Genomic DNA, 115343 nt, shown 5'->3' on the forward strand with positions numbered 1-115343 from the left:
TCCGCGGCTTTCGACCCCGACAAGCTCAACGTGGCCATCAACGGCGTCTGGGTCTGCCGCAACGGCTCCGTCGGCGACGACCGCGACCTCGTCGACATGCGCTACCGGGAGGTCCGTATCACCGCCGACCTCGCCGAGGGCTCCGAGACCGCCGTCATCTGGGCCAACGACCTCACCGCCGACTACGTCCACGAGAACAGCGCGTACTCCTCATGACGACCACAGACAGCACGGACACCCCCGACACCGCGGGCACGACCCGCAAGCACACCGCCCTCCCTAAGGCGCGCATCCTCATCGAGGCGCTGCCCTGGCTGACGCGGCACCACGGCAAGACCGTCGTCATCAAGTTCGGCGGCAACGCCATGGTCGACGACGAGCTCAAGGCCGCCTTCGCCCAGGACGTCGTCTTCCTCCACCACGCCGGGCTGCGCCCCGTGGTCGTGCACGGCGGCGGCCCGCAGATCAGCGCCCAGCTCGACCGGATGGGCCTCACTTCGGAGTTCAAGGCCGGCCTGCGCGTCACCACGCCCGAGGCCATGGACGTCGTCCGCATGGTCCTCGCCGGGCAGGTGCAGCGCGAACTCGTCGGGCTGCTCAACGAGCACGGCCCGCTCGCCGTCGGGCTGACGGGCGAGGACGCCCACACCATGACCGCCACCAAGCACTACGCCGAGATAGGCGGCGAGCGCGTCGACATCGGCCGCGTCGGCGAGATCACCGCCATCGACACCGGCGCCGTCCAGGCCCTGCTCGACGACGGGCGCATCCCCGTCATCTCCTCCGTCGCCCGCAGCGCCGACGACGCCGACGCCCACGGGGTCTTCAACGTCAACGCCGACACCGCGGCCGCCGCGCTTGCCGCGGCCCTCGGCGCCGAGACGCTCATGGTCCTCACCGACGTCGAGGGCCTCTACGAGGACTGGCCGCACAGCGACGAGGTCATCAGCCGGCTCACGGCGAGCGAACTGGAGGCGCTGCTCCCGGACCTGGCGAGCGGCATGGTCCCCAAGATGCAGGGCTGCCTGCACGCCGTGCGCAACGGCGTCACCACGGCCCGCGTGATAGACGGCCGGGTCCAGCACTCGATCCTGCTGGAGATCTTCACGGACGAGGGGATCGGCACGATGGTCGTGCCCGACCCTGCGGCGACCGACCAGAAGGGACTGCAGCCGTGAGCAACGCGGAACTCACCGGGCGCTGGCAGGGCGCCCTGATGGACAACTACGGGACCCCGCGCGTCCCCCTGCTCCGCGGCGAGGGCAGCACGGTCTGGGACGCCGACGGCAAGCCGTACCTCGACCTCGTCGGCGGCATCGCCGTCAACGCCCTCGGCCACGCCCACCCGGCGGTCGTCCGGGCCGTGTCGGACCAGATCGCCACCCTCGGCCACGTCTCCAACCTCTTCACCGCCGAGCCGACGGTCGCCCTCGCCGAGCGGCTGCTCGGCCTCGCCGGCCGGCCGGGGCGCGTGTACTTCGCCAACTCGGGCGCGGAGGCAGTCGAAGCGGCCTTCAAGATCGGACGGCGGACGGGGCGGCCCCACATGGTCGCCGCCATCGGCGGCTTCCACGGCCGCACGATGGGCGCGCTGGCCCTCACCGGCCAGCCCGCCAAGCAGGACCCCTTCCTGCCGCTCCCCGCCGGCGTCACCCACGTCCCCTACGGGGACGAGGACGCGCTCCGGGCGGCCGTCACCACCGACACCGCGCTCGTCGTGCTGGAGCCCGTCCAGGGCGAGGGCGGCGTCATCGTCCCGCCCCCCGGCTACCTGGCCGCCGCCCGCGAGATCACCCGCGCCACCGGCACCCTCCTCGTCCTGGACGAGATCCAGACAGGTATCGGCCGCACGGGCCACTGGTTCGAGCATCAAGCACAGGGCGTCGAGCCCGACGTCGTCACCCTCGCCAAGGGCCTCGGCGGCGGCCTGCCCATCGGCGCGACCCTCGCCTTCGGCGCGGCGGCCGACCTGCTGACACCCGGTCAGCACGGCTCCACCTTCGGCGGGAACCCCGTCGCGTGCGCCGCCGCCCTGGCCGTCATCGACACCCTGGAGACCGACGGGATCCTCGCCCGCGTGACGGCGGCGGGGGAGCGGCTGCGTGACGGGATCGCTGCGCTCGGCCACCCCCTGGTCGACCGTGTCCGTGGCGCGGGCCTGCTGCTGGGTATTGTCCTTTCCGAGCCCCTTGCACCGAAGGTGCAGCAGGCAGCACAGGACGCCGGCCTTCTGGTGAACGCGGTCGCACCCGACGTGGTGCGTTTGGCCCCGCCGCTGGTCATCACCGAAGATGAGGTGGAAACGTTCCTCCGGGCACTGCCGGGTGTCCTGGACGCCGCTGCTCCCGGGGAACGACGAAGCGGAGACTGACGAGACGATGACCCAGGCGCAGGAGCCGGAGCCGTTCCACGGCGGACAGGCCGTACCGCAGACCCGTACTGCCCGTCACCGCCGGATCGTGGACATCCTCGGCCGGCAGGCGGTCCGGTCGCAGAGCCAGCTCGCCAAGCTGCTCGCCGACGACGGCCTGTCCGTCACCCAGGCGACGCTCTCCCGCGACCTGGACGAACTGGGCGCGGTCAAGATCCGCAACACCGGGGGCGAGCTGATCTACGCCGTCCCCTCCGAGGGCGGCGACCGCACCCCCCGGGCCCCGCTCGGCGAGTCCGCGACCGAGGCGCGCATGGCCCGCCTCGCGGGCGAGCTGCTGATCTCGGCGGAGGCGTCCGCCAACCTCGTCGTCCTGCGCACCCCGCCGGGCGCCGCCCAGTTCTTCGCCTCGGCGATCGACCAGGCGGGTGTCCACGAGATCATCGGCACCATCGCGGGCGACGACACGGTGATGCTCATCAGCCGCGACCCCAAGGGCGGCCAGGCCCTCGCGGACCACCTCCTGAGGCTGGCTCAGAAGGAGCGCTGACGAGCCGTCCGGACGCGTCCGCGGGCCGCCGCGGGCGTGAACTCGCCACCGGCGTGGGCAGGATGACGAGGGGCGCGGGGCGTCGGCCTCATGAAATCCGGCCCAACAGCAGGCATGGGGCGAGGGAGGACACATGCTGGCGATCCGCGCGGCGAAGCTCTTCGACGGGATAGGCCCGGGGACCGTCGAACGGCCCACGGTGCTGGTGGAGGGCGGGCGGATCACCGGCGTGGTGCCCGGCGGGAGCGTGCCCGCGGAGGCCGGGCTCGTGGACCTGGGGGAGGCGACGCTGCTGCCCGGGTTCGTGGACACCCACGTGCACCTCGCCTTCGACGCGAGCCAGGACGCCGTCGGCCGGCTGCGGCGCGCCGGTGACGAGGAACTGCTCGACCGCATGCGGGCCGCGGCCCGCGCGACCCTCGCCGCGGGCGTGACGACCGTGCGCGACCTGGGGGACCGGGGATATCTGGCGCTGCGGATCCGGGAGGAGACCGCCAAGGACCCCGCGGCCGGGCCCACCGTGCTCGCCTCCGGCCCGCCCCTGACGACCGCCCGCGGCCACTGCTGGTTCCTCGGCGGGCGGGCCGAGGGCGTCGACGGGATCCGGGCGGCCGTCCGCGAACGGGCCGGGCGCGGTGTGGACGTCGTGAAGGTGATGGTGACCGGCGGCGACCTCACCCCCGGCTCCGACCCCTGCCACGTGCAGTACGGGCACGCCGAGCTGCTCGCCGCCGTGCGCGAGGCGCACCGGCACGGCCTTCCGATCACGGCCCACGCGCACTCCGCCGCCGGCATCGCCGACGCCGTGGCCGCCGGGTTCGACATGGTCGAGCACTGCTTCTTCGTCACCGAGATCACCGACGAGAGCGACGAGACCGACCCCGGCGTGAACTACGACCGGCGGGTGCTCGACGACATGGTCCGCCTCGGCGTGGTCGCTTCCCTCACCCTCGGATCCCTGCCCGGCGGCCCGCCGCCCCCGCCGCGGATCGCCCGCCGCATCCCCGGCCTGGTCGCCGGGCTGGCCGCGATGCGCGAGGCGGGGGTGGGGGTGGTGTGCGGCAGCGACTCGGGGATCTTCCCGGTCAAGGCCCATGGCAGCCATCCGTACAGCGTCGCCGCCATGGTGGAGACGGGATTCACCCCGCTGGAGGCGCTCCGCGCGGCCACCTCGGCCGCGGCCCGCGCCTGCGGCGTCGCCTGCCGCAAGGGCTGCATCGCCCCCGGCTTCGACGCGGACCTCGTGGCCGTGGCCGGTGACCCGCTCGCCGACATCACGGCCGTCCACGCGGTGACCGCGGTCTTCCGCGAGGGGACGCGGATCCCCCTGGCGTAGCCGGCCGGCCGCGCGTGTTCCCCGGAAGGGCCCGGAAACGACGGAAGGGACCGGAAACGACGGAAGCCGCTCCCTCGCTGTGCGAGGAAACGGCTTCCGACCTGCGATGTTCGCTGGTCGGGACGGCGGGATTTGAACCCACGACCCCTTGACCCCCAGTCAAGTGCGCTACCAAGCTGCGCCACGTCCCGGTGCTCGTCCCTCCCGGGTTTCTTCCCGGTGGGGCGTGCAGAAAGAAAATATCCTGTTTGGCGGCGTGATCCAAATTCGGGGTCCGCGGTCCCGTCCGCGTGACGAGGCCGTCACGCAAAGCAAACCACGAAGAGCATTGACGAACCATACGGTCGAGTGCATAGTTATACCCATCAGCGAATGCATCGTAAGGAGAAACCCGTGACCGAGCGCGTCGTACTCGCCTACTCCGGCGGCCTGGACACCTCCGTCGCCATCGGCTGGATCGCCGAGGAGACGGGCGCCGAGGTCATCGCCGTTGCCGTGGACGTCGGCCAGGGCGGCGAGGACCTGGACGTCATCCGCAAGCGCGCGCTCGCCTGCGGTGCGGTGGAGGCGGAGGTCGCCGACGCCAAGGACGAGTTCGCCGAGGAGTACTGCCTCCCGGCGATCAAGGCCAACGCCCTCTACATGGACCGATACCCGCTGGTCTCCGCCCTCTCCCGGCCCACGATCGTCAAGCACCTCGTGGCCGCCGCGAAGAAGCACGGCGCGACCACCGTCGCCCACGGCTGCACCGGCAAGGGCAACGACCAGGTGCGGTTCGAGGCCGGCATCTCCTCCCTCGCGCCCGAGCTCAAGTGCATCGCCCCCGTCCGGGACTACGCGATGACGCGGGACAAGGCCATCGCTTTCTGCGAGGCCAAGGGCCTGCCGATCGCCACCACCAAGAAGTCGCCGTACTCCATCGACCAGAACGTCTTCGGCCGGGCCGTCGAGACCGGCTTCCTGGAGGACATCTGGAACGCCCCGATCGAGGACGTCTACGACTACACGGCGAACCCGGCCACCCCCCGGGAGGCCGACGAGGTGATCATCACCTTCGAGCAGGGCGTCCCGGTCGCGATCGACGGCAAGCCCGTCTCCGTGCTGCAGGCCATCCAGCAGCTCAACGAGCGGGCCGGCGCGCAGGGCATCGGCCGGCTCGACATGGTCGAGGACCGGCTCGTGGGCATCAAGTCCCGGGAGATCTACGAGGCGCCCGGCGCGATCGCGCTGATCACCGCCCACCAGGAGCTGGAGGCCGTCACGGTCGAGCGCGAGCTCGCCCGCTACAAGCGGCAGGTCGAGCAGCGGTGGACCGAGCTCGTCTACGACGGCCTGTGGTTCTCCCCGCTCAAGCGGGCCCTGGACGGCTTCATCGCCGAGGCCAACGAGCACGTCTCCGGCGACATCCGGATGACGCTGCACGGCGGCCGGGCCGTCGTCACGGGCCGGAAGTCCGAGAAGTCGCTCTACGACTTCAACCTCGCCACGTACGACACGGGCGACACGTTCGACCAGTCGATGTCGAAGGGCTTCATCGAGATCTTCGGCCTGTCCTCGAAGATCGCCGCGAAGCGGGACCTGGCCTTCTAAGCCGCGGCTCGCACCGACGTCCGTCCCTCCCTCCGCCTCCCCGGCCCGCCGCGGCCGGGGAGGCTCCAGCACCGCGCCACGCAGAGGAGCAGCACGATGACCACGGGTCCGCAGAGCCAGGCCGCAGGCGGCGACGTACGTCTCTGGGGCGGCCGGTTCGCCGACGGGCCCGCCGAGGCCCTCGCCCAGCTCTCCGCCTCCGTCCACTTCGACTGGCGGCTCGCCCCGTACGACATCGCCGGCTCCCGCGCGCACGCCCGCGTGCTGCACAAGGCCGGGCTGCTCACGGACGACGAGCTCACCCGCATGATCGAGGGCCTCGGGCTGCTGGAGGCCGACGTCGCCGCCGGCACCTTCACCGGCACCGTCGCCGACGAGGACGTGCACACCGCCCTCGAACGGGGCCTGCTGGAGCGGCTCGGCCCCGACCTCGGGGGCAAGCTGCGCGCCGGGCGGTCCCGCAACGACCAGGTCGCCACGCTCTTCCGGATGTACCTGCGCGACCACGCCCGGATCATCGGCGGGCTGATCGCCGATCTCCAGGAGGCGCTCGTCGGCCTCGCCGAGGCGCACCCGGACGTCGCCATGCCGGGCCGGACGCACCTGCAGCACGCGCAGCCGGTGCTCTTCGCCCACCACGTGCTCGCGCACGTCCAGGCGCTGTCGCGGGACGCGGAGCGGCTGCGGCAGTGGGACGAGCGCACGGCGGTCTCGCCGTACGGCTCGGGCGCGCTCGCCGGGTCCTCCCTCGGGCTGGACCCGGAGGCGGTCGCCGCCGACCTCGGCTTCGAGCGCGGCTCCGCGGGCAACTCCATCGACGGGACGGCCTCGCGGGACTTCGTCGCCGAGTTCGCCTTCATCACGGCGATGATCGGCATCGACCTGTCGCGCGTCGCCGAGGAGGTCATCATCTGGAACACGAAGGAGTTCTCCTTCGTGACCCTCCACGACGCCTTCTCGACCGGCTCGTCGATCATGCCGCAGAAGAAGAACCCGGACATCGCCGAGCTGGCGCGCGGCAAGTCCGGGCGGCTCATCGGCAACCTCACCGGGCTGCTCGCCACGCTCAAGGCCCTGCCGCTCGCCTACAACCGCGACCTGCAGGAGGACAAGGAGCCGGTCTTCGACTCCTGCGACCAGCTGGAGGTCCTGCTCCCGGCCTTCACCGGGATGATGGCGACCCTCACGGTCAACCGCGCCCGGATGGAGGAGCTGGCCCCCGCCGGTTTCTCACTGGCCACCGACATCGCCGAGTGGCTGGTCAAGCAGGGCGTGCCGTTCCGCGTGGCGCACGAGGTGGCGGGGGAGTGCGTCAAGGAGTGCGAGGCCGGGGGCATCGAGCTCGACGGGCTCACCGACGAGCAGTTCGCCGCGATCTCCCCGCACCTGACGCCCGAGGTCCGCTCGGTCCTGAGCGTCCCCGGCGCGCTGGCCTCGCGCAACGGCCGGGGCGGCACGGCGCCGTCCGCGGTCGCGGTCCAGCTCGGCGAGGTCAAGGCGGACCTGGTGGTCCAGCGGGAGTGGGCCGAGGCCAAGCGCGGCTGAGGCCCCTGACGCCCGGCTCGATCGACGCCCGGGCTCGGGCTGAGACGTCGGCAACCCGAATGAGACATCCACGTCTCATTCGGGTTATCGTCGTCTCATGAGTGTTGACCGGGACCATGTGCTGAGGGAGGCCGCCGCCCTGCTCACCCGCAAGGCGACCGCCTCCATGGACGAGATCGCCAAGGCCGCGGGGATCGGCCGCGCCACCCTCCACCGCCACTTCTCCGGGCGCGACGCGCTCGTGCGCGCCTTGGAGGAGCTGGGCATCCAGCAGTTCGAGCAGGCCCTGGACGCGGCCCGGATCGAGGAGGGCGACGCGGCCGGCGCCGTCCGCCGCCTGATCGACGAGGCCGAGCCCGTCGCCGGCATGCTCGCCTTCCTCTTCACCGAGAACCAGCTCTACGAGAACGGCACCAACGAGGGCTGGAACCGGCTCGACACCCGCGTCCAGCAGCTCTTCAGCCGCGGCCAGGAGGACGGCTCCTTCCGGCTCGACCTCACGCCCGCCTGGCTCACCGAGGCCCTCTACGGCCTGATCGGCACCGGCGCCTGGGCCGTCCAGGACCGGCGCGTGGCCGCCAAGGACATGCCCCGCATGGTCGCCGAACTGCTCCTGGGCGGCGCCGAACGAAGGGCCGATACCGAGCGGAGGATAAAACGGTGACCGGAACCAACGGCCGCGCGCTGATCGCGGAGGCCCCCGCCGAGACGCCCCGTCCCGGACGCTGGCTCGCGCTCGCCGTCCTCGCCCTGGCCGTCCTCCTCGTCGCCGTCGACGCGACCGTCCTCGGTCTCGCGACGCCCTTCCTCAGCGAGGACCTGCGCCCGTCCGGCACCCAGCTGCTGTGGATCGGCGACGTCTACTCGTTCGTCATCGCCGGACTCCTGGTCTCCATGGGCAGCCTCGGCGACCGCATCGGCCGCAAGAAGCTCCTGCTGACCGGCGCGGTGGCCTTCGGCGCGGTCTCCGTGCTGAACGCCTACGCCACCAGCCCCGAGATGATGATCGCGGCCCGGGCCCTGCTGGGCGTCGCGGGCGCGACGCTGATGCCCTCCACGCTCGCCCTGATCCGCAACATCTTCCACGACCCCAAGGAACGCAGCCTGGCCATCGGCATCTGGGGCGCCATGGCCTCGGCGGGCGCCGCGGTGGGCCCGGTCGTGGGCGGCTTCCTGCTGGGCCACTTCTGGTGGGGCTCGGTCTTCCTGATCAACCTGCCGGTGATGGCCGTGCTGGTGCTCGTCGGCATCAAGCTGCTGCCCGAGTCCCGCGACCCGTCGCCCGGCCCGTGGGACCTGCTCAGCGTGGTGCTCTCCATGACCGGCGTCATCGCCGTCGTCTACGCGATCAAGGAGGGGGCGACCCATGGACTGCGCTGGGACGTCGCCGCGGCGGGCGCCGTCGGAGTCCTCGCGCTGCTGTGGTTCGTCCGCCGGCAGCTCACACTGCCCTCGCCGCTGCTGGACATGCGCCTCTTCCACCACCGGGGCTTCTCCGGCGCGGTGCTGGCCGACCTGCTGACCGTCCTCGGCCTGTCCGGCATGGTCTTCTTCCTGTCGCAGTTCCTCCAGCTCGTCCAGGGGCGCAGCCCGCTGGAGGCGGGCCTCGCCGAGCTGCCGGCGGCGGTCGGTGCGGTCACGGCGGGGCTGCTCGCGGGGCGGGCCGCCCGGCGGTTCTCGGTGCGCTCGGTCGTGGCCGGCGGGCTCGCGGCGATCGGCGTGGCCCTCGCGGTCCTCGTCTGGCTGCAGTCCGACACCGCCTACCCGGTGCTCGGCGCTACCCTGCTGGTCGTGGGGGTCGGCGCGGGCTTCTCCTTCACCGTCACGGCCGACGTGATCCTCTCCAGCGTGCCCAAGGAACAGGCGGGCGCCGCCTCGGCCGTCTCGGAGACGGCGTACGAGCTCGGTGCCGCGCTCGGCATCGCACTGCTCGGCTCGATCGTCACCGGCGTCTACCGGGACTTCACCGTCCCCGCGGGCGTGCCCGCGGCGGCCGCCGGCGAGGCACGCGAGTCCCTCGGCGGCGCCGTGGAGGCATCCTCCGCACTGCCGGCCGACCAGGCCACGAGCCTGCTCACCTCCGCGCAGGACGCCTTCGTCGACGGGCTGCAGATCGCCTCCGGCGTCGGCGCGGTGGTGCTGCTGGCGACGGCCGTCGCCGCGTGGTTCCTGCTCCGCGGGCAGAAGCTGGAGGAGGGCTACGGCGGCTGATCCGCCGCGCGGGTGCGGCTAAACCTCCATGTGGGTACGGCGAACCCCCGCGCGGGTACGGCGAATCCGCCGCGCGAGTACGGCAGAACGGAACCGCGCTCGCCGGATTGAGCCGGGCACGGCTCACATGAGCAAAGCGCACGACGGGCCGGGGCGGCAAGCCCCGGCCCGTGTGACATATGCCGGAAACAATTTCCCTTGACGAGGTCCTTACGTCCGGGCAACGATCACGACCACTGGTCGACATTGTCGAACGTGGTTCGGTTTACGACAGCGGTTTTCCGCCGTCCCGTTGCCAAAGGACACCCCCCCCATGCGCCTCCGCAGAACGGTCAGACTCCTGCTCGCCGCCGCGGCCACCGCGGCCCTGGGCCTCACGGGCCTCGCCGCCTCCCCGGCCTCCGCCTCCGTCCTCGACATCCCGCCGAAGGGCGCCAACGACTGGTCCTGCAAGCCGGATTCGGCCCACCCCGAGCCCGTCGTGCTGGTCAACGGCACCTTCAAGCTCATGGCCGAGAACTGGTCCGCGCTCTCCCCGAAGCTGAAGGAGGCGGGCTACTGCGTCTTCGCCTTCAACTACGGCAACATGGAGACCGCCCCGATCCCGCAAGCGGCCGCGGAGCTGCGCGACTTCGTGGAGGCCGTGCGGGGCGCCACGGGCGCGAAGAAGGTCGACCTCGTCGGTCACAGCCAGGGCGGCATGATGCCGCGCTACTACGTGAAGTTCCTGGGCGGCGCGGACAAGGTCGACGACCTCGTCGGCATCGTCCCGTCCAATCACGGCACGAAGAACCCGCTGGCCGTCGCGGCCGGCTGGACGATCTGCCCGTCCTGCGTCGACCAGCAGTGGGGCTCGGACTTCATGAAGAAGCTCAACGAGGGCGAGGAGGCGCCGGCCGGACCCGACTACACCGTCGTCTCCACGCGCTACGACGAAGTCGTCGTCCCGTACACCAGCGCCCTGCTGAGCGGCCCGGCCGGGCGCGTCACCAACGTCGTGCTGCAGGACAAGTGCAAGCTCGACCTCTTCATGCACGACCAGGCCACCAAGGACCCGGTCGTCGCCCAGTGGGTTCTCAACGCGCTGGGACGCAAGGGCCCGGCCGATCCGGCCTTCCAGCCCACCTGCATCAGCCTGGGCTAGCCGCGCCGCGGCCGGGAGAGGTAGATGTGACGAGGCGTCAGGCGGCCTTCGAGGCCCGGGCCTTGGTCGCGTAGACGTCCACGTACTCCTGGCCCGACAGGCTCATGACCTCGCTCATCACCTCGTCGGTGACGGCGCGCAGGATGTAGCGGTCGCGGTCCATGCCCTCGTAGCGGGAGAAGTCCAGCGGATCGCCGAAGCGGACCGTCACCGGGGCGAGGCGCAGCATGCCCTTGCCGCCCGGCTGGACCTTGTCCATGCCGACCATCGCGAACGGCACCACCGGCGCGCCCGTCATCAGCGCGAGGCGGGCGATGCCGGTGCGGCCGCGGTAGAGCCGGCCGTCGGGAGAGCGGGTGCCCTCGGGGTAGATGCCGAAGACCTTGCCCTCGTCGAGGATCCGGCGGCCGGTCATCAGCGCCGCGACACCGCCGTGGCCGCCGTCACGGTCCACCGGGATCATGCCGGAGCTGCGGAAGAACCAGGCCATGAGCCGGCCCTTGACCCCCTTGCCCGTGACGTACTCGTCCTTGCCGATGAAGAACACCTGCCGCTTGACCACCAGTGCCAGGAACAGCGAGTCGACGAAGGTCACGTGGCTGCCCGCGAGGATGACCGGTCCGTTGCCGGGGATGTTCTCCGTGCCCTCCACCTTGGGGCGGTACAGGACGCGCATGAGCAATCCGAGGAACGCCTTGAGCAAGATGCGGGACAACGGGGCCCTCCGGTCGTGGTGGTCGGTGCGGCGCATGCCTGCGCAGGGGCTGACCATACTCGTCGGTATGGCCCACGCGCACCCCGGGTAGGGGGAGGCGATACGGAGTGTTGACGTGAGTTTGCACGCCGTTTGTCTTCCGTCTTCACAGACGGAAGTCGTACGTGTTTACGATCTGCGCGTCCGACAGGTGCCCGACCGGCGCCGGGACCGCAAGCAAGGAGCGTTCATGGATCAGGAGCAGCGGCCGGGCAGGCGCACCCTTCTGGGGGCCGCCGCGGCCCTCGGCGCGGGAGCGGTCGTCCTCGGCGGCGGAGCGGGCACGGCGGCGGCCGCGACCTCCGCCCCGGCGGCGCAGGGTCGCGGCGGCGGCACGGGCGGCGGTTCGTACAAGGACCTGCCGGTGCCCACCGTCATCGGCCACCGGGGCGCCTGCGGCTACCGCCCCGAGCACACCCTCGGCTCCTACCAGTTCGCCCTCGACAACGGCGCGGACGTCATCGAGCAGGACGTCGTCCCCACCAAGGACGGGCACCTCGTCTGCCGGCACGAGAACGACATCACCGCCACGACGGACGTCGCCTCCCGCCCGGAGTTCGCCTCCCGTAAGACGACGAAGACCGTCGACGGCGAGGCCCACACCGGCTGGTTCACCGAGGACTTCACGCTCGCCGAGCTCAAGACGCTGCGCGCCAAGGAGCGCATCCCCGGCAACCGGCAGCACAACACCCTCTACGACGGCGTGTGGCAGGTGCCCACCTTCGAAGAGGTCCTGCAGTGGGCCGACGAGCAGGGCCGCAAGCGCGGCCGGCGCATATGGCTGCACGTCGAGACCAAGCACCCCACCTACTTCCGCAAGGCCGGCCTCGGCCTGGAGGAGCGGGTCGCCAAGCTGCTGCGCCGCTACAACCGCTCGGGCCGCAACGGCTACACCTTCCTGCAGTCCTTCGAGCCGAGCAGCCTCCAGCGGCTGGGCCGGCTGGGCGTCGACTGCCCGAAGGTGCTCCTGCTGGACGACCTCACGACGCAGCCGTGGGACTTCGTCGAGGCCAAGGACCCCCGTAAGGTCGCCGACCTCATCACGCCCAAGGGCCTGAAGTGGGTCTCCGGCTTCGCCCAGGGCATCGGCCCGTGGCTGAACCTCATCATCCCGCGGGACAAGAACGACAAGCTGACCAAGCCGACGACGCTGGTGCGGGACGCGCACGCCGCGGGGCTGATCCTGCACCCGTACACCATGCGCAACGAGAACAGCTTCCTGCCGGCGGACTTCCGGCGCGGCACCGACCCCAACGGGTACGGCGACGCGCTCGCGGCGTTCAAGACGTACTTCGCGACCGGGATCGACGGCATCTTCTCGGACAACTGCGACACGGCGGTGCTCGCGCGCAGCGCGTTCCGCAAGGCCTGACGTACGGTCCGGGGCGGGCTCGGCACCGCCGGGCACGTCCCTGGGACATCTCGCCGTTGCGGCGGAAACAACGGTTCTGCCGCGCAGAAACGTGTTGCCGCCGCAACGGCGCTCAGCATCCCCAGCGGTAGCCGGGGGAGGAACCGGCCCATCACCCGGACGGGTGATAACCCGCAACACCGGCAACCGGCGCGGCAAGCGCACACGTCCCGCACCGCATGACGCAGAGCGATCTCCTGACCCGGCTGAGCCCGCTGCTCAAAGCGGAGTGCGCCGCCGAGGCGGCCGCGGTCGCCGGGACCGATGCCGCCGACCTCGAGCAGGGCGTCTGGGTGCGGCTGCTCAGTGAGCGCCGCACCATCGTCTCCGAGGCCCGGCTGCGGGCGACCGTCAGAGCGGAGGCCCGCGCCGCGCGCCGCCGGGCCCGGCGCGAGGTGCTCTACGACCCCACCCACGGCGAGCCGCCGTGCGCTGCCGACGCGGGCGTCGAACAGCAGGTGCTCGCCGCCGAAGAGGGCCGCGCGCTGCGCGCCGCCGTGCGCCGCCTGCCCGGCCGGTGCCCCCGCCTGCTGGCGGCCCTGTTGTCCCGTAAGGACCCGACCTACCGAGAAATCGCAGGCGAGTTGGGAATGTCACAAGGATCTTTGGGGCCGGTTCGTTCCCGTTGCCTGGGATGCCTGCGCAGAATGCTGACGGCGGAGGTTGCGGCTCCTGAACCCTGGGGAAAGGAGCGGTAGACAGCCGGCGCCACGGAGACGGCGTGCACCCGCGACGGCTCCTGTAGTTACGGATCAGGGCGGACCGAACCCAAAAGGGGAGGCGTGGGCACATGGGCATGAGCGTGACCATCTCTGCGGCGACCGATCACGACGCCGAGCAGATCCTCAAACTCCAGTACCTCTGTTATCAGGGCGAGGCCGAGCTCTACGGCGACTACTCCATCGCACCGCTCACCCAGACGCTCGCCGAGCTCCGCGCCGAACTGGCGGCGGGCTGCGTGCTGGTGGCCCGGCTGGGCGACGAGGTCGTGGGCTCGGTGCGCGGCACGGCAGCCGGCCCGGAGGGCACGGCGGTGATCTCGGGGATGATCGTGCACCCCCGCATGCAGCGGCACGGGCTGGGCGGGCGGCTGCTCGCCGCGGTCGAGGCCCGGCTTGCGGCCGAGGGCGCCGCCCGCTTCCGGCTCGCGACCGGCCACCGCAACGAGGGGAACCTGCGCCTGTACCGCAAGTGGGGGTACGCGCAGGTCGCCACCGAGCAGGTCACGCGCAAGCTGACGGTGGTGACGATGGAGAAAAGCCAGAAGGAGCAGCAGGAGCAGCAGGAGCAGCAGGAGAAGGCGCCCGGTGCTCGTGACGGCGCCGCCGAGGCGGCGCTCGCGACGAGCTTCTAGGCGGCCTGTGGCTGTGCCGCGCGGCGCAGCCACATCATCGCGGTCACCGGCAGGATGACCGGGATGAAGAGGTAGCCCATGCCGTAGTCCGACCAGACCGTGGCGTCGGGGAAGGCGGACGGCGCGACGAGCGTCCACGTGCCGACGACGAGGACGCCGGCCAGTTCGGCGGCGCAGCACACGAGGGCCGCCCTGCGGGCCGCGGGGCCGCCGCGGACGAGGGAGTACGTGATGAAGGCGTACACCACGGCGGCGACGGCGGACAGCACGTAGGCCAGCGGGGCCCGGCCGAAGTCCAGGATCATCTGGACGATCGAGCGGGAGGCCGCGGCGACGGTGAAGACGCCGTAGAGCCACACCAGCAGCCGGCCCGGGCCCTCGCCGAGGTTGAAGCCGGGCTTGGCGGGGGTGGTCGGTTCGGTCACGGTCAGCCTCCCCAGATGTCGTAGAGCCGTACTTCGAGCACGGCGAGGATGACGGCGCCGGCCGCCACGGTGGCCGAGCCCCAGCGGGTGCGCTCGGCCAGCGACATGAAGCCCGCGGCGGGGACGGCCGCGGCCGAGCCGATCAGGTAGGCCAGGAAGATGGCGGTGCCCTGGCCGGGCTTGTCGCCGCCGGCCAGCCGCACCACGCCGACGACGAGCTGCGCGACCGCCAGTACGGACACCACGGCCATGCCGATGAAGTGCCAGTCCTTGGTGGACTGGTCGCGGGAGAAGGCGAAGCCGCACCAGGCGGCGAGCGCGAGGGCGGTCACGCCGACGACGAGCGTCAGTGCGTCGATCACCGCGGCCACCGCGCTGCCGGGGCGTGCGGATGGGGCTGGACAAGCATGGGACGACTTTAATGGCCCGTCCCCGGGACACCGCGCTCGGCCCCGCGCCGGGCGCCGCCGGCCCGTGGCCTTGACCACACCGGAGATCGCGCCGTGCGGGTGAGGGGGCTCGTCACAGATGACCTCCGGGCGCGTCCGCGCAGGTCACCGGCGGTTACCGAATGGCTTGAAGATCACTTACGGAAGTGTGGCGTGTCCACGTATTGGCCTTTCCTGTCCGCTATTCGGACAGCCTTGGCCGACTCGCACGCCTGTCTGTTTTACTTCCTGCATGACCACGACGAGCAGCCGCACCTGTGCGACCGAGGCGATGACGACGCCCGGCGCTGCTCGTTGCATGTGTCGAATGTGTGACTGCTGAGGGCCCCCGTTCCGTGCCTCGCGCCCCGAAGCGAGACCCGTAGAGCCCGCGTCCCGCGTCCCACCGGACCGGACCGGAAGGCTCGCCCCGCGTCACCAGGACATCCCCGAAGCCGCGACCCCGTTCGCGCCCGCCGGGGCACCCTATGCCGCGCTCCGCAATGAATGCCCGTGCCCGGCCGCCCCACAGCCGCGCACTCGACAGTGACGGAAACCCCTGTGATCACCACTACGGGCCTGACAAAGGTCTACCGCTCACGCGGCCGCGAGGTCACCGCCCTCGACGGCGTCGACCTCCACGTGCGCGAGGGCGAGGTGTACGGCGTCGTCGGTCAGAGCGGCGCCGGAAAGTCGACCCTCATCCGCTGCGTCAACCTCCTGGAGCGGCCCAGCTCCGGCACGGTCACCGTGGCGGGCCAGGACCTCACCGCCCTCGCCGGGCGCGGCAACCGCGCCGGAGCCGAACTGCGCAAGGCGCGCAGCCGCATCGGCATGGTCTTCCAGCACTTCAACCTGCTGTCCTCGCGGACCGTGCAGTCCAACATCGAGCTGCCCCTGGAGATCCTCGGCGTCTCCGGCAAGGAGCGCGAGCGCAAGGCCCTCGAACTCCTCGACCTCGTCGGCCTCGCCGACAAGGCCAAGGCCTACCCCGGACAGCTCTCCGGCGGCCAGAAGCAGCGCGTGGGCATCGCCCGCGCCCTCGCCGGCGACCCCAAGGTGCTGCTCTCCGACGAGTCGACGTCCGCGCTCGACCCGGAGACCACCCGCTCCATCCTGCAGCTGCTGCGCGACCTCAACCAGCAGCTCGGCCTGACCGTCCTCCTCATCACCCACGAGATGGAGGTCGTCAAGACGATCTGCGACTCCGCGGCCCTGATGAAGGGCGGCCGCGTCGTGGAGTCCGGCACCGTCTCCGAACTGCTGGCCACCCCCGGCTCGGAGCTCGCGGCCGAGCTCTTCCCGGTCGGCGGCGAGCCCTCCGGCCCGGACCGCACCGTCGTGGACGTCACCTTCCACGGCGACGCCGCGACCCAGCCGGTCATCTCCCAGCTCTCCCGTACGTACAACATCGACATCTCGATCCTGGGCGCCGCGATGGACACCGTCTGCGGCAAGCAGGTCGGCCGGATGCGCATCGAGCTGCCCGGCCGCTTCGAGGAGAACGTCGTCCCGATCGGCTTCCTGCGCGAGCAGGGCCTCCAGGTCGACGTCGCCGACGTCAAGACCCCGGCGCCCGCCGACGAGCTCCTGAAGGATGGTGCCAAGTGACCTGGGCCGAGATGCAGCCCCTGCTGCAGAACGCGTGTCTGGACACCCTCTTCATGGTGTGGTGGTCCACCGTCTACACCATCCTCGGCGGCCTGCCGCTGGGCATCCTGCTGGTCCTCACCGACCGCGGCGGCCTCCTGCAGAACGTTGTGGTCAACAAGATCGTCGGGGTGGTCGTCAACCTCGGCCGCTCGCTGCCCTTCATCGTCCTCATGGTGTGGCTGATCCCCTTCAGCCGCTTCGTGGTCGGCACCTCCATCGGGCCCAGCGCGGCCGTCGTGGCCCTGGCCATCGGCGCGATCCCGTTCTTCGCCCGGCTGGTGGAGACCGCGCTCCGCGAGGTCGACCACGGTCTCGTCGAAGCCGTCCAGTCCATGGGCGGCGGCACCTGGACCGTGATCTTCAAGGTGCTGCTCCCGCAGGCCCTGCCCTCCGTCATCGCGGGCCTGACCACCACGATCATCGCCCTCATCGGCTACTCCGCGATGGCCGGCGCGGTCGGCGGCGGCGGCCTGGGCAACCTGGCCATCGTCTACGGCTACCAGCGCTCCGAGACCGGCCTGATGAACATCACCATCGTGCTGCTCATCGTCATCGTCACCCTCGTCCAGCTCGCCGGCGACCTCGCCGTGCGGACCCTCGCCCGGCGCGGCGGACGGCAGGCGGCCCCCGTGGGGCTGCGCCGCCTGTTCGCCCCCGCGCGCACCACGGCGAAGCCCGTGGCGACCGTCCCGGCCCAGGCCGAGGCGCCGGAGGCCGCCAAGCTCTCCTGACCCGCAAGACTTCCTGATCGGAGCTGATCAGGCCTGGCACCGAGGGGCTTTTCGCCCCTCACCGCAGCACCACGAGCCCGGACCCTTTGCCGGGCGCAACACCTCGTGAACCCAGGAAAACCAGAAAGAGGGGCACTCTTCGTGCGTACCACCGTCAAGCTCACCGCCGCCGTCGCGGCCGCCGCCGCACTCACCCTCGGCCTGAGCGCGTGCAGCGCTCCGTCCGACACCTCCTCGTCCGGCAGCTCGTCGAAGAAGGGCAAGGACGCCGACCCGGCCGCCAAGCTCGTCGTCGCCGCCAGCCCGACCCCGCACGGCGACATCCTCAACTACGTCCGCGACAACCTCGCGGAGAAGGCCGGCCTGAAGCTGGAGGTGAAGGAGTTCAACGACTACGTGCTCCCCAACACCGCCACGCAGAACGGCGAGGTCGACGCCAACTTCTTCCAGCACAAGCCGTACCTCGACGACTTCAACAAGAAGAACAAGACGGACATCGTCCCCGTCGTCAACGTCGAGATCGAGCCGCTCGGCCTGTACTCCGAAAAGGTAAAGAAGGCCGGCGACCTCGGCAGCGGCGCGACCATCGCCGTGCCCAACGACGCCACCAACGAGGGCCGCGCCCTGAAGCTGCTGGCCGACAACGGCGTCATCGTCCTCAAGGACGGCGTCGGCGCCGCCGCCAAGCTGTCGGACATCAAGGACGACAAGGGCGTGAAGTTCACCGAGCTCGAGGCCGCCCAGATCCCCTCGCGCCTCGCCGACGTCGACGCCGCCGTCATCAACGGCAACTTCGCCATCGGCCACAAGCTCAACCCGGCCAAGGACGCCATCGCCCTGGAGAAGGCCGACGGCAACCCCTACGCCAACTTCCTCGCCGTGAAGAAGGGCAACGAGGATGACCCGCGCGTCCAGAAGCTCGCCAAGCTCCTGAACTCCGACGAGGTGAAGAAGTTCATCGAGCAGAAGTTCAGCAACGGTGCGGTCCTGCCCGCCTTCGGCGCGGTGAAGAGCTGACCCCGGTCGCCCCTCCCGTCACCACAACCGCCCCTGTGGCCCCAGGCCCCGCGCACGCGACGACGTGCGCGGGGCCGACGCGCTTGGCGCACGCACGCATCGATGCTGCATGCTGGTGCACCCGAGCCCGGACCGCCCCGTCCCGAGCCCACCTCCCCGGCGTTGGAGCAGCACATGACATCCACCTTCCCGGACATCTCCATCAGTACGGACCGGCTGGTGCTGCGCCCGTTCGAGGCCCAGGACGTGCCCGCGCTCGCGGAGATGATGAGCGACGAGCTCGTCACCGCATGGACCTCCGTGCCGCACCCCTACACCACCGCCCACGCCCGTGACTGGGCCCTGCGCGAGGCCCCCGCCGAGCGCACCTCCGGGCGCGGAATCGTCTTTGCGGTCACCGAGTTCCTCACCCACCGCCTCGTCGGCTGCGTCCACCTCCACCACACCGACTGGCGCGCCCTCTCCGCCGAGGTCGGCTACGTCGTCGCCCCCTGGGCCCGCGGCGAGGGCTACGCCTGCGAGTCCGTCCTCGCGGTGGCCGAGTGGCTCTTCAACGACCAGAAGTTCGAGCGCCTGGAACTGCGCACCGCCGCCGACAACACGGCCTCCCAGCAGGTCGCGCAGAAGACCGGCTGCATCAGCGAGGGAGTGCTGCGCAACGCCTGGATAGGACGCGGCCGCACCGAGGACGGGGGCTGGACCGAGCTCCGCTCCGACCTCATCATCTGGAGCCTCCTTCCCGAGGACCTCGACGAGATGCGCGAACAGCCCGCCGGCGACCCCGGGTACGCCGCGGCCTTCCGCGACTGGTCCTGACGCCCCGGCCGGCCGGGGCCCACCCCCGGCACGGAAAGCGGAGCCGGAAGGTCCGGACCAACACGGGGTACGCTCACCCTGCCCGCAGACGGGCACCCACCGCAGACCCGCTCACAAGCCCAGGAGAATGACGACGATGGCCGACCGGGTCACGGTGATCGGGTGGGACGGCTCACCACTCACGGACGCGGCCCGCTCCGCCCTGGCCGCCGCCACCCTCGTGGCCGGCGCCGCCCACCACCTGGCGCTCCCCGAAGTGCCGCCCGCCGCCGAACGCGTCCGCCTCGGCAGCGTCGACCTCGCCGCCCGCCGCATCGCCGGCCACCGCGGCTCCGCCGTCGTCCTCGCCGACGGCGACCCCGGCTTCTTCGGCGTCGTCCGCACCCTGCGCGCCCCCCAGCACGGGCTGGAGGTCGAGGTCGTGCCCGCCGTCTCCGCCGTCGCCGCCGCCTTCGCCCGCGCCGGCATGCCCTGGGACGACGCCCAGATCGTCGTCGCCCACAGCCGCGACCTGCGCCGCGCCGTCAACGTCTGCCGCGCCCACCCCAAGGTCGCCGTCCTCACCTCGCCCGGCGCCGGCCCCGCCGAACTCGCCCTCCTCCTCGGCGACGTCCACCGCACCTTCGTCATCTGCGAGGAGCTCGGCACCGAGCGCGAACAGGTCACCGTCCTCACCTCCGACAAGGCCCCCGACCACCACTGGCGCGACCCCAACGTCGTCATCGTCATCGGCGGCAGCGGCGCCGCCGGCCCCGTCGCCGTTCCCGGCTGGGGCGCCACCCGGCCCCGCGCCGGCGGCGGCTGGATCGCCGGCCGCGACCCCGGCTACCCCCCGGCCGTCCGCGGCTGGGCCCTGCCCGCCGACGCCTACGGCAGCGACCTCGGCGAGGGCGAGGCCACCGAACTGCGCGCCGCCCAACTCGCCCGCCTCGGCCCCCGCGTCGGCGACCTCGTCTGGGACATCGGCTCCGGCTGCGGCGCCGCCGCCGTCGAGGCCGCCCGCTTCGGCGCCGCCGTCATCGCCGTCGACCGCGACCCCGACGCCTGCGCCCGCACCATGGCCGTCGCCCGCCGCTACGGCGTCCAGCTCCAGGTCGTCCACGGCGCCGCCCCCCAGGTCCTGGAGGACCTCCCCGAACCCGACGTCGTCCGCGTCGGCGGCGGCGGCCCCGCCGTCGTCGCCGCCTGCGCCGCCCGCCGCCCCGAGCGCATCGTCGCCCACGCCGCCACCCGCGACGAGGCCGAGGCCGTCGGCCGCGCCCTCGCCGAAGGCGGCTACGGCGTCGAGTGCACCCTGCTCCAGGCCGTGGAGCTCGACACCGCCGCCTGGTCCGAGCGCGAACGCTCCGTCGCCTTCCTGCTGAGCGGACGCCGCACCCACCTGTGACCCCGGCGGGCCGGGCGGAGGGTAGGCTGGCGGATCGTTGTACCGCCCCTCGGTGTCCGACACCACAGTCGCCAATGTCCCGAACGCACCCTCCTCTTGGCGGGAGCACGGCAAGGTAGGGGCGGGCGATGCACACGTGCCGCGAGGCGCGGACGCTCGTTCTTGACTATGGGCGTGAGCGGTTGGAAGGAGCACTACCGATGGGCGAGGGGTACGCATGACCGACACCGGCCAGTTCCCGGGCGAGGGACAGCCGGAGAACGCAGGCGCGCTGCCCGGCCACCCGTTCCCCACGGAGGCCGCAGCCCCTGCCGACCCCGGCGCCCCGGCCCCTCCCGCCCCTCCTGTTACGTTCACCTTCCTCGACCACGGGGACGGCACGGAGGCGGACGGCGCCGACGAGGACGACCTCCTGCTGATGCCGGGCGCCCAGGGCGCCTGGATGGAACAGCCGCCCGTCCAGGGCGGTACGCATGAGAGCGGTGGGCGCGACACCGGCTCCGTCGACTACGGCGACGTCCGCACGCCCCCGGCCGCACCCGTGGCGCCGCGCCGCCCCCTCCACATGGGCCCGCCCGTCCCGGACCCCACCAGCGGAGTCGTCCGCTCCCTCGCCGACCGCGGCCCCGCCGCGCCGGCCCCCGCCCCGGGCTTCCCGCCCGTACCCCCTGCGGCGCCCGCACCGGGCCCCGAATACCTCGACACCACCACCGACGAGACGGGCATTCAGCAGGCGCCGCGCCTCGGCGAGGTGCCGCAGCAGCAGCCGGGCACGTGGGACGCCCAGCCGCAGCCGCCCGCCGCGACGGCGTTCGTGCCGCCCCAGGCAGCGGGCACGGCCGCCCCGGCGGCGCCGGTCGCCCCCGCCGGTGACGCGCCGTCAGCCGCCCCCGAGCAGCCCGCCGGGCATCCGGCGGCCCCCGAGACCCCCGCCGCGACGTCGACCGGGCTCTCCGCCATCGACGCGGTGGTCGCCGCGGCGACCGGGCAGGTCCACGTGCCGCCGAGCGTGTCCGGGCTTCCCGCGGACACGGCGGGGCAGGTCGCTGCTGCGGCCGCGCCGGTGGAGGTGCCTTCCGCCGAGGCCGTGCCGGGTGCCGAAGCCGGTGAGGTTCCGCAGTCTGCCGCGCCCGCTGATGCTCCGTCGGCTGATGCCGTGGCCGGCGCTCCGGTTGCAGTCCTGCAGGACGGTCAGCAGCCTGCCGCTCCGCAGACCGCGGCCCCCGTCGTTCCCGCCGAACCCGAACCCGAACCCGTAGGCGACGCTTCCGCGGGGGCCGAGCCGGTTCCGGGTGCCGTCCCGCAGGCGGACCAGCCTGTCGTGGCTGAGGCCGCAGCCGTTGCTGCCCCTGCCGAGGCCGCTCCGCAGGCTGAGCAGGCCGTAGACGTCGTGGCTGTTGCTGCCGATGCCCCGGCTGAGCAGACCGCGGACGCCACTGCTGCTCCGCAGCCGGACCAGCCCGTCGTGGCCGAGGCCGTCGCCCCGGCTGAGCAGGTTGCAGACGTGGCTGCGGGCGCCGACGAGGTGCAGGCCGCTGCTGTCGCCTCCGCCGCCGCACCGCCGGCCGAGCAGGCTGTAGACGTCGCCGCCACTGCTGATGCTGCGTCGCAGGCTGGACAGCCCGCGGTCGCCACTGCCGGTTCCCCTGACGCAACTCCGCAGGCTGAGCAGGTCGCTGACGCCGTTGCCGACGCTGCTCCGGAGGCCGGGCAGCCCGTCGACCCTGCCGTTGTCGTTCCGCAGGCCGTGGAGGCCGTTGCCGAGGCCGCTTGGCAGCCCGTCGCCGCTGCCGTTGCCGCGGAGGCTGTAGTTGCCGGTGCTGAGGCCCAGGCCGCGCAGCCCGGCGCGGCCGTCGCCGCTTCGCAGGCCGGGCAGCCCGCGGATCCTGCTGTTGCGGTTCCGCAGGTCGTAGAGGCCGTTGCTGAGGCTGCTTCGCTGTCCGCCGCCCCCGTTGCCGCTGGCCCGGAGGCCGTAGTCGCGGGTGCCGAGGCTCAGGCCGTGCAGCCCGGCGAAGCCGAGGGCGCTTCGCAGGCCGTGCAGCCCGTCGACCCTGCTGCCGCTGCTCCGGAGGTCGCCGTCGCGGGTGCTGAGGCCCATGCCGTGCAGCCCGGTGCAGCCGATGCTGTTGCCGACGCTGCTCCGGAGGCCGTGCAGCCCGCGGACCCCGCTGCTGTCGTTCCGCAGGCCGTAGAGGCCACTGCCGAGGCCGCTTCGCTGTCCGCCGCCCCGGTTGCCGCCGGCCCGGAGGCCGTAGTCGCGGGTGCCGAGGCCCAGGCCGTGCAGCCCGGCGGAGCCGACGCTGCTCCGCAGGCCGTGCAGCCCGTCGACCCCGCTGCCGCCGCGCCGGAAGTCGCCGTCGCGGGTGCTGATGCCCACGCCGTGCAGCCCGGTGCAGCCGATGCTGTTGCCGACGCTGCTCCGGAGGCCGGGCAGCCCGCGGACCCCGCTGCTGCTGCCCCGCAGGCCGTAGAGGCCGCTGCCGAGGCTGCTCCGCAGCCCGTCGAACCCACTGCTGCTGCCCCGGAGGCCGCCGTCTCCGGTGCCGAGGCCCAGGCGGCACAGCCCGGCGAAGCCGAGGCCGCTCCGCAGGCCGCCGCCGGTGCTCAGGCTCAGGCCGTGCAGCCCGGCGCAGCCGACGCCGCTCCGCAGGCCGGACAGTCCGCGGACCTCGCTGCTGCTGCCCCGCAGCTCGCCGAGGCCGTTGCCGAGTCTGCTTCGCAGCCTGTCGACCCCACTGCCGCCGCTCCGGAGGCCGCCGTCTCCGGTGCCGAGGCCCAGGCCGCGCACCCCGGCGCAGCCGAGGCCGCTTCGCAGGCCGGGCAGCCCGTCGCCCCCACTGCCGCCGTCGCCCAGGCCGCACAGCCTGGCGCAGCCGGCCCCGCCGCCGCTGACGTCCCGGCCGCCGCCCCGCAGCCCGGCGCAGCCGACCCCGCCCCGCAGGGTCCCGCCGACGCACCGGCAGCCTCCCCGGAGATCCCCTCCGAGCAGGCCGTCGCCGCCGACGCACCCGCCGACACCCCGTCCGCCCCGCACGCCCCCGTCGGCGTACCACAGCCCGAGCAGGCCACCATCTCCGAACCGCAGGCACCCGAGACCGAGGCCGCCGCGCACGCTCCGGCGGCCGGCAGCGAGCCCCAGGCGGCGCAGCCCGAGCAGGCCGCGGCCGGCCTGCCCGAGGCGGCGGCCGGCACCGGCGCCGACGCACAGCCCGTCGCCGAAGTCAGCATCCCCGCCCCCCAGCAGGCCCCGGACGAACCGGCCGCCGAGGCCGCGCCCGCCGTGGCACCCGACCCCGTCGTCGTCCCCGCGCCCCGCGCGGCGGAGCCCGCGGCGGAATCCGCGGGCGAGCCCGCGGTGGAGACCGTGCGGCCCGATGTCCCCGCGGCCACCGGCTACGGCGACGCCGAGCGCGAGGCCGTGCACCGCGTGATGCGGGAGCGGCGCGACATCCGCAACGGATTCCGTACGGACCCCATCCCGCACGAGGTCCTGCTGCGCGTCCTGGAGGCCGCCCACACCGCCCCCAGCGTCGGGCACTCCCAGCCCTGGGACTTCGTCGTCATCCGCTCCGCGGAGACCCGGCAGGCCATGCACGAGCTGGCACAGCGCCAGCGCGACGCGTACGCGAAGTCGCTGCCCAAGGGCCGGGCCAAGCAGTTCAAGGAAATGAAGATCGAGGCGATCCTCGAGACGCCCGTCAACATCGTCGTCACCGCCGACCCCACCCGCGGCGGCCGCCACACCCTCGGCCGGCACACCCAGCCGCAGATGGCGCCGTATTCCTCCGCGCTCGCCGTCGAGAACCTGTGGCTCGCCGCCCGCGCCGAGGGCCTCGGCGTCGGCTGGGTCAGCTTCTTCGACGAGCGCGAGATGGTCCGCAACCTGGGCCTGCCCGAGCACCTGGAGGTCGTCGCCTACCTGTGCGTCGGGTACGTCGACGAGTTCCCGGACGAGCCCGAGCTGATGCAGGCCGGCTGGTCCAAGCGCCGCCCGCTGTCGTGGGTCGTGCACGAGGAGGAGTACGGCCGCCGCGCCCTCCCCGGCGAGGACCCGCACGACCTGCTCGCCGAGACCCTCCGCGGCATCCGCCCGCTGGACGCGAAGGCGCTCGGCGAGGCCTGGGAGCGGCAGAAGCGGATGACCAAGCCGTCCGGCGCGCTCGGCATGCTGGAGATCATCTCCGCGCAGCTGTGCGGCCTGTCGCGCAAGTGCCCGCCGCCGATCCCCGAGCCCGCCGCCGTCGCGATCTTCGCGGGGGACCACGGGGTGCACGCGCAGGGCGTCACCGCGTGGCCGCAGGAGGTCACCTCCCAGATGGTCGCCAACTTCCTGGGCGGCGGGGCCGTGTGCAACGCCTTCGCCAACCAGGTCGGCGCCGAGGTCTGCGTCGTGGACGTCGGCGTCGCGGGCGAGCTGCCCAGCACCCCCGGCCTCCTGCCGCGCAAGGTCCGGCCCGGCACCGCCGACATCACCGCGGGTCCCGCCATGACCCGCGAGGAGGCGATGCGCGCCCTGGAGGTGGGCATCGAGACCGCCCGCGACCTGGTCGCGGCCGGCAACAAGGCCCTCCTGACCGGCGAGATGGGCATCGCCAACACCACGGTGTCGGCCGCCCTCGTCTCCGTCTACACCGGCGCCGACCCGGCCGAGATCACCGGCCGCGGCACCGGCATCAACGACGAGATGCACGCCCGGAAGATCGACGTCGTCCGCCGCGCGCTCGAACTCCACCAGCCGGACCCCAAGGACCCCATCGGCGTCCTGACCGCGATCGGCGGCCTGGAGCACGCGGCCCTCGTCGGCCTGATCCTCGGCGGCGCCTCGCTGCGCACCCCGGTGATCCTGGACGGCGTGAGCGCCGGCGCGGCCGCCCTCGTGGCCCGGGCGATCGCCCCCGAGGCCCTCGCGGCCTGCATCGCCGGCCACCGCAGCGCGGAGCCCGGCCACGTCGCGGCCCTCACCAAGCTCGGCCTGCGGCCCCTCGTCGACCTCGACCTGCGCCTCGGCGAGGGCACCGGCGCGCTGCTGGCCCTGCCGGTCGTGCAGAGCGCCGCCCGGGCGATGCACGAGGTCGCCACGTTCGACACGGCCGGCGTCACCGAGAAGCGCTGACGCCCCGGCGGCACGGCAAGGAGCCGGGGCGGAACGCCCGCCCCGGCCCTGACCGGCCCCCTCGGCCCCGTAAGGTGTCCTCACCAGCGCTTTCGCCCACGAGGAGACCCGCACCCCCATGGCCGAGCACAACGAATCCGCCGCCTACCCCGTCGGACTGCGCCTCGCGGGCCGCCGCGTCGTCGTCCTCGGCGGCGGCCAGGTCGCCCAGCGCCGCCTCCCCGCGCTGATCGCCGCCGGCGCGGACGTCCTGCTGATCTCCCCGTCCGCCACCCCGTCCGTCGAGGCCATGGCCGACGCCGGAGAGGTGCGCTGGGAGCGCCGCCGCTACGCGGACGGCGACCTCGACGGTGCCTGGTACGCCCTCATCTCCACGAACGACCCCGACGCCAACCGGGCCGCCTCCGCCGAGGCCGAGGCCCGCCGCGTGTGGGCCGTGCGCAGCGACGACGCCGAAGCCGCCACGGCGTGGACGCCCGCCACCGGCCGCAGCGAAGGCATCACCGTCGCCGTCCTCACCGGCCGCGATCCCCGCCGCTCCGCCGCCGTCCGCGACGCCATCGTCGAGGGCCTGCGCGACGGCTCCCTGACGGCCCCGCACTTCCGCACTCACCCCGCCGCGGGCCACGTCGCCCTCGTCGGCGGCGGCCCCGGCGACCCCGACCTCATCACCGTGCGCGGCCGCCGGCTCCTCGCCCGGGCCGACGTCGTCATCGCCGACCGCCTCGGCCCGCGCGACCTCTTGGACGAGCTCCCCCCGCACGTCGAGGTCATCGACGCCGCGAAGATCCCGTACGGCCGCGCCATGGCCCAGGAAGCCATCAACAACGCCCTGATCGAGCACGCCCGGGCCGGCAAGGCCGTCGTCCGCCTCAAGGGCGGCGACCCCTACGTCTTCGGCCGTGGCATGGAAGAGGCCCAGGCACTGGCCGAGCACGGCATCCCGTGCACCGTCGTCCCCGGCATCTCCAGCACCATCAGCGTCCCCGGCGCCGCCGGCATCCCCGTCACCCACCGCGGCGTCGCCCACGAGTTCACCGTCGTCAGCGGCCACGTCGCCCCCGACGACCCGCGCTCCCTCGTCGACTGGGAGGCCGTCGCCCGGCTCCGCGGCACGCTCGTCCTGCTGATGTCCGTCGAGAACATCGGCGCCATCGCCGGGACCCTCGTCCGGCACGGCCGGCCGGCCGCCACCCCCGTCGCCGTCGTGCAGGAGGGCACCACCGCCGCCCAGCGGCGCGTCGACGCGACCCTCGCGACCGTCGGCGAGCGCGTCAAGACGGAAGGCATACGGCCCCCCGCGGTCATCGTCATCGGCGACGTCGTAACGGTCGGCACCGGAACCGGCCGCTGAGGCCGCCGGAGCCCACCACCGCACCGCACCGCGACCGAGCACCCCGTACCGAGGACCGAGGACCATGGCCGACATCATCACCATCGACGACCCCGCCGACCCGCGCCTGCACGACTACACCGGCCTGACCGACGTCGAGCTGCGCCGCCGCCGCGAACCCGCCGAAGGGCTCTTCATCGCCGAGGGCGAGAAGGTCATCCGGCGCGCCCGCCACGCCGGGTACGAGATGCGCTCGATGCTGCTGTCCGCCAAGTGGGTCGACGTGATGCGCGACGTCATCGAGGAGGCGCCCGCCCCCGTCTACGCCGTGAGCCCCGAGCTCGCCGAACGGGTGACGGGCTATCACGTCCACCGCGGGGCCCTCGCCTCCATGCAGCGCAAGCCCCTCCCGACCGCGGCCGAGCTCCTGCGGACCACGCGCCGCGTCGCCGTCATGGAGGCCGTGAACGACCACACGAACATCGGGGCCATCTTCCGCAGCGCGGCGGCCCTCGGCATGGACGCCGTCCTGCTCTCCCCGGACTGTGCCGACCCCCTCTACCGGCGCTCGGTCAAGGTCTCCATGGGCGCCGTGTTCTCCGTGCCCTACGCGCGCCTGGAGACCTGGCCCCGCGACCTGGAGATCGTGCGCGAGGCGGGCTTCCGGATCCTGGCCCTCACCCCCGACGAGAAGGCCACGTCCATCGACGCGGCCGCACCGCACCGCCTGGACCGCGTCGCCCTGATGCTCGGCGCGGAGGGCTCCGGCCTGTCCACGCGCGCCCTGATGGCGGCGGACGAATGGGTGCGCATCCCCATGGCCCACGGCATCGACTCGCTCAACGTGGGCGCGGCGGCGGCCGTGTCGTTCTACGCGGTGACGGCGGGTCGGCCGCCGGCTTAGCGGGTACGGGTGACTGCCCTTCTCCACGGATTCCGCCGGACCCTCGCCGAGGAGGTTGCTCGCCGCGGCGGCGGGCATTCTCCTGAATGCGCACCGGTCAGCCTTGACGACCCGGCCCGATCCGATGTTTTCCGCCGCAACGGCGAAGCACCACAACGCGCCGGATCGGCGGTGCCGTAACCGGCCATGACGCCGTAACCCGGCCGGAGCCGAGGCGCTGGGCCGGGCCGCGCCATGAGGTCCGGGCCGGCTAGTGCCATGAGGCCGGCCGGTCAGCGCCGGAACGCCCGGCTCCGCTCAGCCCCCGCCGCCCGGCGCCCGGTCACCCCGCTGCGAAGAAACCGAAGGCACCGCCGGTAGCCCATCCGCGCGCCGGTCCGGCCCCTGGCAGCCCTGGGCCACGGCGATGCCCAGCGCCACCAGCAGCGTCACCACGACGAAGACGGTCACCCGCTGCCGCAGCAGCCGGGGATCCCGCGGGGGCGCGGACCGCCGGGCCCCCGCACCCGTCCGCGCCGCGGGCTGCCCGCGCCGGCCGGCCGCGGCCCCCGCGGCACCCCGGGCGGCGGCCTGCCCACGCTGGCCGCCCACCCGCCCCGGCCGCGCGGCCGGCCGCCGGCCGCCGGGCTCGGGCCGGGCCTGCGGCGGATGATGCGGCGCCGGCGCCTTGACCGTAGGCCGCTCCGTACGCTGCTCCGCATACTCCGCGGCGCGCCGGTCAGCCGACCGGTCGGGCTCACGGCGCGTCAGGGGAACCCGGCCCTCGGAGATGCCCTGTGCCTCCCGGGCCGCGATCTCCTTGAGGCGCAGGGACAGCTGCAGCGTGCTCGGCCGCTCCTCGGGGTCCTTGGCCAGACACGCGTGGATCAGCGGCGCCAGAGCGTCCGGCACGGCCATGAGCTGCGGTTCCTCGTGGACGACGCGGTAGAGCATGACCTCCGAACTGCCCTGGCCGAAGGGTGAGTCCGCGGTCGAGGCGTACGCGAGGGTCGCGCCGAGGGCGAAGACGTCCGTGGCGGGGGTCACCGCGGCGCCCCGGACCTGCTCGGGGGCGAGGAAGCCGGGGGAGCCGACCGCGGTGCCCACGTGGGTGAGCGTGCTCGCGCCCGTCGCCCACGCGATGCCGAAGTCGATGATGCGGGGGCCCTTGGGGGACAGCAGGATGTTCGACGGCTTGAGGTCCCGGTGCACCACGCCCGCGTCGTGCACGGCCAGCAGGCCCTCGGCCAACGCCGCCCCGATGGAGGCGGTCTGAGCGGCCGACAGCGGCCCGTCCTCGTTCACCTTGTCGTGCAGGGAGGGCCCCGGCACGTACTGCGTCGCGAACCAGGGGCGGTCCGCGTCCAGGTCGGCGGCCACGAGCCGCGCCGTACAGCCGCCGCGGATCCGCCGGGCCGCCTGCACCTCGCGCGCGAACCGCGAGCGGAACTCCTGGTCCTCGGCCAGGTCCGGCCGGATCACCTTCAGTGCCACGCGCTGCCCGCGCCGGTCGGAGCCGAGGTACACCACGCCCATGCCGCCCGCGCCGAGCCGGCGGTGAAGCCGGAACGAGCCGACGACACGCGGGTCCTCGCGCCGGAGCCGCATCATCGCCATCTTCATCCCCGCTGCCCGGTCCGTCTGACGTGGCACAGCTTACGGATTGACGGGCGGGCGCGCTGATAGGCCGCGCATGCGTCGGCAAGTGGATTGCCCGCGCCCGGTGCGGCCGGCCGGCCGCGGGCCCGGTGCGGCCGCGGTGCGCCTCGGCTGCAAGGGGGTGAGGTCAAGGGCCCGCCGCGGCAGGGGGATTGGGGCCGTGCCCGGCCCTGGACCACCCGTTCCGTACGAGGCGAGAGGGGGTAGTGGGGCGGGTGCGGCAAGCGGGGGAGCGGCCGCCCGGGCAGTGAAGATCATTACGCCCGGGGGCGGGCCGGACGTGATCGAAACCACACCGGCCGGGGCGGGCGGCGGACACCTCCGGGGCTCCCCCTCCGGGAAGTCCCCAAGGGACGGACCGCTCGTCTCCAACCAGGGGAGTAGCCGCCCGGGCCCCGCTCATCCTCCCGGATGCCCGCCAATCGGTACGAGGGCATGACGTCCGCCCGGGGCCGCGCGCCTAGATTGGAGACCGAGCGGCGGGTGGAGCACTCGTCCCCCGAGGTCAGACGCCCGCCGCTCGTGCGACTTCACAAGGCAAGGGGACGGCGAGGACGAAAGGACGGGGAGCGGAACCATGGCGGAGACGATGGGACGTACGGTCAGCCGGGCGCGCGGTCACCGCGCCGCCGGCCTGGTCGCGGGCCTCTTCGCACCGCGGCCCTCCGGCACCCGGCACCCGCTGGTGGCGGTGGCCATGGTGGTGCCCCTCGCGGCCTTCCTCGCCTTCCTCTTCGGCGGCTGGGACGCCGTCGTCACACAAGCGTCGTCCGTCGCCGGAATGCTGGGGCGCTGAGCGCCCCGGGCCCGGGAGAGCGGCCCGGGCCGGGGACAAGCCGGTGGATCAACCCCGTGGGGACGGGGGTACGGCGGACGGCACGAAGGGCCGGGCACCTGGGGAGGCGCCCGGCCCTTCGTACTGCTCTCATCCCGGCCGCGCCGGTCACTCGCACGCGTGCTGCCTGCGGAAACGGCCGGAGGCCGGAGCCCTTGAGCCCCGGCCTCCGGCCGATCGGTGTGCGCGATACTGGGATTGAACCAGTGACCTCTTCCGTGTCAGGGAAGCGCTCTCCCGCTGAGCTAATCGCGCGGGAAGGTCCGTGAAGACCTGGTGGACGATACTGGGATTGAACCAGTGACCTCTTCCGTGTCAGGGAAGCGCTCTCCCGCTGAGCTAATCGTCCGGGATGCCCTGCGAAGACGCAGGTAGCGTGCGCGATACTGGGATTGAACCAGTGACCTCTTCCGTGTCAGGGAAGCGCTCTCCCGCTGAGCTAATCGCGCGGGAAGGTCCGACGACGAGACTCGAACTCGCGACATCCACCTTGGCAAGGTGGTGCTCTACCAACTGAGCTACGTCCGCAGTGTCTGTCCGGTCCGCTTCCGCGTCCCGGCGACGTGTTGAACTCTAGCGGATTCCGGCGCCAGCTCAAATTCCGTTTCCGCAGCGTGCTGCCCTGATTGTTCACCCGGGCCACTCCGGACGGCCCCGCCATAGACTCAATGACGTGCACAGCTTCCCCCCGAGCCTTCCTCCGATGGCCCGCTTCGGCGGCCTCCTCGCCACCGATCTGCGCGATGTCACCCGCGACCCGGCAGCCCTGGAGTCCACGGGCTGGTGGGCGGTGGTCGCGGACTTCGAGGGGCGGCTGACCTGCGCGCGCTTCGGCGACGTACGGCCGGAGCCGCCCCGCGCCGCGGACTCCGCCCGGTGGCGCGGCCCCGCCCCCGGGGACTGGACGAGCTCCCTGGACCGCGCCGCCTACACCGCGGGCGTCCGCCGCATCCGCGAGCACATCGCGGCGGGCGAGGTCTACCAGGCCAATCTCTGCCGCGTCCTCAGCGCGCCGCTGCCCGACCCGGCCACGGCCGACGTCGACGCCCTCACCGCCCTCCTCGCGCGCGACAACCCCGCCCCCTACGCGGGCTGCATCCGCCTCCCCGCCCACGGCGTCGAGGTCGCCACCGCCTCGCCCGAGCTCTATCTGCGCCGCACCGGCCGCACCGTCGAGTCCGGCCCCATCAAGGGCACCGGCCGCACCGCCGCCGACCTGCTGGAGAAGGACCACGCCGAGAACGTGATGATCGTGGACCTCGTCCGCAACGACCTCGGACGCGTCTGCGCCACCGGCTCCGTGACCGTCCCCGCACTCTGCGCGGTCGAGCCCCACCCCGGGCTGGTCCACCTCGTCTCCACCGTGCGCGGCCGGATCGCCGACGGCGCCGGGTGGGCGGAGCTGTTCTCGGCCACCTTCCCGCCCGGCTCGGTCACCGGCGCCCCCAAGGAGAGCGCCCTGCAGATCATCCGCGACCTGGAGACCGCCCCCCGCGGCCCCTACTGCGGCGGCATCGGCTGGGTCGACGCCGACCGCGGCACCGGTCAGCTCGCCGTCGGCATCCGCACCTTCTGGATCGACCGCACCGCCACGCCCGCCCCCGTCCTCCGCTTCGGCACCGGCGCCGGCATCACCTGGGGCTCCGACCCCGAGCGCGAGTGGGCCGAGACGGAACTCAAGGCTTCCCGGCTGCTCGCGATAGCGTCGGGCACCCATCAGCCGCTCGGAGGGACGATCCGGTGACGATCTGGCTCAACGGTTCGCTGCACGACACCGACAGCGCGCGCGTCTCGGTCCTCGACCACGGCCTGACCGTCGGCGACGGAGTCTTCGAGACCCTCAAGGCCGTCCGGGGCCGCCCGTTCGCCCTGACCCGCCACCTCGCCAGGCTGACCGCCTCGGCCCGCGCCCTCGGCCTGCCCGAACCCGACCTCGACGAGATCCGCCGCGCCTGCACGGCCGTCCTCGGCGCCAACCCCATGCCGCGCGGCCGGCTCCGCATCACCTACACCGGCGGCCTCGCCCCGCTCGGCTCCGAACGCGGCGCCGCGCGCCCCACCCTCGTCGTCGCCGTCGCCGAGACGCCCCCGCCCGCCGCCACGGCCGCCGTCGTCACCGTGCCCTGGACCCGCAACGAACACGGCGCCCTGGCCGGCATCAAATCCACCTCGTACGGCGAGAACGTCGTCGCCCTCGCCCGCGCCAAGGCGCACGGCGCCACCGAGGCCCTGCTCGCCAACACCGCCGGGGCGCTGTGCGAGGGCACGGCCTCCAACGTCTTCGTCGTCCTCGACGGGGAGCTGCACACCCCGCCCCTCGCCTCCGGCTGCCTCGCCGGAATCACCCGCGCCCTCGTCCTGGAATGGGCCGGCGCCAAGGAGACCGAGCTGCCCTACGACGTCCTGGAGCGCGCCGAGGAGGTCTTCCTGACCTCCACCCTCCGCGACGTCCAGGCCGTCCGCGCCGTCGACGGGCGGGAACTGCCCGGCGCCCCGGGCCCGGTCACCGCCAAGGCCGCCCGGATCTTCGACGAGCAGTCGACGGCGGACCTCGACCCGTAAGCGCCGCGGACCGCACCCGCAAACCGCGTGACGCGGGGCCGCCGCGCCCGGTACAACACCAAGGTGACCACCACCCTGCGGCCCACCGCACCCGAGCAGCGCGGCCCCGGCGGCGCCCGGTCCCGCTCGTACGAGGTCTGCGTCAACAGCAGGCCCGTGGGCGCGGTCGACCTGAGCACCGACCACCGCTTCGGACCGGCCGCCGGGCGCATCGTCCGGCTCGCCATCGACGAGCGCGACCGCCACCGCGGGCGCGGCACCGTTGCCGCGCTCGCCGCCGAGGAAGTGCTGCGGAGCTGGGGCTGCACCCGCATCGAGGTGTCCATCGACGCCGGCTCCGAGGTGGGCCTCGGCCTCGCCGGCGCCCTCGGCTACGCCGAGCGCAACCGGAACATGGCCAAAACGCTGACCGCCGCCCCCCGGCTGCCCGAGGGCACCGAAGGACGGCGGATGACGGACGCCGAGTACACCAGCTGGCGGGAGGAGTCCCGCGCCGCCTACATGCAGGATTGGATCGACCGGGGCGTCCCGGCCGACCAGGCCCGCGCCAAGGCCGAGGCTGACGACCGCCTGCTGCTGCCCGACGGCGCCGCCACCGCCGGCACCGTGCTGCGCGTCCTCACCCACGAGGGCACCCCCGTCGGCACCCTCTGGGTGGCGCTGCGCGACGGTGGCCCGGACACGCCGGACGCGTACGTCTACGACGTCGAGGTCGCGCCCGCCCAGCGGGGCCGCGGCCACGGCAGGTCACTGATGCTCCTGGCGGAGGCCGAGGTGCTCGCGCTCGGCGCGCGGACCCTCGGCCTCAACGTCTTCGCCGGCAACGTGCCCGCTTTGCGGCTGTACGAGTCGCTGGGCTACGCACCGACGGCGCACCACTTGTACAAGCCACTGCTCTAGCCGCAGCCGGTGGCGCGCGGCGGACCGCGCTACGCGAGGAGCCGGTCCGCGATCTCCTCGATGCGTTCGCGCAGCCCGTCCTGGTTCCTGCTGCCGTCCAGCAGCTCGCCGCCGATGACGTACGTGGGCGTGCCCGTCACGCCGATCGCCTTGCCCTCGGCCTGGTCCGCGTCCACGATCAGCATGTGGCGGCCGTCGACGAGGGCGGTGTCCAGCTCCTCGGCGTCCAGCCCGAGCTCGCCCGCCACCTCGGTCAGCAGCTGCTCGCCGCGCGCGCCCAGCTCCTCGGCCCGGGCCAGCACGGCCTCCGCGTACGGCCAGCCCCGCCCCTGCTCGGCCGCCTCCTCCGCGGCCTGCGCCGCGGCGTAGGAATGCTTGTGCTTCTCCAGGGGGAAGTGCCGCAGCCGCAGCTCCAGCCGGTCGCCGTAGCGTGCGCGCAGCGCCCGCAGGTCGTCCAGCGCGGTGCGGCAGTCGGGGCACTGGAGCTCGCACCACACGTCGAGGACGGCGGGGGAGGTGTTGGTCTCGCTCATGCGGCCAGTCTTCCAGGCGGCGGGGGCGGCGGCCCTCCGGGTCTCCCCGGCCCGGTGCGGCCCGCTCCCGGCCCCGGCCCCCGCGGCCTGCCTGGTCCTCAGGGATGACTGCCGTCAGGGACGACCCGGAGATCTCCCTGAGCCCGGCGTCCGGCCATGGCCGCTCCGGCGGCGGACGGTGCACGATGGAAGGGCGAGCCCGGCAGCGAAGAGCAGGAGGAGCCCGATGCTGACCTCGACCATCTGCGCCGCGGTGTCCGCGGCAGGCCTCGGCATCGCCGCGCTGACCGCCTACCGCAAGCGGTTCCTCGCGGCGACCCGGATCGCCGCCTTCTCCCTTGTTCCCATCGGGCTGGTCCTGACCGGGATCGTCGACTGGCTCACCGATGTCGTCTTCAAGCCGAGCGTCTGGGCCGGCTTCGGGATCCTCGCGCTCTCCGCCCTGCTGTTCATGGTGAGCAGAGTGGCCGAGCGGCGCCGCGTCGGCGGCGGCCGCAAGGAGCGCACGGCGGCGGAGGCGGGTGCGCAGCGCGATGCCATGGCCCCCGGTGCTTCCGCTCCGTCACTGGGCCCGGGCCGCGGTGCGAGCCGTCCGCAGGGCAAGGCGAAGAAATCGGCCGACGGGGAGGACTTCTCCGATATCGAGGCCATTCTGAAGAAGCACGGAATATGACGGGCCGTCGGGCTCGTCCGCCGGGACGCCGCCCCGGCGGGATTGTCGGCTGCCCGGATCCGGGTCCGTAGCGCGCACTGCCCGCGGTCCGGTGCGCGTATGCCCGCAGTCGTTTTCCGGGTAATGCACCCGGCGTGCATTGGCCCGCCCGTGTTTTCCCGTACGCCGACGGAGAACCGCACGGGAAATGCGGCCGGTCCTGCCCGGATTCAGACCTTTGCGCCCGGCTCCTCGGCCTCGGCCTCCGCTCCCCGCCGCCGCGCCCGGTACGCGGCCACGTGCAGCCGGTTCCCGCACGTGCGCCCGTCGCAGTAGCGCCGCGAGCGGTTGCGGGACAGGTCCACGAAGGCGTGCCCGCAGTCCGGCGCGTGGCAGCGCCGCAGCCGGTCCCGCTCGCCCGCGACCAGCAGGAACGCCAGCGCCATGGCCCCGTCGGCCGCGAGGTTCTCGGCGACCGAGGCCCCGGGGGCGAAGTAGTGCACGTGCCAGTCGTAGCCGTCGTGCGCGCTCAGCTGCGGCGTCGTCCCGGCCTCGGCCACCAGCTCGTTGATCAGCCGGGCCGCCTCGCCCGTGCTCTCCGCGTCGAAGACCTGCCCGAACCGCTCGCGTATCGACCGCACCGCGGCGACGTCCCGCTCCCGCAGCACGACGCCGGTGATCCCGTGCCGCGCCACGAAGGAGCGCAGCTCCTCCAGGTCCTGCGGGCCCGTGTTGACGAGGTCGACGACGGAGTCGAGCGCAGCCTTGGTGTCGTGGTTGATCTGCACGTTCGTAGGCTCCCTGGCCGGACGGAGGCGGCAAGTGTTCGACCGCGGCCCACGACCTTACTGGCTGGGCGGCACCCGCGGGGCCCGTAGCGCGACGGCGCCGTCGCCCCGCGGACCGTTCCGCGGACGACGGCGCCGTGCCGTGCCCTGTGTGCGAGATGTGGCGCGCAGCCTCCCCGAGTGGGCTGGCGCGCTCCGGGGTCAGCCCCGGCCCGGCCTCAGCTCTCCGCCAGGATGTGGGAGAGCTCCGTGTCCAGGTCGAAGTGACGGTGCTCGGTGCCCGGCGGCACCGCGGCGTCCGTCCGCTTGAGGAACGACTCCAGGGCCCGCGCGGGGGCCTCCAGCAGCGCCTCGCCCTCAGGGGAGCTCAGCGCGATGCACACGACGCCCTGACCGTGGCTGCGGGACGGCCAGACACGGACGTCGCCGGTGCCGGTGGGCCGGTGCAGCCCTTCGGCGAGCAGATCGCGGGCAAACACCCATTCGACCGTTTCTTCGGCTCCGGTGTGGAACGTGGCGTGCACGGCATACGGATCGGCCGTGTCGTACCGCAGGCCTGCGGGGACAGGCAGTGAGGATTCGCTCGACACGACGAGGCGCAAGTGCAGCTCGCAGCTGACCGTGGTGTTCATAAGCGCCAGGGCCTTTCGCTCAGTGTGCGCTCGGGGATTCGCACGTCGGCGAAATCGACATGCCACCTACGGTGCCGTTGTAAACCCCTCTGACCGTTTTGAGACTGTTCGGATACCTCGGACGGCGCAGCCGCTCGCGACGGAATACCGCCATTCCGGTGAGTTCCGGAACGGTCCGGTAGGTTGGGGCGTATGAATGCGGAGAGTGACCGGCGGCAGGACGCCGCCGCGACGGGGGACGGGACGCGGGACGGGGACGGCGGGGGCGCCGCGCAGCCCGGCCTCGGGTCCCGGGCGCCCCGCTTCATCAAGCGCTCGCGGGCCCTGCACGTGAGCTGGCAGGTCGGTGTCTTCGTCGTCGGCCTGGCCGTCGTCGTCGCCGGCATCATCATGCTGCCCCTGCCCGGCCCCGGCTGGCTCGTGATCTTCGCGGGCATGGCCATCTGGGCCACGGAGTTCGTCTGGGCCCAGCTCGTGCTGCGCTGGACCAAGCGCAAGGTCACCGAGGCGGCCCAGCGCGCCCTCGACCCCCGGGTCCGGCGGCGGAACATCATCATCACCGTGACCGGCCTGGTGATCGCCGGCGCCCTCGCCGGGATCTACCTCTGGAAGTTCGGCCTGGTCCTGCCGTGGAAGGTGCACGCCTAGCCACCCCCGCCGACCGGCCCGCCGGCGGTTCAAAGCACCGTCTGACATGCGGTAATGTTTGCGGTGCGCCCGGGCGATTAGCTCAGCGGGAGAGCGCTTCGTTCACACCGAAGAGGTCACTGGTTCGATCCCAGTATCGCCCACACAGGACAGAGGGTCCGCAAGGTTCACCCCTTGCGGACCCTCTGTCCTTCGGTGTCCGCTGGTCCCATGCCCTCACCGGCCCTCTCCCGGATCCACCGCTACCGCTTCCATGGCTCGTGGGCCCTCGCCGCCCCGCCCGACACCGTCTACGCCCGCCTCGAAGCCGTCGAGGGCTACCCCCGCTGGTGGCCGCAGGTCCGCGAGGTCCACCAGGCCGACGCCACCTCCGGCACCGCCCGCATCCGCTCCTTCCTCCCCTTCGACCTGACCGTGGCCGTCCGCTCCACCCGGCACGACCCCGCCGCCCGCGTCCTGGAGATCGCCATGACGGGCGACATCGAGGGCTGGGCCCGCTGGACCGTCCTCCCGCAGGGCCCCGCGGCCTCCACCGCCCGCTACGAGCAGGACGTCGAGGCCCGCAAGCCCCTCCTCAGGCGCCTCGCCCTGCCCGCCAGACCCTTCTTCGCCGCCAACCACGCCTGGATGATGCGCACCGGCCGGCGCGGCCTGCAGGCCCTGCTGGCCGACCGGCCGGCCGGCGGTGCGGGAGGGATTTGATGGAGGGCCGCCACGACCTGTATTGTTCAGTGCGTTGCCGGGGGAAACCCCGCACGAATCCCGGGCGATTAGCTCAGCGGGAGAGCGCTTCGTTCACACCGAAGAGGTCACTGGTTCGATCCCAGTATCGCCCACATGCAGGCAAGGCCGGTCCGTCAATCGACGGACCGGCCTTGTGCGTTGCCCGCCCGTAAGCCCGTAAGCCGTGCCCCAAGGCACCCGGGCACCGCTCACGCCGCGGCCGGCAGCGACGGCCGCAGCGGCCACGCCGGATCGCACGCCTCCTCCGTCCCGTTCCGTGCGAACCACGCCTGCAGGCCCCGCGCCTGTGCCGCGTGCCACACCGCCTGCCGGGCGTGCAGCTCCGCCGGGCTCAGCCGCTCCAGCCGCGCCGCGAACCGGCGCCCCACCGCCCGCACCACCTGCAACGACGCCAGAGCGTCCGACGCCGCGTCATGCGCGCCCGTCAGCTCCACCCCGTACTGCGCGCACAGGTCCGTCAGCGTCCGGCGCCCCTTGCGATAGCGGTCCAGGTGCTTGTCCAGCACCCACGGATCCAGCACGCACAGCGGCGCCGCCCCCAGGTAGTCGGCCAGCGACGACGCCCGGTGCCGCCGCAACTCGCGGTCCAGCAGCGTCAGGTCGAACGGCGCGTTCATCACCACCAGCGGTGTCGCGCGCGCCGCCTGCCCGGCCAGCGCCCGCGCCACCTCCTCCATGACCGGAGCCGGCCACCGGCCGTTCCGCTGCAGATAGGCGTCGGTCAGCCCGTGTATCGCAACGGCCCCCTCCGGCACCGGAACCCCCGGGTCGACCAGCCAGCGCGTCACTACCGGAGCGGCCTCGGCCGCCGACTGCACCACGAGGGCCGCCGACACGATCCGGTCGTGCTCGACATCCACCCCGGTGGTCTCGGTGTCGAACGCGGCGAGTGTCCCCTCGAACCAGCACATCTTCACAACTCCTCGCACTTGCCCGGCGAATGGCGTGTTTCACCCTCCCCGGCAGGTGATACCCGGCTGTGGAGTCATGCGAACCGCCGTTGTTTGCACGGGAGTTGCAAAGGAAACAACACAGATGTACGGATCGAACGCCCGAACACGCCCGGAAGGATTCGGACATGGCGTTCCCGCGGCCCGACCCGGGCGGGCTGCTGTCTGAGCTTCCCGAGCCCCCCGCCCCGGCCCCCGTGCGCGGCTCGCTCGCCACCACCGCCTGCATGGAGACGCTCCAGATCGGCTATCTGCACGCCGTCGCCGCGGCCGCGGGCTGCTCGCTCGCCCAGCCCTTCCCCGACCACGGCATCGACTGGCACATCAGCCACACCGCCCCCGGCCACGCCGTCGACGACGAAGTCACCATCAAGGTGCAGCTCAAATGCACCTACCAGCTCGGCCCCCGCCCGGCCGTGCAGCCGCCGCCCCGCGCCCCGGCACCCCCGGCCGGCCGGGCCGTCCCGCTGCCGGCGCCCACCTTCGCCTTCACCCTCGACAACGGCCACCTGGCCAAGCTGGCCCGCACCCCCGTCGCCGTCCACCGGATCCTCGTCGTGATGATCGTGCCGAGATCGCGCGACGACTGGCTGCGCGCCGGCCACGACAGCCTCCACCTGAGGCACTGCTGTTATTGGACGAACCTCGCCGGCCACCCCGTGACCGGCAGGCAGCGGACCACCGTGCGGATCCCGGCCACACGCGTCTTCGACGACCGCGCACTCTGCGAGATCATGACGCGGGTCGGGGCGGGAGGGAGACCCTGATGCACCGGCCGACCGAGCAGCCCGGACGCCCGCCCCGGCACACCCCGCCCGGCGGCCCCCCGCCCGAGACCGTCGACCCCGCCGTCCTCACCGCCCTCCTCGCCCGCCACGGCTGGCGCCGCAGCGGCGCGGCAGCAGGCACGTACAGCCGCTGGACGCCCCCCGACACCGGCACGGGAGCCCGCGGCCGCGCCCCCCGCACCAGCCTCCTCGTTCCCGAAAGCCGCACCTACCCCGACAGCACCGACCTCATCGCCGAAGCGCTCGCCGCACTCCAGCACAGCGCCACCCCCTCCGCCCCCGACATCCTCATCGCCCTGCGCACCCCCCTCGACGAGATCCACTGGCAGCGCGACACCCCCGAGCCCGACGCGCCCGCGGCCGCCTGGGCCGCCCAGGAACAGCTGCGCTCCGGCGCCCGCGCCCTCCTCCTCGCCGCGGCCCTGGCCACGCGCGGCCGCGCCGGCTACCACGGCGCCCGCCACCGCCGGCACGCCGAAGCCGCCCTCGACCGCCTCCTCGCCGGCCCCACCGCCGGCGGCCGCGAGCTGACGACCTTCCTCCCCGTGGGCACGAGCGCGGCGCCCGGCCCCGACGACGGCCGGCTGATCACCACCACGCTGCTCCGCGCCCTCTGCGCCGCCCGCGACGCCACCGACCACCAGCGGGCCACCGGCGGCGCCGACGCCTTCGAACCGGCCGTCGAGGCGGGCGTCTGCCAGGAGCTCACCGAGGCGATCGGCAAGCTCGTCCGCGGCTCCGGAGGCATCCGCATCACCCTCCACTGGGCCCCCGCGGCAGGCCCGCCCGACGGCTTCGCGGCCCGCCCCGGCCCCGTCGAGTTCACCCCCGGCGACCTGCCCGTCCTCCGCGAGGCCGGCGCCCGCTACATCCGCGACGAGCCGCCCGTCACCGTCCACCTCACCGGAGTGGTCCTCCGCATGCGCCGCGAGGCCCAGAGCGGCCCCGGAGCGGTCCGGCTCAGGATCCTCTCCGGCGCGGACGTGCCCCAGCTCCGCGCCGTCCTGGACGAGGACGACTACCGCATCGCGGGCCACGCCCACCTCGTCGGCCTGCCCGTCCGCATGAGCGGCCGCCTGGAGAGCAAGGGCGGCTTCCGGCGCCTGACCGACGCCCGCGACGTCATGCCCGTACGGGTCGAGGACGGGGAGCGGGACCGCCTGCTGAAGTCGCTCCACGAGAACCTCGACTTCTTCGGGGAGGCGTGCGGCGGCGACTGAAGGAGCACCCTCTCCGGGCCGCCCGGTAAACCGTTTCGCGACCAGGCTGCCGCTCTCGGTACGATTCAGGCGCGCAGTGACCGCTGCGGCGACCCATACGTCAGGAGAGACCGGTGTCAGACGTCCGTGTGATCATCCAACGCGATTCCGAGCGGGAAGAGCGCGTGGTGACGACGGGCACTACGGCTGCCGAGCTCTTCGCCGGTGAGCGCACCATCGTCGCCGCGCGCGTCGCGGGCGAGCTCAAGGACCTCGCGTACGCCGTCGCCGACGGCGAGGAGATCGAGCCCGTCGAGATCTCCTCCAAGGACGGCCTCGACATCCTGCGCCACTCGACCGCGCACGTCATGGCCCAGGCCGTGCAGGAGCTCTTCCCCGAGGCCAAGCTGGGCATCGGCCCGCCGGTCAAGGACGGCTTCTACTACGACTTCGACGTCGAGAAGCCGTTCACCCCCGATGACCTCAAGGCCATCGAGAAGAAGATGCAGGAGATCCAGAAGCGCGGGCAGAAGTTCTCCCGCCGCGTGGTCACCGACGAGGAGGCCCGCGACGAGCTCTCGGCCGAGCCGTACAAGCTGGAGCTGATCGGCCTCAAGGGCTCCGCCTCGCACGACGACGGCGCGGACGTCGAGGTCGGCGCGGGCGAGCTGACGATCTACGACAACCTGGACCCGAAGACCGGCGACCTGTGCTGGAAGGACCTCTGCCGAGGCCCGCACCTGCCGACCACCCGTGTCATCCCGGCGTTCAAGCTGATGCGCAACGCCGCCGCGTACTGGCGCGGCAGCGAGAAGAACCCGATGCTCCAGCGCATCTACGGCACCGCGTGGCCGTCGAAGGACGAGCTGAAGGCGCACCTCGACTTCCTGGCCGAGGCCGAGAAGCGCGACCACCGCCGCCTCGGCAGCGAGCTGGACCTCTTCTCCATCCCGGAGCAGATCGGCTCGGGCCTCGCCGTCTTCCACCCCAAGGGCGGCATCATCCGCCGGGTCATGGAGGACTACTCCCGCAGGCGGCACGAGGAGGAGGGGTACGAGTTCGTCTACACCCCCCACGCCACCAAGGGGAAGCTCTTCGAGACCTCGGGTCACCTGGACTGGTACGCCGACGGCATGTACCCGCCCATGCAGCTCGACGAGGGCGTGGACTACTACCTCAAGCCCATGAACTGCCCGATGCACAACCTGATCTTCGACGCCCGGGGACGCTCGTACCGCGAGCTGCCGCTGCGCCTGTTCGAGTTCGGGACCGTGTACCGGTACGAGAAGTCGGGCGTCGTGCACGGCCTCACCCGTGCCCGCGGCTTCACGCAGGACGACGCGCACATCTACTGCACCCGCGAGCAGATGGCTGAGGAGCTGGACCGGACCCTCACCTTCGTCCTGGACCTGCTGCGCGACTACGGCCTGAACGACTTCTACCTGGAGCTCTCCACCAAGGACCCGGAGAAGTTCGTCGGCTCGGACGAGGCCTGGGAGGAGGCCACCGAGACGCTGCGCAAGGTGGCCGAGAAGCAGGGCCTGGAGCTCGTCGCCGACCCGGGCGGCGCGGCCTTCTACGGCCCGAAGATCTCGGTCCAGGCCAAGGACGCGATCGGCCGCACCTGGCAGATGTCGACCATCCAGCTCGACTTCAACCTGCCGGAGCGCTTCGACCTGCAGTACACCTCGGCGGACGGCTCGCGCCAGCAGCCGGTCATGATCCACCGTGCGCTGTTCGGTTCGATCGAGCGGTTCTTCGCGGTGCTCCTGGAGCACTACGCGGGTGCGTTCCCGGCGTGGCTGGCCCCGGTGCAGGCGGTCGGCATCCCGATCGGCGACGCCCACGTCGAGTACCTGCAGGAGTTCGCCGCCGAGGCGAAGAAGAAGGGCCTGCGGGTCGACGTGGACGCCTCCTCGGACCGCATGCAGAAGAAGATCAGGAACCACCAGAAGCTGAAGGTTCCGTTCATGATCATCGTTGGTGACGAGGACATGGCCGCGGGCACGGTGTCCTTCCGCTACCGCGACGGCTCGCAGGAGAACGGCGTTCCGCGCGACCAGGCGCTGGCGAAGCTCGCCGACGTGGTGGAGCGCCGCGTCCAGGTGTGACGCGTCCCCGCGCAGGCGGGTTGGAGGGGCGGCCCATCAGGGCCGCCCCTCTCTGCGTCCACGCCCTCCCGGGCGCATATGCTTCCCACCATGACGAGTGAGCCGGAGCAGCAGATCGGAGTCGGGGCGCCGGACGCGTTCCAGCGCCTGTGGACGCCCCACCGGATGGCGTACATCCAAGGGGAGAACAAGCCGACCGGTCCGGGAGCCGACGACGGCTGCCCGTTCTGCTCGATTCCGGAGAAGAGCGACGAGGACGGGCTGATCATCGCCCGGGGCGAGCGCGTCTACGCCGTGCTGAACCTCTACCCGTACAACGGCGGGCACCTCATGGTCGTCCCCTTCCGGCACGTCGCCGACTACACCGAGCTCGACGAGGCCGAGACCGCCGAGCTCGCCGACTTCACCAAGCGGGCCATGACCGCGCTGCGCACCGCCTCCGGAGCGCACGGCTTCAACATCGGCATGAACCAGGGCACGACCGCGGGCGCCGGCATCGCCGCCCACCTGCACCAGCACGTCGTCCCCCGCTGGGGCGGCGACACCAATTTCATGCCCGTCGTCGGCCACACCAAGGTCCTGCCCCAACTGCTCGCGGACACCCGCAAGATGCTCGCGGACGCCTGGCCCGCGGCCTGAGGACACGCGCCCTTGCAAAGCGGGCAAATCTCCCCGATTCCTCATTAAGAGCAGTTCTAATGGTGCGGTGACGTTCCTCCACCGCCGCACCGTGCTGCGCGCGGCCGCCGGCGGCGCCCTCGCCGGTGCCGCCGCGGTGGGCTGCGGCCCGTCCGGCGGCGATACGGGCGCCCGGGCCGCCGCGGATCCGTCCGTACGGGCCACGGGGCCTCCGCCCGGTCCTTCCGCAGCGTCCAAGGGGCCGAAGGGCGGCAGGGCGTCCCGGTTGCCGGCGCCGTCGTCGCCGTCCGGGCCGCCGCTCCCTTCCCTGTCCCTCGCCCCGCTCCCGCCGGGGCTTCCCGCCCAGATCGAGCACGGCCCCCGCACCGGCAAGGACGTGGCGCTGACCTTCCACGGCCAGGGGGAGCCGAAGCAGGTCACCGAGCTGCTGGGGGAGGCCGAGCGGGCCGGGGCGCGGGTGACGGTGCTCGCCGTGGGCACCTGGCTGGACGCCCAGCCGCAGCTCGCCCGGCGCGTCCTGGACGGCGGGCACGAGCTGGGCAACCACACGATGCGCCACCTCGACATCTGCTCGATGCCCGCGCCCGCGGCGTCCGCGGAGATCACCGAGTGCGCGGAGCGGCTGCGGCGGCTGACGGGCGGGATCGGCCGCTGGTTCCGGCCGTCCCGGGCGCGGCGGGCCACCGAGCAGGTGGCCCGGCTGGCCCGGGAGGCCGGCTATCCGCACGTCCTCTCCTACGACGTGGACTCCCTCGACTTCACCGACCCGGGGCCCGAGGCGGTCCGCCGCGCCGTGCTGGGCGCGGTGCGGCCGGGTTCGGTGGTGAGCCTGCACTTCGGGCACGCGGGCACGGTCGCCGCGCTGCCCGCAATCCTCGACGGCCTGCACCGCCGCGGCCTGCGCGCGGTGACGACTACGGAGCTGCTGACCTGATGAACCAGTTCTCCTCGTTCCCGAGCTCTCTGCGCCGGCCGCGTGCGCGCGGGGTGCACCGTGCCGTGCTGTTCGCCGCCGCCTGTGCTCTGCTGGCCTCCGGTTGCGGCGGGGACTCCGGTACGGAGGCGGCCGACCGCGCGCCGCACAAGGAGGGGCAGCAGCAACAGCAACAGCAGCAGCGGGGGGCGGCGCCGGCGGCGGGGCTGCCCGGGATGCCGCCGCTGCTGGATCCGCACGACCTGTACGCGGCGGACCGGCCGAACAAGCTGTCGCCGGTGGTGAAGGACTTCCCGTCGCGGGTGTACGTGCCCAACACGGAGTCGGACACGGTGAGCGTCATCGACCCGAAGACGTACAAGGTCATCGAGACGATCCCGGTGGGGAACCAGCCGCAGCACGTGGTGCCGTCGTGGGACATGAAGACGCTGTGGGTGAACAACGACCGCGGTCACACGCTGACGGCGATCGACCCGGCCACGGGGAAGAAGGGGCGGACGGTCGACGTCCACGACCCGTACAACCTCTACTTCACGCCGGACGGCAAGTACGCGGTGGTGATGGCGTCGATGGACCGGGAGCTGGTGTTCCGGGACGCCCAGACCATGAAGCGGAAGAAGACGGAGCCGGTGTCGTGCAAGGGGGTGAACCACGCGGACTTCTCGCCGGACGGGAAGTACTTCATCGTCTCGTGCGAGTTCTCGGGCGAGCTGCTGAAGGTCGACACAGCGAAGATGAAGGTGATCGGTCAGCAGAAGCTGCCGTTCGAGGGGGCGATGCCGCAGGACGTGAAGATCTCCTCGGACGGGAAGACGTGGTACATCGCCGACATGATGGCGGACGGGGTGTGGGTGCTGGACGGTGACAGGTTCACCGAGCCGTGGCTGATGCCGACGGGCAAGGGCGCGCACGGGCTGTACGTGAGCCGGGACTCGAAGTCGATGTACATCTCGAACCGGGGCGAGGGGTCGATCTCGGTGCTGGACCTGCCGAGCCGCAAGCTGGTGAAGAAGTGGGAGCTGCCGGAGGGCGGGAGCCCCGACATGGGCGGGGTGTCGGCGGACGGCAATGTGCTGTGGCTGTCGGGGCGTTACGACTCCGAGGTGTACGCGATCGACACGCGGGACGGGCACCAGATCGCCAAGATCCGGGTGGGTGCCGGGCCGCACGGGCTGGCGGTGTACCCCCAGCCGGGCCGGTACTCGCTGGGCCACACCGGGATCTTCCGGTAGGGGCCGGGGTTCTTCCGGTGAGGCCCGGGGAGTGACGGCGGGCCGGGCGTAGGCGGGCGCCGGGACGGGACCCGGCGCCCGGTCACGCGTTGTAGACGTCCGCCGCGCTGGGCTTGGCGTCCTGGACGGCGCCGCTGAGGGACATGGCGCGGCTGGTGAAGCGCTCGGTGTTCACGCCGTGCTCCTTGAGGACGCGCAGGGCGGCCTCGTGCACCACGCGCAGGACGGGGGTCGTGGCGCGGAGGGCGTCGTCGGCCATGAAGCGGTGCCGCCAGGGCTTCTCGGCCCAGGCGTGGCGCAGGCCGAAGGGCTCGGGCAGGACGAGCTTGCCGCCCCAGTACTCCAGGAGGGGCGGGTACCAGGTGAGGGGGGCGCGGGCGGCGAGGCGGACGACTTCGCGGGGCGGGACGACGGAGAGGGTCCTGGTCCGGTTCTCCCAGAACTTGATGGTCTTGGGAGTGGTCTTGGTGCGGGCCGACGGCTTGCCCATGAAGATGCCGTTGACGGGGCCGAGGGCGTAGCCGGTGACCTCGATGCGCAGGGTCTTGTGGAGGACGGTGACGGTGATGAGGAGGGTGATCACGAGCTGGCCGTCCCAGAGGACGAACTGGACGCCGAGGTAGTGCCGGCTGCCCGCGCCGAACTGCTGTTCGTTGCAGATCTTCTGGAGTTCGGCGCCCCTTATCTGGAAGCCGTCGGTGCCCCCGGGACGGGAGACGGCGCCGGCGCCCTCGCCGACGTCGGAGACGACCCAGTGCTCGACGGAGGGGGTGGGGAAGCCGCCGGTGTGCAGGGGGCTGCGCTCCAGGAGGTGGAGCTGGTCGTGGATGGCGCGGACGACGTCCCAGCTGCGGAAGGGGTTGATCTCCTTGCCGGGTTCGAGCGGGACGAGCTCCTCGGCGAGCTGCCAGCTGCCCCAGCGGGTGCCCATGCCGAGTATGCCCTTGGTGCCGGCGTAGAAGGCGACGTTGCTCTGCTGCTCGGCGGCGAGCCGCTCCAGGGACTGGCGGAGCCGCTCGGCGGCGGTCTCGCCGGGGTTCTTGGGGACGGCTTCGGGGATCTTGGCGCCGATGCCGCCGCCGGAGAGCAGGCCGGTCCAGCGGTCGCGGAGGTCCTTGGCGGTGCGCTCGCAGACGGACTTGGCCCAGAAGCCGCCGACGAGCGGGGCGATGAGCATGGCGCGCAGGTAGAACGCCCAGAATCCTTGGAAGGGCAGCTTGACCAGGAGGATGACGGCGAGGATGCCGAGACCCACGAGGAGCGCCGTGCCGAGGGCGCCGGCGCGCTTGTTCTGGGCGCCGGCGATGGTGCGGCGCAGCTGGAAGACGCCGAGCCAGAGCAGGACGCCGGGGAGGAAGAGCAGCCCGCAGACGCCCGTGATGAGGGTGAGCCTGGCGTCGCGCTGCTTGCGGATGCGATTGGCCGCGAGGCAGTGCTCGACGACGGGCTGCGGGTCGAGGCCGAAGGACTGGATGAGGGGCTTGCGGCCGCCGCCGAGCACGCGCAGCTGGACGGCGCGGGCGAAGGCCTCGCCCAGGTTGGGCTCGAAGAGCGATATGCGGGGCGGCTTGACCTCGGACTTGGCCCAGTCGGAGTTGGCCTTGAGGAGCTGGTCGGCCGGGCCGTCGCGGTAGGCGGCCGAGGCGAGCGCCTGGGTCGCCGCGGTCTGTCCGGAGGAGCCCGAGAGCGGGATCTGTGCCCCGGGGCTGAAGTCGAACGGGTCCCCTGCTGCCACTGCTGCCCCCAATGCCGCGCATGTCCGGTCCTGCGGCCTTCCGACGGATGCCGACGACCGCCCGCGTCATACGTGTTGGTCCGCGGACCCAGCGTATCGGCGCGGGGTGCCGGCTGTCGCAGAGATCGTGAAGGCCGCCCGCCCCGCTCGGTGCGAGGCGGGCGGTTCGCGCCTGTTACGCTCCGCCCTCCGCCGATTCCCGCAGCCGCTCGGCGATCTGAGGGGGCATCGGTTCGTGGCGGGCGTAGGAGCGGGTGAACCGGCCGGTGCCGTGCGACAGGGAGCGCAGGTCGACGGCGTAGCGGCTGATCTCGATCTCGGGGACCTCGGCGCGCACGAGGGTGCGGCCCGCGCCGGACTGCTCGGTGCCGATGACGCGGCCGCGGCGCCCGGACAGGTCGCTCATGACGGGGCCCACGTAGTCGTCGGAGACCAGGACCTCGATCTCGGCGACGGGTTCGAGGAGGTGGATCCTCGTTTCGGCGGCGGCCTCGCGCAGGGCGAGGGCGCCCGCGGTCTGGAACGCGGCGTCGGAGGAGTCCACCGAGTGCGCCTTGCCGTCGAGGAGGGTGACCCGGATGTCGACCAGGGGGTAGCCGGCGGCGAGGCCGCGGGCGGCCTGGGCGCGGATGCCCTTCTCGACGGAGGGGATGAACTGGCGCGGGACGGCGCCGCCGACGACCTTGTCGACGAACTCGATGCCGGAGCCGCCGGGCAGCGGCTCGACCTCGATCTCGCAGATGGCGTACTGGCCGTGGCCGCCGGACTGCTTGACGTGCCGGCCGCGGCCGCCGGCCTTGCCGCCGAAGGTCTCGCGGAGCGACACCTTGTGGGGCACGACGTCGACCTGGACGCCGTAGCGGGTGCGCAGCCGTTCCAGGGCCACGTCCCGGTGGGCCTCGCCCAGGCACCACAGGACGACCTGGTGGGTCTGGGCGTTCTGTTCCAGGCGCATGGTGGGGTCTTCGGCGACGAGCCGGGCGAGGCCCTGGGAGAGCTTGTCCTCGTCGGCCTTGCTGTGCGCCTGGATGGCGACGGGCAGCAGCGGGTCGGGCAGCTGCCAGGGCTCCATGAGGAGGGGGTCGCCCTTGGCGGAGAGGGTGTCGCCGGTCTCGGCGCGGGTGAGCTTGGCGACGCAGGCGATGTCGCCGGCGATGGCCTGGGGGAGGGGCCGCTGCTGTTTGCCGAAGGGGGAGGAGAGCGCGCCGATGCGCTCGTCGACGTCGTGGTTCTCGTGGCCGCGGTCCTCCAGGCCGTGGCCGGAGACGTGGACGGTCTCGTCGGGGCGCAGGGTGCCGGAGAAGACGCGGACGAGGGAGATCCGGCCGACGTACGGGTCGGACGAGGTCTTGATCACCTCGGCGGCGAGCGGGCCCGCGGGGTCACAGGTCACGGGCGTGCGGGGGCGGCCGTCGGGGGTGGTGACGGCCGGGGCCTCGCGTTCGAGGGGGGTGGGGAAGCCGCCGGTGATCAGCTCCAGGAGCTCGACGGTGCCCAGGCCCTGCTTGGCGCCCTCGGCGGCGGGGGCCGCGGCGAGAACGGGGTGGAAGCTGCCGCGCGCCACGGCGCGCTCCAGGTCCTCGACGAGCGTCTTGACGTCGATCTCCTCGCCGCCGAGGTAGCGGTCCATGAGGGTTTCGTCCTCGCTCTCGGCGATGATGCCCTCGATGAGCCGGTTGCGGGCCTCCTCGATGAGCGGCAGGTGCTCGGGGCCGGGTGCGGCCTCGGCCCGGGTGCCGGAGGAGTAGTCGAAGACGCGCTGGGAGAGCAGGCCGATGAGGCCGGCCACGCAGCGGTGCCCGTCGGGGCCCTCGGGCCCGTGCAGCGGGAGGTAGAGCGGCAGCACGCCGTCGGGGGAGTCGCCGCCGAAGGCCGTCCGGCAGGTCTCCGTCATCTCCTCGAAATCGGAGCGGGCTGCCTCCAGATGGGTGATGACGATGGCGCGGGGCATCCCGACGGCGGCGCACTCCTCCCAGACCATGCGGGTGGCGCCGTTGATGTTCTCGGCGCCCTCTGCGGCCGAGACGACGAAAAGGGCCGCGTCCGCCGCCCGCAGACCGGCCCTGAGCTCCCCGACGAAGTCGGCGTAGCCGGGGGTGTCCAGCAGATTGATCTTGATGCCGGCCCATTCGACCGGGGCCAGCGACAACTGCACCGAGCGCTGCTGGCGGTGCTCGATCTCGTCGTAGTCCGAGAGCGCACCACCGTCCTCGACGCGGCCGGCCCGGTTGACCGCACCGGTCGCCAGCGCGAGGGCCTCCACCAGCGTCGTCTTTCCGGAGCCGCTGTGGCCGACCAGCACCACATTGCGTACGTGGCTCGGCCGGTCGGCCGATACTGCTCTGCCCGCGGCCCCTGGGTACGTGCCCGTCTTCTCGCCCATGTGTCCCGCCTCCCGGTCGACACCTGCGGTACACCGAGCTTTCCACTGCGGTAACGCTGCGTCCATACGTCGCACACGGGGGTGCATCCGTACGCCCCGCGGTGGCGCCGCAGGGGGAGGCGGAGGGGCCGGTGCGCGCGCTGCGAGCAGTGCGTGCGCGGCCCGGAGGGGGCGCCTGGCTACGATGGGCCAGCCGGTGGCCTCCCTGACCACGCGGCCCGACACGACACCCCTCCGGGAAGGCCATGCTGAACAAGTACGCGCGTGCGTTCTTCACGCGTGTTCTCACGCCGTTCGCCGCCCTGCTCATCCGCCTCGGCGTCAGCCCCGACGCGGTGACCCTCGTCGGTACCGGCGGTGTGGTGGCGGGCGCCCTGGTCTTCTATCCGCGGGGGGAGTTCTTCTGGGGCACGGTCGTCATCACCCTGTTCGTCTTCTCGGACCTGGTGGACGGCAACATGGCCCGGCAGCTGGGCCGCTCCAGCCGCTGGGGCGCCTTCCTGGACTCCACGCTCGACCGCGTCGCCGACTCGGCGATCTTCGGCGGGCTCGCGCTGTGGTACGCGGGCAGCGGTGACGACAACGTGCTCTGCGCGGTGTCGATCTTCTGCCTCGCCAGCGGCCAGGTGGTCTCGTACACGAAGGCGCGCGGCGAGAGCATCGGCCTGCCCGTGAACGTCAACGGCCTCGTCGAGCGGGCCGAGCGGCTGGTCATCTCGCTGGTGGCGTGCGGCTTCGCGGGCCTGCACAAGTTCGGCGTGCCGGGCATCCAGTACCTGCTGCCGGTGGCGCTGTGGATCGTGGCCGTCGGCAGCCTCGTGACGCTGATCCAGCGGGTGGTGACGGTGCGCCGCGAGTCGGCCGAGGCGGAGGCCGAGGCCGCGGCGGCGGCGCAGGGCGGTGGCAACGGGTGAAGGACCGGCTGACCGACGCGCTGTACGGGCTCGGCTGGGCCACCGTCAAGAAGCTGCCGGAGCCGCTGGCCGTCCGGCTGGGGCAGCAGATCGCCGACGTGGCGTGGCGGCGGCGCGGCGGCGGCGTGCTGCGTCTGGAAGCCAACCTGGCCCGGGTGCTGCCGGGGGCGTCTGCGGAGCGCCTCGCGCGGGTGTCCCGCGCGGGCATGCGCTCGTACATGCGCTACTGGATGGAGTCCTTCCGGCTGCCGGTGTGGAGCGCGGAGCGCACGCGCACGTCCTTCGCGCCGGAGGGTTTGCACCACCTGGAGGAGGCCCTGGCGAGCGGGCGCGGCGTGGTCATCGCCCTGCCGCACATGGGCAACTACGACCTCGCGGGCGCGTGGGTGACCACGCGGCTCGGGGTGCCCTTCACGACGGTGGCCGAGCGGCTGAAGCCCGAGACGCTCTACGACCGCTTCGTGGCCTACCGCGAGGGCCTGGGCATGGAGGTGCTGCCCCACGCGGGCGGCAGCGCCTTCGGCACGCTGGCGCGCCGGCTGCGCGCCGGGGGACTGGTGTGCCTGGTGGCCGACCGCGACCTGTCCTCCTCGGGCATAGAGGTCACCTTCTTCGGCGAGGCCACCAAGATGCCCGCCGGGCCCGCGATGCTCGCCGTGCAGACCGGGGCGCTGCTGCTGCCGGTGACGCTCTGGTACGACCGCTCGCCGGTGATGAAGGGGCGGGTGCACGCCCCCGTCGAGGTGCCCGCGGAGGGCACGCGCGCCGAGAAGGCCGCCGCGATGACCCAGCAGGTCGCCGACATTTTCGCCGCGGGGATCGCCGAGCACCCCGAGGACTGGCATATGCTCCAGCGACTGTGGCTCGCCGACCTGGAGCCGCGCCCGGACGGGCCTTCCGGCACGCCGGAGCAGGCGCCGGGCGGGCCCGGGGGAGAGGCGCGGGGCGAGGGCGCGGGCAGGGCCGAGAGCGACCGGAGGGCCGGGGAATGAGGATCGGGATCGTCTGTCCCTATTCGTGGGACGTGCCCGGCGGCGTGCAGTTCCACATCCGGGACCTGGCCGAGCACCTCATCCGGCTGGGCCACGAGGTGTCGGTGCTGGCCCCGGCGGACGACGAGACGCCGCTGCCGCCGTTCGTCGTCTCGGCCGGGCGGGCCGTGCCCGTCCCCTACAACGGCTCTGTGGCACGGCTGAACTTCGGCTTCCTCTCGGCCGCCCGCGTGCGGCGCTGGCTGCACGACGGCGACTTCGACGTCATCCACATCCACGAACCCACCTCTCCCTCGCTGGGCCTGCTGACCTGCTGGGCCGCGCAGGGCCCCATCGTGGCGACCTTCCACACCTCCAACCCGCGCTCCCGGGCGATGATCGCGGCCTATCCGATCCTCCAGCCCGCCCTGGAGAAGATCAGCGCCCGCATCGCGGTGAGCGAATACGCCCGCCGGACGCTGGTCGAGCACCTGGGCGGCGACGCCGTGGTCATCCCCAACGGCGTTGACGTCGACTTCTTCGCCCGCGCCGAGCCCAAGCAGGAGTGGCAGGGCGGGACGATCGGCTTCATCGGCCGCATCGACGAACCCCGCAAGGGCCTGCCCGTGCTCATGCGCGCCCTGCCGAAGATCTTCGCCGCGTGCCCCGACGCCCGGCTGCTGGTCGCCGGCCGGGGCGACGAGGAGGAGGCCGTGGCCGGCCTGCCCCCCGAGATGCGCGACCGCGTCGAGTTCCTCGGCATGGTCAGCGACGAGGACAAGGCGCGGCTGCTGCGCAGCGTCGACGTCTATGTCGCCCCCAACACGGGCGGGGAGTCCTTCGGCATCATCCTGGTCGAGGCGATGTCGGCGGGTGCCCCCGTCCTCGCCAGCGACCTGGACGCCTTCGCCCAGGTGCTCGACCAGGGCTCGGCCGGCGAGCTCTTCGCCAATGAGGACGCCGACGCGCTCGCCGCCGCGGCCGTCCGGCTGCTGGGCGACCCGCAGCAGCGGGCCGGGCTGAGCGAGCGCGGCAGCACTCACGTGCGCCGCTTCGACTGGTCCCGCGTGGGCGCCGACATCCTGGCCGTCTACGAGACGGTCACGGCCGGCGCGGCCTCGGTCGCCACCGACGAACGCACCAGCCTCCGCGCCCGCTTCGGCCTCGCCCGCGACTGAGACCGCCCCGGGGCCGCCGCTAGGCCCCGGGCCCCGCTCCCTGGGGCACCGGTGCCCCCGCCGCCACGGCTGTCCCGAACAGGGATATCCCGTGCCGCGCCCGGAAGCGCCGGCTGCGCCGTACGGTGATCACCACCACCAGGGCCAGCAGGGCGAACGACTGGATCCGGCCGACGACCGGGACCGCGTCGACGGGCAGGACCAGCGCCTGCACCGTGCTCAGGGCGGCGTCGAGCAGCTCCACGCCTCCCCACAGCAGGGTCAGGCCGCGCAGCGCCTGCCGGTACACGGGCAGTTCCTGCCAGGCGCGCTCGGCCTCCGCGTCGCCGCTGCCGCGCCGCAGGTGCGCGCCGAAGTGGAAGGCGAACGGCCGGGAGAGGAACAGGGTGCCCCCGATCCACAGGCCCAGTACGGCCGGGATCGCGGCGTCCTTGAGCAGCAGCACCCGCGGATCCCCGCTCACCAGCGACATGGCCGCCGAGACGGCGAGCAGGGCGACGACGAGCAGGTCGAAGGAGGCGACGTGCCGGCGGCGGACGGCCGTCACGACCGCGTGCGCGGCCGGTATCGCGCCGCTGATCAGCAGGGCCTGCCACTGGGCGGTGCCCTGCGCCCGCAGCGCGTAGTACAGCGCGACGGGCAGGACGATCGTGATGGTCAGGGGGACGAGCAGCGCTCGCCAGGCATGCGGTGTCATGGGGTTTCCTCCCCCGCTGCGGTGCCGGTCCTTCGTGGTCCTCCGAGGTCTGACACGACGCTAGGCGCGGGCCGGGTGGAGAGGGATCGGCGCCAGGGCCGAGATAAGGGTGGAGATCCTCACTCCCCGCCTCCACCCGCAGGTGGAGCGGACCGGCCCGGCAGACAACCTCCGCCGCTGCGGCGAGCAACCGCCGCGGCGGATTTCGGCGGTGCCGAACCACCATTCCGCTGCCGGGGACACCGGCACCGGACACCGCTCGGCAACGGGGCCCCGCGCCGTACCGCGGCCTCCGCCCGCGCAGCGCCCCCGCTCCGCGGCAGCGGGCCCCGCGCCGAGCGGTAACGTGGCCCGGCGTGACCACATTGATCTGGATCGTCGCCGCGCTGGTCGTCATCGGCGTCTATCTCAGCTGGACCGCCGGCCGGCTGGACCGCCTGCACAGCCGCATCGACGCCGCCCGCGCCGCCCTGGACGCCCAGCTCCTGCGCCGCGCCTCCGTCGCCCAGGAGCTCGGCACGGCCGGGGTCCTCGACCCGGCCGCCTCGATCGTGCTCTACCAGGCCGCGCACGCGGCCCGGCAGGCCGAGGAGGAGCACCGCGAGGTCGCCGAGAGCGAGTTGAGCCAGGCCCTGCGCGCGGTCTTCGCCGAGGCGCCGCAGGTCGACGCCGTCCGGGAGGCGCCCGGCGGTGAGGAGTCGCTGACCGAGCTGTCCGAGGCGGTGCGCAGGGTGCCCATGGCCAGGCGCTTCCACAACGACGCCGTGCGTGCCGCGCGCGCCGTGCGCAAGCACCGCGTCGTGCGCTGGTTCCGCCTCGCGGGCCACGCGCCGTTCCCGATGGCCTTCGAGATGGACGACGAGCCGCCCGCCGTCCTGGAATCCAGGGCGGGCGGCTGAGCGGACAAGCCACCGGCCTCCGATTGGCTCTTTTTCCGGGGAAAGCCCGCTCGGTTGTATGAGGGTCGCAGCATCACCGCCCTTGATAGTGAGGTCACAACGTGTCCAGCACGGTCCCCAGCACGTCCACCACCCCCGAGACCGGTACCGCCCGCGTCAAGCGCGGCATGGCCGAGCAGCTCAAGGGCGGCGTGATCATGGACGTCGTCAACGCCGAGCAGGCGAAGATCGCCGAGGACGCGGGCGCGGTCGCCGTCATGGCGCTCGAGCGGGTGCCGGCCGACATCCGCAAGGACGGCGGCGTGGCCCGCATGTCCGACCCCAACATGATCGAAGAGATCATCGGCGCCGTCTCCATCCCGGTCATGGCCAAGTCCCGTATCGGCCACTTCGTCGAGGCCCAGGTCCTGCAGTCGCTCGGCGTCGACTACATCGACGAGTCCGAGGTCCTCACCCCGGCCGACGAGATCAACCACTCCGACAAGTGGGCCTTCACCACCCCCTTCGTCTGCGGTGCCACCAACCTGGGCGAGGCCCTGCGCCGCATCGCCGAGGGCGCCGCCATGATCCGCTCCAAGGGCGAGGCCGGCACCGGCAACGTCGTGGAGGCCGTGCGCCACCTGCGCCAGATCAAGAACGAGATCGCGAAGCTGCGCGGCTTCGACAACAACGAGCTCTTCGCCGCCGCCAAGGACCTGCGCGCCCCGTACGAGCTCGTCAAGGAGGTCGCCGAGCTCGGCAAGCTGCCGGTCGTCCTCTTCTCCGCCGGTGGCGTCGCCACCCCCGCCGACGCCGCGCTGATGCGCCAGCTCGGCGCCGAGGGCGTCTTCGTCGGCTCCGGCATCTTCAAGTCCGGCGACCCGGCCAAGCGCGCCGCCGCCATCGTGAAGGCCACCACCTTCTACGACGACCCGAAGGTCATCGCGGACGCCTCCCGCAACCTCGGCGAGGCCATGGTCGGCATCAACTGCGACACCCTCCCCGAGGCCGAGCGCTACGCCAACCGCGGCTGGTAACACCCACCGCTTCCCCGGCCGGGCGGTCCGCGCACACGGCGGGCCGCCCAGCCGTCTCCCACCCGTCACCCGACCACCGCCCCTCACGGAGCGCTTCGCGCGCCCCTCGTTCTCGCGAGACGGAGAACTCCCGTGGCATCCCTTTCCACGCCCACCATCGGTGTCCTCGCCCTCCAGGGCGACGTCCGCGAGCACCTCATCGCCCTCGCCGCCGCCGACGCCCTCGCCCGCCCGGTGCGCCGCCCCGAAGAGCTCGCGGAGATCGACGGCCTGGTGATACCCGGTGGCGAGTCCACCACCATGTCCAAGCTCGCCGTCGTCTTCGGCATGCTGGAGCCGCTGCGCGAGCGCGTGAAGGCCGGGATGCCGGTCTACGGCACCTGCGCCGGCATGATCATGCTGGCCGACAAGCTCCTGGACGGCCGGGAGGACCAGGAGACGCTCGGCGGCATCGACATGATCGTCCGCCGCAACGCCTTCGGCCGGCAGAACGAGTCCTTCGAGGCGGCCGTCGAGATGGCCGGCATCGAGGGCGGCCCCGTCGAGGGCGTCTTCATCCGCGCCCCCTGGGTCGAGTCCGTCGGCGCCGCCGCCGAGGTCGTCGCCACCCACGACGGCCACACCGTCGCCGTGCGCCAGGGCAACGTGCTGGCCACGTCCTTCCACCCGGAGCTCACCGGCGACCACCGCGTCCACGCCCTGTTCGTGGACATGGTGCGCGCAGCCCGGTAGCCCGGTCCCGGTAGGATCTCTGTCGTTCGTTTCAGAAGTTGGTTACGCGAAGGAGACAGGCAGATGTCCGGCCACTCTAAATGGGCTACGACGAAGCACAAGAAGGCCGTGATCGATGCCAAGCGCGGCAAGCTCTTCGCGAAGCTGATCAAGAACATCGAGGTCGCGGCCCGCATGGGCGGCGTCGACATCGAGGGCAACCCGACCCTCTACGACGCCATCCAGAAGGCGAAGAAGCAGTCGGTCCCCAACAAGAACATCGACTCCGCGGTCAAGCGCGGCGGCGGTCTTGAGGCCGGCGGCGCCGACTACGAGACGATCATGTACGAGGGTTACGGACCGAACGGCGTCGCGGTCCTCATCGAGTGCCTCACCGACAACCGCAACCGCGCCGCCTCCGACGTGCGCGTCGCCATGACCCGCAACGGCGGCTCCATGGCCGACCCGGGCTCGGTGTCGTACCTGTTCAACCGCAAGGGCGTCATCATCGTCCCCAAGGGCGAACTGACCGAGGACGACGTCCTGGGCGCGGTCCTGGACGCCGGCGCCGAGGAGGTCAACGACCTCGGCGAGAGCTTCGAGGTCATCAGCGAGGCCACTGACCTGGTCGCGGTCCGCACCGCGCTCCAGGAGGCGGGCATCGACTACGACTCCGCCGAGGCCAACTTCGTCCCCACCATGCAGGTGGAGCTCGACGAGGACGCCGCGCGCAAGATCTTCAAGCTGATCGACGCGCTCGAGGACAGCGACGACGTCCAGAACGTGTTCGCCAACTTCGACGTCTCCGACGACGTCATGGCGAAGGTCGACGCGTAAGACTTCCGGCTGCGGTCGGCGGACGGGCCGGCGGGGAACACACCCCGCCGGCCCGTCCGCATGACCGGCCGTTGTCAGTGGCAGCCGGTAGCCTGCCCGGGCAGGTGAGCGAAGGGATGGTGCGATGCGGGTGCTGGGGGTGGACCCGGGCCTGACGCGGTGCGGCGTCGGCGTGGTCGAGGGCACCGCGGGCCGCCCGCTGCGCATGGCCGGGGTCGGCGTGATCCGCACCCCCGCGGACGCCGAGGTCGCCGACCGCCTCGTCCTCATAGAGCGCGGCATCGAGCAGTGGCTCGACGAGCACCGGCCCGAATTCGTCGCCGTGGAGCGCGTCTTCAGCCAGCACAACGTCAGCACGGTCATGGGCACCGCCCAGGCCAGCGCCGTCGCCATGCTGTGCGCCGCCCGCCGCGGCCTGCCCGTCGCCCTGCACACCCCCAGCGAGGTCAAGGCCGCCGTCACCGGCTCCGGCCGGGCCGACAAGGCCCAGGTCGGCTCCATGGTCACCCGCCTCCTGCGGCTCGACGCCCCGCCCAAGCCCGCCGACGCCGCCGACGCCCTGGCCCTGGCCATCTGCCACATCTGGCGCGCCCCGGCGGCCGGCCGCCTGCAGCAGCTCGCCGCCGCCCAGCGCCGCGCCACCGCTCCCGTACGCCTCCCGAAGGGCACCCGATGATCGCCTTCGTCTCCGGCCCCGTCGCCGCCCTCGCCCCCGACACCGCGGTCGTCGAGGTCGGCGGCATCGGCATGGCCGTCCAGTGCACGCCCGGCACCCTGGCCGGCCTGCGCGTCGGGCAGCAGGCCCGCCTCGCCACCTCCCTCGTCGTCCGCGAGGACTCCCTGACCCTCTACGGCTTCGCAGACGACGACGAGCGCCAGACCTTCGAACTGCTGCAGACCGCGAGCGGAGTGGGCCCCCGCCTCGCCCAGGCCATGCTCGCCGTCCACAGCCCCGACGCCCTCCGGCAGGCCTTCGCCTCGGCCGACGAGAAGGCGCTCACCGCCGTCCCCGGCATCGGCAAGAAGGGCGCGCAGAAGCTGCTCCTGGAGCTGAAGGACCGGCTCGGCAAGCCGGCCGGCTCCGCCGCGGCAGCCCCGGCCCCCGCCGCCGCGGGCTGGCGCGATCAGCTGCACGCCGCGCTCGTCGGCCTCGGCTACGCCCCGCGCGAGGCCGACGAGGCCGTGGCCACGGTGGCGCCCAAGGCGGAGGCGGTGATCGCCGAGGGCGGCACGCCGCAGGTCGGCCAGCTGCTGCGGGCCGCGCTGCAGACGCTGAACCGGGCGCGGTGAGTCCTTCGGAGGGCGCCCCCGGCCCTGCGGAACGACCGCCCGCACACCACCATCCAACCGTGAGGTTTCACCCGTGAACTGGGACGACGCATCCGACCCCGCAGGCGACCGCCTCGTCGGCACCGACGCCGACGGCGAGGACCGGGCCGTCGAGGCCGCGCTGCGCCCCAAGGACCTCGGCGAGTTCGTCGGCCAGGAGCGCGTCCGCGAGCAGCTCGACCTCGTCCTCAAGGCCGCCCGCGCCCGTGGTGCCACCGCCGACCACGTGCTGCTCTCCGGCGCCCCCGGGCTCGGCAAGACCACCCTCTCGATGATCATCGCGGCCGAGATGGGCGCCCCCATCCGCATCACTTCCGGCCCCGCCATCCAGCACGCCGGCGACCTCGCCGCGATCCTCTCCTCCCTCACCGAGGGGGAGGTCCTCTTCCTCGACGAGATCCACCGCATGTCGCGGCCCGCCGAGGAGATGCTGTACATGGCCATGGAGGACTTCCGCGTCGACGTGATCGTCGGCAAGGGCCCCGGCGCCACCGCCATCCCCCTGGAGCTGCCGCCCTTCACCCTCGTCGGCGCCACCACCAGGGCCGGCCTCCTGCCGCCCCCGCTGCGCGACCGCTTCGGCTTCACCGGGCACATGGAGTTCTACGCCCCCGCCGAGCTGCAGCGCGTGGTGCACCGCTCCGCCCGCCTGCTGGACGTGGAGATAGCGGACCAGGGCGCCGCCGAGATCGCCGGCCGCTCCCGCGGCACCCCCCGCATCGCGAACCGCCTGCTGCGCCGCGTCCGCGACTACGCCCAGGTCAAGGCCGACGGAGTGATCACGCGCGAGATCGCCGCCCAGGCCCTGGACGTCTACGAGGTCGACGCCCGCGGCCTCGACCGCCTCGACCGCGCCGTCCTGACCGCCCTCCTCAAGCTCTTCGGCGGCGGCCCGGTCGGCCTGTCGACGCTGGCCGTGGCCGTCGGCGAGGAGCGCGAGACGGTCGAGGAGGTCGCCGAGCCGTTCCTCGTCCGCGAGGGCCTGCTGGCCCGTACGCCCAGGGGCCGCATCGCCACCCCCGCCGCGTGGGACCACCTCGGCCTCCCGCGCGGCGCCGGTGCGGCGGGCCCGGCGGGCACCCCGCCCCAGCAGGGCCTCTTCGGCGGGTGACGGCGCGGGGGCTGGTCGGGTCAGGAACCACGGTGCCATGCTGGGCGTTGTTCCATAGGCGCGGACTCGCTTAGACTCCGCCGATGCCGTCCGGTACCGGCACGGCATACCACCCCCGTAGAAGGCCGCCTCCCGCGGTCGTGTGAAGGAAACCCCGTCCCGTGAATATCGTGACTCTCCTGCCGTTCATCGTGCTCATCGGGGCCGTGTTCCTGATGACGCGGTCGGCCAAGAACAAGCAGCGCCAGGCGGCGCAGATGCGCGACCAGATGCACCCGGGCACCGGTGTGCGGACGATCGGCGGCATGTACGCAACCGTCAAGGAGGTCAACGACGACACGGTCCTCCTCGAGGTGGCCCCCGGCGTCCACGCCATCTACGCGAAGAACGCCATCGGTGCCGTCCTGGAGGACGCGGAGTACAACCGCATCGTCCACGGGATCGACCCGGAGTCCGAGACCCCTGTCGTCCCGGACGACGCGTCGTCGCTGACCGAGGCCGATGCCGAGGCCCCGGCCGACAAGAAGATCGACCTGGGCAAGGGCGAGGCCGCGGAGGCGGAGAAGGCCGCGGAGCCGGAGTCCGCGGACAAGGCCGCGGAGCCGCAGGCCAAGGACGTGAAGGACGCCAAGGGCGCCGAGCGGGACGGCAAGGACGGCGACACCGACGCGAAGTAGCCCATCGGGGAACCGCGGAGCACTGCTCGGTCAGTGCGCCGCGGTTCCCCGACGGTCTAGGCTCCGGCGGGGGGCAGGTCCCCACTACATTCGTGGCCGCCCGGCAACAGCACGGCCCCGGGCGGTTGGACAGGGAGAAACGACAAGGTGGCAGCACCGAAGAAGGGCCGCAGGTCCCCGGGCGGCCAGGGCAGGCCGGGCCGGGTCCTGGCCCTGATCCTGATCGCCATGGTGGCGCTCACCGGGGGGATGTTCGCCTCCGGGCGGACCACACCGCGGTTGGGCATCGACCTCGCGGGCGGCACCAGCTTCACGCTGGAGGCCAAGAACGAGCCCGGCAAGCCCAACGCGATCAACCCGACCAACATGAACACCGCGGTCGGCATCATCGAGCGGCGTGTCAACGGTCTCGGCGTCACCGAGGCCGAGGTCCAGACGCAGGGCGACAACCACATCATCGTGAACATCCCCAAGGGGACGAACGCGAAGCAGGCCCGCCAGCAGGTCGGCACCACCGCCAAGCTCGGCTTCCGCCCCGTGTTGTCCGTGGCCCCCGGTGCGAAGACCGAGCCCACTCCCAACGCGTCCTCTCCCGGTAAGGACTCCGGCAAGGCCAAGGACGACAAGGCCAAGGACGACAAGAACAAGCCGTCCGGCTCGCCCTCCGCCTCCGCCTCGGCCGGCAGCCCCTCCGCGAGCGCGAGCCCGCGCCAGCAGGGCCGCCCCGTCACCGACGCCGTCAAGGCCGACGCCACCCCGTCCGCCTCGGCCGTCGCCAAGGACGACAAGGCGAAGGACGAGAAGAAGGACGACGCCAAGAAGGACGACAAGGCGAAGGACGACAAGTCCAAGGAGCCCACGCCGTCCCCGGCCGACGTCGCCGCGCTGCAGAAGCAGCTCGACGCCCTGGACTGCACCACCCCCGAAGGCCGCGCCAAGGCCAACGAGGCCGCGTCGAGCGCCAAGACCACCGACGTCATCGTCGCGTGCAAGAAGGACGGTTCGGCCAAGGAGATCCTCGGCCCGGTGTCCGTCGAGGGCACCAACGTCACCGGCGCCAGCGCCGTCTTCGACAGCCAGCAGGGCCGCGGCTGGCTCGTCCAGCTGAAGTTCGACTCCACCGGCTCCAAGAAGTTCGCCGCGGTCACCGGCCAGCTCGCGAGCAAGCAGGCCCCGCAGAACCAGTTCGCGATCGTGCTGGACGGCGAGGTCGTCTCCGACCCGTCCGTCTCGACCTCGATCACCGGCGGCCAGGCGGAGATCTCCGGCGGCTTCACCCAGGCCACCGCCCAGGACCTGGCCAACGTGCTGTCCTACGGCGCCCTGCCGCTCTCCTTCGACGTCGTCACCGAGCAGACGGTCACCGCCGCGCTCGGCGGGGACCAACTGCGCGCCGGCCTCCTCGCCGGTGCCATCGGCCTCCTCCTGGTCGTCGTCTACCTCGTGGCGTACTACCGCGGTCTCGCGCTCGTCGCCCTCGCCAGCCTCCTGTGCTCGGCGATCCTCACCTACGTGATCATGGTGCTGCTGGGCCAGGCCATCGGCTTCGCGCTGAACCTGCCGGCCGTCTGCGGTGCGATCGTCGCGATCGGCATCACCGCCGACTCCTTCATCGTCTACTTCGAGCGCATCCGCGACGAGATCCGCGAGGGCCGCACGCTGCGCCCGGCGGTCGAGCGCGGCTGGCCGCGCGCCCGCCGCACGATCCTGGTCTCCGACTTCGTGTCGTTCCTCGCCGCCGCGGTGCTCTTCATCGTCACCGTCGGCAAGGTGCAGGGCTTCGCGTTCACGCTCGGCCTGACCACGCTCCTCGACGTCGTCGTGGTCTTCTTCTTCACCAAGCCGCTGATGACGCTCCTCGCCCGGCGCAAGTTCTTCGCGAGCGGGCATCCGTGGTCCGGGCTCGACCCCAAGCGGCTCGGCGTCAAGCCGCCGCTGCGGGCCTCCCGCCGCCGCCCCTCCGCCCCCGCCGACCCGAAGGAGGCGTGAGATGTCCAAGCTCGGCAATCTCGGTGCCCGGCTCTACCGCGGCGAGGTCGGCTACGACTTCGTGGCCAAGCGGAAGATCTGGTACGGCATCTCGATCCTCATCACCATCACGGCCATCGTCGGCCTGGCGGTGCGCGGCCTGAACATGGGCATCGAGTTCTCCGGCGGCGCGGTCTTCACCACGCCCAAGACCTCGGTCTCGGCGGACGCCGCCCGCCAGACGGCGGAGGAGGCCTCCGGCCACACCGCGATCGTCCAGAAGCTCGGCAACGGCCCGCTGCGCATCCAGGTCAGCGACGTCACCACCGAGCAGTCGCGCGCCACCCAGGAAGCCCTGGCCAAGAAGCTCGGCGTCTCCACGGACAAGGTCAACACCGACATCGTCGGCCCGAGCTGGGGCGACCAGATCGCCAACAAGGCATGGACCGGCCTGGCCGTCTTCATGATCCTCGTGGTGATCTACCTCGCGATCGCCTTCGAGTGGCGGATGGCGCTCGCCGCCCTGGTCGCACTGATCCACGACCTCACCATCACCGTCGGCGTCTACGCCCTGGTCGGCTTCGAGGTCACCCCGGGCACCGTGATCGGTCTGCTCACCATCCTCGGTTACTCCCTCTACGACACCGTCGTCGTCTTCGACGGCCTGAAGGAGAGCTCGAAGGACATCACGAAGCAGACCCGCTTCACCTACAGCGAGATCGCCAACCGCAGCCTCAACGGCACCCTGGTGCGCTCGATCAACACCACCGTGGTGGCGCTGCTGCCGGTCGCCGGCCTGCTGTTCATCGGCGGCGGCTTCCTCGGCGCGGGCATGCTCAACGACATCTCGCTCGCCCTGTTCGTCGGCCTCGCGGCCGGCGCCTATTCCTCGATCTTCATCGCCACCCCGCTGGTCGCCGACTTCAAGGAGCGCGACCCGCAGATGAAGGCCCTGACCAAGCGGGTGCGCGCCAAGCGCGCCGCCGCGGCCGCGAAGGGCGAGGCGGGCGAGGCGGAGCCGCGCGACGCCGTCCCCGGAGCGGAGAACGACGAGGACGAGGACACCGGCACCGCCGGCGTCGTCGCCCCCCGCGCCCGCGGCAGCCGCGGCCGTGCCCAGGGGAAGCGCCGATGAGCGCCACCGGGGTCGGCCCCGCCGACGAGAAGCTGCGTGACCTGCTGCTCGGGCACATCCACGACGTGCCCGACTACCCCAAGCCGGGCGTGATGTTCAAGGACATCACCCCGCTGCTCGCCGACGCCACCGCGTTCGCCGCCCTGACCGACGCCCTGGCGGAGGCGTGCAGGCGCCACGGCGCCACCAAGGTCGTCGGCCTGGAGGCCCGGGGCTTCATCCTCGGCGCCCCGGCCGCCGTCCGCGCAGGGCTCGGCTTCGTGCCCGTGCGCAAGGCGGGCAAGCTCCCCGGAGCCACGCTGGCCCAGGCGTACGAGCTGGAGTACGGCACGGCGGAGATCGAGATGCACGCCGATGCGGTGGGCCCGGGCGACCGCGTCCTCGTCATCGACGACGTGCTGGCCACGGGCGGCACCGCCGAGGCCTCGGTCCGGCTGATCCGCCGGGCCGGCGCCGAGGTGGCCGGGGTCGTCGTGCTCATGGAGCTCGGCTTCCTGCCCGGCCGCGAGCGGCTCTCCGGCGCCCTCGAAGCGGCGCCGCTGGAGGCACTGATCACCGTCTGACCTGCCACGACGGCGCAGACCGGACAAGCGGGGCGGCCCCCGGGGAAGACCCCGGGGGCCGCTTCGCGTTCTGGTGAGCAGAGCCGGGTGCGCGACGCCCCCGCCGCCCGGGCTCGATACCATGGTTGTCCGGACCTGATCGGGGGGCCGGACCCCGCATGAGGAGTGCTCTTGCCAGACGAGGCCCAGCCGCTCACCGCCGCACAGCAGGACAAGCCGTCTCCCGAGGCCGCGGCGGCCACGGGTACGCCCACGGGCCGCCCGCAGAGCGCGCCTGAGTCCACGCCCCGCCCGGCCGCCGGCCCCGGTGCGGGCAGCGGCCCGAAGAGCCCGGTCCCGGCGGTGACCGGCACGTCACCCGCCCGGCCCACACCGCCGCCGAGCGCTCCCCGCCCCGGCTCCTCCAGCCGCGTCCGGGCCCGCCTCGCCCGCCTCGGCGTCCAGCGCTCCAGCCCGTACAACCCGGTGCTCGAACCGCTCCTGCGCATAGTGCGCGGCAACGACCCGAAGGCCGACGCGACGACGCTCCGCCAGATCGAGCGCGCCTACCAGGTCGCCGAGCGCTGGCACCGCGGCCAGAAGCGCAAGAGCGGCGACCCGTACATCACCCACCCCCTCGCGGTGACCACGATCCTCGCCGAGCTCGGCATGGACCCGGCCACGCTGATGGCCGGCCTCCTGCACGACACCGTCGAGGACACCGAGTACGGCCTGGACGACCTGCGCCGCGACTTCGGCGATCAGGTCGCCCTCCTGGTGGACGGCGTCACCAAGCTGGACCGCGTGCAGTTCGGCGAGGCCGCGCAGGCCGAGACCGTCCGCAAGATGGTCGTCGCCATGGCCAAGGACCCGCGCGTCCTGGTCATCAAGCTCGCCGACCGCCTGCACAACATGCGCACCATGCGCTACCTCAAGCGGGAGAAGCAGGAGAAGAAGGCCCGCGAGACCCTGGAGATCTACGCCCCGCTGGCGCACCGGCTGGGCATGAACACCATCAAGTGGGAGCTGGAGGACCTCGCCTTCGCGATCCTCTACCCCAAGATGTACGACGAGATCGTCCGCCTCGTCGCCGAGCGGGCCCCCAAGCGCGACGAGTACCTCGCGATCGTCACCGACGAGGTCCAGGCCGATCTGCGCGCCGCCCGCATCAAGGCCACCGTCACCGGCCGCCCGAAGCACTACTACAGCGTCTACCAGAAGATGATTGTGCGGGGCCGGGACTTCGCCGAGATCTACGACCTGGTGGGCATCCGTGTCCTCGTCGACACCGTCCGCGACTGCTACGCGGCGCTCGGCACCGTCCACGCCCGGTGGAATCCGGTCCCGGGGCGGTTCAAGGACTACATCGCGATGCCCAAGTTCAACATGTACCAGTCGCTGCACACGACGGTCATAGGCCCCAGCGGCAAGCCCGTCGAGCTGCAGATCCGTACGTTCGACATGCACCGCCGCGCCGAGTACGGCATCGCCGCGCACTGGAAGTACAAGCAGGAGGCCGTCGCCGGCGCCTCCAAGGTGCGCACCGACGTGCCCAAGAACGCCGGCAAGAACCAGGACACCGTCAATGACATGGCCTGGCTGCGGCAGCTGCTGGACTGGCAGAAGGAGACCGAGGACCCGGGCGAGTTCCTGGAGTCCCTGCGCTTCGACCTCTCCCGCAACGAGGTCTTCGTCTTCACCCCCAAGGGCGATGTCATAGCGCTCCCGGCCGGGGCCACCCCGGTCGACTTCGCCTACGCCGTCCACACCGAGGTCGGTCACCGCACGATAGGGGCCAGAGTCAACGGCCGGCTCGTGCCCCTGGAGTCCACCCTCGACAACGGCGACCTGGTCGAGGTCTTCACCTCCAAGGCGTCCGGCGCCGGCCCCTCCCGCGACTGGCTGGGCTTCGTCAAGTCCCCCCGCGCGCGCAACAAGATCCGGGCCTGGTTCTCCAAGGAGCGCCGCGACGAGGCGATCGAGCAGGGCAAGGACGCCATCGCGCGCGCCATGCGCAAGCAGAACCTGCCGATCCAGCGCATCCTCACCGGCGACTCCCTGGTCACCCTCGCGCACGAGATGCGCTACCCCGACATCTCCTCCCTCTACGCCGCCATCGGCGAGGGCCACGTCGCGGCGCAAGGCGTCGTGCAGAAGCTGGTCCAGGCCCTCGGCGGCGAGGACGCGGCGACCGAGGACATCGAGGAGACCGCGCCGATCCGCGGCCGCTCCAAGCGCCGCTCCAGCGCCGACCCCGGCGTGATCGTCAAGGGCGTCGAGGACGTCTGGGTGAAGCTGGCCCGCTGCTGTACGCCGGTGCCGGGCGACCCCATCATCGGCTTCGTCACCCGCGGCAACGGCATCTCGGTGCACCGCGCCGACTGCGTCAACGTCGAGTCGCTCTCGCAGCAGCCCGAACGGATCATCGACGTCGAGTGGGCGCCCACCCAGTCCTCGGTCTTCCTGGTGGCGATCCAGGTCGAGGCGCTGGACCGCTCCCGGCTGCTGTCGGACGTCACCCGCGTCCTGTCCGACCAGCACGTCAACATCCTGTCCGCGGCCGTGCAGACGTCCCGGGACCGGGTGGCCACGTCCCGCTTCACCTTCGAGATGGGCGACCCGAAGCACCTCGGTCACGTCCTGAAGGCCGTACGGGGTGTGGAGGGCGTGTACGACGTCTACCGCGTGACGTCGGCCCGCAGGCCGTAAGCGCCCCCATATGAGTAAGGGGCTCCGGCAATAGCCGGAGCCCCTTACTCATATGGCCGTTCAGCACTCATACGGCCGTTCAGCCGCCGAACTCCTCCAGCCCCTTCAGGGCCTGGTCCAGCAGGGCCTTGCGGCCCTCCAGCTCCTGCGAGAGCTTGCTCGCCTTGGCGTCGTTACCCGCGGCACGCGCCTTGTCGACCTGCTCCTGCAGCTTGTCGACGGCCGCCTGCAGCTGGCCGGTCAGCCCCGCCGCACGGGCCCGCGCCTCCGGGTTCGTACGCCGCCACTCGGCCTCCTCGGCCTCCTGGATGGCGCGCTCCACCGCGTGCATCCGGCCCTCGATCTTCGGGCGGGCGTCGCGCGGGACGTGGCCGATGGCCTCCCAGCGCTCGTTGATCGAGCGGAACGCGGCGCGGGCGGCCTTCAGGTCGGTGACGGGCAGCAGCTTCTCGGCCTCGGCCGCGAGCTCCTCCTTGTGCGTCAGGTTGACCTGCTGCTCGGCGTCGCGCTCGGCGAACACCTCGCTGCGCGCCTGGAAGAAGACGTCCTGCGCACCGCGGAAGCGGCCCCACAGCTCGTCCTCCGACTCGCGCTGCGCGCGGCCGACGGCCTTCCACTCGGCCATCAGGTCGCGGTAGCGCGCGGCCGTCGGGCCCCAGTCGGTGGACCCGGAGAGCGCCTCGGCCTCGGCGACCAGCTTCTCCTTGGCCTTGCGGGCGTCCTCACGCTGCGCGTCGAGGGCGGCGAAGTGCGCCTTGCGCCGCTTGGAGAACGCCGAGCGGGCGTGCGAGAAGCGGTGCCACAGCTCGTCGTCGGCCTTGCGGTCCAGCCGCGGCAGGCCCTTCCAGATGTCGACCAGGGCGCGCAGCCGCTCGCCGGCGGACCGCCACTGCTCGCTCGCCGCCAGCTCCTCGGCCTCGGCGACCAGCGCCTCCTTGGCCGTGCGCGCCTCGTCGGCCTGCTTGGCCTTCGCCGCCTTGCGCTCCTCGCGGCGCGCCTCGACCGTCGCGACGAGCTTGTCGAGCCGGGTCCGCAGCGCGTCGAGGTCGCCGACGGCGTGGTGCTCGTCGACCTGCGTGCGCAGGTGGCCGATCGCGGTCATCGCGTCCTTGGCCGACAGGTCGGTGGTCTTGACCCGCTTCTCGAGGAGGCCGATCTCGACGACCAGGCCCTCGTACTTGCGCTCGAAGTAAGCAAGGGCCTCCTCGGGAGACCCGGCCTGCCACGATCCGACGACCTGCTCACCGTCGGCAGTACGCACGTACACGGTCCCCGTCTCGTCGACGCGGCCCCATGGGTCGCTGCTCACAGCGCCTCCTCCACATGATGCCGGGGCCGGCGTGCGGCCCTCGCGCATCGTCCACAGTTGTTCCGGGCAGGGCCGCGCCCTGGCCGGTCCGACGGCTTGATCATCGTCTTGATCATTCGGGTGCGGGTAGCCGCCGGATCAGGCACCCTACACAACGCCAACATAGGCGACCGGCGCCCTGGCTGTCCGTATCCCGCGCGACCGAAATTTCGCTGAGCGGGCAACAACCGGGCGCCGGAGGCCTGATCGGGGCGGTGAGCCCGGCGTCAGGACTTGGCGACCGTCGCCTTGTCGATGACCACCGTCGCGTTCGGGGCGCCGTCGCCGGCACCGGACGGCTCACCCGCGTCCGCGATCTTCTTGAGCGTCTTCATGCCCTCGGCGCCGATCGTGCCGAAGGGCGTGTACGTCGGCGGCAGCGGGCTGTCCTGGTAGACGAGGAAGAACTGGCTGCCACCGGTGTGCGGCTGGCCGGTGTTGGCCATCGCGACCGTGCCCGCGGGATAGACGTTCCCCTTGAGCTTGGAGTCCTTGAGGTTCTCGTCGGGCAGGGTGTAGCCCGGGCCGCCCGAGCCGGTTCCCTTGGGGTCGCCGCACTGCAGGACGTAGATCCCCGAGGTGGTCAGGCGGTGGCACTTGGTGTGGTCGAAGTAGCCCTCGCCGGCGAGGAAGTTGAAGGAGTTGACCGTGTGCGGGGCGTTCGCCGCGTCGAGCTTGACGTCGATCGTGCCGCAGGTCGTCTTCAAGTCCATGGCGTACGCCGCGGACTTGTCGATGCCCATCTCCGGCTCCGACTTCCACGTCTTCGCGGCGGGGGAGCCGGGGGCGGGCTTGGCGCACGGGTCGGGACCCTTAGAAGGCGCAGTGGGGGCCTTGGAGGTCTCGGGCGCCGCGGCGTCGGTCGTGTCCTTCTTGTCGTCGCCGGACAGCGCGCCCGTGGCGTACGCGGTCACGCCCGCCGCCAGCACCACCGCGAGGGCGGCGGCGATCACCGCGTTCCGCCGGCGGGCCTTGCGCCGGGCCTCCTCGCGGCGCTGCTGCTGCCGCTCGAACTTCTCCCGGGCGAGCTGCCGCCGCCGCTGCTCGTTACTGACCACCGGGTCTACTCCTCATACCGACTTGTCCATGTCATGAGCCCTGTGTTGCTGGTGTGCCCGTACCGTATACGGGTTCGCGGCCGCGGAGGTGCCGCCGGTAGGCTCTTGTTCGCAGCCGGTGACCCCCGAGGGGCGTCGCGGCCGCACCGCTGATGAAATTCTGCTGGTCGATCATTAAGGACGAATGTGCTGATTGCCGGGTTCCCCGCCGGGGCCTGGGGGACCAACTGCTACCTGGTCGCCCCTGCCGCAGGCGAGGAGTGCGTGATCATCGACCCGGGCCACCAGGCGGCCCCCGGGGTCGAGGAGGCGCTCAGGAAGCATCGGCTCAAGCCCGTCGCCGTCGTCCTCACCCACGGCCACATCGACCACGTCGCCTCGGTCGTCCCGGTGTGCGGCGCCCACGACGTCCCGGCCTGGATCCACCCCGCCGACCGCTACATGATGAGCGACCCGGAGAAGGCCCTCGGCCGCTCCATCGGGCAGCAGCTCATGGGCGAGCTGACCGTCGGGGAGCCGGACGACGTCAAGGAGCTGACCGACGGCTCCCGCCTCGATCTCGCCGGGCTGGAGTTCACCGTCGCGCACGCGCCCGGCCATACCAAGGGGTCGGTGACCTTCAGGATGCCCGAAGCCCCCGATGGAGCAGACGTCCCGTCGGTGTTCTTCTCGGGTGACCTGCTGTTCGCCGGCTCCATCGGACGCACCGACCTGCCGGGCGGTGATCACGCCGAGATGCTCCGGTCGCTGGCACGCGTGTGCCTGCCCCTGGACGACTCGACCGTGGTCCTGTCCGGCCACGGCCCCCAGACCAGCATCGGCCGCGAGCGCGCCACCAACCCGTACCTGCGGGAAGTGGCGGACACGCTGCGCGGCTCCGGAGGCGGCCCTACCGCCGCTCCGCGAAGAGGAATGTGACGATTTTCCCGTGAGTACGTTCAAGGCCCCCAAGGGCACCTACGACCTCAAGCCCCCCACCTCCGCCGTCTACCTCGCGGTCCGCGAGGCCATCGCCGCCCCGCTCAAGCGGGCCGGCTACGGCTACGTCGAGACCCCCGGCTTCGAGCAGGTCGAGCTGTTCTCCCGCGGCGTCGGCGAGTCGACCGACATCGTGACCAAGGAGATGTACACCCTCACCACGCGCGGCGGCGACCAGCTCGCCCTGCGCCCCGAGGGCACCGCCTCCGTACTGCGCGCCGCGCTGGAGGGCAACCTCCACAAGGACGGCAACCTGCCCGTCAAGCTCTGGTACTCCGGCTCGTACTACCGCTACGAGCGCCCGCAGAAGGGCCGCTACCGCCACTTCTCGCAGGTCGGCGCGGAGGCCATCGGCGCCGAGGACCCGGCGCTGGACGCCGAGCTGATCATCCTGGCCGTCGACGCGTACAAATCGCTCGGCCTGAGCAACTTCCGCCTCCTGCTGAACTCGCTCGGCGACAAGGAGTGCCGCCCCGTCTACCGCGCCGCCCTGCAGGACTTCCTGCGCGGCCTGGAGCTGGACGAGGACACCCGACGCCGCATCGAGATCAACCCGCTGCGCGTCCTGGACGACAAGCGCGAGGACGTCCAGAAGCAGCTCGTCGGCGCCCCGCTCTTCCGTGACCACCTGTGCGAGGCCTGCAAGGCCTACCACGAGCAGGTCCGCGAGCTGCTGACCGCCGCGGGCGTCGAGTTCGAGGACGACCCCAAGCTCGTCCGCGGCCTCGACTACTACACCCGCACCACCTTCGAGTTCGTGCACGACGGCCTCGGCTCGCAGTCCGCGGTCGGCGGCGGCGGCCGCTACGACGGCCTGTCCGAGATGATCGGCGGCCCCGCGCTGCCGTCCGTCGGCTGGGCTCTCGGCGTCGACCGCACGGTGCTGGCCCTGGAGGCCGAGGGCATCGCGCTCGACCTGCCGTCGCCCACCGAGGTCTACGCCGTCCCGCTCGGCGAGGAGGCCCGCCGGGTCCTCTTCGGCCTGGTCACCGAGCTGCGCCGCAACGGCGTCGCCACCGACTTCGCGTACGGCGGCAAGGGCCTGAAGAACGCGATGAAGTCGGCCAACCGCTCCGGCGCCCGCTTCGCGGTCATCGCCGGCGAGCGCGACCTGGCCGAGGGCAACGTACAGCTCAAGGACCTGGAGAGCGGCGAGCAGAAGGCCGTCGCCCTCGCCGATGTCGTGGATGAAGTCCTGGCCAAGCAGGGCTGATTGCCACTCTCCTGGTGCAGAATGGGCGCCAGGGACCGACTGATGGGATCAACGGCGCTATGACCACTTCGGCACTGGACCGCTCCGACACCGACGGCGACGAGCGGGACGGCCCCGCGACCGGCGCCATGGGCGGCAGCCGCGCGTTCGCGCTGCTGCTGGTCATCACCGGTGCGCTGGGGCTGCTCGCCGCATGGGTCATCACGATCGACAAGAACAAGATCCTCGAAGCCAAGGCGGTCGGGAAGACCTTCACCCCCGGGTGCAGCCTCAACCCGATCGTCTCCTGCGGCAACATCATGGAGAGCGAGCAGGCCCACGCCTTCGGGTTCCCGAATCCGATGCTGGGGCTCGTCTGCTACGGCGCGATCATCGCGATCGGCCTGGCGCTGCTCTCGGGCGCCCGCTTCCCCCGCTGGTACTGGCTGGGCATGCAGGCCGGCACCCTCTTCGGCGTCGGATTCTGCACCTGGCTGCAGTACCAGTCGCTGTACGTCATCGGGTCGCTGTGCCTGTGGTGCTGCCTGGCCTGGGTCGCCACGATCTTCATGTTCTGCTACGTGACCGTGCAGAACGTCCGTCACCGCTTCATCCCGGTGCCGGACGGCGTGCGCCGCGCCCTGCTGGAGTTCCACTGGGTCGTGCCCGTCCTGTGGGTCGGCATCATCGGCATGCTGGTCCTCACCCGCTGGTGGGACTTCTGGACGGGCGGTACCGCCTGACCGCCGCCGCACCTGGCTTGATCAAGGCCGCCGGACCCCTGGTCCGGCGGCCTTGTCAGTGTCGTGACATAGAGTTTCGGACGTGGAGCCCGATCTGTTCACCGCCGCCGCAGAGGACCGCCAGGAGAAAGACCCGGCGAGCAGTCCCCTGGCCGTGCGCATGCGCCCCCGCACGCTCGACGAGGTCATGGGGCAGGGGCACCTGCTCAAGCCCGGCAGCCCCCTGCGGAGGCTGGTGGGGGAGGGCAGCGGCGGCCCGGCCGGCCCGTCGTCGGTGATCCTCTGGGGCCCGCCCGGCATCGGCAAGACGACGCTTGCGTACGTCGTCAGCCAGGCCACCAACAAGCGCTTCGTGGAGCTCTCCGCGATCACCGCGGGCGTCAAGGAAGTACGGGCCGTCATCGACGGCGCGCGCCGCGCCTCCGGGGGCTACGGCAAGGAGACGGTGCTCTTCCTCGACGAGATCCACCGCTTCAGCAAGGCCCAGCAGGACTCCCTCCTGCCCGCCGTGGAGAACCGCTGGGTCACCCTCATCGCGGCCACCACCGAGAACCCCTACTTCTCGATCATCTCCCCGCTGCTCTCCCGCTCCCTGCTGCTGACCCTGCAGGCGCTCACCGACGAGGACCTGCGGGGGCTGCTGCACCGCGCCCTCACCGACGAGCGCGGGCTCGGCGGCGCGGTGACCCTGAGCGCGGACGCCGAGGCGCACCTGCTGCGGATCGCAGGCGGCGACGCCCGGCGCGCCCTCACCGCGCTGGAGGCGGGCGCCGGCTCGGCCATAGCCAAGGGCGAGGCCGGGATCACCCTGGAGACGCTGGAGGAGTCCGTCGACCGGGCGGCCGTGAAGTACGACCGCGACGGCGACCAGCACTACGACGTCGCGAGCGCCCTGATCAAGTCGATCCGCGGCTCCGACGTGGACGCCACGCTGCACTACCTGGCCCGCATGATCGAGGCGGGCGAGGACCCGCGGTTCATCGCGCGGCGGCTGATGATCTCCGCGAGCGAGGACATCGGCCTGGCCGATCCCACGGCCCTGCAGACGGCGGTCGCCGGCGCGCAGGCCGTCGCGCTGATCGGCTTCCCCGAGGCGCGGATCACGCTGAGCCAGGTGGCGATCGCGCTGGCGCTGGCCCCGAAGTCCAACGCGGCCTGCCTCGCGATCGAGGCCGCGCTCGCCGACGTACGGGCGGGCCTCGCCGGCCCGGTGCCGCCGCATCTGCGGGACGGCCACTACAAGGGCGCGGAGAAGCTGGGCCACGCGCAGGGCTATGTGTATCCGCACGATGTGCCCGGCGGCATTGCGGCCCAGCAGTACGCGCCGGACGCGGTCCGGGGCAAGCAGTACTACGCGCCGACGCGGTACGGGGCGGAGGCCCGCTACGCGGACGTGGTGGACCGGGTCCGCCCCCGCCTGCGGGGGGAGCAGCAGGGCTGACCTCGGCCAGGCACCGCCGGACAGGCCCGTTCGGCTTCTCGGCGTTGCGGCGGTTCCAAGGTGCCGGGCAAGCACCTTGGAATCCGCCGCAACGGTGCGCAACCCCCGCCGGGGATTCCGGCGGTGCCGAACCCGCTCAGCCGGCCGTCGTCAATCCGAGGCCGCCTCGAACAACGTGTGCATCGCCCGGCGCAAGCCGACCACGTCACGGACCGGGTCCGGGAACTCGAACCGCGCGTCGAAAGAGCGGTCCGCCGGCGATCCGCCGCCCGCACGGGTGAACCGCACCCGCAGCCCGAAGCGGTCCAGCGCCAGCGGCACCGCCCGGTCGCCCGCGCGGCGCACGTCCTCGGCACGCTCGCCGACGAGCGAGTACAGCCCGAGCACCTGGTCACCGTGGCCCGAGTGCAGGTGCTGCAGCAGCTCGGTCTCGTGGGCGACGAGCGGGTCCGGCTGGGCCCGGGCGAAGTCCTCGGGCTCGATGTCCTCCGCGCCCCACAGGTCGTCCACGCTCGCCTCGCCGATCTCCAGGCGCACCATCATGCGGCCGGGCTCGGTCACGCCGGGGACGCAGGTGATCCAGCCGGAGATCCAGGCCCGGCCGCGGATGCGGCCGGGCACGGAGACGGGCGCCACGTCGGTGAGCTCCAGGACGGCGGACAGCTCGTCGTCCTGCGCGTGCGTCGCGGCGCGCACGACCGGGCTGTCTGCGGGGAAGACCAGGAAGACCTCGCCGTCGGGGCCGACGCTGCGCGCCTCGGGCATCAGCTGGTCGGGGCGGGTGGCGGCGGCCCCGGGCACGAGCAGCACCGCGGAGCATGTACTCTGTACGAGAGTTCGTGTGCGCTCGGCTGCTGACGGCATCCGCGCGATTTCAAGTCCGCTGGGACGCGGCTGACCACGATCTGATCGGACCCCCGTCACGTCGGCGCCATCGAGAGCGCCGGTCTTCTGCGTGCTGTCCGTGATGTGACTGGTGTTCCCCGGGCGAGACATGCGATCTCCTTGAGTAAGGTAAGCCTAACCTAACCTATTCCGGAGGTCTGGAGAACGTGCCTAACCAGTCGCGTCCCAAGGTCAAGAAGTCTCGTGCGCTCGGTATCGCGCTGACCCCGAAGGCTGTCAAGTACTTCGAGGCCCGCCCCTACCCGCCGGGTGAGCACGGCCGTGGCCGCAAGCAGAACAGCGACTACAAGGTCCGTCTGCTCGAGAAGCAGCGTCTGCGCGCCCAGTACGACATCAGCGAGCGCCAGATGGTCCGCGCCTACGACCGCGCCCGCAAGGCCGAGGGCAAGACCGGCGAGGCCCTGGTGGTCGAGCTCGAGCGCCGCCTCGACGCCCTCGTCCTGCGTTCGGGCATCGCCCGCACCATCTACCAGGCCCGCCAGATGGTCGTCCACGGCCACATCGAGGTCAACGGTGGCAAGGTCGACAAGCCGTCCTTCCGCGTCGCCCCGAACGACGTCGTGATGGTCCGCGAGCGCAGCCGCAGCAAGCCGCTGTTCGAGACCTCCCGCGCCGGTGGCTTCGCCGCCGAGGGTGAGACCCCGCGCTACCTGCAGGTCAACCTGGGCGCCCTGGCCTTCCGCCTGGACCGCCTGCCCAACCGCAAGGAAGTTCCGGTCATCTGCGACGAGCAGCTCGTCGTCGAGTACTACGCCCGCTAAGAGCGGCCGCAGGCACTCTCCTTCCGTCCAGCCCGTCGTTCCGCCGGCCCTCGTGGCCGCGGGCCGGCGGGCTGGCGCGTTTCCGGGCCCCGGAGCTCGCACATCCGTGCCGTACGGACCGGTAATGCGGTACGGGCGCGGAGGCCCGGCGCGATAAGGTCGGTACCCGAGCAGCAAAAGACCACAGCTAGGGAGCGGTGCAGCGTGTCCGGTGGAGAGGTGGCCGGGATCCTCGTGGCCGTCTTCTGGGCCATTCTGGTGTCCTTCATCGCCCTGGTGCTGGTGCGGCTCGCGCAGACGCTCAAAGCGGCCACCAAGCTGGTCGCCGACGTCACCGAGCAGGCCGTGCCGCTCCTCGCCGACGCCTCGGCGACCGTCCGCTCCGCACACACCCAGCTCGCCCGCGTCGACTCGATCGCCGCGGACGTCCAGGAGGTCACGGCGAACGCCTCGGCGCTCTCCTCGACCGTCTCCTCCGCCTTCGGCGGCCCGCTGGTCAAGGTCGCCGCCTTCGGCTACGGCGTCCGCCGGGCGATGGGCCGCAAGGCCGCTCCCGAGCCGAAGGGCTCCGTCTTCGTCGGCAAGGCCACCGGCAGCCCCCTGCCGTCCGCCCGTGCCGGCCGCCGCCGCACCCGTGGGAAGGGTTGACCCCAGGAATGTTCCGCCGCACCTTCTGGTTCACGACCGGTGTAGCAGCCGGTGTCTGGGCCACCACCAAGGTCAACCGGAAGCTCGCCAAGCTCACCCCGGAGAGCCTGGCCCTGCAGGCCGCGGACCGCGCGGTCATCGCCGGGCGCAAGGTCAAGCTCTTCGCGCTGGACGTCCGTGACGGGATGGCGCACCGGGAAGCGGCGCTCAAGGACGCGCTCGGCCTCACGGCCGCGCCGCCCGCCCCCGAGCACCGCGCGCTCCCCGGGCAGCGTCACCTCGTCGCGATCGACCCGCAGCACACCTACCACTCGTTCACCCGGAAAGAGGACCACTGATGGAGTCGGCTGAAATCCGCAGGCGCTGGCTGCGCTTCTTCGAGGAGCGTGGGCACACCGTCGTGCCGTCGGCGTCGCTCATCGCGGACGACCCGACCCTGCTCCTGGTCCCCGCGGGCATGGTGCCCTTCAAGCCGTACTTCCTCGGCGAGGTCAAGCCGCCCTTCTCGCGCGCCACCAGCGTGCAGAAATGCGTCCGCACGCCGGACATCGAGGAGGTCGGCAAGACCACCCGCCACGGCACGTTCTTCCAGATGTGCGGCAACTTCTCCTTCGGCGATTACTTCAAGGAAGGCGCCATCAAGCTCGCCTGGGAGTTGCTCACGACTCCCGTGGCGGACGGCGGCTTCGGCCTGGAGCCGGAGAAGCTGTGGATCACCGTCTACCTCGAGGACGACGAGGCCGAGCGCATCTGGCGTGACGTCGTCGGCGTGCCCGCCGAGCGGATCCAGCGCCTGGGCAAGAAGGACAACTACTGGTCCATGGGCGTTCCCGGCCCGTGCGGCCCCTGCTCCGAGATCAACTACGACCGGGGCCCGGAGTTCGGCGCCGAGGGCGGCCCCGCCGTCAACGACGAGCGCTACGTGGAGATCTGGAACCTGGTCTTCATGCAGTACGAGCGCGGTGCCGGCGACGGCAAGGAGGACTTCCCGATCCTCGGGGACCTGCCGTCGAAGAACATCGACACCGGTCTCGGCCTCGAGCGCCTCGCCATGATCCTGCAGGGCGTGCAGAACATGTACGAGACCGACACCCTGCGCGTCGTCATGGACAAGGCCACCGAGCTCACCGGTGTCCGCTACGGCGCCGCCCACGAGACCGACGTCTCCCTGCGCGTCGTGGCCGACCACATGCGCACGTCCACGATGCTCATCGGCGACGGCGTCACCCCCGGCAACGAGGGCCGCGGCTACGTCCTGCGCCGCATCATGCGCCGCGCCATCCGCAACATGCGCCTGATGGGCGCCACCGGCCCCGTCGTGGCCGAGCTCCTCGACGTCGTCATCAAGACGATGGGCCAGCAGTACCCGGAGCTGGAGACCGACCGCAAGCGCATTGAGACGGTCGCCCTCGCCGAGGAGGCCGCCTTCCTCAAGACGCTGAAGGCCGGCACCAACATCCTCGACACCGCCGTCACGGAGACCAAGGCCTCCGGCGGCAAGGTCCTGGCCGGCGACAAGGCGTTCCTGCTCCACGACACCTGGGGCTTCCCGATCGACCTCACCCTGGAGATGGCCGCCGAGCAGGGCCTCTCCGTGGACGAGGACGGCTTCCGCCGCCTGATGAAGGAGCAGCGGGAGCGCGCCAAGGCCGACGCCAAGGCCAAGAAGACCGGCCACGCCGACCTGTCCGCCTACCGCGAGGTCGCGGACACCTCCGGCGAGACCAACTTCACCGGCTACGCCCTCACCGAGAACGAGTCCACGATCGTCGGTCTCCTCGTCGACGGCCTGCCCTCGCCGGCCGCCACCGAGGGCGACGAGGTCGAGGTCGTCCTGGACCGCACCCCCTTCTACGCCGAGGGCGGCGGCCAGCTCGCCGACACCGGCCGCATCAAGCTCGACACCGGTGCCGTGATCGAGATCCGCGACGTGCAGAAGCCCGTTCCGGGCGTGCACGTGCACAAGGGCGTCGTCCAGGTCGGCGAGGTCACCGTGGGCGCCTCCGCCTACGCCTCGATCGACGTCAAGCGCCGCCGCGCCATCGCCCGCGCCCACTCGGCCACCCACCTCACCCACCAGGCCCTGCGCGACGCGCTCGGCCCGACGGCCGCCCAGGCCGGCTCGGAGAACTCGCCGGGCCGCTTCCGCTTCGACTTCGGTTCGCCGGCCGCCGTTCCCGGCACCGTGCTGACCGACGTCGAGCAGCGCATCAACGAGGTTCTCTCCCGGGAGCTCGAGGTGCAGGCCGAGGTCATGAGCCTGGACGAGGCCAAGAAGTCCGGCGCCATCGCCGAGTTCGGCGAGAAGTACGGCGAGCGCGTCCGCGTCGTCACCATCGGCGACTTCTCCAAGGAGCTGTGCGGCGGCACGCACGTCGCCAACACCGCCCAGCTGGGTCTGGTGAAGCTGCTGGGCGAGTCGTCCATCGGCTCGGGCGTGCGCCGTGTCGAGGCCCTCGTCGGCGTCGACGCCTACAACTTCCTGGCCAAGGAGCACACGGTCGTCGCCCAGCTCCAGGAGCTCGTCAAGGGCCGCCCGGAGGAGCTGCCGGAGAAGATCTCCGGGATGCTCGCCAAGCTCAAGGACGCCGAGAAGGAGATCGAGCGCTTCCGCGCCGAGAAGGTCCTGCAGGCCGCCGCGGGCCTGGCCGAGGGCGCCAAGGACGTGCACGGCACGGCCCTGGTCACCGGCCGCGTCCCGGACGGCACCGGCGCCGACGACCTGCGCAAGCTCGTCCTCGACGTGCGCGGCCGCATCCAGGGCGGCCGCGCCGCCGTGGTGGCCCTGTTCACGGTGGCCAATGGCCGCCCGCTGACGGTCATCGCCACCAACGAGGCCGCCCGCGAGCGCGGCCTCAAGGCCGGCGACCTGGTCCGTACGGCCGCCAAGACCCTCGGCGGCGGCGGTGGCGGCAAGCCGGACGTCGCCCAGGGCGGCGGCCAGAACCCCGAGGCCGTCGACGAGGCCATGGCCGCCGTCGAGCGCCTCGTGGCCGAGGCGGTCTGATCCCCGTGCGCCGAGGAAGACGCATCTCCGTCGACGTCGGGGACGCCCGGATCGGGGTCGCCTCGTGCGACCCCGACGGGATCCTCGCCACTCCGGTGGAGACCGTGCCCGGCCGTGACATCCCCAAGGCCCACAAGCGGCTCGTGGAGATCGTCGCGGAGTACGAGCCGATCGAGGTCGTCGTCGGCCTGCCCCGTTCCCTCAAAGGAGGGGAGGGGCCGGCCGCGGCCAAGGTCCGCACCTTCGCCAAGGAGATGGCCCGCCGCGTGGCGCCCGTCCCGGTGCGCCTCGTCGACGAGCGCATGACGACGGTCACCGCGACGCAGGGGCTGCGCGCCTCGGGCGTCAGCTCCAAGAAGGGCCGGTCCGTGGTGGACCAGGCGGCCGCGGTCGTGATCCTGCAGAACGCCCTGGAGACCGAGAAGGTCTCCGGGAGGCCCCCGGGCGAGACCGTCGAAGTGGTCATCTGATCGCAGTACGGTAACGTTCCGCGCTGAACAAGGCAGCCGCCCGGCTGACGTCTCCGACGACGGCCGGGCGACTGGGAACCGCGCTCCTCGGAGCGCCCACCTGCTGCCGCTGCGCGGCTCTAGGGGATCGATGACTGAGTACGGCCGGGGCTCCGGCTCCCAACCGTGGCATCCTGACGACCCGCTGTACGGGGACCAGGGCTACAGCGGACAGCAGCAGCACCCGCAGTCGCAGCAGCCCCAGTACGGTCACGGTCAGCAGCAGTACGGCTGGGACCCCTCCCAGGGCGGGCAGCAGCAGTACGGGCAGCAGGGCGGCGGCACGTACGGCGGCGGGCAGGCCGACTACTACGGCACGCCCGACGGCTACCAGCAACAGCCGCAGCAGCCGCATGGCCAGCAGGGCCACCAGGAGGCCCAGCAGCTGCATCAGGCGCAACAGCAGGGGCAGCAGCAACCGCAGGCGCCGCAGCAACAGCACTCGGTGCCGTACCAGTCGCAGCAGGAGTGGTCCGGGCCCGACGAGGAGAAGATCTCCCTCTTCGACGACCTGCCTCCCGCCACGGCCCGCCCCGGCGAGCACGACGGCGAGCCCGGGGACGGCAGGGACGACGAGGACGACGAGCCGCGCGAGGAGCCCTCCCGCGGCCGCGACCGGCGCGGCAAGAAGTCCAAGAAGCCCAAGAAGAACAAGCGCCGCAGCGGCACCGCCTGCCTCGTGGTCGCCGTGGTGCTCCTCGGCGTCGTGGGCGGTGGCGGCTACCTCGCCTACGACTACTGGGAGACCCACTTCGGCGCGGCGCCCGACTACGAGGGCCAGGGCGGCGGCCAGGTCCAGGTCGAGATCCCCAAGGGGGCCAGCCTGACCGAAATGGGCAAGGTCCTGCAGGAGGCCGGGGTCGTCAAGAGCGTCGGCGCCTTCACCAACGCCGCGGCCAAGAAGGCCATCCAGCCCGGCACGTACACCCTGCACCAGCAGATGTCCGGCGCGGCGGCCGTCGAGATGATGACCAACGCCGGCAACTTCCTGACCATCGCCGAGGGCCGGCGGGCCGTCCAGATCTACGCCGCCATCGACGGGAAGCTGGGCCTCCCGGCGGGCACCACCAAGGACGTCGCCAAGAACCGGGCGAAGGACCTCGGGCTGCCCGCGTGGGCCAACACCGACCCCAAGATCAGGGACCCGCTGGAGGGCTTCCTCTACCCCTCGCAGTACAGCGCCGGCAAGGGCACCAAGCCGGAGACCATCCTCAAGCAGATGGTCGCCCGGGCCAACGAGAACTACGCCAAGCAGGACCTGGAGGGCAAGGCGCGCGAGCTGGGCCTCAAGTCCCCGCTGCAGCTGATCACCGTGGCCAGTCTGGTCAACGCCGAGGGCATGACGCACGACGACTTCCGCAAGATGGCGCGGGTCATCTACAACCGCCTCAAGCCCACCAACGTCGAGACGAACGGCAAGCTGGAGTTCGACTCGACGTACAACTACACGAAGAACCAGAGCAAGCTGGACCTCAGCCCCAAGCAGCTCCGCGCGCTCGACGACCCGTACAACACGTACTTCTACAAGGGCCTGCCCCCCGGGCCCATCGGCAACCCCGGTGAACAGGCCCTCAAGGCCGCCATGGACCCGGAGCCGGGGGACTGGTACTACTTCGTCTCCATCAACGAGAAGACGACGTTCACCAAGAACCTGCAGGAGCACCAGAAGCTCGTGGACGAGTTCAACAAGAGCCGGAAGCCGTAGATGAGCCGCACCCCGGAGCGCCGCCGCGCGGCGGTGCTCGGTTCCCCGATCGCCCACTCGCTCTCCCCGGTCCTGCACCGCGCCGCGTACGCGGAGCTGGGCCTGGGGGAGTGGACGTACGACCGCTTCGAGGTGGACGAGGCCGCGCTGCCCGCCTTCCTCGACAAGCTGGACGGCAGCTGGGCCGGGCTGTCGCTGACCATGCCGCTCAAGCGGGCGGTGATCCCGCTGCTGGACGAGGTCAGCGCCACGGCCGCCGCGGTCGAGGCCGTCAACACCGTCGTGTTCGCGGAGGACGGCCGCCGCCTCGGCGACAACACCGACATCCCCGGCATCGCCGCGGCGCTGCGCGAGCGCGGCGTGACGGAGGCCGCCTCCGCCGCCGTGCTCGGCGCGGGCGCCACCGCGTCCTCCGCGCTCGCCGCCCTGGCCGGGATCTGCACCGGCGAGGTCACCGTGTACGTGCGCAGCGAGGCCCGCGCGGCCGAGATGCGCGAGTGGGGCGAGCGGCTCGGCGTGGCCGTCCGCACCGAGGACTGGGCCCGCGCCGCCGAGGGCCTCACGGCTCCGCTGGTCGTGGCCACCACTCCGGCGGGGGCCACCGACGCCCTCGCGGAGGCCGTCCCGGACCGTCCCGGCGCCCTCTTCGACGTCCTCTACGAGCCGTGGCCCACGCCCCTGGCCGCGGCCTGGGACACGCGCGGCGGCACCGTCCTCGGCGGCCTGGACCTCCTCGTCCACCAGGCGGTCCTCCAGGTCGAGCAGATGACCGGCCGCCCGCGGGCGCCGCTGGCCGCGATGCGCGCGGCGGGCGAGGCCGCCCTCGCCGCCCGCGGCTGACGGGACCCGTCCTGCCGACCACGACGTGACTCACTCCGTTCCACAACGCGGACCGGAGGGCGGAGCGGACCGTCCGGCATGGGAGGATCAGAAGCGGCGGGCCGGGGCCGCGCACCCGGTCGCCGCACGATCTCAAGGCGCGCGAGCATGAGGAGTCCCGTTGAGCAGGTTGCGCTGGCTGACTGCCGGTGAGTCGCATGGTCCGGCACTCGTGGCGACGCTGGAGGGCCTGCCCGCCGGTGTCCCGGTCACCACGGACATGGTGGCGGACCACCTGGCCCGCCGGCGGCTCGGCTACGGCCGCGGCGCGCGCATGAAGTTCGAGCGGGACGAGGTCACCTTCCTCGGCGGCGTGCGCCACGGCCTGACGATGGGCTCCCCGGTCGCGGTCATGGTGGGCAACACCGAGTGGCCCAAGTGGGAGAAGGTCATGGCGGCCGATCCGGTGGACCCGGAGGAGCTGGCGGCGATGGCTCGCAACGCCCCGCTGACCCGCCCCCGCCCCGGCCACGCCGACCTCGCGGGCATGCAGAAGTACGGGATCGACGAGGCCCGCCCGATCCTGGAGCGCGCCTCCGCGCGCGAGACCGCCGCCCGCGTCGCCCTCGGCGCCGTCGCCCGCTCCTACCTGAAGGAGACCGCGGGCATCGAGATCGTCTCCCACGTCATCGAGCTGGCCGCGGCCAAGGCGCCGCTCGGCGTCTACCCCACGCCGTCCGACGTCGGGAAGCTCGACGCCGACCCGGTCCGCTGCCTGGACGAGGCGGCCAGCAAGGCGATGGTCGCCGAGATCGACCAGGCCCACAAGGACGGCGACACGCTCGGCGGCGTCGTCGAGGTCCTGGCCTACGGCGTCCCCGTCGGCCTGGGCTCGCACGTGCACTGGGACCGCCGCCTGGACGCCCGCCTCGCCGCCGCTCTGATGGGCATTCAGGCGATCAAGGGCGTCGAGGTCGGCGACGGCTTCGAGCTGGCCCGGGTGCCGGGCTCGCAGGCCCACGACGAGATCGTCTCCACCGAGGACGGCATCCGCCGCACCTCCGGCCGCTCCGGCGGCACCGAGGGCGGTCTGTCCACGGGCGAGCTGCTGCGCGTCCGCGCGGCCATGAAGCCGATCGCCACCGTGCCGCGCGCCCTGCGCACGGTCGACGTGGCCACCGGCGAGGCCGCCCAGGCCCACCACCAGCGCTCCGACGTCTGCGCGGTCCCGGCCGCCGGCATCGTCGCCGAGGCGATGGTCGCCCTGGTGCTGGCCGACGCGGTGGCGGAGAAGTTCGGCGGCGACAACGTCGCCGAGACCCGCCGCAACGTCCAGGGCTACCTCGAGAACCTGGCCATCAAGTGACCGCGCCCGCCGTCGTGCTGGTGGGCCCGCCGGGAGCCGGCAAGTCCACCATCGGCGCCCTGCTCGCCCAGCGGCTGGGCACCGGCTACCGCGACACCGACGCCGACATCGAGAAGACCGCCGGCAAGCCCATCCCGGAGATCTTCATCGACGAGGGCGAGCCGCACTTCCGCGAGCTGGAGCGGCAGGCGGTGCGCGCCGCCGTCGCCGGGCACCCCGGCGTGCTCTCCCTCGGCGGCGGCGCGATCATGGACGACGGGACCCGGGCCCTCCTCGCGGGGCTGCCCGTGGTCTTCCTCGACGTCGAGCTCGCCGACGCCGTACGGCGCGTCGGCCTCGACGCCCCGCGCCCACTGCTCGCGATCAACCCGCGGCAGCGCTGGCGCGAGCTGATGGAGGCTCGCCGCCCGCTCTACACGGAGGTCGCCCGGGCCACCGTAGCCACCGGCGGCCGCACGCCGGACGAGGTCGCCGACGCCGTGCTGGAGGCCCTGCACCTGGCACCGGCGCCGGGGAACCGAACACAGGACACCACGCAGTGAGGAACGCATGACCGACGCCCACACCCGCATCCAGGTCGCCGGCAGCGCGGGCACCGACCCGTACGAGGTCCTGGTCGGGCGACAGCTGCTGGGCGAGCTGCCCGGCCTCATCGGCACCAAGGCCAAGCGGGTTGCCGTGCTCCACCCCGAGGCCCTCGCCGAGACCGGCCAGGCGATCCGCGAGGACCTGGCCTCCCAGGGCTACGAGGCCATCGCGATCCAGCTGCCCAACGCCGAGGAGTCCAAGACCGTCGAGGTCGCGGCCTACTGCTGGAAGGCGCTGGGCCAGACCAACTTCACCCGCACCGACGTCATCGTCGGCGTGGGCGGCGGCGCCACCACGGACCTCGCCGGCTTCGTCGCCGCCACCTGGCTGCGCGGCGTGCGCTGGATCGCCGTGCCCACCACGGTGCTGGCCATGGTCGACGCCGCCGTCGGCGGCAAGACCGGCATCAACACCGCCGAGGGCAAGAACCTCGTCGGCGCCTTCCACCCGCCCGCCGGCGTCCTGTGCGACCTGGCCGCGCTGGACTCGCTGCCGGTCCACGACTACGTCAGCGGCCTCGCCGAGGTCATCAAGGCGGGCTTCATCGCCGACCCGGCCATCCTCGACCTCATCGAGGAGGACCCGGAGGCCGCCCGCACCCCCGCAGGCCCCCGCACCGCCGAGCTGATCGAGCGCGCGATCCGGGTCAAGGCCGAGGTGGTCTCCTCCGACCTCAAGGAGTCGGGCCTGCGCGAGATCCTCAACTACGGCCACACCCTCGCCCACGCCATCGAGAAGAACGAGCGCTACAACTGGCGGCACGGCGCGGCCGTCGCCGTCGGCATGGTCTTCGCCGCCGAGCTCGGCCGCATCGCGGGCCGCCTCGACGACGCGACCGCCGACCGGCACCGGACGATCCTCACCTCCGTGGGCCTGCCCGTCACCTACCGCGGCGACCAGTGGCCCAAGCTGGTGGAGACCATGAAGGTCGACAAGAAGACCCGCGGCGACCGGCTGCGTTTCATCGTCCTGGACGGCCTCGCCAAGCCGACGGTCCTGGAGGGCCCCGACCCGGCGATGCTGCTCGCGGCGCACGCCGAGATCGCGGCGTGAGCGCCGTGCCGGAACAGCCGCGGAAGGTCCTGGTCCTCAACGGCCCCAACCTGGGCCGGCTCGGCTCCCGCGAGCCCGACGTCTACGGCTCGACGTCCTACAAGGGGCTCGTGGAGGAGTGCACCCGGCTCGGCGCGGAGCTCGGCTTCGCCGTCGACGTGCGCGAGACCAACGACGAGGGCGAGATGGTCCGCTGGCTGCACGAGGCGGCCGACGGCGCCCTCCCGGTCGTCATCAACCCCGGCGCGTTCACGCACTACTCGTACGCCATGCGCGACGCGGCCGCCCAGCGCACCGCGCCGCTCGTCGAGGTGCACATCTCCAACCCGTACGCGCGCGAGGAGTTCCGCCACACCTCCGTGATCGCGGCGGTCGCCAGCGGCACCGTCGCGGGCTTCGGCATCGGCTCCTACCGCCTCGCGCTGCGGGCCCTGGCCGAGGAACTCGCGGGCTGACGCACCCGTTGCCCCTGCGGGGGCGAGGGGGCCGGGGCTCGGGTACTCTCCCGTCTGGCCGACGCCCGGTGGCGTGAACTGAGGGACCCTCAGCTCACGCCACCGGGCGCCCCCTGCCGCCCGCGCCCTCACGAGACGGAGTGCCACCGCATGCAGTACCCCGTCGGACCGCCGCTGCCGCCGGCCCACCCCCCGATGCCGGGTGCGCCACCGCCGCCGGCCGACCCGACCGGCCACCTCATCGTCCCGCAGGGCGCGCCCGCGCCGGGAGCGGTGCCCGGCATGCCGCCGGCCGCCCCCGCCCACGCCGCCGTCGCGGTGATCCTCATCGGCCCGGCCGGCGCCGGGAAGACGACCGTGGCCCGGCACTGGGCGGACACCCGCCGCGTGCCCACCGCCCACATCAGCCTGGACGACGTCCGCGAGTGGGTGCGCTCGGGCTTCGCCGACCCCCAGTCCGGCTGGAACGACCACTCCGAGGCGCAGTACCGCCTCGCCCGCCGCACCTGCGGCTTCGCCGCCCGCAACTTCCTCGCCAACGGCATCTCCTGCATCCTCGACGACGCCGTCTTCCCCGACCGGCCCGCCGTCGGCCTCGGCGGCTGGAAGCGCCACGTGGGCCCCGGCCTGCTCCCCGTCGTCCTGCTGCCCGGACTGGAGGTCGTCCTGGAGCGCAACGCCGAGCGCTCGGGCAACCGCCGCCTCGGCGACGAGGAGGTGGCCCGGATCCACGGCCGGATGGCCGGCTGGTACGGCTCCGGCCTGCCGATCATCGACAACTCCCAGCAGGACGTCACCACCACCGCCCGCCTCCTCGACGAGGTCGTCGCCCGCTCGCTGGCCAGCCCGCCCAGCTGGTGACCGGCCCGGGCGGCCGGGAGCCGGTGCCCGGTCGGACGCGCTGGGACGGCCGCCCGCGGCACTCCGCCGTACGCTCAAAGACATGTCCGAGGTGTACGCGGCGCGCCGCGACCGGCTGCGCGAGCGCTGCCACGCGGCCGGGAGCGAGGCCGCCCTGGTCTCCGGGAACGCCAACGTCCGCTACCTGGCCGGCACCGCCCCGGCCGGGGCGGTGCTCCTCGTGTGCCCCGGCCAGGACGTCCTGCTCTGCCCCCGCGACCCCTGCGGCGAGGCCGGCGGCCCCCGGGCCGCCGAGGACCTGCAGGTCCTCCTGCTGGCCGAGGCGGACGGCGACCCGGCCGTCGCCGGCGCCGAGCGCGCCGCGGCCGCGGGCAGAGGCTCGCTCGCCGTCGAGGAGCACCACCTGACGGTCTCCCGCCACCGTGCCCTGCGGTCCGTCGCGCCCCGGCTGCGCCTGACCGACCTCGGCCCCGCCGTGGAGCAGCAGCGGCTGGTCAAGGACGACGAGGAGATCTCCTCCCTGCGGATCGCCGCGGAGATCGCCGACCAGGCCCTGGGGGAGCTCCTGGAGTCGATCCTGGTCGGGCGCACGGAGCGGCACCTGGCCCTGGAGCTGGAGCGCCGGCTGGTCGACCACGGCGCGACGGGCCCGGCGTTCCCCACCTCGGTCGGCACGGGCCCGAACTCGGGGCTGGCCGGGCACCTGCCGAGCGATCGCCGCGTGGAGGAGGGCGACTTCCTCAGCGTGTGCGTGGGCGCCGACTACCACGGCTACCGCAGCGAGATCGGCCGTACGTTCGTGATCGGCACCAGCCCGGCGGACTGGCAGATCGAGCTCTACGACCAGGTGTTCGCCGCCCAGCGGGCCGGCCGGGAGGCGCTCGCGCCGGGCACTCCGTACCGGGACGTGGACCGTGCCGCGCGCGTGGTGCTGGAGGCCGCCGGGCACGGCGAGCGGGTCGGGCCGCGGATCGGACACGGCGTGGGGCTCGAAAACGACGAGGACCCTCGGCTGACACCTTCGGCAATGGGTAAACTGGACGCTTGCGTGCCGGTCACCGTAGATCCGGGGGTACACCTCCCGGGCCGCGGCGGCGTCCGGATCGATGACACGCTCGTCGTCCGCCCCGAGGCGGACGGCGGACCCGAGCTACTCACCATCACGACCAAAGAGCTGCTCGCGCTCTAGCCGGCGCATCGCACTTTCTGGTTCCACCAGTCCAGGAGATACCGCAACCGTGGCATCCACGAACGACCTCAAGAACGGCATGGTGCTCAAGCTCGACGGGGGCCAGCTCTGGTCCGTCGTCGAGTTCCAGCACGTCAAGCCCGGCAAGGGCCCCGCCTTCGTCCGTACGAAGCTGAAGAACGTGCTCTCCGGCAAGGTCGTCGACAAGACCTTCAACGCCGGCGTGAAGGTCGAGACGGCCACCGTCGACCGCCGCGACATGCAGTTCTCCTACATGGACGGCGAGTACTTCGTCTTCATGGACATGCAGACCTACGACCAGCTGATGGTCTCGCGCAAGGCCGTGGGCGACGCCGCCAACTTCCTGCTCGAGGGCTTCACCGCCACCGTGGCCACGCACGAGGGCGAGGTGCTCTACGTCGAGCTGCCGGCCGCCGTCGAGCTGACCATCGAGCACACCGACCCGGGCGTGCAGGGCGACCGCTCCACCGGTGGCACCAAGCCCGCCAAGCTGGAGACGGGCTACGAGATCCAGGTCCCGCTCTTCGTCACCACCGGTGAGAAGATCAAGGTCGACACGCGCACCGGCGATTACCTCGGCCGGGTGAACAGCTAACCGTGGCTGCCCGCAGCAAGGCCCGTAAGCGCGCCTTCCAGATCCTCTTCGAGGCCGACCAGCGCGGCATCACCGTGCAGAACGTACTCGCGGACTGGATCCGGCACTCCCGGTCCGACGACCGCCAGCCGCCGGTGAACGAGTACACCATGCAGCTGGTCGAGGGGTACGCCGAGCACGTGGCCCGGATCGACGAGCTGATCTCCACCTACGCGGTCGACTGGGACCTGGACCGGATGCCGGTCGTGGACCGGAACATCGTGCGGCTCGGTGCCTACGAGCTGATCTGGGAGGACGGCACTCCGGACGCGGTGGCGATCGACGAGGCGGTGCAGCTCGCCAAGGAGTTCTCCACGGACGAGTCGCCGGCCTTCGTCAACGGTCTGCTCGGCCGCTTCAAGGAGCTCAAGCCGGGTCTCCGGCGCGACGAGAAGTAAGCGGCCCGGCTCGTGCGAGCCGGGCCCGCCCGAAGGCGGACCGCCGAGCCGGGTCCGCCCGAAAACAAACCGCCTGGGGCGGGAAACCAAAGGTTTCCCGCCCCAGGCGGTTTCGTTAATCGGACCGGACCGGCCGTCAGGCGTCCTCGTGCTGGACCGCGCGGCGCGCATCCGCATCGAGCACGCCCCAGCTGATCAGCTGCTCGGTGAGCACCGAGGGCGACTGGTCGTAGATGACGGCAAGGGTCCGCAGGTCGTCCTGGCGGATCGAGAGGACCTTGCCGTTGTAGTCGCCGCGCTGGCTTTGGATGGTGGCCGCGTAACGCTGGAGCGGGCCGGCCTTCTCGGCCGGCACGTGGGCCAGGCGCTCAAGGTCCAGAACCAGCTTCGGCGGCGGCTCGGCGGCACCGCCCGGCGTGGTGCCGGGCAGCAGCTCCTGCACGGGAACCCCGTAGAAGTCGGCCAGCTCGGCCAGGCGCTGCACGGTCACGGCACGGTCGCCGCGCTCGTACGAACCCACTACGACGGCCTTCCAGCGGCCCTGAGACTTCTCCTCCACGCCGTGAAGGGAGAGGCCCTGCTGGGTGCGGATGGCGCGGAGCTTGGCCCCGAGCTGTTTGGCGTATTCGCTGGACATAAAGCTCCCCGGACGCTGTATCGACGTGCGACGGCGTCTTCTGAAGACTGCCGCGTGTCTGGTAACTCACTGTGAGGTTACGCAGCGTAATCTGACTTCGTCAAGCCGAATGGTCCATACCGTCCTCCAGGAGGGGGGCCGGTGAGCGCCGGGCACCGGGCCTGGTACGGTGAGGAAGTAATTTCGACGTCCTTTAATGTCCGTCCCGTGAGGCGGAGAAGGAGGTCCGTTTCGTATGGACGCATTTCCCAGTGCACGTCCCGTGCTCGAAGCACCGGACATCGCCCGGGTTCTCACCCGCATCGCCCACGAGATCGTCGAGCGGGCCAAGGGCGCCGACGACGTCGTGCTCCTCGGCATCCCCACCCGTGGCGTCTTCCTCGCCCGCAGGCTGGCCGCCAAGCTCGAGGAGATCACCGGAGGCAAGACCCCGGTCGGCTCCCTCGACATCACCATGTACCGCGACGACCTGCGGCTCCGCCCGGCCCGTGCGCTCGCCCGCACGGAGATCCCCGGCGAGGGCATCGACGGCAGGCTCGTCATCCTCGTCGACGACGTGCTCTTCTCCGGCCGCACCATCCGCGCCGCGCTCGACGCGATGAACGACCTCGGCCGCCCCCGCGCCGTCCAGCTCGCGGTCCTCGTCGACCGCGGCCACCGCGAACTTCCCATCCGCGCCGACTACGTCGGCAAGAACCTCCCGACGTCGCTGCGGGAGACGGTCAAGGTCCACCTCACCGAGGAGGACGGCCGCGACAGCGTGCTCCTCGGCGCGGGCACGACCGCCCCGGCCGACGGGCAGTAGCGCGCCCCCACGGACCCGCCGGACGGGTCCGTGCGCCGCCGCATGCCCGGCCACAGCCCTCGCACACCTCCACAACACGGAGAAACCCGGATGAAGCGCCACCTCATCTCGGCCGCCGACCTCACCCGCGACGACGCCGTCCTGATCCTCGACACCGCCGAGGAGATGGCCCGGGTCGCGGACCGGCCGATCAAGAAGCTGCCCACCCTGCGCGGTCGCACCGTCGTCAACCTCTTCTTCGAGGACTCGACGCGGACCCGCATCTCCTTCGAAGCCGCGGCGAAGCGCCTGTCCGCCGACGTCATCAACTTCTCCGCCAAGGGCTCCTCGGTCTCCAAGGGCGAGTCGCTGAAGGACACCGCCCTGACCCTGGAGGCCATGGGCGCGGACGCCGTCGTCATCCGCCACCACGCCTCCGGCGCCCCCTACCGGCTGGCGAACTCCGGCTGGATCGACGGGGCCGTCGTCAACGCCGGCGACGGCACCCACGAGCACCCCACCCAGGCCCTGCTGGACGCCTTCACCATGCGCCGCCGCCTGGTCGGCCGGGACGCCGGGATCGGCCAGGACCTCTCCGGGCGCCGCATCACGATCGTCGGCGACGTGCTGCACAGCCGCGTGGCCCGCTCCAACGTCCACCTGCTGACCACGCTCGGCGCCGAGGTCACCCTCGTCGCCCCGCCCACGCTGGTGCCCGTCGGCGTCGAGAGCTGGCCCTGCGAGGTCTCCTACGACCTCGACGCCGTGCTGCCGAAGTCCGACGCCGTGATGATGCTGCGCGTGCAGCGCGAGCGCATGAACGCCGCGTTCTTCCCGACCGAGCGCGAGTACTCGCGCCGCTACGGCCTGGACGGGGACCGCATGGCGAAGATGCCCGAGCACGCCGTCGTGATGCACCCCGGCCCGATGAACCGCGGCATGGAGATCACCGCCGCGGTCGCCGACTCCGACCGCTGCACGGCCGTCGAGCAGGTCGCCAACGGCGTCAGCACCCGGATGGCCGTCCTCTACCTGCTGCTCGGCGGCTCCGAGCCCGCCGTCACCACGAACAACGCCCGCACCGAGGAGAACAAGTAATGACCAAGATCCTGATCCGCGGTGCGAAGGTGCTCGGAGGCGAGCCGCAGGACGTCCTGATCGACGGCGAGACCATCGCCGAGGTCGGAGCGGGCCTGACGGCCCCCGAGGGCGCACAGGTCATCGAGGCCGACGGCAAGATCCTGCTGCCCGGCCTGGTCGACCTCCACACCCACCTGCGCGAGCCCGGCCGCGAGGACTCCGAGACCGTCCTGACCGGCACCCGGGCCGCCGCGAGCGGCGGCTTCACCGCCGTCTTCGCCATGGCCAACACCTTCCCCGTCGCCGACACCGCCGGCGTCGTCGAGCAGGTCTGGCGCCTGGGCAAGGAGTCCGGCTACTGCGACGTGCAGCCGATCGGTGCCGTCACCGTCGGCCTGGAGGGCAAGAAGCTCGCCGAGCTCGGCGCCATGCACGACTCCGCCGCCGGCGTCACCGTCTTCTCCGACGACGGCAAGTGCGTCGACGACGCCGTGATCATGCGCCGCGCGCTGGAGTACGTGAAGGCCTTCGGCGGCGTCGTCGCGCAGCACGCCCAGGAGCCCCGGCTCACCGAGGGCGCCCAGATGAACGAGGGCGTCGTCTCCGCCGAGCTCGGCCTGGGCGGCTGGCCCGCCGTCGCCGAGGAGTCGGTCATCGCCCGCGACGTCCTGCTCGCCGAGCACGTCGGCTCCCGGGTGCACATCTGCCACCTGTCCACCGCCGGCTCCGTCGAGATCGTCCGCTGGGCCAAGTCCCGCGGCATCGACGTCACCGCCGAGGTCACCCCGCACCACCTGCTCCTCACCGACGAGCTCGTGCGGTCGTACAACCCGGTCTACAAGGTGAACCCGCCGCTGCGGACCGAGCGCGACGTGATGGCCCTGCGCGAGGCCCTGGCCGACGGCACGATCGACATCGTCGCCACCGACCACGCCCCGCACCCGCACGAGGACAAGGACTGCGAGTGGGCCGCGGCCGCCATGGGCATGGTGGGCCTGGAGACCGCGCTGTCCGTCGTCCAGCAGACGATGGTCGAGACCGGGCTGCTGGACTGGGCCGGCGTCGCCGAGCGCATGTCCGCCAAGCCCGCCCGCATCGGCAGCCTCGAAGGCCACGGTCGTCCCATCGCCGCCGGTGAGCCCGCCAACCTCACCCTGGTGGATTCCGCTTACCGTGGTGTCGTGGACCCCGCGGGCTTCGCCTCCCGCAGCCGCAACACCCCCTACGAGGGCCGCGAGCTGCCGGGTCGCGTCACCCACACCTTCCTGCGGGGCCGGGCTACGGTCGTGGACGGGAAACTCGCGTGACATCAGCACCATCTGCACTGATCAACCTGGCGGCCGAGCAGAAGTCTGCCGACGTCACCGACTGGGCCGCGCGCATCGGCTGGGTCGTGGGCCTGCTGCTCTTCATCGCGCTGCTCTACTGGCTGATGCGCGAGGGCTGGAAGTGGCGCGGCACGCTCCAGGGCGACCTGCCCGAGCTGCCCACCGCCCCCGCTGACCAGGGCGAGCCCACCCTGACGATGACGGGCCGCTACCACGGCTCCACCACGGCCGGCCAGTGGCTCGACCGCATCGTCGCGCGCGGCCTCGGCACCCGCAGCCGCGCAGAGCTCACCCTGACGGAGCAGGGCGTCACCGTCGTGCGCCCGGGCGCCCAGGACTTCTTCATCCCCGCGGACCGGGTGCGCGGCGCCCGGCTCGACAAGGGCATCGCAGGCAAGGTCCTCGCCGAGGGCGGCCTGCTGGTGATCACCTGGGTGCACGGGGACCGCGAGATCGATTCCGGTTTCCGCTCCGACCAGGCGGCCGAGCACTCGGCCTGGGTCGAGGCCCTTACCCACCTGCACCACCTGAACAGCGACACGGAAGGCGCACGATGACGACCTCCACCAGGGGGACTGCCAAGGTCCCCGCCGTACTCGTCCTGGAGGACGGCCGGATCTTCCGCGGCCGGGCCTACGGGGCCGTGGGGGAGACCTTCGGAGAGGCCGTGTTCTCCACCGGCATGACCGGCTACCAGGAGACCCTGACCGACCCCTCGTACCACCGCCAGGTCGTCGTGATGACCGCCCCGCACGTGGGCAACACCGGCGTCAACGACGAGGACCCCGAGTCCGCGCGCATCTGGGTCGCGGGCTACGTGGTGCGCGACCCCGCCCGTGTCCCGTCCAACTGGCGCTCGCGCCGGTCCCTGGACGAGGAGCTGGCCAAGCAGGGCGTCGTCGGCATCTGCGGCATCGACACCCGTGCCCTCACCCGCCACCTGCGCGAGCGCGGCGCCATGCGCGTCGGCATCTTCTCCGGGCACTCCCTGCCCGACGAGGGCACCATGCTCGCCGAGGTGCGCCAGGCCCCCGAGATGACGGGCGCCGACCTCTCCGCCGAGGTCGCCACCAAGGAGACCTACGTCGTCCCCGCGATCGGCGAGAAGAAGTTCACCGTCGCCGCGATCGACCTGGGCATCAAGGGCATGACCCCGCACCGGATGGCCGAGCGCGGCATCGAGGTGCACGTCCTGCCCGCCACGGCCACCGCCGAGGACGTCTACGCCGTGAACCCCGACGGCGTGTTCTTCTCGAACGGCCCGGGCGACCCGAGCACCGCCGACCACCCGGTCGCCGTCATGCGCGAGGTCCTCTCCCGCAAGACGCCGCTGTTCGGCATCTGCTTCGGCAACCAGATCCTCGGCCGCGCGCTCGGCTTCGGCACGTACAAGCTGAAGTACGGCCACCGCGGCATCAACCAGCCCGTGCAGGACCGCACGACCGGCAAGGTCGAGGTCACCGCGCACAACCACGGCTTCGCCGTCGACGCCCCGCTCGACCGGGCGACCGACACGCCGTACGGCCGGGTCGAGGTCTCCCACGTGTGTCTGAACGACGACGTGGTGGAAGGCCTCCAGTTGCTCGACCAGCCGGCATTCAGCGTCCAGTACCACCCCGAGGCAGCCGCAGGCCCGCACGACGCCGCGTACCTGTTCGACCGCTTCGTGACCCTGATGGAGGGCCAGCGTGCCTAAGCGCACCGACATCCAGTCCGTTCTGGTCATCGGCTCCGGCCCGATCGTCATCGGCCAGGCCGCGGAGTTCGACTACTCCGGCACCCAGGCCTGCCGCGTGCTGAAGTCCGAGGGCCTGCGGGTCATCCTCGTCAACTCCAACCCGGCCACGATCATGACCGACCCGGAGATCGCCGACGCCACGTACGTCGAGCCGATCACCCCCGAGTTCGTCGAGAAGATCATCGCCAAGGAGCGCCCCGACGCCCTCCTGCCCACCCTCGGCGGCCAGACCGCGCTCAACACCGCCATCTCCATGCACGAGAACGGCGTGCTGGAGAAGTACGGCGTGGAGCTCATCGGCGCCAACGTCGAGGCGATCCACAAGGGCGAGGACCGCGACCTGTTCAAGGGCGTCGTCGAGGCCGTCCGTGCCAAGATCGGCCACGGCGAGTCCGCCCGCTCGGTCATCTGCCACACCATGGACGAGGTCCTCGCGGGCGTCGGGACGCTCGGCGGCTACCCCGTCGTCGTCCGTCCCTCCTTCACCATGGGCGGCGCCGGCTCCGGCTTCGCCCACGACGAGGAGGAGCTGCGCCGCATCGCCGGCCAGGGCCTCACGCTCTCCCCGACCACCGAGGTGCTCCTGGAGGAGTCCATCCTCGGCTGGAAGGAGTACGAGCTGGAGCTGATGCGCGACAAGAACGACAACGTCGTGGTCGTCTGCTCCATCGAGAACTTCGACCCCATGGGCGTGCACACCGGTGACTCGATCACCGTCGCCCCGGCGATGACGCTCACCGACCGCGAGTACCAGATCCTCCGCGACGTCGGCATCGCGATCATCCGCGAGGTCGGCGTCGACACCGGCGGCTGCAACATCCAGTTCGCGGTCAACCCCGAGGACGGCCGGGTCATCGTCATCGAGATGAACCCGCGCGTCTCGCGCTCCTCCGCGCTCGCCTCCAAGGCCACCGGCTTCCCGATCGCCAAGATCGCCGCCCGCCTGGCCGTCGGCTACACGCTGGACGAGATCCCCAACGACATCACCGAGAAGACCCCGGCGTCCTTCGAGCCCACGCTCGACTACGTCGTGGTCAAGGCGCCCCGCTTCGCCTTCGAGAAGTTCCCGGCCGCCGACGCCACCCTCACCACCACCATGAAGTCGGTGGGCGAGGCCATGGCCATCGGCCGCAACTTCACCGAGGCGCTGCAGAAGGCCCTGCGCTCGCTGGAGAAGAAGGGCTCGCAGTTCGACTTCGTCTCCGCCCCCGGCGACAAGGCCGAGCTGCTGGCGAAGGCGGTCCGTCCCACCGACGGCCGGATCAACACCGTCATGGCCGCCATCCGCGCCGGCGCCACCCCGGAGGAGGTCTTCGACGCCACGAAGATCGACCCGTGGTTCGTCGACCAGCTCTTCCTGCTCAAGGAGGTCGCCGACGACCTGGCCGCCGCCGTCCGGCTGGAGCCCGGGCTGCTGGCCGAGGCCAAGCGGCACGGCTTCTCCGACGCCCAGATCGGCGCCATCCGCAGCCTGCCCGAGGCCGTCGTCCGCGAGGTCCGGCACGCCCTCGGCGTCCGCCCCGTCTACAAGACGGTCGACACCTGCGCCGCCGAGTTCGCCGCGAAGACCCCGTACTTCTACTCCTCCTACGACGAGGAGACCGAGGTCGCGCGCCGCGAGAAGCCCGCGGTGATCATCCTGGGCTCGGGCCCGAACCGCATCGGCCAGGGCATCGAGTTCGACTACTCCTGCGTCCACGCCTCCTTCGCCCTCAGCGACGCCGGCTACGAGACCGTCATGGTCAACTGCAACCCCGAGACCGTCTCCACCGACTACGACACCTCCGACCGGCTCTACTTCGAGCCGCTCACCCTGGAGGACGTCCTGGAGATCGTCCACGCCGAGCAGGAGGCCGGCCCCGTCGCGGGCGTCATCGTCCAGCTCGGCGGGCAGACCCCGCTCGGCCTCGCCCAGGCCCTCAAGGACAACGGCGTGCCGATCGTCGGCACCTCGCCCGAGGCCATCGACCTCGCCGAGGAGCGCGGCGCCTTCGGCCGCGTGCTCACCGAGGCCGGCCTGCCCGCGCCCAAGTACGGCACCGCCTTCTCCTTCGAGGAGGCCAAGGGCATCGCCGCCGAGATCGGCTACCCGGTCATGGTCCGCCCGTCCTACGTGCTCGGCGGCCGCGGCATGGAGATCGTCTACGACGAGCCCTCCCTCGGCGAGTACCTGGAGCGCCACGCCGGCCTGATCTCCGAGCACCCGGTCCTCATCGACCGCTTCCTCGACGACGCCATCGAGATCGATGTCGACGCGCTCTACGACGGCCATGAGCTCTACCTCGGCGGCGTCATGGAGCACATCGAGGAGGCCGGCATCCACTCCGGCGACTCCGCCTGCGCCCTGCCCCCGATCACCCTCGGCGGCTTCGACATCAAGCGGCTGCGCGCCTCCACCGAGGCCATCGCCAAGGGCGTCGGCGTCCGCGGCCTGATCAACATCCAGTTCGCCATGGCCGGGGACATCCTCTACGTCCTGGAGGCCAACCCGCGCGCCTCCCGCACGGTCCCCTTCACCTCGAAGGCGACCGCCGTGCCGCTGGCCAAGGCCGCCGCCCGCATCTCGCTGGGCGCGACCGTCGCCGAGCTGCGCGCGGAGGGCATGCTGCCCAAGGAGGGCGACGGCGGCACGCTGCCGCTGGACGCGCCGATCTCCGTCAAGGAGGCCGTGATGCCGTGGTCGCGCTTCCGCGACATCCACGGCCGCGGCGTGGACACCGTCCTCGGCCCGGAGATGCGCTCCACCGGCGAGGTCATGGGCATCGACACCGTCTTCGGCACGGCCTACGCGAAGTCGCAGGCCGGCGCCTACGGCGCGCTGCCGACCAAGGGCCGCGCGTTCGTCTCGGTCGCCAACCGCGACAAGCGCTCGATGATCTTCCCGGCGCGCGAGCTGGTCGCCCACGGCTTCGAGCTGCTGGCCACCTCCGGCACCGCCGAGGTCCTGCGGCGCAACGGCATCAACGCCACCGCCGTGCGCAAGCAGAGCGAGGGCGAGGGCCCGAACGGCGAGAAGACCATCGTCCAGCTCATCCACGACGGCCAGGTCGACCTGATCGTCAACACCCCGTACGGCACGGGCGGCCGCCTCGACGGCTACGAGATCCGTACGGCCGCGGTCGCCCGCGCGGTGCCGTGCCTGACCACGGTCCAGGCCCTCGCGGCCGCCGTCCAGGGCATCGAGGCGCTCACCCGCGGCGACGTGGGCGTGCGCTCCCTGCAGGAGCACGCGGAGCACCTGACCGCCGCCCGCGAGGCGTAAGGCTCCCGGGCCGAGGGGGACACCGGGAGGTGTCCCCCTCGGCATGCGACCCGTCCGCCCCTCCCGCCCCGGAAGGCCCGCCATGTACCGCCTCTTCTTCGACCTGATCTTCAAGCGCATGGACCCCGAGAAGGCCCACCACCTCGCCTTCGCCTGGATCCGCGCCGCGGCCCGCGTGCCGGTCCTGCGGACCTTCGTCGCGGCCGTCCTCGCCCCCCGCCACAAGGCGCTGCGCACGGAAGCGCTCGGCCTGCGCATGCACGGCCCCTTCGGGCTCGCCGCCGGCTTCGACAAGAATGCCGCCGCCATCGACGGCATGAGCATGCTCGGCTTCGACCACGTCGAGGTCGGCACCGTCACCGCGCAGCCGCAGCCCGGCAACCCCAAGAAGCGCCTCTTCCGCCTCGTGGCGGACCGCGCGCTGATCAACCGCATGGGCTTCAACAACGACGGCTCGGCGGCCGTGGCGGAGCGCCTGGCGGCCCGCAAGGCGGTCTTCCGTACGGCTGTGGGCGTCAACATCGGCAAGACCAAGATCGTGCCGGAGGAGGAGGCCGTCGCCGACTACGTCACCTCCACCGAGCGCCTCGCCGCCCACGCCGACTACCTCGTCGTCAACGTCTCCTCGCCCAACACGCCCGGGCTGCGCAACCTCCAGGCCACGGAGGCGCTGCGCCCGCTGCTCGCCGCCGTCCGCGAGGCCGCCGACCGCACGGTCACCTCGCGCCGCGTGCCGCTGCTGGTGAAGATCGCCCCCGACCTGGCGGACGAGGACGTCGACGCCGTCGCCGACCTCGCCGTCGAGCTCGGCCTGGACGGCATCATCGCCACCAACACGACGATCGCCCGCGAGGGGCTCGGCCTGCGCACCCCGAAACGCACCGTCGAGGCCATCGGCGCCGGCGGTCTGTCCGGCGCCCCGCTCAAGGCCCGCTCGCTGGAGGTCCTGAGCCGCCTGTACGCCCGCGTGGGCAACCGGATCACCCTCGTCGGTGTCGGGGGCATCGAGACCGCCGACGACGCCTGGGAGCGCATCCTGGCGGGCGCCTCGCTGGTCCAGGGCTACAGCGCCTTCATCTACGAGGGCCCGTTCTGGTGCCGCAAGATCCACAAGGGCCTGGCCGAGAAGCTCGCCGCGAGCCCGTACGCCACGCTGGCCGAAGCGGTCGGCGCCGAGACCAGGAAGAAGGCAGCCGCATGACCCTCGAACCCTTCGGCGCCCGGCTCCGCCGCGCCATGGACGAGCGCGGCCCGCTCTGCGTCGGCATCGACCCGCACGCCTCCCTCCTGGCCGACTGGGGCCTCCCCGACACCATCGACGGCCTGGAGCGCTTCACCCGCACGGTCGTGGAGGCGCTCGCCGACCGCGTAGCCGTCCTCAAGCCCCAGTCCGCCTTCTTCGAGCGCTTCGGCTCGCGCGGCATCGCCGTCCTGGAGCAGGCCGTGGCCGACTCCCGGGAGGCCGGCGCGCTGGTCCTGATGGACGCCAAGCGCGGCGACATCGGCTCGACCATGGCCGCGTACGCCGCCACCTACCTCGACCCCTCCTCGCCGCTCTTCTCCGACGCCGTGACCGTGAGCCCGTACCTCGGCTACGGCTCGCTGCGCCCGGCGCTGGAGCTGGCGCGCGAGAGCGGCACCGGCGTGTTCGTGCTCGCGCTCACCTCGAACCCGGAGGGCGCCGAGGTGCAGCACGCCGTGCGCGCCGACGGGGCGACCGTCGCCGCGACCATGCTGAACCACCTGCGGGCCGAGAACGCGGACGCCGCGCCCATGGGCTCGTTCGGCGCGGTCGTCGGCGCCACCCTGGGCGGCAGCCTCGGCGCGGCGCGCGCGGATCTGGACATCAACGGCCCGCTGCTCGCGCCCGGCATTGGCGCCCAGGGCGCGACCGCCGCCGACCTGCCGAAGGTCTTCGGCGCGGCCGTGCGCGACGTGGTGCCGAACGTCAGCCGGGGCGTGCTCCGGCACGGGCCGGACGTCACGGCGCTGCGGGCGAGCGCCGAGCGGTTCGCCGCCGAGGTGCGGGAGGCCGTGAGCGCCGCGGATCCGGCGGCCGGGTAGCCGCCGGAGGCCCGCGGGGCGGCCGGCGGTGCCGGCGTCCGCCGCGGAAGCGTCAAAATTGTTGGTCTATATGTCCGGAAAAGTCCTGGTCGAGCGAGTCTGACCAGGACTTTTCGCTTGTTCTCGCTGACTGGAGCGGAATCGGCCGCTAGTCTCCGACGAGAGCGAACGTGCAAGCGCGTTGCTCGTTGCTCCCCAGGTGTGGGCCGACTAGGTTCCTCACCGGTCCGTTATCCGACAGTTCGATATCCGAGGTGACGTAGGCGTGGCTCTTCCGCCCCTTACCCCTGAACAGCGCGCTGCCGCGCTCGAAAAGGCCGCCGCGGCTCGCCGGGAGCGCGCCGAGGTCAAGAATCGGCTCAAGCACTCCGGAGCCTCGCTGCACGATGTCATCGCGCAGGGCCAGACGAACGAAGTGATCGGCAAGATGAAGGTCAGCGCTCTCCTGGAGAGTCTGCCGGGCGTGGGCAAGGTCCGCGCCAAGCAGATCATGGAGCGGCTCGGGATCTCCGAGAGCCGCCGTGTGCGCGGGCTCGGCTCGAACCAGATCGCATCCTTGGAGCGTGAGTTCGGCGGCAAGGCCGCCTGACGTTCCCAGGCACTCCCGCGAACCGGGATAATCGCTGCATGAGTACTGCAGTCTCCCGGGGGACGTCCCCCGTACCCCCGGCCAGACAACCGCGGCTGACCGTGCTCTCCGGCCCCTCCGGGGTCGGTAAGAGCACGGTCGTCGCCCATATGCGCAAGGCGCACCCCGAGGTGTGGCTCTCGGTCTCGGCCACCACCCGCAAGCCGCGCCCCGGCGAGCAGGATGGTGTCCAGTACTTCTTCGTGGACGACGAGGAGTTCGACAAGCTCATCGCCAACGGTGAGCTGCTGGAGTGGGCCGAGTTCGCCGGCAACCGCTACGGCACGCCGCGCCAGGCGGTCCTCGACCGCCTGGAGGCCGGCGAGCCGGTGCTGCTGGAGATCGACCTGCAGGGCGCCCGGCAGGTCCGTGAGACCATGCCGGAGGCTCAGCTGGTCTTCCTGGCGCCCCCGAGCTGGGACGAGCTGGTCCGTCGGCTCACCGGCCGGGGCACCGAGTCGCCCGAGGTGATCGAGCGCCGCCTCGCCGCGGCCAAGGTCGAGCTCGCCGCGGAGTCGGAGTTCGACGTCACGCTGGTCAACACCTCCGTCGAGGACGTTGCGCGTGAACTGCTAGCCTTGCTCCGTTGACCATCTTTCTTCACCCCCCTTCGGAAGGCAGAGAGTGTCCTCTTCTATCACCGCGCCCGAGGGCATCATCAACCCGCCGATTGATGAGCTGCTCGAGGCCACCGACTCGAAGTACAGCCTGGTGATCTACGCCGCCAAGCGCGCCCGTCAGATCAACGCGTACTACTCGCAGCTCGGCGAGGGCCTGCTGGAGTACGTCGGCCCGCTGGTGGACACCCACGTCCACGAGAAGCCGCTCTCCATCGCGCTCCGCGAGATCAACGCGGGTCTGCTGACCTCCGAGGCCATCGAGGCCCCGGCGCAGTAAAGCGGGGCGGCGTCCACGTCGCCTTCGTCGTTTTCGTCACCACGGGTCCGGTAGCGCCGCTGCCGGGCCCTTGGTGTGTCATGGGACCTGTACGCAACCGATGGATGGGGAGAGCCCGAGCGATGGACAAGCCCAAGGTCGTCCTGGGGGTCAGCGGCGGGATCGCCGCCTACAAGGCGTGCGAGCTGCTGCGCCGGCTCACCGAGTCCGGCCATGACGTCCGCGTGGTGCCGACCGCCTCAGCTCTGCACTTCGTCGGCGAGGCGACTTGGTCGGCGCTGTCCGGCCACCCCGCCGGCACCGAGGTCTGGGAGAGCGTCCACGAGGTGCCGCACGTGCGCATCGGCCAGGAGGCCCGGCTGGTGGTGGTCGCGCCCGCCACGGCCGACATGCTGGCCAAGGCCGCGCACGGCCTCGCCGACGACCTGCTGACGAACACATTGCTCACCGCCCGCTGCCCGGTCGTCTTCGCGCCCGCCATGCACACCGAGATGTGGGAGAACCCGGCCACCCAGGAGAACGTGGCGACGCTGCGCTGCCGCGGGGCGATCGTCATCGAGCCCGCCGTCGGCCGCCTCACCGGCGTCGACACCGGCAAGGGCCGCCTCCCCGACCCCGAGGAGATCTTCGAGGTCTGCCGCCGGGTGCTGGCCCGCGGCGCCGCGGCCCCGGTCGCCGACCTCGCCGGCCGGCACGTGGTTATCAGCGCCGGCGGCACCCGCGAGCCGCTCGACCCCGTCCGCTTCCTCGGCAACCGTTCCTCCGGCAAGCAGGGGTACGCCCTGGCCCGTACCGCCGTCGCGCGCGGCGCCCGCGTCACGCTTGTCGCCGCCAACAGCGAGCTGGCCGACCCGGCCGGCGCCGACGTCATACGGGTGGGCACGGCCGTACAGCTGCGGGAGGCCGTTCTGAAGGCCGCCGAGGACGCGGACGCCGTCGTGATGGCCGCCGCTGTGGCTGATTTTCGCCCTTCGCATTATGCCGAGGGCAAAATCAAGAAGCGCGACGGCGAGGAACCGGCGCCCGTCGAGCTCATCCGGAACCCCGACGTCCTCGCCGAGCTGTCGGCGAGCCGGCCGCGCCCCGGGCAGATCGTCGTGGGCTTCGCCGCCGAGACCGACGACGTCCTCGCCAACGGTCGCGCCAAGCTCGCCCGCAAGGGCTGTGACCTGCTGGTTGTCAATGAGGTGGGGGAGCGGAAGACCTTCGGTTCGGAGGCGAACGAAGCCGTCGTCCTGGCCCCTGACGGCTCCGAGACCCCGGTTCCCTACGGCCCCAAGGACGACCTCGCCGACACCGTCTGGGACCTCGTCGTGAGGCGTTTCGCTTGAGCTTTCCGTGCGCCGGAGCGTGCGAGTGTCGCAGGTCACCAGGCCGGTGATACGAGACAGGATGCCCCAACCACGAGAACGCCGGATAAACTGACCGAGGACCCAGCGCCGAGCGCAGCTCTCGGCCGGGTCCGTCAATGATCAGCCAGCAGCCGCTGCAACCCCAGGGAGCGATGTGTCCCGCCGCCTGTTCACCTCGGAGTCCGTGACCGAGGGTCACCCCGACAAGATCGCTGACCAGATCAGCGACACCGTCCTCGACGCCCTGCTGCGCGAGGACCCCACGTCTCGTGTCGCCGTTGAGACCCTCATCACCACGGGCCTCGTCCACGTCGCCGGCGAGGTGACGACCAAGGCCTACGCGCCGATCGCCTCGCTCGTGCGCAACAAGATCCTCGAGATCGGTTACGACTCGTCCAAGAAGGGCTTCGACGGCGCTTCGTGCGGCGTCTCGGTCTCCATCGGCGCCCAGTCGCCGGACATCGCCCAGGGTGTCGACGCCGCCTACGAGGCCCGCGTCGAGGGCGATGAGGACGAGCTCGACAAGCAGGGTGCGGGCGACCAGGGCCTGATGTTCGGCTTCGCCTGCGACGAGACGCCGAACCTGATGCCGCTGCCGATCGAGCTGGCGCACCGCCTTTCGCGCCGCCTGTCGGAGGTCCGCAAGAACGGCACCATCCCCTACCTGCGCCCCGACGGCAAGACGCAGGTCACCATTGAGTACGACGGCAACAAGGCCGTCCGCCTCGACACCGTCGTCGTCTCCTCGCAGCACGCGTCGGACATCGACCTGGACTCCCTCCTCGCGCCCGACGTTCGCGAGTTCGTCGTCGAGCACGTCCTCAAGGAGCTCGTCGAGGACGGCATCAAGCTCGACACCGACGGCTACCGCCTCCTGGTGAACCCGACCGGCCGCTTCGAGATCGGCGGCCCGATGGGCGACGCCGGCCTCACCGGCCGCAAGATCATCATCGACACGTACGGCGGCATGGCCCGCCACGGCGGCGGCGCCTTCTCCGGCAAGGACCCGTCCAAGGTCGACCGCTCCGCCGCCTACGCGATGCGCTGGGTCGCCAAGAACGTCGTCGCCGCCGGTCTGGCCTCGCGCTGCGAGGTCCAGGTCGCCTACGCGATCGGCAAGGCCGAGCCGGTGGGCCTGTTCGTCGAGACCTTCGGCACGAACACCATCGACACCGACAAGATCGAGAACGCCATCGCCGAGGTCTTCGACCTCCGCCCGGCCGCGATCATCCGCGACCTCGACCTGCTGCGCCCGATCTACGCGCAGACCGCCGCGTACGGCCACTTCGGCCGTGAGCTGCCCGACTTCACGTGGGAGCGCACGGACCGCGTGGAGGCCCTGAAGAAGGCCGCGGGTCTGTAAGCACGCCGGTCAGACATTCCACCGGTGCCCGGTGCCCCTTCGAGGGGTGCCGGGCACCGGTGCATCGGCGTAGCCGCGTCAGACAGCGGGAGGCTCCTCCGAGGGGCCGAACGGCGGCGGGGCTTCGCCGTCCGGGCCCGGGGCTTCCGGCGGGTCGAAACGCTGCCGGATCGCCTGGGCGGTCTCGGGGCGTGCTGCCTTCTTTGCGCGGCCAGGTCCGGGTCACCACCCGCGGCGGCCATGTCGCCGGCGCGCTGTGTCCACCACAGGGCGGACGCGTCGTCCCCCGTCTTCGCGGCCCCGGCGGCAGGTAACAGCAACATCGCCGGGCTGTCGACAATGCCTCGGCGCCCCTGCGCGCGGGCCGTACCCGCTCCGCACGCCGTCGGCGTTGTCAGTGGGGTCTGGTAGGACTGTGGCTGTGAGCAGCGAGAACGGGCGGTCCCAGGGCAAGCCTCCGGAGCACGGGGAGCAGCTCGCGCTCATACGGGAGAGCGTGCGCGAGGCCAAGGCGAAGGCGCCCAAGGCCAAGCCGCGCACATGGCGGGGGGCGCCGCTGGCCAAGACGCTGCCCGTCGCGCGCGTGCTCGTCGACAAGGGCCCCGTCCACCTGGACCGGCTGTGGGACTACGCCGTGCCCGAGGAGCTCGACGCCGACGCCCGGCCGGGCGTGCGGGTGCGGGTGCGGTTCGGCGCCGGGACGCGCAATGTGCGCGGGGGGCGCCGGGAAGGCGGCGGGCTGCTCGACGGGTACATCGTCGACCGGGTGGCCGAGTCCGACTATCAGGGGCCGCTCGCCGCGATCGCCCAGGTTCTCTCGCCCGAGCCGGTGCTCAGCCCTGCGCTCTACGAGCTCTGCCGGGCGGTCGCCGACCGCTATGCCGGTTCGCTCGCCGACGTGCTGCAGCTGGCCGTACCGCCCCGGCACGCCCGCATCGAGGCCGAGCCGTCGCCCGCGCCGCTGCCCCCGCCGGGGGTGCCGGAGGCCGGGAGCTGGGCGCGCTATCCCACCGGGCCCGCCTTCCTCGGCGCCGTGGCCCGGGGAGACACCCCGCGGGCCGTGTGGACGGCACTGCCCGGCCCGCACTGGCCGCAGGAGCTCGCGCGGGCCGCGGCGGCGGCGCTGTCGTCCGGGCGCGGCGCGCTCGTCGTCGTGCCGGACGGGCGGGACGCCGCGCGCGTCGACGCCGCCCTCGGGGAGCTCCTGGGGGAGGGCCGGCACGTACTGCTGACGGCCGAGCTCGGGCCCGAGGAGCGGTACCGCCGCTGGCTCGCGGTCAGCCGGGGCTCGGTGCGGGCCGTGGTCGGCACGCGGGCGGCGATGTTCGCGCCCGTGCGGGACCTCGGGCTCGTCGCCGTCTGGGACGACGGGGACGGAAGCCACAGCGCGCAGAACGCTCCGCATCCGCACTCCCGCGAGGTGCTCGTGCAGCGCGCGGTGCACGAGAATGCCGCGTTCCTGCTCGGCGGCTTCGGCTGCACGGTGGAGGCCGCCCAGCTGGTGAACACGGGATGGGCCCTGCCGCTCGCCGCCGCCCGCGAGACCGTGCGGGCCGTCGCCCCTGCCGTGCGGACCGTCGGCGACTCCGACGAGGCCCGCGACGCGGCCGCGCGCGCCGCCCGCCTGCCCAGTCACGCCTGGCAGGCCGCCCGCGAGGGCCTCAAACACGGGCCGGTGCTGGTCCAGGTGCCCCGCCGCGGCTATGTGCCCCGCCTGGGCTGCGAGCGGTGCCGCGAGCCCGCCCGGTGCGGGCACTGCGCCGGCCCCCTGGAGGCCGGCGGCGCCGACGGCGCGCTGCGGTGCGGCTGGTGCGGGCAGGAGGCGCCCCCGGGCTGGCACTGCACGGAGTGCGGCGGCTCCCGGCTGCGGGCCCGGGTCGTGGGCGCGGGACGCACCGCCGAGGAGCTCGGCCGGGCCTTCCCGTCCGTGCCCGTACGGACCTCCGGGCGGGACCACATCCTCGACACGGTGCCCGACCGGCCCGCGATTGTCGTCTCCACGCCCGGCGCGGAGCCCGTCGCCGAAGGCGGCTACGCCGCGGCCCTGCTGCTCGACGGCTGGGCGCTGCTCGGCCTCCCCGACCTGCGGGCGGGGGAGGAGGCGCTGCGGCGCTGGCTGTCCGCGGCGGCGCTCGTCCGCGGGCAGGCGGACGGCGGGGTCGTCGTCGTGGTCGCGGAGCCCACGCTGCGGCCCGTGCAGGCGCTCGTGCGCTGGGATCCCGCCGGGCACGCGATGCGGGAGCTCGCCGACCGGGCCGAGCTCGGCTTCCCGCCGGTGTCCCGGATGGCGTCGGTCTCCGGGCCGCCGGAGGACGTCGCCGACCTGCTCGCCGCGGCGGAGCTCCCGGAGGACGCGGAGACGCTCGGGCCGGTGCCCCTGCCGGTCACGGCCGCGGGTCGCCCGCGGCGCCCCGGCGACCCGCCGCCGGGGGAGCGGTGGGAGCGGGCCCTGCTCCGGGTGCGGCCCGGGCGGGGGGCGGCCCTGGCCGCGGCCCTCAAGACCGCCCAGGCGGCGCGGCTCGCTCGCCGCGACGGGGAGCCTGTACGGCTACGGATCGACCCCCCGGACATCGGCTGACGGACCGCCTCCGGCGGGGTGGCCGCGCTCCGGCACGGGGTGCGCCCGACGGGTGCCGGCCCCTTGACTCCGCCGCCACGGCGATCCGCCCCCGCGGCGGGGTCCGGCGGTGCCGACACGCCCTGAGGCGGGGACGGCACCGCCGGTGGGCTAGTGGCGAGTTGCTCGCCGTTGCGGCGGGAGCGCGGTGCCCGGCACAGGGGCTGGCGGCCTGCGGGGTCGAGCCTCTTGGATCCGCCGCGACGGCGATCCGCCCCCGCGGCGGGTTCCGGCGGTGCCGTAGCAACCCCGGGGTGGGCTCGGCAGGGAAGTGCCCGGCACAGGGCACCCGGCTGCACAGCCGCCCCCTGGGTCTGCCGCCCGGGCATGCCGGGTCCGCCGCCCGCAGGGCTAGCCGTTGCGGGGGCCCGGGAAGGCCGGGGGGCGTTCTTCGCGGTGGGACGGGGGCGGGGTCTGGCCCGGGACGGTGCGGGCGGCCGGGACGACCGGGACCGGGGCCGGCTCCGCCGTCCGGACCGCTTCCGTGGCCTCCGCGGACGCGGCCCCGTTCGTACGGCGTGCCCCGTAACGCCGGTGCACCGCCTGCTTGGTGACCCCGAGCGCCGAGCCCACCGCGTCCCACGAGAAGCCGAGCGAGCGGTCGAAGTCGACCGCGGCCGTCACCAGGGTCTCGACGCTGTCCCGCAGCTCCTGCGCCAGCCGTACGGTCGGCGCGGGAGCCCGCCCGTAGACGACGAAGCCGGCCGAGGGGCCGGTGCGCCGCGGGCGGTAGACGTTGCCCAGCTGAGCGGTGAGGGTGCGCAGGGCGTCCACCTGCCTGCGGACCCGCTCGATGTCCCGGACCAACAGATGCAGGCTGGCCCGTGCCTGGGCGTCGTGGGTTGCGTGGTCGGCCATGAAGAAGCCTCTCGGACCGGCGGGGTAAAAGGACGGAAAATGACGAGAGTTGACGCGACGGCCGACGAACTACGGAAGAGTCCCGCGTCGGCGGCCCGATTCGGTCAATCTCTCTTGACCACAACGCGCCATGGGCCACCGGGTCACGGTATGGGGGCGCACATCCGCCGGAATGAGGCGCGTGACTGTCCGTACGCCCCCCGGGCCAAAGGCCCTTTAGACTGGTGGGCCGTTCCGCTCGGCGCTCGAGGAGAGGTAGTTCGCCACCCATGAGGCTCGTCTTCGCCGGTACCCCCGAGGTCGCCGTCCCCGCCCTCGACGCCCTGCTCGCCTCGGACCGCCACGAGGTCGTCGCCGTCGTCACCCGGCCCGACGCCCCCGCGGGCCGCGGCCGCCGCCTGGTCGCGAGCCCCGTCGCCGAGCGCGCGGAGGAGGCGGGCATCGAGGTGCTCAAGCCGGCCCGCCCGCGCGACGAGGACTTCCTCGCCCGGCTGCGCGAGATCGCCCCGGACTGCTGCCCGGTCGTCGCCTACGGCGCACTGCTGCCGAAGGCCGCCCTGGACATCCCCGCGCACGGCTGGGTCAACCTGCACTTCTCCCTGCTGCCCGCGTGGCGCGGCGCGGCGCCCGTGCAGCACGCGATCCTCGCGGGCGACGAGGTCACCGGCGCGTCCACCTTCCTCATCGAGGAGGGCCTGGACTCGGGGCCCGTCTACGGCGTGGTCACCGAGGAGGTGCGGCCCACCGACACCAGCGGTGACCTGCTGACCCGGCTGGCGTTCGCCGGCTCCGGGCTGCTCGCCGCCACGATGGACGGCATCGAGGACGGTTCGCTCAAGGCCGTGCCGCAGCCCGCCGAGGGCGTCTCTCTCGCCCCGAAGATCAACGTCGAGGACGCCCGGATCGACTGGTCCGCACCGGCGCTGCGCGTCGACCGCGTGGTCCGCGGGTGCGCCCCGGCGCCGGGCGCCTGGACGCTCTTCCGCGGCGAGCGCCTGAAGGTCATGTCGGCGCCTCCCACCCCCGACCGGGCCGGCCTCGCCCCCGGCGAGATCGCCGCCGCCAAGAACTCCGTGCACGTCGGTACGGGCTCCCACGCGGTCGAGCTGCAGTGGGTCCAGCCGCAGGGCAAGAAGCCGATGAAGGCAGCCGACTGGGCCCGCGGCGTCCGCATCGCTCCCGGCGAGCGGCTCGGCGAGGCCTGAGGGCGGAGCGGCAAGGAACGGCGCGGGGCGCAGAGCGTAGGCTGGACACCTTCGCCACCACAGCCCCGGAGCACCTTTCGTGAACGACCGTCCCGCCCGCCGCCCCGCAAAGCCCTACCGCCGGCCCAAGGAGGACCCGGTGCGGATCCTCGCCTTCGAGGCGCTGCGGGCGGTCGACGAGCGGGACGCGTACGCGAACCTGGTCCTGCCGCCGCTGCTGCGCAAGGCCCGGGAGAAGGGCGACTTCGAGGCGCGTGACGCCGCGCTCGCCACGGAGCTGGTCTACGGCACGCTGCGCCGCCAGGGGACGTACGACGCGATCATCGCGGCGTGCGTCGACCGGCCGCTGCGCGAGGTGGACCCGCCGGTCCTGGACGTCCTCAGCCTCGGCGCACACCAGCTGCTCGGCACGCGCATCCCGCCGCACGCGGCGGTGTCCGCCAGCGTGGAGCTGGCGCGCGTCGTCCTCGGCGACGGCCGGGCGAAGTTCGTGAACGCCGTGCTGCGGAAGATCACCGCGCACGACCTGGACGGCTGGCTGGAGAAGGTCGCCCCGCCGTACGAGGACGACCCCGAGGAGCACCTCGCGGTGGTGCACGCGCACCCGCGCTGGGTCGTCTCCGCCCTGTGGGACGCCCTCGGCGGCGGCCGCGCCGGCATCGAGGACCTGCTGGAGGCCGACAACGAGCGGCCGGAGGTCACGCTGGTCGCCCGGCCCGGCCGCTCCACCCCGGAGGAACTGCTGGCTGCCGTCGGCGAGGACTCGGCGCTGCCGGGCCGCTGGTCGCCGTACGCCGTGCGGCTCGCCGAGGGCGGCGAGCCGGGCGCGCTGGAGGCGGTCAAGGAAGGCCGGGCCGGTGTCCAGGACGAGGGCAGCCAGCTGGTTGCGCTCGCCCTCGCGGCCGTTCCGGTGGACGGGCCGGACGCCCGCTGGCTCGACGGCTGTGCCGGCCCCGGCGGCAAGGCGGCTCTCCTCGGCGCGCTGGCCGCCGAGCGGGGGGCGGCGCTGCTGGCCTCCGAGAAGCAGCCGCACCGGGCCCGCCTGGTCGGGCGCGCGCTCGCCGGGAACCCCGGCCCGTACCAGGTCATCGCCGCGGACGGCACCCGTCCGCCGTGGCGCGAGGGCGTCTTCGACCGGGTCCTCGTCGACGTGCCCTGCACCGGTCTCGGCGCCCTGCGCCGCCGTCCCGAGGCCCGCTGGCGCCGCCGCCCGGAGGACGTGGCGGGCTTCGCCCCGCTCCAGCGCGACCTGCTGCGGGAGGCGCTGCGCGCGGTGCGTGTGGGCGGCGTCGTGGGCTACGCGACGTGCTCGCCGCACCCGGCGGAGACGAAGGCCGTCGTGGACGACGTGCTCAAGCGGGACGGCGTGAGCGCGGAGTGGATCGACGCGCGCCCGCACATGCAGGGCGTCCCGGCGCTGGGCGAGGGCCCGGACGTACAGCTGTGGCCGCACCTGCACGGCACGGACGCGATGTATCTGGCGCTCCTGCGACGTACGGCCTAGCGGCCGGGCTCCCGGAGTCGCCGGGCCCTGGAGCGCGCTACGTGCAGCGGGAGGGCATGGGCTTGGGGCGGCGCCCCCTTGCCTTCCGCCGCAACGGCCATCAGCCACCGCGGCGGTTTCCGGCGGTGCCGCACAGCCTGAGGCCGGTCCGGCACCGCCGAGCCGGCCGGTGGGGGCTGCTCCGCCGCGGCGGCGGAGTGAAGAGGCGGGGCCTCTTCACTGCTGAGGGGGAGGCCCCCGCACAAGTGAGCGCAGCGGACATGGCAGGCTTAAGGCATGGCCGCGCAGATCAACCCCAGCATCCTGTCCGCCGACTTCGCCCGGCTCGCCGACGAGGCCGAGGCGGTCAAGGGCGCCGACTGGCTCCACGTCGACGTCATGGACAACCACTTCGTCCCCAACCTCACCCTCGGCGTGCCGATCGTCGAGTCGCTGAGCCGGGCCACGGACACCCCGCTGGACTGCCACCTGATGATCGAGGACCCGGACCGCTGGGCGCCGCAGTACGTGGAGGCCGGTGCCGGGTCGGTGACCTTCCACGCGGAGGCCGCCGCCGCGCCGGTGCGGCTCGCACGGGAGATCCGGGCGAAGGGCGCCCGCGCGTCGATGGCGCTGAAGCCGGCGACGCCGATCGAGCCGTACGAGGACCTGCTGCCCGAGCTGGACATGCTGCTGATCATGACGGTCGAGCCCGGCTTCGGTGGCCAGGCGTTCCTGGACATCATGCTGCCCAAGATCCGCCGCACCCGGGAGCTGATCTCGCGGCACGGCCTGCAGATGTGGCTGCAGGTCGACGGCGGCGTCTCGGCGGAGACGATCGAGCGGTGCGCGGAGGCCGGCGCGGACGTGTTCGTGGCCGGATCCGCCGTCTACGGTACGGAGGACCCGGCGGCGACCGTACGGGCCCTGCGCGCCCAGGCGGAGCGCGTGACGGCCGGTGCGGCCTGGGCCTGCGGGCACTGAGCGGGGTGCCGCGCTCGCCCGAAATGCTGAGCGCGAAGGTCAGGGTCTGATCAAGGACCGCCGTTTCTGACAGGATGACGGTGGAGTCCAAGCTCGAACAGTGTGAGAACAGTGAGGAGACGGTGGTGTCGACGGGCCGTTCAGCCACGCCGATGGGGCCCGCCGAGCTGGTACAGGCGGCGGCCATGGCCCGCCGCTTCTACCTCGAGGGCAAATCGAAGATCCAGATCGCCGAGGAGTTCGGCGTGAGCCGCTTCAAGGTCGCCCGGGTGCTGGAGACGGCGCTCGAACGCGATCTCGTGCGGATCGAGATCCGGGTCCCCGCCGAGCTGGACGCGGAGCGCTCCGACGCGCTGCGCGCCCGCTACGGCCTGCGCCACGCGGTGGTCGTGGAGTCCCCCGCCGATGCCGCGGACGACGCGCCCGACCCCGAGAACCTCGGCGAGGTGGCTGCGGACCTGCTCGGCGAGCTGGTGCACGAGGGCGACGTGCTGGGCCTCGCCTGGGGCCGCTCGACCATCCACATGGCCGCGGCGCTGCACCGGCTGCCCCCGTGCACCGTCGTCCAGCTCACGGGCGTCTACGACGCGGGCACGGCGGAGCGCGGCTCGGTGGAGGCCGTGCGCCGCGCCGCGCAGGTCTCCGGCGGCGAGGCGCACCCGATCTACGCGCCGATGCTGCTGCCGGACCCGGCCACGGCCGCCGCGCTGCGCGGCCAGACGGGCATCGCGCGCGCCTTCGACTACTTCGACAAGGTGACGGTCGCGGCGGTCTCCATCGGCTCGTGGGCGCCGGGCATCTCGACGGTCTACGACATGCTGACCGAGGAGGAGCGGGCCCACTACGCCTCCCTGGGCGCCGCCGCGGAGATGTCCGCGCACCTCTTCGACGCCGATGGCCGGCGGATCGGCCGTGACCTGGGCGAGCGCTGCATCACGGTCGAGGCGGACCGGCTGCGCCGGATACCGGAGGTCGTCGCGATCGCGGGCGGCCGGCGCAAGGCGGCGGCGATCGGCGCGGTGCTGCGGTCCGGGCTGGTCACGAGCCTGGTCACGGACACCACGGCCGCGGACTACCTCCTCAGCGAGACGGGCCCGGGCCCCCGTCCGGCCCTCGACCGGGCGGACCCGGACGGGTCGTAGCCGCGCACCCCGCAGTGGCGGGGCGGTCTTCTCGAAGCTGATCCCCGAACGCCGGGCGGGCTGGACGCAGATCCAGCCCGCCCGGCGTTCGGCGTTCGAGGAGTGCGAGGCGCGGGACGTCAGTGCGCGGAGCGCGCCGCCGCCCGGCGGTGCTGCGCCGCCTTCGCGCGGTTGCCGCAGATCGCCATCGAGCACCAGCGGCGCCGCCTGCCCACCGACTTGTCGACGAACCGGCCGCTGCAGTCGTGGCCGTCGCAGATGCGCAGCCGCGCGCGGGTGTCCGCGGCGCCGAGCAGCGCGGCGGCGTCGGCGGCGATCCGGCACAGCGCCTGCCGGGCGTCCGGCGGCGCGGTGTCCGTACGGAAGACGGCCGCGCCGTCGTCTCCCACATCGAGGCGCGGGGGGTGCTCCGCGAGGCGCGCCAGCCACTCGTTGATCGTCCGGGCCGCGGCGCCGGGGAACGCCTCGCCCGCGACGGCCGCCCGGTACCCGGCGTCAATGGCCTCGCGCAGCTCCCTCGCCTGCACGAGGAGCGCCTCGTCCACCGCGACCTCTTCCGGGGTGACCTCCGCTGCGGCGAACCACTCGGCGAGGTCGCCGGGGTGCACGAGCAGCTCCCGGCCGCCCTTGAAGCGGTCCCTGCGGGTGTTGACGAAGTCAACGCTCAGCCGGCCGCCGTACCAGACCCAGCGGTCCGGCACCCGGCGATCTCGCACCTGTTCCACAGCCATAACCCCATGTTAGGTTACGCGGACCGAGTAACCGTACTACCGGTTAGCAGCCGGGGGAGAGGTTGTGCGATGTCCCAGCAGACAGCGGCCGGAGCGCCGGGACCGGGGCGGGCGGGCGCCGCGAAGGTCTGGCTCTTAGCCCTCGGCATGTTCGCGATCGGCACGGACCTGTTCATCGTGTCCGGGCTGCTGCCGGCGCTCGGCGGCGAACTGCACCTGTCCACGGCCGCCGCCGGCCAGACGGTCACCGTCTTCGCGATCGCGTACGCCGTCGCCGCGCCGGTCCTCGCGAGCGTCACCTCCCGGCTCGACCGGCGCACCCTGCTGCTGGCCGTGCTCATCGTCTTCGCCGCGGGCAACGCGCTCTCGGCCGTCGCCCCGGGCTACGCCGTGCTGCTCCTCAGCCGCGTCGTCGCCGGTGCGGCCGCCGCGCTCTACGCCTCCACCGCCTCCGCGGTCGCCGCCCGCGTCACCGCGCCCGAGCGCCGCGGCCGCGCCCTCGCGATCGTCTACGCGGGCATGACCAGCGCCATCGCCCTGGGCGTCCCGATCGGCAACGCGATCGGCGAACTCTCCTCGTGGCGCTGGGCGTTCGGCTTCGTCGCCCTGCTCGCCCTCGTCACCGCGCTCGGCGCGGCGGCCGGCATCCCGTCCGTGGCGGGCAATCCGGGCCTCGGCGTCCGCGAGCGCCTCGCCGCCGTGCGCATCGAGCGCGCCCCCACCGCGATGCTGACCACCACGCTCTGGGTCGTCGGCACCTTCGTCGTCTACACCTACCTCGGCACCCTGCTGGAGGAGATCAGCGGCGCCTCCGACGCGGACCGCACCTGGCTGCTCCTGCTGTTCGGCACCGGCAGCTTCGCCGGCGTCATGGCGGGCGGCCGGCTCGCCGACCGCGTCGACTCCACCCGCGGCCTCGCCGGCACGGTCGCCGTGCTCGCCGTCGTCCTCGCCGCCCTCGGCCCCGCCCTGCACTCCGTCGCCGGCGCGGCCGTGGGCCTGGCCGTCTGGGGTCTCGTCCACTGGGCGAGCTTCCCGCTCATCCAGCACCGCCTGCTCTCCATCGGCGGCAAGAACGGGGACATGCTCCTGGCGCTGAACAACAGCGCCGTCTACGTCGGGCAGACCGCCGCGGCCGTGGTCGGCGGGCTCTTCGCCGGTGCCGGCGGGCTGGGCCGGCTGCCCCTGGCCGGCGCGGGCTTCGAGGTGCTCGCGCTCCTCGCCCTCGCGACCGGCGCGCGGCGCGCCGATCGCGGACCTCGCGGAGGCGGAGATCCCCGGTATGACGTAAAAGCAGGCAAGCCGGACGCCTCGGGCGATGCCACAGGGCTCGTCCGGGACGCTTGGCCGAAGTCACAGAATGCGACGCGAGTTCGCCACAACGGCCCGGAATCGTGGATGATGGGTCCAGGAACCTCAGCCCGTTCCGGTGTCGGCCCGGTCTGACTCCCCACCCGCTCTGTACGTAAAATCGCAGGTGAGAGAGCCAGTATGCGTTTCCTTAACGACCAGAAGCCGCCGTACGACCTCACGTACGACGATGTGTTCATGGTGCCGAGCCGCTCCGCGGTCGGCTCCCGCCAGGCGGTGGACCTCTCCGCCCAGGACGGGACCGGGACCACCATCCCCCTCGTCGTCGCCAACATGACCGCGATCGCCGGCCGCCGCATGGCCGAGACCGTCGCCCGCCGCGGCGGCATCGTCGTCATCCCGCAGGACATCCCGATCGAGGTCGTCACCGACGTCATCTCCTGGGTCAAGAGCCGCCACCTCGTGCTCGACACCCCGATCGTCCTCAGCCCCTCCCAGACCGTCGCCGACGCGCTGTCCCTGCTGCCCAAGCGGGCCCACGGCGCCGGCGTCGTCGTCGACGCGGACCAGCGCCCCGTCGGCGTCGTCACCGAGCACGACCTGACCGGCGTGGACCGCTTCACCCAGCTGTCCGAGGTCATGTCCACCGAGCTGCTGCTCCTCGACGCGGACATCGACCCGCGCGAGGCCTTCAACCAGCTCGACGCCGCCCACCGCAAGCTCGCCCCCGCGGTCGACAAGGACGGCAAGCTCGCCGGCATCCTGACCCGCAAGGGCGCCCTGCGCGCGACCCTCTACACCCCCGCCACCGACGCGGACGGCAAGCTGCGCATCGCCGCCGCCGTCGGCATCAACGGCGACGTGGCGGGCAAGGCCAAGGCCCTGCTGGAGGCCGGCGCCGACACGATCGTCGTCGACACCGCGCACGGTCACCAGGAGTCGATGATCGCCGCGATCAAGGCCGTCCGCGGCCTCGACCCGCAGGTCCCGATCGTCGCGGGCAACATCGTCGCCGCCGAGGGCGTGCGCGACCTCATCGAGGCCGGCGCGGACATCATCAAGGTCGGCGTGGGCCCGGGCGCCATGTGCACCACCCGCATGATGACCGGCGTGGGCCGCCCGCAGTTCTCCGCTGTCCTGGAGTGCGCCGCCGAGGCGAAGAAGTTCGGCAAGCACGTGTGGGCCGACGGTGGCGTCCGTCACCCGCGCGACGTCGCCATGGCCCTGGCCGCCGGCGCGTCCAACGTGATGGTCGGCTCCTGGTTCGCCGGCACCTACGAGTCCCCGGGCGACCTGCAGCAGACCGCCGACGGCCGCTCCTACAAGGAGTCCTTCGGCATGGCCTCCGCCCGCGCCGTGCAGAACCGCACGTCCACGGAGTCCGCGTACGACCGCGCCCGCAAGGGCCTGTTCGAGGAGGGCATCTCCACCTCGCGCATGTTCCTCGACCCGGCCCGCCCGGGCGTCGAGGACCTGATCGATTCGATCATCGCGGGCGTCCGCTCCTCCTGCACCTACGCGGGCGCCGG

At 72.6% G+C, this 115343-nt stretch carries 105 protein-coding genes and 7 tRNA genes (1 of these 112 running past the window's edge); 90 read left to right on the forward strand and 22 right to left on the reverse strand.

All coding sequences use genetic code 11. From position 1 onward, the window contains the following. The 5 genes from IF61_RS0106295 to IF61_RS0106315 form a co-directional block, all read left to right on the forward strand. Nucleotides 1-216 (forward strand): bifunctional ornithine acetyltransferase/N-acetylglutamate synthase (locus tag IF61_RS0106295; protein ID WP_030365249.1); only part of this gene is annotated, 216 nt, incomplete at its 5' end. After that, nucleotides 213-1178: an acetylglutamate kinase gene (gene argB, locus IF61_RS0106300; protein WP_052392449.1), complete on the forward strand. Its 966-nt coding sequence runs from the start codon at nt 213-215 to the stop codon at nt 1176-1178. The genes IF61_RS0106295 and argB, both read left to right, overlap by 4 nt. Next, complete coding sequence (locus tag IF61_RS0106305) at nt 1175-2371, forward strand: acetylornithine transaminase (protein WP_030365251.1); 1197 nt, start codon at nt 1175-1177, stop codon at nt 2369-2371. Before argB ends, IF61_RS0106305 begins: the two co-directional genes overlap by 4 nt. Nucleotides 2372-2378: 7 nt before the next feature. After that, nucleotides 2379-2921: an arginine repressor gene (locus IF61_RS0106310; protein WP_030365252.1), complete on the forward strand. Its 543-nt coding sequence runs from the start codon at nt 2379-2381 to the stop codon at nt 2919-2921. Nucleotides 2922-3054: 133 nt separating this feature from the next. Beyond that, entirely contained in the window at nt 3055-4257 is a 1203-nt protein-coding gene (locus tag IF61_RS0106315; RefSeq protein WP_030365253.1) for an amidohydrolase family protein, read from the forward strand. Between the two features lie 114 nt (nt 4258-4371). On the opposite strand, the gene IF61_RS0106320 is transcribed toward IF61_RS0106315, so the two are convergent. Next, a tRNA-Pro gene (locus IF61_RS0106320) sits at nt 4372-4448 on the reverse strand. A 202-nt stretch (nt 4449-4650) separates the two neighbouring features. On the opposite strand from IF61_RS0106320, the gene IF61_RS0106325 reads away from it, so the two are divergent. The 5 genes from IF61_RS0106325 to IF61_RS0106345 all read left to right on the forward strand — a co-directional run bounded on the left by IF61_RS0106325 (nt 4651) and on the right by IF61_RS0106345 (nt 10747). Beyond that, a complete protein-coding gene (locus tag IF61_RS0106325; RefSeq protein WP_030365254.1) occupies nt 4651-5847 on the forward strand; it encodes an argininosuccinate synthase in 1197 nt (398 codons plus the stop codon). Nucleotides 5848-5943: 96 nt separating this feature from the next. After that, nucleotides 5944-7392, forward strand: a complete 1449-nt coding sequence (gene argH / locus IF61_RS0106330; RefSeq protein ID WP_030365255.1) for an argininosuccinate lyase — start codon at nt 5944-5946, stop codon at nt 7390-7392. Nucleotides 7393-7489: 97 nt separating this feature from the next. Beyond that, the gene (locus IF61_RS0106335) at nt 7490-8056 is read left to right on the forward strand and encodes a TetR/AcrR family transcriptional regulator (protein WP_030365256.1); all 567 of its coding nucleotides are present in this window, start codon (nt 7490-7492) and stop codon (nt 8054-8056) included. Next, nucleotides 8053-9603, forward strand: coding sequence for an MFS transporter (locus IF61_RS0106340; RefSeq protein WP_245684427.1), 1551 nt, complete (start codon nt 8053-8055; stop codon nt 9601-9603). Before IF61_RS0106335 ends, IF61_RS0106340 begins: the two co-directional genes overlap by 4 nt. 313 nt (nt 9604-9916) lie before the next feature. Further along, nucleotides 9917-10747, forward strand: a complete 831-nt coding sequence (locus IF61_RS0106345; RefSeq protein WP_030365258.1) for an alpha/beta fold hydrolase — start codon at nt 9917-9919, stop codon at nt 10745-10747. A 37-nt stretch (nt 10748-10784) separates the two neighbouring features. Here IF61_RS0106345 and IF61_RS0106350 read toward each other — a convergent pair whose 3' ends face one another. Next, nucleotides 10785-11462: a lysophospholipid acyltransferase family protein gene (locus IF61_RS0106350; protein ID WP_030365259.1), complete on the reverse strand. Its 678-nt coding sequence runs from the start codon at nt 11460-11462 to the stop codon at nt 10785-10787. A 229-nt stretch (nt 11463-11691) separates the two neighbouring features. Between IF61_RS0106350 and IF61_RS0106360 the strand changes: the two genes are divergently transcribed. From IF61_RS0106360 to IF61_RS0106370, 3 genes are all read left to right on the forward strand, one after another. Next, nucleotides 11692-12873 carry a glycerophosphodiester phosphodiesterase gene (locus IF61_RS0106360; RefSeq protein ID WP_030365260.1) on the forward strand — a complete coding sequence of 394 codons (1182 nt, stop codon included), beginning with the start codon at nt 11692-11694 and terminating at the stop codon, nt 12871-12873. A 218-nt stretch (nt 12874-13091) separates the two neighbouring features. Next, nucleotides 13092-13610 (forward strand): sigma-70 RNA polymerase sigma factor region 4 domain-containing protein, encoded by a 519-nt coding sequence (locus tag IF61_RS0106365; RefSeq protein ID WP_030365261.1) that lies wholly within the window; start codon nt 13092-13094, stop codon nt 13608-13610. Between the two features lie 53 nt (nt 13611-13663). Beyond that, nucleotides 13664-14266 (forward strand): GNAT family N-acetyltransferase, encoded by a 603-nt coding sequence (locus IF61_RS0106370; RefSeq protein ID WP_342667974.1) that lies wholly within the window; start codon nt 13664-13666, stop codon nt 14264-14266. Here IF61_RS0106370 and IF61_RS0106375 read toward each other — a convergent pair. Continuing rightward, nucleotides 14263-14691 carry a hypothetical protein gene (locus IF61_RS0106375; protein ID WP_043188044.1) on the reverse strand — a complete coding sequence of 143 codons (429 nt, stop codon included), beginning with the start codon at nt 14689-14691 and terminating at the stop codon, nt 14263-14265. The genes IF61_RS0106370 and IF61_RS0106375 overlap by 4 nt on opposite strands. A 2-nt stretch (nt 14692-14693) precedes the next feature. Beyond that, nucleotides 14694-15053 carry a hypothetical protein gene (locus tag IF61_RS0106380; protein WP_030365263.1) on the reverse strand — a complete coding sequence of 120 codons (360 nt, stop codon included), beginning with the start codon at nt 15051-15053 and terminating at the stop codon, nt 14694-14696. Between the two features lie 573 nt (nt 15054-15626). Here IF61_RS0106380 and IF61_RS0106390 point away from each other — a divergent pair. From IF61_RS0106390 to IF61_RS0106425, 8 genes are all read left to right on the forward strand, one after another. Further along, entirely contained in the window at nt 15627-16730 is a 1104-nt protein-coding gene (locus IF61_RS0106390; RefSeq protein ID WP_078660004.1) for a methionine ABC transporter ATP-binding protein, read from the forward strand. Further along, nucleotides 16727-17503: a methionine ABC transporter permease gene (locus IF61_RS0106395; RefSeq protein ID WP_030365265.1), complete on the forward strand. Its 777-nt coding sequence runs from the start codon at nt 16727-16729 to the stop codon at nt 17501-17503. Before IF61_RS0106390 ends, IF61_RS0106395 begins: the two co-directional genes overlap by 4 nt. 141 nt (nt 17504-17644) lie before the next feature. Continuing rightward, nucleotides 17645-18520 (forward strand): MetQ/NlpA family ABC transporter substrate-binding protein, encoded by an 876-nt coding sequence (locus tag IF61_RS0106400; RefSeq protein WP_030365266.1) that lies wholly within the window; start codon nt 17645-17647, stop codon nt 18518-18520. A gap of 174 nt (nt 18521-18694) precedes the next feature. Further along, nucleotides 18695-19336 (forward strand): GNAT family N-acetyltransferase, encoded by a 642-nt coding sequence (locus IF61_RS0106405; protein ID WP_030365267.1) that lies wholly within the window; start codon nt 18695-18697, stop codon nt 19334-19336. 136 nt (nt 19337-19472) lie between these two features. Further along, nucleotides 19473-20723, forward strand: coding sequence for a precorrin-6y C5,15-methyltransferase (decarboxylating) subunit CbiE (gene cbiE / locus IF61_RS0106410; RefSeq protein WP_030365268.1), 1251 nt, complete (start codon nt 19473-19475; stop codon nt 20721-20723). Nucleotides 20724-21903: 1180 nt separating this feature from the next. After that, nucleotides 21904-25836 (forward strand): nicotinate-nucleotide--dimethylbenzimidazole phosphoribosyltransferase, encoded by a 3933-nt coding sequence (cobT, locus tag IF61_RS33945; protein ID WP_425428216.1) that lies wholly within the window; start codon nt 21904-21906, stop codon nt 25834-25836. Nucleotides 25837-25954: 118 nt separating this feature from the next. Continuing rightward, entirely contained in the window at nt 25955-27190 is a 1236-nt protein-coding gene (gene cobA / locus IF61_RS0106420) for a uroporphyrinogen-III C-methyltransferase (RefSeq protein ID WP_030365270.1), read from the forward strand. A gap of 64 nt (nt 27191-27254) precedes the next feature. Next, entirely contained in the window at nt 27255-28073 is an 819-nt protein-coding gene (locus IF61_RS0106425) for a TrmH family RNA methyltransferase (RefSeq protein ID WP_030365271.1), read from the forward strand. 297 nt (nt 28074-28370) lie between these two features. Here IF61_RS0106425 and IF61_RS0106430 read toward each other — a convergent pair whose 3' ends face one another. After that, a complete protein-coding gene (locus IF61_RS0106430) occupies nt 28371-29675 on the reverse strand; it encodes a serine/threonine-protein kinase (protein WP_052392451.1) in 1305 nt (434 codons plus the stop codon). 613 nt (nt 29676-30288) lie between these two features. Here IF61_RS0106430 and IF61_RS0106435 point away from each other — a divergent pair. After that, the gene (locus IF61_RS0106435) at nt 30289-30507 is read left to right on the forward strand and encodes a hypothetical protein (RefSeq protein WP_030365273.1); all 219 of its coding nucleotides are present in this window, start codon (nt 30289-30291) and stop codon (nt 30505-30507) included. 222 nt (nt 30508-30729) lie between these two features. Here IF61_RS0106435 and IF61_RS0106440 read toward each other — a convergent pair. The 4 genes from IF61_RS0106440 to IF61_RS0106455 form a co-directional block, all read right to left on the reverse strand. Continuing rightward, nucleotides 30730-30801, reverse strand: a tRNA-Val gene (locus IF61_RS0106440). Nucleotides 30802-30820: 19 nt separating this feature from the next. After that, nucleotides 30821-30895 (reverse strand) — tRNA-Val (locus IF61_RS0106445). A gap of 28 nt (nt 30896-30923) precedes the next feature. Then, nucleotides 30924-30995, reverse strand: a tRNA-Val gene (locus IF61_RS0106450). 7 nt (nt 30996-31002) lie between these two features. Continuing rightward, nucleotides 31003-31074 (reverse strand) — tRNA-Gly (locus IF61_RS0106455). A gap of 175 nt (nt 31075-31249) precedes the next feature. Between IF61_RS0106455 and IF61_RS0106460 the strand changes: the two genes are divergently transcribed. The 3 genes from IF61_RS0106460 (at nt 31250) to IF61_RS0106470 (ending at nt 34008) form a co-directional block, all read left to right on the forward strand. Further along, a complete protein-coding gene (locus tag IF61_RS0106460) occupies nt 31250-32290 on the forward strand; it encodes a chorismate-binding protein (protein ID WP_030365274.1) in 1041 nt (346 codons plus the stop codon). Further along, complete coding sequence (locus tag IF61_RS0106465; RefSeq protein WP_030365275.1) at nt 32287-33108, forward strand: aminotransferase class IV; 822 nt, start codon at nt 32287-32289, stop codon at nt 33106-33108. The genes IF61_RS0106460 and IF61_RS0106465 overlap by 4 nt, the downstream gene beginning before the upstream one ends. Nucleotides 33109-33171: 63 nt before the next feature. Further along, nucleotides 33172-34008: a GNAT family N-acetyltransferase gene (locus tag IF61_RS0106470; protein ID WP_030365276.1), complete on the forward strand. Its 837-nt coding sequence runs from the start codon at nt 33172-33174 to the stop codon at nt 34006-34008. A 29-nt stretch (nt 34009-34037) separates the two neighbouring features. Here the strand turns inward: IF61_RS0106470 and IF61_RS0106475 are convergent, their stop codons facing one another. Further along, nucleotides 34038-34541, reverse strand: a complete 504-nt coding sequence (locus IF61_RS0106475) for a DsbA family protein (RefSeq protein ID WP_030365277.1) — start codon at nt 34539-34541, stop codon at nt 34038-34040. Nucleotides 34542-34767: 226 nt separating this feature from the next. Here IF61_RS0106475 and IF61_RS0106480 point away from each other — a divergent pair, with 226 nt between their 5' ends. After that, complete coding sequence (locus tag IF61_RS0106480) at nt 34768-35214, forward strand: hypothetical protein (protein ID WP_030365278.1); 447 nt, start codon at nt 34768-34770, stop codon at nt 35212-35214. Nucleotides 35215-35423: 209 nt separating this feature from the next. Here IF61_RS0106480 and IF61_RS0106485 read toward each other — a convergent pair whose 3' ends face one another. After that, entirely contained in the window at nt 35424-35981 is a 558-nt protein-coding gene (locus IF61_RS0106485; RefSeq protein WP_030365279.1) for a CGNR zinc finger domain-containing protein, read from the reverse strand. Nucleotides 35982-36199: 218 nt separating this feature from the next. Further along, entirely contained in the window at nt 36200-36613 is a 414-nt protein-coding gene (locus IF61_RS0106490) for an SsgA family sporulation/cell division regulator (protein WP_003959770.1), read from the reverse strand. Between the two features lie 192 nt (nt 36614-36805). On the opposite strand from IF61_RS0106490, the gene IF61_RS0106495 reads away from it, so the two are divergent. From IF61_RS0106495 to IF61_RS0106510, 4 genes are all read left to right on the forward strand, one after another. Next, nucleotides 36806-37261, forward strand: a complete 456-nt coding sequence (locus IF61_RS0106495) for a TIGR02611 family protein (protein ID WP_030365280.1) — start codon at nt 36806-36808, stop codon at nt 37259-37261. A gap of 71 nt (nt 37262-37332) precedes the next feature. Further along, nucleotides 37333-37404, forward strand: a tRNA-Val gene (locus IF61_RS0106500). A 67-nt stretch (nt 37405-37471) separates the two neighbouring features. Continuing rightward, complete coding sequence (locus IF61_RS0106505; protein WP_030365281.1) at nt 37472-37963, forward strand: SRPBCC family protein; 492 nt, start codon at nt 37472-37474, stop codon at nt 37961-37963. A gap of 62 nt (nt 37964-38025) precedes the next feature. Then, a tRNA-Val gene (locus IF61_RS0106510) sits at nt 38026-38097 on the forward strand. 96 nt (nt 38098-38193) lie between these two features. Here the strand turns inward: IF61_RS0106510 and IF61_RS0106515 are convergent. Further along, complete coding sequence (locus tag IF61_RS0106515; protein ID WP_030365282.1) at nt 38194-38916, reverse strand: 3'-5' exonuclease; 723 nt, start codon at nt 38914-38916, stop codon at nt 38194-38196. Between the two features lie 167 nt (nt 38917-39083). On the opposite strand from IF61_RS0106515, the gene IF61_RS0106520 reads away from it, so the two are divergent. The 6 genes from IF61_RS0106520 to IF61_RS0106545 all read left to right on the forward strand — a co-directional run bounded on the left by IF61_RS0106520 (nt 39084) and on the right by IF61_RS0106545 (nt 45858). Further along, nucleotides 39084-39722, forward strand: a complete 639-nt coding sequence (locus tag IF61_RS0106520) for a DUF4365 domain-containing protein (RefSeq protein WP_030365283.1) — start codon at nt 39084-39086, stop codon at nt 39720-39722. Next, nucleotides 39722-40963, forward strand: coding sequence for a hypothetical protein (locus tag IF61_RS0106525; RefSeq protein ID WP_052392452.1), 1242 nt, complete (start codon nt 39722-39724; stop codon nt 40961-40963). Before IF61_RS0106520 ends, IF61_RS0106525 begins: the two co-directional genes overlap by 1 nt. Before the next feature lie 113 nt (nt 40964-41076). Beyond that, nucleotides 41077-43053, forward strand: coding sequence for a threonine--tRNA ligase (gene thrS / locus IF61_RS0106530; RefSeq protein ID WP_030365285.1), 1977 nt, complete (start codon nt 41077-41079; stop codon nt 43051-43053). A 78-nt stretch (nt 43054-43131) separates the two neighbouring features. Next, a complete protein-coding gene (locus tag IF61_RS0106535; protein ID WP_030365286.1) occupies nt 43132-43692 on the forward strand; it encodes an HIT family protein in 561 nt (186 codons plus the stop codon). A 67-nt stretch (nt 43693-43759) separates the two neighbouring features. Further along, entirely contained in the window at nt 43760-44626 is an 867-nt protein-coding gene (locus tag IF61_RS0106540; RefSeq protein ID WP_043188050.1) for a polysaccharide deacetylase family protein, read from the forward strand. Next, the gene (locus IF61_RS0106545; RefSeq protein ID WP_052392453.1) at nt 44626-45858 is read left to right on the forward strand and encodes a YVTN family beta-propeller repeat protein; all 1233 of its coding nucleotides are present in this window, start codon (nt 44626-44628) and stop codon (nt 45856-45858) included. The genes IF61_RS0106540 and IF61_RS0106545 overlap by 1 nt, the downstream gene beginning before the upstream one ends. An 82-nt stretch (nt 45859-45940) precedes the next feature. Here IF61_RS0106545 and IF61_RS0106550 read toward each other — a convergent pair whose 3' ends face one another. Together IF61_RS0106550 and IF61_RS0106555 are read right to left on the reverse strand one after the other, a co-directional pair. Continuing rightward, the gene (locus IF61_RS0106550) at nt 45941-47593 is read right to left on the reverse strand and encodes a hypothetical protein (protein WP_030365289.1); all 1653 of its coding nucleotides are present in this window, start codon (nt 47591-47593) and stop codon (nt 45941-45943) included. 175 nt (nt 47594-47768) lie between these two features. Continuing rightward, nucleotides 47769-49976, reverse strand: coding sequence for an elongation factor G-like protein EF-G2 (locus tag IF61_RS0106555; RefSeq protein ID WP_030365290.1), 2208 nt, complete (start codon nt 49974-49976; stop codon nt 47769-47771). A gap of 245 nt (nt 49977-50221) precedes the next feature. Between IF61_RS0106555 and pgsA the strand changes: the two genes are divergently transcribed. Genes pgsA through IF61_RS0106570 form a run of 3 tightly spaced genes read left to right on the forward strand, consistent with a single transcriptional unit; the run spans nt 50222 to nt 53039 of the window. Next, nucleotides 50222-50890, forward strand: coding sequence for a phosphatidylinositol phosphate synthase (gene pgsA, locus IF61_RS0106560; RefSeq protein WP_030365291.1), 669 nt, complete (start codon nt 50222-50224; stop codon nt 50888-50890). Further along, nucleotides 50887-51882 (forward strand): phosphatidylinositol mannoside acyltransferase, encoded by a 996-nt coding sequence (locus IF61_RS0106565; protein ID WP_078660006.1) that lies wholly within the window; start codon nt 50887-50889, stop codon nt 51880-51882. The genes pgsA and IF61_RS0106565 overlap by 4 nt, the downstream gene beginning before the upstream one ends. Continuing rightward, entirely contained in the window at nt 51879-53039 is a 1161-nt protein-coding gene (locus IF61_RS0106570; protein WP_030365293.1) for a glycosyltransferase family 4 protein, read from the forward strand. Before IF61_RS0106565 ends, IF61_RS0106570 begins: the two co-directional genes overlap by 4 nt. 19 nt (nt 53040-53058) lie before the next feature. Here the strand turns inward: IF61_RS0106570 and IF61_RS0106575 are convergent, their stop codons facing one another. Next, a complete protein-coding gene (locus tag IF61_RS0106575; RefSeq protein WP_052392454.1) occupies nt 53059-53736 on the reverse strand; it encodes a VC0807 family protein in 678 nt (225 codons plus the stop codon). A 356-nt stretch (nt 53737-54092) separates the two neighbouring features. Between IF61_RS0106575 and IF61_RS0106580 the strand changes: the two genes are divergently transcribed. The 12 genes from IF61_RS0106580 to IF61_RS0106635 all read left to right on the forward strand — a co-directional run bounded on the left by IF61_RS0106580 (nt 54093) and on the right by IF61_RS0106635 (nt 66670). Beyond that, the gene (locus IF61_RS0106580) at nt 54093-54635 is read left to right on the forward strand and encodes a LemA family protein (protein WP_030365295.1); all 543 of its coding nucleotides are present in this window, start codon (nt 54093-54095) and stop codon (nt 54633-54635) included. A 101-nt stretch (nt 54636-54736) separates the two neighbouring features. Further along, a complete protein-coding gene (gene pdxS, locus IF61_RS0106585) occupies nt 54737-55651 on the forward strand; it encodes a pyridoxal 5'-phosphate synthase lyase subunit PdxS (protein ID WP_030365296.1) in 915 nt (304 codons plus the stop codon). 132 nt (nt 55652-55783) lie between these two features. After that, complete coding sequence (pdxT, locus tag IF61_RS0106590; protein WP_030365297.1) at nt 55784-56383, forward strand: pyridoxal 5'-phosphate synthase glutaminase subunit PdxT; 600 nt, start codon at nt 55784-55786, stop codon at nt 56381-56383. A 63-nt stretch (nt 56384-56446) separates the two neighbouring features. Then, nucleotides 56447-57199 carry a YebC/PmpR family DNA-binding transcriptional regulator gene (locus IF61_RS0106595; protein WP_030365298.1) on the forward strand — a complete coding sequence of 251 codons (753 nt, stop codon included), beginning with the start codon at nt 56447-56449 and terminating at the stop codon, nt 57197-57199. Nucleotides 57200-57323: 124 nt separating this feature from the next. After that, nucleotides 57324-57875: a crossover junction endodeoxyribonuclease RuvC gene (ruvC, locus tag IF61_RS0106600; RefSeq protein WP_030365299.1), complete on the forward strand. Its 552-nt coding sequence runs from the start codon at nt 57324-57326 to the stop codon at nt 57873-57875. Further along, nucleotides 57872-58489, forward strand: coding sequence for a Holliday junction branch migration protein RuvA (gene ruvA / locus IF61_RS0106605; protein WP_030365300.1), 618 nt, complete (start codon nt 57872-57874; stop codon nt 58487-58489). The genes ruvC and ruvA overlap by 4 nt, the downstream gene beginning before the upstream one ends. Nucleotides 58490-58562: 73 nt before the next feature. Beyond that, nucleotides 58563-59639, forward strand: coding sequence for a Holliday junction branch migration DNA helicase RuvB (ruvB, locus tag IF61_RS0106610; protein WP_030365301.1), 1077 nt, complete (start codon nt 58563-58565; stop codon nt 59637-59639). Between the two features lie 161 nt (nt 59640-59800). Further along, nucleotides 59801-60316 carry a preprotein translocase subunit YajC gene (gene yajC / locus IF61_RS0106615; RefSeq protein WP_030365302.1) on the forward strand — a complete coding sequence of 172 codons (516 nt, stop codon included), beginning with the start codon at nt 59801-59803 and terminating at the stop codon, nt 60314-60316. Between the two features lie 147 nt (nt 60317-60463). Next, nucleotides 60464-62305 carry a protein translocase subunit SecD gene (gene secD, locus IF61_RS0106620; protein ID WP_030365303.1) on the forward strand — a complete coding sequence of 614 codons (1842 nt, stop codon included), beginning with the start codon at nt 60464-60466 and terminating at the stop codon, nt 62303-62305. Nucleotide 62306: 1 nt separating this feature from the next. After that, nucleotides 62307-63419, forward strand: coding sequence for a protein translocase subunit SecF (gene secF / locus IF61_RS0106625; protein WP_030365304.1), 1113 nt, complete (start codon nt 62307-62309; stop codon nt 63417-63419). Next, the gene (locus tag IF61_RS0106630; protein ID WP_030365305.1) at nt 63416-63982 is read left to right on the forward strand and encodes an adenine phosphoribosyltransferase; all 567 of its coding nucleotides are present in this window, start codon (nt 63416-63418) and stop codon (nt 63980-63982) included. Before secF ends, IF61_RS0106630 begins: the two co-directional genes overlap by 4 nt. Before the next feature lie 171 nt (nt 63983-64153). Continuing rightward, nucleotides 64154-66670: a RelA/SpoT family protein gene (locus IF61_RS0106635; RefSeq protein ID WP_030365306.1), complete on the forward strand. Its 2517-nt coding sequence runs from the start codon at nt 64154-64156 to the stop codon at nt 66668-66670. 79 nt (nt 66671-66749) lie between these two features. Here the strand turns inward: IF61_RS0106635 and IF61_RS0106640 are convergent, their stop codons facing one another. Next, nucleotides 66750-67979: a DUF349 domain-containing protein gene (locus IF61_RS0106640; protein ID WP_030365307.1), complete on the reverse strand. Its 1230-nt coding sequence runs from the start codon at nt 67977-67979 to the stop codon at nt 66750-66752. Between the two features lie 266 nt (nt 67980-68245). Further along, nucleotides 68246-69076 carry a peptidylprolyl isomerase gene (locus IF61_RS0106645; RefSeq protein WP_030365308.1) on the reverse strand — a complete coding sequence of 277 codons (831 nt, stop codon included), beginning with the start codon at nt 69074-69076 and terminating at the stop codon, nt 68246-68248. Nucleotides 69077-69262: 186 nt separating this feature from the next. Between IF61_RS0106645 and IF61_RS0106650 the strand changes: the two genes are divergently transcribed. The 4 genes from IF61_RS0106650 (at nt 69263) to IF61_RS0106665 (ending at nt 73430) form a co-directional block, all read left to right on the forward strand. After that, a complete protein-coding gene (locus IF61_RS0106650) occupies nt 69263-69994 on the forward strand; it encodes an MBL fold metallo-hydrolase (RefSeq protein WP_030365309.1) in 732 nt (243 codons plus the stop codon). A gap of 10 nt (nt 69995-70004) precedes the next feature. Then, a complete protein-coding gene (gene hisS, locus IF61_RS0106655) occupies nt 70005-71267 on the forward strand; it encodes a histidine--tRNA ligase (RefSeq protein WP_030365310.1) in 1263 nt (420 codons plus the stop codon). A 59-nt stretch (nt 71268-71326) separates the two neighbouring features. Continuing rightward, on the forward strand, nt 71327-71989 hold the full coding sequence (locus IF61_RS0106660) for a vitamin K epoxide reductase family protein (RefSeq protein WP_030365311.1): 663 nt from the start codon (nt 71327-71329) through the stop codon (nt 71987-71989). Nucleotides 71990-72071: 82 nt separating this feature from the next. Continuing rightward, complete coding sequence (locus IF61_RS0106665; RefSeq protein WP_030365312.1) at nt 72072-73430, forward strand: replication-associated recombination protein A; 1359 nt, start codon at nt 72072-72074, stop codon at nt 73428-73430. Nucleotides 73431-73580: 150 nt separating this feature from the next. On the opposite strand, the gene IF61_RS0106670 is transcribed toward IF61_RS0106665, so the two are convergent. Further along, a complete protein-coding gene (locus IF61_RS0106670) occupies nt 73581-74294 on the reverse strand; it encodes a DUF2470 domain-containing protein (RefSeq protein WP_030365313.1) in 714 nt (237 codons plus the stop codon). Between the two features lie 188 nt (nt 74295-74482). On the opposite strand from IF61_RS0106670, the gene rpsD reads away from it, so the two are divergent. The 15 genes from rpsD (at nt 74483) to nusB (ending at nt 88350) form a co-directional block, all read left to right on the forward strand. Continuing rightward, nucleotides 74483-75097, forward strand: coding sequence for a 30S ribosomal protein S4 (gene rpsD, locus IF61_RS0106675; RefSeq protein WP_030365314.1), 615 nt, complete (start codon nt 74483-74485; stop codon nt 75095-75097). A gap of 204 nt (nt 75098-75301) precedes the next feature. Then, nucleotides 75302-75745, forward strand: a complete 444-nt coding sequence (locus IF61_RS0106680) for a DUF948 domain-containing protein (RefSeq protein WP_245684428.1) — start codon at nt 75302-75304, stop codon at nt 75743-75745. Between the two features lie 8 nt (nt 75746-75753). Further along, nucleotides 75754-76083 (forward strand): DUF6167 family protein, encoded by a 330-nt coding sequence (locus IF61_RS0106685; protein WP_030365316.1) that lies wholly within the window; start codon nt 75754-75756, stop codon nt 76081-76083. Beyond that, nucleotides 76083-78752, forward strand: a complete 2670-nt coding sequence (gene alaS / locus IF61_RS0106690) for an alanine--tRNA ligase (RefSeq protein WP_030365317.1) — start codon at nt 76083-76085, stop codon at nt 78750-78752. Before IF61_RS0106685 ends, alaS begins: the two co-directional genes overlap by 1 nt. 5 nt (nt 78753-78757) lie before the next feature. Continuing rightward, on the forward strand, nt 78758-79222 hold the full coding sequence (gene ruvX, locus IF61_RS0106695; RefSeq protein ID WP_043188057.1) for a Holliday junction resolvase RuvX: 465 nt from the start codon (nt 78758-78760) through the stop codon (nt 79220-79222). Between the two features lie 130 nt (nt 79223-79352). Beyond that, nucleotides 79353-80966: an endolytic transglycosylase MltG gene (gene mltG, locus IF61_RS0106700; protein WP_030365318.1), complete on the forward strand. Its 1614-nt coding sequence runs from the start codon at nt 79353-79355 to the stop codon at nt 80964-80966. Next, nucleotides 80967-81806, forward strand: a complete 840-nt coding sequence (locus IF61_RS0106705; RefSeq protein WP_030365319.1) for a shikimate dehydrogenase — start codon at nt 80967-80969, stop codon at nt 81804-81806. Nucleotides 81807-81966: 160 nt separating this feature from the next. Continuing rightward, the gene (aroC, locus tag IF61_RS0106710; RefSeq protein WP_030365320.1) at nt 81967-83151 is read left to right on the forward strand and encodes a chorismate synthase; all 1185 of its coding nucleotides are present in this window, start codon (nt 81967-81969) and stop codon (nt 83149-83151) included. Beyond that, on the forward strand, nt 83148-83693 hold the full coding sequence (locus tag IF61_RS0106715; RefSeq protein ID WP_030365321.1) for a shikimate kinase: 546 nt from the start codon (nt 83148-83150) through the stop codon (nt 83691-83693). Before aroC ends, IF61_RS0106715 begins: the two co-directional genes overlap by 4 nt. 7 nt (nt 83694-83700) lie before the next feature. Then, complete coding sequence (aroB, locus tag IF61_RS0106720) at nt 83701-84792, forward strand: 3-dehydroquinate synthase (RefSeq protein ID WP_030365322.1); 1092 nt, start codon at nt 83701-83703, stop codon at nt 84790-84792. Beyond that, complete coding sequence (gene aroQ / locus IF61_RS0106725; RefSeq protein ID WP_397945955.1) at nt 84789-85247, forward strand: type II 3-dehydroquinate dehydratase; 459 nt, start codon at nt 84789-84791, stop codon at nt 85245-85247. The genes aroB and aroQ overlap by 4 nt, the downstream gene beginning before the upstream one ends. Before the next feature lie 150 nt (nt 85248-85397). Further along, nucleotides 85398-86108, forward strand: a complete 711-nt coding sequence (locus IF61_RS0106730; protein ID WP_030365324.1) for an AAA family ATPase — start codon at nt 85398-85400, stop codon at nt 86106-86108. Nucleotides 86109-86190: 82 nt separating this feature from the next. Next, nucleotides 86191-87297, forward strand: coding sequence for an aminopeptidase P family protein (locus IF61_RS0106735; RefSeq protein ID WP_030365325.1), 1107 nt, complete (start codon nt 86191-86193; stop codon nt 87295-87297). A 49-nt stretch (nt 87298-87346) separates the two neighbouring features. Then, nucleotides 87347-87913 carry an elongation factor P gene (efp, locus tag IF61_RS0106740; RefSeq protein ID WP_030365326.1) on the forward strand — a complete coding sequence of 189 codons (567 nt, stop codon included), beginning with the start codon at nt 87347-87349 and terminating at the stop codon, nt 87911-87913. Nucleotides 87914-87915: 2 nt separating this feature from the next. After that, nucleotides 87916-88350: a transcription antitermination factor NusB gene (gene nusB, locus IF61_RS0106745; RefSeq protein WP_030365327.1), complete on the forward strand. Its 435-nt coding sequence runs from the start codon at nt 87916-87918 to the stop codon at nt 88348-88350. Between the two features lie 136 nt (nt 88351-88486). On the opposite strand, the gene bldD is transcribed toward nusB, so the two are convergent. Further along, nucleotides 88487-88987, reverse strand: a complete 501-nt coding sequence (bldD, locus tag IF61_RS0106750; RefSeq protein WP_004948690.1) for a transcriptional regulator BldD — start codon at nt 88985-88987, stop codon at nt 88487-88489. 235 nt (nt 88988-89222) lie between these two features. On the opposite strand from bldD, the gene pyrR reads away from it, so the two are divergent. The 14 genes from pyrR to IF61_RS0106820 all read left to right on the forward strand — a co-directional run bounded on the left by pyrR (nt 89223) and on the right by IF61_RS0106820 (nt 106061). Next, nucleotides 89223-89792: a bifunctional pyr operon transcriptional regulator/uracil phosphoribosyltransferase PyrR gene (gene pyrR, locus IF61_RS0106755; protein ID WP_030365328.1), complete on the forward strand. Its 570-nt coding sequence runs from the start codon at nt 89223-89225 to the stop codon at nt 89790-89792. Nucleotides 89793-89882: 90 nt separating this feature from the next. Beyond that, the gene (locus IF61_RS0106760; protein ID WP_030365329.1) at nt 89883-90869 is read left to right on the forward strand and encodes an aspartate carbamoyltransferase catalytic subunit; all 987 of its coding nucleotides are present in this window, start codon (nt 89883-89885) and stop codon (nt 90867-90869) included. Next, nucleotides 90869-92158, forward strand: coding sequence for a dihydroorotase (locus tag IF61_RS0106765; protein ID WP_030365330.1), 1290 nt, complete (start codon nt 90869-90871; stop codon nt 92156-92158). Before IF61_RS0106760 ends, IF61_RS0106765 begins: the two co-directional genes overlap by 1 nt. Beyond that, complete coding sequence (locus tag IF61_RS0106770; RefSeq protein ID WP_030365331.1) at nt 92155-92736, forward strand: PH-like domain-containing protein; 582 nt, start codon at nt 92155-92157, stop codon at nt 92734-92736. The genes IF61_RS0106765 and IF61_RS0106770 overlap by 4 nt, the downstream gene beginning before the upstream one ends. Continuing rightward, nucleotides 92733-93875, forward strand: coding sequence for a glutamine-hydrolyzing carbamoyl-phosphate synthase small subunit (carA, locus tag IF61_RS0106775; RefSeq protein WP_030365332.1), 1143 nt, complete (start codon nt 92733-92735; stop codon nt 93873-93875). The genes IF61_RS0106770 and carA overlap by 4 nt, the downstream gene beginning before the upstream one ends. After that, a complete protein-coding gene (gene carB, locus IF61_RS0106780; protein ID WP_030365333.1) occupies nt 93868-97179 on the forward strand; it encodes a carbamoyl-phosphate synthase large subunit in 3312 nt (1103 codons plus the stop codon). Before carA ends, carB begins: the two co-directional genes overlap by 8 nt. A gap of 82 nt (nt 97180-97261) precedes the next feature. Beyond that, nucleotides 97262-98380, forward strand: a complete 1119-nt coding sequence (locus IF61_RS0106785) for a quinone-dependent dihydroorotate dehydrogenase (protein ID WP_030365334.1) — start codon at nt 97262-97264, stop codon at nt 98378-98380. Then, the gene (pyrF, locus tag IF61_RS0106790; protein ID WP_030365335.1) at nt 98377-99243 is read left to right on the forward strand and encodes an orotidine-5'-phosphate decarboxylase; all 867 of its coding nucleotides are present in this window, start codon (nt 98377-98379) and stop codon (nt 99241-99243) included. The genes IF61_RS0106785 and pyrF overlap by 4 nt, the downstream gene beginning before the upstream one ends. Before the next feature lie 265 nt (nt 99244-99508). After that, a complete protein-coding gene (locus IF61_RS0106795; RefSeq protein ID WP_030365336.1) occupies nt 99509-99832 on the forward strand; it encodes an integration host factor in 324 nt (107 codons plus the stop codon). Between the two features lie 38 nt (nt 99833-99870). After that, nucleotides 99871-100461 carry a guanylate kinase gene (gene gmk / locus IF61_RS0106800; protein WP_078660007.1) on the forward strand — a complete coding sequence of 197 codons (591 nt, stop codon included), beginning with the start codon at nt 99871-99873 and terminating at the stop codon, nt 100459-100461. A 34-nt stretch (nt 100462-100495) separates the two neighbouring features. Then, the gene (gene rpoZ / locus IF61_RS0106805) at nt 100496-100768 is read left to right on the forward strand and encodes a DNA-directed RNA polymerase subunit omega (RefSeq protein ID WP_004948662.1); all 273 of its coding nucleotides are present in this window, start codon (nt 100496-100498) and stop codon (nt 100766-100768) included. Nucleotides 100769-100890: 122 nt separating this feature from the next. Then, entirely contained in the window at nt 100891-102099 is a 1209-nt protein-coding gene (gene coaBC / locus IF61_RS0106810) for a bifunctional phosphopantothenoylcysteine decarboxylase/phosphopantothenate--cysteine ligase CoaBC (RefSeq protein ID WP_030365338.1), read from the forward strand. Between the two features lie 175 nt (nt 102100-102274). Beyond that, nucleotides 102275-103483, forward strand: a complete 1209-nt coding sequence (metK, locus tag IF61_RS0106815) for a methionine adenosyltransferase (RefSeq protein ID WP_030365339.1) — start codon at nt 102275-102277, stop codon at nt 103481-103483. 421 nt (nt 103484-103904) lie between these two features. Next, complete coding sequence (locus IF61_RS0106820; RefSeq protein ID WP_030365340.1) at nt 103905-106061, forward strand: primosomal protein N'; 2157 nt, start codon at nt 103905-103907, stop codon at nt 106059-106061. Between the two features lie 390 nt (nt 106062-106451). Here the strand turns inward: IF61_RS0106820 and IF61_RS0106825 are convergent, their stop codons facing one another. Beyond that, on the reverse strand, nt 106452-106958 hold the full coding sequence (locus tag IF61_RS0106825) for a hypothetical protein (RefSeq protein WP_030365341.1): 507 nt from the start codon (nt 106956-106958) through the stop codon (nt 106452-106454). Nucleotides 106959-107227: 269 nt separating this feature from the next. On the opposite strand from IF61_RS0106825, the gene fmt reads away from it, so the two are divergent. The 4 genes from fmt to IF61_RS0106845 all read left to right on the forward strand — a co-directional run bounded on the left by fmt (nt 107228) and on the right by IF61_RS0106845 (nt 111772). Continuing rightward, the gene (fmt, locus tag IF61_RS0106830) at nt 107228-108163 is read left to right on the forward strand and encodes a methionyl-tRNA formyltransferase (protein WP_030365342.1); all 936 of its coding nucleotides are present in this window, start codon (nt 107228-107230) and stop codon (nt 108161-108163) included. 79 nt (nt 108164-108242) lie between these two features. After that, on the forward strand, nt 108243-109667 hold the full coding sequence (locus IF61_RS0106835) for an RsmB/NOP family class I SAM-dependent RNA methyltransferase (protein ID WP_030365343.1): 1425 nt from the start codon (nt 108243-108245) through the stop codon (nt 109665-109667). Nucleotides 109668-109943: 276 nt separating this feature from the next. Then, nucleotides 109944-110630, forward strand: coding sequence for a ribulose-phosphate 3-epimerase (gene rpe, locus IF61_RS0106840; RefSeq protein WP_030365344.1), 687 nt, complete (start codon nt 109944-109946; stop codon nt 110628-110630). Between the two features lie 152 nt (nt 110631-110782). After that, nucleotides 110783-111772, forward strand: coding sequence for a sugar-binding transcriptional regulator (locus IF61_RS0106845; protein WP_030365345.1), 990 nt, complete (start codon nt 110783-110785; stop codon nt 111770-111772). A gap of 119 nt (nt 111773-111891) precedes the next feature. Here IF61_RS0106845 and IF61_RS0106850 read toward each other — a convergent pair whose 3' ends face one another. Further along, entirely contained in the window at nt 111892-112503 is a 612-nt protein-coding gene (locus tag IF61_RS0106850) for a CGNR zinc finger domain-containing protein (protein WP_078660008.1), read from the reverse strand. Nucleotides 112504-112572: 69 nt separating this feature from the next. Here IF61_RS0106850 and IF61_RS0106855 point away from each other — a divergent pair, with 69 nt between their 5' ends. Together IF61_RS0106855 and IF61_RS0106860 are read left to right on the forward strand one after the other, a co-directional pair. Continuing rightward, entirely contained in the window at nt 112573-113949 is a 1377-nt protein-coding gene (locus IF61_RS0106855; RefSeq protein ID WP_052392455.1) for an MFS transporter, read from the forward strand. A 45-nt stretch (nt 113950-113994) separates the two neighbouring features. Continuing rightward, nucleotides 113995-115343 carry the 5' portion of a GuaB1 family IMP dehydrogenase-related protein gene (locus IF61_RS0106860; protein WP_030365348.1) on the forward strand. Its footprint extends 94 nt past the window's final position, so the window shows 1349 of its 1443 coding nt (coding positions 1-1349); it begins with the start codon at nt 113995-113997; its stop codon lies off the right edge, out of view.

It is taken from the genome of Streptomyces roseoverticillatus, assembly GCF_000719265.1.
Lineage (GTDB): Bacteria > Actinomycetota > Actinomycetes > Streptomycetales > Streptomycetaceae > Streptomyces > Streptomyces roseoverticillatus.

Bases quoted from the DNA above. Each gene is read 5' to 3' on its own strand.
- argB (WP_052392449.1), top strand. From the start codon at position 213: ATGACGACCACAGACAGCACGGACACCCCCGACACCGCGGGCACGACC.
- IF61_RS0106310 (WP_030365252.1), top strand. From the start codon at position 2,379: ATGACCCAGGCGCAGGAGCCGGAGCCGTTCCACGGCGGACAGGCCGTA.
- IF61_RS0106315 (WP_030365253.1), top strand. From the start codon at position 3,055: ATGCTGGCGATCCGCGCGGCGAAGCTCTTCGACGGGATAGGCCCGGGG.
- argH (WP_030365255.1), top strand. From the start codon at position 5,944: ATGACCACGGGTCCGCAGAGCCAGGCCGCAGGCGGCGACGTACGTCTC.
- IF61_RS0106335 (WP_030365256.1), top strand. From the start codon at position 7,490: ATGAGTGTTGACCGGGACCATGTGCTGAGGGAGGCCGCCGCCCTGCTC.
- IF61_RS0106345 (WP_030365258.1), top strand. From the start codon at position 9,917: ATGCGCCTCCGCAGAACGGTCAGACTCCTGCTCGCCGCCGCGGCCACC.
- IF61_RS0106360 (WP_030365260.1), top strand. From the start codon at position 11,692: ATGGATCAGGAGCAGCGGCCGGGCAGGCGCACCCTTCTGGGGGCCGCC.
- IF61_RS0106365 (WP_030365261.1), top strand. From the start codon at position 13,092: ATGACGCAGAGCGATCTCCTGACCCGGCTGAGCCCGCTGCTCAAAGCG.
- IF61_RS0106390 (WP_078660004.1), top strand. From the start codon at position 15,627: ATGCCCGTGCCCGGCCGCCCCACAGCCGCGCACTCGACAGTGACGGAA.
- IF61_RS0106405 (WP_030365267.1), top strand. From the start codon at position 18,695: ATGACATCCACCTTCCCGGACATCTCCATCAGTACGGACCGGCTGGTG.
- cbiE (WP_030365268.1), top strand. From the start codon at position 19,473: ATGGCCGACCGGGTCACGGTGATCGGGTGGGACGGCTCACCACTCACG.
- cobA (WP_030365270.1), top strand. From the start codon at position 25,955: ATGGCCGAGCACAACGAATCCGCCGCCTACCCCGTCGGACTGCGCCTC.
- IF61_RS0106425 (WP_030365271.1), top strand. From the start codon at position 27,255: ATGGCCGACATCATCACCATCGACGACCCCGCCGACCCGCGCCTGCAC.
- IF61_RS0106430 (WP_052392451.1), bottom strand. From the start codon at position 29,675: ATGAAGATGGCGATGATGCGGCTCCGGCGCGAGGACCCGCGTGTCGTC.
- IF61_RS0106435 (WP_030365273.1), top strand. From the start codon at position 30,289: ATGGCGGAGACGATGGGACGTACGGTCAGCCGGGCGCGCGGTCACCGC.
- IF61_RS0106460 (WP_030365274.1), top strand. From the start codon at position 31,250: ATGGCCCGCTTCGGCGGCCTCCTCGCCACCGATCTGCGCGATGTCACC.
- IF61_RS0106475 (WP_030365277.1), bottom strand. From the start codon at position 34,541: ATGAGCGAGACCAACACCTCCCCCGCCGTCCTCGACGTGTGGTGCGAG.
- IF61_RS0106480 (WP_030365278.1), top strand. From the start codon at position 34,768: ATGCTGACCTCGACCATCTGCGCCGCGGTGTCCGCGGCAGGCCTCGGC.
- IF61_RS0106490 (WP_003959770.1), bottom strand. From the start codon at position 36,613: ATGAACACCACGGTCAGCTGCGAGCTGCACTTGCGCCTCGTCGTGTCG.
- IF61_RS0106495 (WP_030365280.1), top strand. From the start codon at position 36,806: ATGAATGCGGAGAGTGACCGGCGGCAGGACGCCGCCGCGACGGGGGAC.
- IF61_RS0106505 (WP_030365281.1), top strand. From the start codon at position 37,472: ATGCCCTCACCGGCCCTCTCCCGGATCCACCGCTACCGCTTCCATGGC.
- IF61_RS0106515 (WP_030365282.1), bottom strand. From the start codon at position 38,916: ATGTGCTGGTTCGAGGGGACACTCGCCGCGTTCGACACCGAGACCACC.
- IF61_RS0106520 (WP_030365283.1), top strand. From the start codon at position 39,084: ATGGCGTTCCCGCGGCCCGACCCGGGCGGGCTGCTGTCTGAGCTTCCC.
- IF61_RS0106525 (WP_052392452.1), top strand. From the start codon at position 39,722: ATGCACCGGCCGACCGAGCAGCCCGGACGCCCGCCCCGGCACACCCCG.
- IF61_RS0106535 (WP_030365286.1), top strand. From the start codon at position 43,132: ATGCTTCCCACCATGACGAGTGAGCCGGAGCAGCAGATCGGAGTCGGG.
- IF61_RS0106545 (WP_052392453.1), top strand. From the start codon at position 44,626: ATGAACCAGTTCTCCTCGTTCCCGAGCTCTCTGCGCCGGCCGCGTGCG.
- IF61_RS0106555 (WP_030365290.1), bottom strand. From the start codon at position 49,976: ATGGGCGAGAAGACGGGCACGTACCCAGGGGCCGCGGGCAGAGCAGTA.
- pgsA (WP_030365291.1), top strand. From the start codon at position 50,222: ATGCTGAACAAGTACGCGCGTGCGTTCTTCACGCGTGTTCTCACGCCG.
- IF61_RS0106570 (WP_030365293.1), top strand. From the start codon at position 51,879: ATGAGGATCGGGATCGTCTGTCCCTATTCGTGGGACGTGCCCGGCGGC.
- IF61_RS0106575 (WP_052392454.1), bottom strand. From the start codon at position 53,736: ATGACACCGCATGCCTGGCGAGCGCTGCTCGTCCCCCTGACCATCACG.
- IF61_RS0106595 (WP_030365298.1), top strand. From the start codon at position 56,447: ATGTCCGGCCACTCTAAATGGGCTACGACGAAGCACAAGAAGGCCGTG.
- ruvC (WP_030365299.1), top strand. From the start codon at position 57,324: ATGCGGGTGCTGGGGGTGGACCCGGGCCTGACGCGGTGCGGCGTCGGC.
- ruvA (WP_030365300.1), top strand. From the start codon at position 57,872: ATGATCGCCTTCGTCTCCGGCCCCGTCGCCGCCCTCGCCCCCGACACC.
- secF (WP_030365304.1), top strand. From the start codon at position 62,307: ATGTCCAAGCTCGGCAATCTCGGTGCCCGGCTCTACCGCGGCGAGGTC.
- IF61_RS0106630 (WP_030365305.1), top strand. From the start codon at position 63,416: ATGAGCGCCACCGGGGTCGGCCCCGCCGACGAGAAGCTGCGTGACCTG.
- IF61_RS0106660 (WP_030365311.1), top strand. From the start codon at position 71,327: ATGACCACTTCGGCACTGGACCGCTCCGACACCGACGGCGACGAGCGG.
- IF61_RS0106670 (WP_030365313.1), bottom strand. From the start codon at position 74,294: ATGCCGTCAGCAGCCGAGCGCACACGAACTCTCGTACAGAGTACATGC.
- IF61_RS0106685 (WP_030365316.1), top strand. From the start codon at position 75,754: ATGTTCCGCCGCACCTTCTGGTTCACGACCGGTGTAGCAGCCGGTGTC.
- alaS (WP_030365317.1), top strand. From the start codon at position 76,083: ATGGAGTCGGCTGAAATCCGCAGGCGCTGGCTGCGCTTCTTCGAGGAG.
- mltG (WP_030365318.1), top strand. From the start codon at position 79,353: ATGACTGAGTACGGCCGGGGCTCCGGCTCCCAACCGTGGCATCCTGAC.
- IF61_RS0106705 (WP_030365319.1), top strand. From the start codon at position 80,967: ATGAGCCGCACCCCGGAGCGCCGCCGCGCGGCGGTGCTCGGTTCCCCG.
- aroB (WP_030365322.1), top strand. From the start codon at position 83,701: ATGACCGACGCCCACACCCGCATCCAGGTCGCCGGCAGCGCGGGCACC.
- IF61_RS0106730 (WP_030365324.1), top strand. From the start codon at position 85,398: ATGCAGTACCCCGTCGGACCGCCGCTGCCGCCGGCCCACCCCCCGATG.
- IF61_RS0106735 (WP_030365325.1), top strand. From the start codon at position 86,191: ATGTCCGAGGTGTACGCGGCGCGCCGCGACCGGCTGCGCGAGCGCTGC.
- bldD (WP_004948690.1), bottom strand. From the start codon at position 88,987: ATGTCCAGCGAATACGCCAAACAGCTCGGGGCCAAGCTCCGCGCCATC.
- pyrR (WP_030365328.1), top strand. From the start codon at position 89,223: ATGGACGCATTTCCCAGTGCACGTCCCGTGCTCGAAGCACCGGACATC.
- IF61_RS0106760 (WP_030365329.1), top strand. From the start codon at position 89,883: ATGAAGCGCCACCTCATCTCGGCCGCCGACCTCACCCGCGACGACGCC.
- IF61_RS0106765 (WP_030365330.1), top strand. From the start codon at position 90,869: ATGACCAAGATCCTGATCCGCGGTGCGAAGGTGCTCGGAGGCGAGCCG.
- carA (WP_030365332.1), top strand. From the start codon at position 92,733: ATGACGACCTCCACCAGGGGGACTGCCAAGGTCCCCGCCGTACTCGTC.
- IF61_RS0106785 (WP_030365334.1), top strand. From the start codon at position 97,262: ATGTACCGCCTCTTCTTCGACCTGATCTTCAAGCGCATGGACCCCGAG.
- pyrF (WP_030365335.1), top strand. From the start codon at position 98,377: ATGACCCTCGAACCCTTCGGCGCCCGGCTCCGCCGCGCCATGGACGAG.
- gmk (WP_078660007.1), top strand. From the start codon at position 99,871: ATGAGTACTGCAGTCTCCCGGGGGACGTCCCCCGTACCCCCGGCCAGA.
- coaBC (WP_030365338.1), top strand. From the start codon at position 100,891: ATGGACAAGCCCAAGGTCGTCCTGGGGGTCAGCGGCGGGATCGCCGCC.
- IF61_RS0106825 (WP_030365341.1), bottom strand. From the start codon at position 106,958: ATGGCCGACCACGCAACCCACGACGCCCAGGCACGGGCCAGCCTGCAT.
- fmt (WP_030365342.1), top strand. From the start codon at position 107,228: ATGAGGCTCGTCTTCGCCGGTACCCCCGAGGTCGCCGTCCCCGCCCTC.
- rpe (WP_030365344.1), top strand. From the start codon at position 109,944: ATGGCCGCGCAGATCAACCCCAGCATCCTGTCCGCCGACTTCGCCCGG.
- IF61_RS0106845 (WP_030365345.1), top strand. From the start codon at position 110,783: ATGGGGCCCGCCGAGCTGGTACAGGCGGCGGCCATGGCCCGCCGCTTC.
- IF61_RS0106850 (WP_078660008.1), bottom strand. From the start codon at position 112,503: ATGGCTGTGGAACAGGTGCGAGATCGCCGGGTGCCGGACCGCTGGGTC.
- IF61_RS0106855 (WP_052392455.1), top strand. From the start codon at position 112,573: ATGTCCCAGCAGACAGCGGCCGGAGCGCCGGGACCGGGGCGGGCGGGC.